General features: G+C 49.0%; 83 protein-coding genes, 1 tRNA gene, 3 pseudogenes, 1 riboswitch and 1 other annotated feature (1 of these 89 cut by a window edge). Of the genes and pseudogenes, 52 read left to right on the top strand and 35 right to left on the bottom strand.

Going from position 1 to position 92,941, the window contains the following annotated elements; all coding sequences use genetic code 11:
- Positions 1 to 418 precede the first annotated feature (418 nt).
- Positions 419 to 892 (top strand): VOC family protein, encoded by a 474-nt coding sequence (locus tag EDF88_RS21860; RefSeq protein ID WP_134187236.1) that lies wholly within the window; start codon positions 419 to 421, stop codon positions 890 to 892.
- A gap of 77 nt (positions 893 to 969) precedes the next feature.
- On the opposite strand, the gene EDF88_RS21855 is transcribed toward EDF88_RS21860, so the two are convergent.
- Complete coding sequence (locus EDF88_RS21855) at positions 970 to 1,422, bottom strand: acyltransferase (RefSeq protein ID WP_134187234.1); 453 nt, start codon at positions 1,420 to 1,422, stop codon at positions 970 to 972.
- Between the two features lie 182 nt (positions 1,423 to 1,604).
- Here EDF88_RS21855 and glgS point away from each other — a divergent pair, with 182 nt between their 5' ends.
- The 5 genes from glgS (at position 1,605) to tauD (ending at position 5,402) form a co-directional block, all read left to right on the top strand.
- The gene (gene glgS / locus EDF88_RS21850; protein ID WP_226812226.1) at positions 1,605 to 1,805 is read left to right on the top strand and encodes a cell surface composition regulator GlgS; all 201 of its coding nucleotides are present in this window, start codon (positions 1,605 to 1,607) and stop codon (positions 1,803 to 1,805) included.
- A gap of 178 nt (positions 1,806 to 1,983) precedes the next feature.
- Positions 1,984 to 2,955 carry a taurine ABC transporter substrate-binding protein gene (tauA, locus tag EDF88_RS21845; RefSeq protein ID WP_064516028.1) on the top strand — a complete coding sequence of 324 codons (972 nt, stop codon included), beginning with the start codon at positions 1,984 to 1,986 and terminating at the stop codon, positions 2,953 to 2,955.
- A 10-nt stretch (positions 2,956 to 2,965) separates the two neighbouring features.
- Positions 2,966 to 3,733 (top strand): taurine ABC transporter ATP-binding subunit, encoded by a 768-nt coding sequence (tauB, locus tag EDF88_RS21840; RefSeq protein WP_134187230.1) that lies wholly within the window; start codon positions 2,966 to 2,968, stop codon positions 3,731 to 3,733.
- Positions 3,730 to 4,557, top strand: coding sequence for a taurine ABC transporter permease TauC (gene tauC, locus EDF88_RS21835; protein WP_134187228.1), 828 nt, complete (start codon positions 3,730 to 3,732; stop codon positions 4,555 to 4,557). Before tauB ends, tauC begins: the two co-directional genes overlap by 4 nt.
- Positions 4,554 to 5,402 (top strand): taurine dioxygenase, encoded by an 849-nt coding sequence (gene tauD / locus EDF88_RS21830; RefSeq protein ID WP_134187226.1) that lies wholly within the window; start codon positions 4,554 to 4,556, stop codon positions 5,400 to 5,402. Before tauC ends, tauD begins: the two co-directional genes overlap by 4 nt.
- A 52-nt stretch (positions 5,403 to 5,454) precedes the next feature.
- Here the strand turns inward: tauD and nepI are convergent, their stop codons facing one another.
- A complete protein-coding gene (gene nepI / locus EDF88_RS21825; protein ID WP_134187224.1) occupies positions 5,455 to 6,639 on the bottom strand; it encodes a purine ribonucleoside efflux pump NepI in 1,185 nt (394 codons plus the stop codon).
- A gap of 91 nt (positions 6,640 to 6,730) precedes the next feature.
- A complete protein-coding gene (locus tag EDF88_RS21820; RefSeq protein ID WP_134187222.1) occupies positions 6,731 to 7,453 on the bottom strand; it encodes a DUF2461 domain-containing protein in 723 nt (240 codons plus the stop codon).
- Positions 7,454 to 7,671: 218 nt separating this feature from the next.
- Between EDF88_RS21820 and EDF88_RS21815 the strand changes: the two genes are divergently transcribed.
- From EDF88_RS21815 to EDF88_RS21790, 6 genes and pseudogenes are all read left to right on the top strand, one after another.
- Complete coding sequence (locus tag EDF88_RS21815) at positions 7,672 to 8,490, top strand: ABC transporter substrate-binding protein (RefSeq protein ID WP_166672007.1); 819 nt, start codon at positions 7,672 to 7,674, stop codon at positions 8,488 to 8,490.
- Position 8,491: 1 nt separating this feature from the next.
- Positions 8,492 to 9,316, top strand: a complete 825-nt coding sequence (locus tag EDF88_RS21810; protein ID WP_064516040.1) for an amino acid ABC transporter ATP-binding protein — start codon at positions 8,492 to 8,494, stop codon at positions 9,314 to 9,316.
- Positions 9,313 to 10,092, top strand: coding sequence for an amino acid ABC transporter permease (locus EDF88_RS21805; RefSeq protein ID WP_064516042.1), 780 nt, complete (start codon positions 9,313 to 9,315; stop codon positions 10,090 to 10,092). The genes EDF88_RS21810 and EDF88_RS21805 overlap by 4 nt, the downstream gene beginning before the upstream one ends.
- Complete coding sequence (locus EDF88_RS21800; RefSeq protein WP_134187218.1) at positions 10,082 to 10,792, top strand: ABC transporter permease subunit; 711 nt, start codon at positions 10,082 to 10,084, stop codon at positions 10,790 to 10,792. The genes EDF88_RS21805 and EDF88_RS21800 overlap by 11 nt, the downstream gene beginning before the upstream one ends.
- A gap of 297 nt (positions 10,793 to 11,089) precedes the next feature.
- The gene (locus EDF88_RS21795) at positions 11,090 to 12,406 is read left to right on the top strand and encodes a site-specific integrase (RefSeq protein ID WP_134187216.1); all 1,317 of its coding nucleotides are present in this window, start codon (positions 11,090 to 11,092) and stop codon (positions 12,404 to 12,406) included.
- Positions 12,407 to 12,410: 4 nt separating this feature from the next.
- Positions 12,411 to 12,993 (top strand): annotated as a pseudogene (locus EDF88_RS21790) (Fic family protein).
- A gap of 26 nt (positions 12,994 to 13,019) precedes the next feature.
- Here the strand turns inward: EDF88_RS21790 and EDF88_RS21785 are convergent.
- Positions 13,020 to 13,178: a hypothetical protein gene (locus EDF88_RS21785; RefSeq protein WP_134187214.1), complete on the bottom strand. Its 159-nt coding sequence runs from the start codon at positions 13,176 to 13,178 to the stop codon at positions 13,020 to 13,022.
- A gap of 317 nt (positions 13,179 to 13,495) precedes the next feature.
- On the opposite strand from EDF88_RS21785, the pseudogene EDF88_RS25005 reads away from it, so the two are divergent.
- A pseudogene (locus tag EDF88_RS25005) lies at positions 13,496 to 13,890 on the top strand (IS3 family transposase); the annotation flags it as partial.
- Positions 13,585 to 13,701: a sequence feature (AL1L pseudoknot), on the top strand. It overlaps the preceding pseudogene by 117 nt.
- 45 nt (positions 13,891 to 13,935) lie before the next feature.
- Here EDF88_RS25005 and EDF88_RS25000 read toward each other — a convergent pair.
- The 4 genes and pseudogenes from EDF88_RS25000 to EDF88_RS21765 form a co-directional block, all read right to left on the bottom strand.
- Positions 13,936 to 14,611: pseudogene (locus EDF88_RS25000) on the bottom strand (transposase); the annotation flags it as partial.
- Between the two features lie 60 nt (positions 14,612 to 14,671).
- Positions 14,672 to 15,124: a type II 3-dehydroquinate dehydratase gene (aroQ, locus tag EDF88_RS21775; RefSeq protein ID WP_134187210.1), complete on the bottom strand. Its 453-nt coding sequence runs from the start codon at positions 15,122 to 15,124 to the stop codon at positions 14,672 to 14,674.
- A gap of 18 nt (positions 15,125 to 15,142) precedes the next feature.
- Positions 15,143 to 16,534 (bottom strand): MFS transporter, encoded by a 1,392-nt coding sequence (locus EDF88_RS21770; RefSeq protein WP_134187208.1) that lies wholly within the window; start codon positions 16,532 to 16,534, stop codon positions 15,143 to 15,145.
- A 96-nt stretch (positions 16,535 to 16,630) separates the two neighbouring features.
- The gene (locus tag EDF88_RS21765) at positions 16,631 to 17,695 is read right to left on the bottom strand and encodes a Gfo/Idh/MocA family oxidoreductase (protein WP_134187205.1); all 1,065 of its coding nucleotides are present in this window, start codon (positions 17,693 to 17,695) and stop codon (positions 16,631 to 16,633) included.
- A gap of 52 nt (positions 17,696 to 17,747) precedes the next feature.
- On the opposite strand from EDF88_RS21765, the gene EDF88_RS21760 reads away from it, so the two are divergent.
- The 3 genes from EDF88_RS21760 to EDF88_RS21750 all read left to right on the top strand — a co-directional run bounded on the left by EDF88_RS21760 (position 17,748) and on the right by EDF88_RS21750 (position 21,430).
- A complete protein-coding gene (locus tag EDF88_RS21760) occupies positions 17,748 to 18,761 on the top strand; it encodes a LysR family transcriptional regulator (RefSeq protein WP_208326163.1) in 1,014 nt (337 codons plus the stop codon).
- Between the two features lie 237 nt (positions 18,762 to 18,998).
- On the top strand, positions 18,999 to 20,033 hold the full coding sequence (locus EDF88_RS21755; protein ID WP_064549354.1) for an IS110 family transposase: 1,035 nt from the start codon (positions 18,999 to 19,001) through the stop codon (positions 20,031 to 20,033).
- A 246-nt stretch (positions 20,034 to 20,279) separates the two neighbouring features.
- Positions 20,280 to 21,430 (top strand): IS3 family transposase gene (locus EDF88_RS21750; protein ID WP_134187204.1). Its coding sequence is split into 2 segments (ribosomal slippage): positions 20,280 to 20,538 and positions 20,538 to 21,430, totalling 1,152 coding nucleotides; the frame shifts between segments, so codons are not numbered across the junction.
- Positions 21,431 to 22,186: 756 nt separating this feature from the next.
- Here the strand turns inward: EDF88_RS21750 and EDF88_RS21740 are convergent.
- Entirely contained in the window at positions 22,187 to 22,555 is a 369-nt protein-coding gene (locus EDF88_RS21740; RefSeq protein ID WP_134187199.1) for a HigA family addiction module antitoxin, read from the bottom strand.
- A 231-nt stretch (positions 22,556 to 22,786) separates the two neighbouring features.
- Here EDF88_RS21740 and EDF88_RS21735 point away from each other — a divergent pair, with 231 nt between their 5' ends.
- The 4 genes from EDF88_RS21735 (at position 22,787) to EDF88_RS21720 (ending at position 30,253) form a co-directional block, all read left to right on the top strand.
- Positions 22,787 to 25,150 (top strand): class I SAM-dependent DNA methyltransferase, encoded by a 2,364-nt coding sequence (locus tag EDF88_RS21735; protein ID WP_166672006.1) that lies wholly within the window; start codon positions 22,787 to 22,789, stop codon positions 25,148 to 25,150.
- Entirely contained in the window at positions 25,150 to 26,505 is a 1,356-nt protein-coding gene (locus EDF88_RS21730) for a restriction endonuclease subunit S (RefSeq protein ID WP_134187197.1), read from the top strand. The genes EDF88_RS21735 and EDF88_RS21730 overlap by 1 nt, the downstream gene beginning before the upstream one ends.
- The gene (locus tag EDF88_RS21725; protein ID WP_134187195.1) at positions 26,502 to 29,750 is read left to right on the top strand and encodes a DEAD/DEAH box helicase family protein; all 3,249 of its coding nucleotides are present in this window, start codon (positions 26,502 to 26,504) and stop codon (positions 29,748 to 29,750) included. The genes EDF88_RS21730 and EDF88_RS21725 overlap by 4 nt, the downstream gene beginning before the upstream one ends.
- Before the next feature lie 194 nt (positions 29,751 to 29,944).
- Positions 29,945 to 30,253, top strand: coding sequence for a hypothetical protein (locus EDF88_RS21720; protein ID WP_134187193.1), 309 nt, complete (start codon positions 29,945 to 29,947; stop codon positions 30,251 to 30,253).
- Between the two features lie 1,195 nt (positions 30,254 to 31,448).
- On the opposite strand, the gene EDF88_RS21705 is transcribed toward EDF88_RS21720, so the two are convergent.
- The 6 genes from EDF88_RS21705 to rpsU all read right to left on the bottom strand — a co-directional run bounded on the left by EDF88_RS21705 (position 31,449) and on the right by rpsU (position 37,021).
- On the bottom strand, positions 31,449 to 31,673 hold the full coding sequence (locus tag EDF88_RS21705; RefSeq protein ID WP_134187187.1) for an AlpA family phage regulatory protein: 225 nt from the start codon (positions 31,671 to 31,673) through the stop codon (positions 31,449 to 31,451).
- A gap of 74 nt (positions 31,674 to 31,747) precedes the next feature.
- Entirely contained in the window at positions 31,748 to 32,488 is a 741-nt protein-coding gene (locus EDF88_RS21700; RefSeq protein WP_134187184.1) for a hypothetical protein, read from the bottom strand.
- Positions 32,489 to 32,617: 129 nt separating this feature from the next.
- Positions 32,618 to 32,693, bottom strand: a tRNA-Ile gene (locus tag EDF88_RS21695).
- 207 nt (positions 32,694 to 32,900) lie between these two features.
- A complete protein-coding gene (gene rpoD, locus EDF88_RS21690) occupies positions 32,901 to 34,739 on the bottom strand; it encodes an RNA polymerase sigma factor RpoD (RefSeq protein ID WP_064516046.1) in 1,839 nt (612 codons plus the stop codon).
- Between the two features lie 154 nt (positions 34,740 to 34,893).
- A complete protein-coding gene (dnaG, locus tag EDF88_RS21685) occupies positions 34,894 to 36,639 on the bottom strand; it encodes a DNA primase (protein WP_134187183.1) in 1,746 nt (581 codons plus the stop codon).
- A 166-nt stretch (positions 36,640 to 36,805) separates the two neighbouring features.
- On the bottom strand, positions 36,806 to 37,021 hold the full coding sequence (gene rpsU, locus EDF88_RS21680) for a 30S ribosomal protein S21 (RefSeq protein ID WP_001144069.1): 216 nt from the start codon (positions 37,019 to 37,021) through the stop codon (positions 36,806 to 36,808).
- 247 nt (positions 37,022 to 37,268) lie between these two features.
- Here rpsU and tsaD point away from each other — a divergent pair, with 247 nt between their 5' ends.
- The gene (tsaD, locus tag EDF88_RS21675) at positions 37,269 to 38,282 is read left to right on the top strand and encodes a tRNA (adenosine(37)-N6)-threonylcarbamoyltransferase complex transferase subunit TsaD (RefSeq protein ID WP_134187181.1); all 1,014 of its coding nucleotides are present in this window, start codon (positions 37,269 to 37,271) and stop codon (positions 38,280 to 38,282) included.
- Between the two features lie 35 nt (positions 38,283 to 38,317).
- On the opposite strand, the gene plsY is transcribed toward tsaD, so the two are convergent.
- The gene (plsY, locus tag EDF88_RS21670) at positions 38,318 to 38,935 is read right to left on the bottom strand and encodes a glycerol-3-phosphate 1-O-acyltransferase PlsY (RefSeq protein ID WP_064516054.1); all 618 of its coding nucleotides are present in this window, start codon (positions 38,933 to 38,935) and stop codon (positions 38,318 to 38,320) included.
- A gap of 107 nt (positions 38,936 to 39,042) precedes the next feature.
- Here plsY and folB point away from each other — a divergent pair, with 107 nt between their 5' ends.
- Positions 39,043 to 39,411 (top strand): bifunctional dihydroneopterin aldolase/7,8-dihydroneopterin epimerase, encoded by a 369-nt coding sequence (folB, locus tag EDF88_RS21665; protein ID WP_064516056.1) that lies wholly within the window; start codon positions 39,043 to 39,045, stop codon positions 39,409 to 39,411.
- Positions 39,412 to 39,517: 106 nt separating this feature from the next.
- The gene (gene bacA / locus EDF88_RS21660) at positions 39,518 to 40,336 is read left to right on the top strand and encodes an undecaprenyl-diphosphate phosphatase (RefSeq protein ID WP_134187179.1); all 819 of its coding nucleotides are present in this window, start codon (positions 39,518 to 39,520) and stop codon (positions 40,334 to 40,336) included.
- A 79-nt stretch (positions 40,337 to 40,415) separates the two neighbouring features.
- On the opposite strand, the gene EDF88_RS21655 is transcribed toward bacA, so the two are convergent.
- A complete protein-coding gene (locus EDF88_RS21655) occupies positions 40,416 to 41,669 on the bottom strand; it encodes a multifunctional CCA addition/repair protein (protein WP_134187177.1) in 1,254 nt (417 codons plus the stop codon).
- A gap of 60 nt (positions 41,670 to 41,729) precedes the next feature.
- Positions 41,730 to 42,350, bottom strand: coding sequence for a TIGR04211 family SH3 domain-containing protein (locus EDF88_RS21650; RefSeq protein ID WP_064516062.1), 621 nt, complete (start codon positions 42,348 to 42,350; stop codon positions 41,730 to 41,732).
- A 243-nt stretch (positions 42,351 to 42,593) separates the two neighbouring features.
- Between EDF88_RS21650 and EDF88_RS21645 the strand changes: the two genes are divergently transcribed.
- From EDF88_RS21645 to hldE, 3 genes are read left to right on the top strand one after another with little or no spacing between them, the layout of a single operon-like run.
- Positions 42,594 to 43,892, top strand: coding sequence for an inorganic triphosphatase (locus EDF88_RS21645; RefSeq protein WP_134187175.1), 1,299 nt, complete (start codon positions 42,594 to 42,596; stop codon positions 43,890 to 43,892).
- Positions 43,893 to 43,922: 30 nt separating this feature from the next.
- Positions 43,923 to 46,772 carry a bifunctional [glutamate--ammonia ligase]-adenylyl-L-tyrosine phosphorylase/[glutamate--ammonia-ligase] adenylyltransferase gene (gene glnE, locus EDF88_RS21640; protein ID WP_134187248.1) on the top strand — a complete coding sequence of 950 codons (2,850 nt, stop codon included), beginning with the start codon at positions 43,923 to 43,925 and terminating at the stop codon, positions 46,770 to 46,772.
- A 55-nt stretch (positions 46,773 to 46,827) separates the two neighbouring features.
- On the top strand, positions 46,828 to 48,258 hold the full coding sequence (gene hldE, locus EDF88_RS21635; RefSeq protein WP_064516066.1) for a bifunctional D-glycero-beta-D-manno-heptose-7-phosphate kinase/D-glycero-beta-D-manno-heptose 1-phosphate adenylyltransferase HldE: 1,431 nt from the start codon (positions 46,828 to 46,830) through the stop codon (positions 48,256 to 48,258).
- 45 nt (positions 48,259 to 48,303) lie between these two features.
- Here hldE and ubiK read toward each other — a convergent pair whose 3' ends face one another.
- The gene (gene ubiK / locus EDF88_RS21630; protein ID WP_064516068.1) at positions 48,304 to 48,588 is read right to left on the bottom strand and encodes a ubiquinone biosynthesis accessory factor UbiK; all 285 of its coding nucleotides are present in this window, start codon (positions 48,586 to 48,588) and stop codon (positions 48,304 to 48,306) included.
- 134 nt (positions 48,589 to 48,722) lie between these two features.
- Positions 48,723 to 48,870: riboswitch (FMN riboswitch) on the top strand.
- Between the two features lie 96 nt (positions 48,871 to 48,966).
- On the opposite strand from ubiK, the gene ribB reads away from it, so the two are divergent.
- Positions 48,967 to 49,620 carry a 3,4-dihydroxy-2-butanone-4-phosphate synthase gene (gene ribB / locus EDF88_RS21625; RefSeq protein WP_134187173.1) on the top strand — a complete coding sequence of 218 codons (654 nt, stop codon included), beginning with the start codon at positions 48,967 to 48,969 and terminating at the stop codon, positions 49,618 to 49,620.
- Positions 49,621 to 49,669: 49 nt separating this feature from the next.
- Here the strand turns inward: ribB and zupT are convergent, their stop codons facing one another.
- On the bottom strand, positions 49,670 to 50,437 hold the full coding sequence (gene zupT / locus EDF88_RS21620) for a zinc transporter ZupT (RefSeq protein WP_064516072.1): 768 nt from the start codon (positions 50,435 to 50,437) through the stop codon (positions 49,670 to 49,672).
- Positions 50,438 to 50,636: 199 nt separating this feature from the next.
- Here zupT and ygiD point away from each other — a divergent pair, with 199 nt between their 5' ends.
- Complete coding sequence (gene ygiD / locus EDF88_RS21615) at positions 50,637 to 51,425, top strand: 4,5-DOPA dioxygenase extradiol (protein WP_134187171.1); 789 nt, start codon at positions 50,637 to 50,639, stop codon at positions 51,423 to 51,425.
- Positions 51,426 to 51,578: 153 nt separating this feature from the next.
- On the opposite strand, the gene EDF88_RS21610 is transcribed toward ygiD, so the two are convergent.
- The 3 genes from EDF88_RS21610 to tolC all read right to left on the bottom strand — a co-directional run bounded on the left by EDF88_RS21610 (position 51,579) and on the right by tolC (position 55,083).
- Entirely contained in the window at positions 51,579 to 52,739 is a 1,161-nt protein-coding gene (locus tag EDF88_RS21610) for a glutathionylspermidine synthase family protein (RefSeq protein WP_134187169.1), read from the bottom strand.
- Between the two features lie 6 nt (positions 52,740 to 52,745).
- Positions 52,746 to 53,420: a DUF1190 family protein gene (locus EDF88_RS21605; RefSeq protein WP_064516077.1), complete on the bottom strand. Its 675-nt coding sequence runs from the start codon at positions 53,418 to 53,420 to the stop codon at positions 52,746 to 52,748.
- Positions 53,421 to 53,589: 169 nt separating this feature from the next.
- A complete protein-coding gene (tolC, locus tag EDF88_RS21600) occupies positions 53,590 to 55,083 on the bottom strand; it encodes an outer membrane channel protein TolC (protein WP_279586349.1) in 1,494 nt (497 codons plus the stop codon).
- Between the two features lie 207 nt (positions 55,084 to 55,290).
- Between tolC and nudF the strand changes: the two genes are divergently transcribed.
- The 5 genes from nudF to parE are packed head-to-tail and all read left to right on the top strand — an operon-like array spanning position 55,291 to position 59,716.
- Positions 55,291 to 55,923, top strand: coding sequence for an ADP-ribose diphosphatase (nudF, locus tag EDF88_RS21595; protein ID WP_064516081.1), 633 nt, complete (start codon positions 55,291 to 55,293; stop codon positions 55,921 to 55,923).
- Between the two features lie 2 nt (positions 55,924 to 55,925).
- The gene (locus EDF88_RS21590; RefSeq protein ID WP_064516083.1) at positions 55,926 to 56,348 is read left to right on the top strand and encodes a DUF1249 family protein; all 423 of its coding nucleotides are present in this window, start codon (positions 55,926 to 55,928) and stop codon (positions 56,346 to 56,348) included.
- Positions 56,349 to 56,373: 25 nt separating this feature from the next.
- Complete coding sequence (gene cpdA, locus EDF88_RS21585) at positions 56,374 to 57,201, top strand: 3',5'-cyclic-AMP phosphodiesterase (RefSeq protein ID WP_064516085.1); 828 nt, start codon at positions 56,374 to 56,376, stop codon at positions 57,199 to 57,201.
- Positions 57,201 to 57,776 carry an esterase YqiA gene (gene yqiA, locus EDF88_RS21580; protein ID WP_064516087.1) on the top strand — a complete coding sequence of 192 codons (576 nt, stop codon included), beginning with the start codon at positions 57,201 to 57,203 and terminating at the stop codon, positions 57,774 to 57,776. The genes cpdA and yqiA overlap by 1 nt, the downstream gene beginning before the upstream one ends.
- Before the next feature lie 44 nt (positions 57,777 to 57,820).
- The gene (gene parE, locus EDF88_RS21575) at positions 57,821 to 59,716 is read left to right on the top strand and encodes a DNA topoisomerase IV subunit B (protein WP_064516089.1); all 1,896 of its coding nucleotides are present in this window, start codon (positions 57,821 to 57,823) and stop codon (positions 59,714 to 59,716) included.
- Positions 59,717 to 59,891: 175 nt separating this feature from the next.
- Here parE and EDF88_RS21570 read toward each other — a convergent pair whose 3' ends face one another.
- The gene (locus tag EDF88_RS21570; RefSeq protein WP_166672005.1) at positions 59,892 to 61,616 is read right to left on the bottom strand and encodes an EAL domain-containing protein; all 1,725 of its coding nucleotides are present in this window, start codon (positions 61,614 to 61,616) and stop codon (positions 59,892 to 59,894) included.
- Between the two features lie 550 nt (positions 61,617 to 62,166).
- Between EDF88_RS21570 and EDF88_RS21565 the strand changes: the two genes are divergently transcribed.
- The 6 genes from EDF88_RS21565 (at position 62,167) to EDF88_RS21540 (ending at position 67,859) form a co-directional block, all read left to right on the top strand.
- Positions 62,167 to 62,847, top strand: coding sequence for an N-acetylmannosamine-6-phosphate 2-epimerase (locus EDF88_RS21565; protein WP_064516093.1), 681 nt, complete (start codon positions 62,167 to 62,169; stop codon positions 62,845 to 62,847).
- Positions 62,848 to 62,860: 13 nt separating this feature from the next.
- Positions 62,861 to 63,736 carry an N-acetylmannosamine kinase gene (locus EDF88_RS21560; protein WP_134187163.1) on the top strand — a complete coding sequence of 292 codons (876 nt, stop codon included), beginning with the start codon at positions 62,861 to 62,863 and terminating at the stop codon, positions 63,734 to 63,736.
- A 66-nt stretch (positions 63,737 to 63,802) separates the two neighbouring features.
- Positions 63,803 to 65,284 carry a sodium:solute symporter gene (locus tag EDF88_RS21555; protein WP_134187161.1) on the top strand — a complete coding sequence of 494 codons (1,482 nt, stop codon included), beginning with the start codon at positions 63,803 to 63,805 and terminating at the stop codon, positions 65,282 to 65,284.
- Positions 65,285 to 65,295: 11 nt separating this feature from the next.
- Positions 65,296 to 65,760, top strand: a complete 465-nt coding sequence (nanQ, locus tag EDF88_RS21550) for an N-acetylneuraminate anomerase (RefSeq protein WP_134187159.1) — start codon at positions 65,296 to 65,298, stop codon at positions 65,758 to 65,760.
- Between the two features lie 179 nt (positions 65,761 to 65,939).
- Positions 65,940 to 66,821, top strand: a complete 882-nt coding sequence (locus tag EDF88_RS21545; RefSeq protein ID WP_134187157.1) for a MurR/RpiR family transcriptional regulator — start codon at positions 65,940 to 65,942, stop codon at positions 66,819 to 66,821.
- A 147-nt stretch (positions 66,822 to 66,968) separates the two neighbouring features.
- Entirely contained in the window at positions 66,969 to 67,859 is an 891-nt protein-coding gene (locus tag EDF88_RS21540; RefSeq protein WP_064516102.1) for a dihydrodipicolinate synthase family protein, read from the top strand.
- 82 nt (positions 67,860 to 67,941) lie between these two features.
- Here EDF88_RS21540 and EDF88_RS21535 read toward each other — a convergent pair whose 3' ends face one another.
- From EDF88_RS21535 to qseB, 4 genes are all read right to left on the bottom strand, one after another.
- Positions 67,942 to 68,259 (bottom strand): putative quinol monooxygenase, encoded by a 318-nt coding sequence (locus tag EDF88_RS21535; RefSeq protein WP_064516104.1) that lies wholly within the window; start codon positions 68,257 to 68,259, stop codon positions 67,942 to 67,944.
- A 30-nt stretch (positions 68,260 to 68,289) separates the two neighbouring features.
- Positions 68,290 to 68,871, bottom strand: coding sequence for an NAD(P)H-dependent oxidoreductase (locus tag EDF88_RS21530; RefSeq protein WP_064516106.1), 582 nt, complete (start codon positions 68,869 to 68,871; stop codon positions 68,290 to 68,292).
- 121 nt (positions 68,872 to 68,992) lie between these two features.
- A complete protein-coding gene (gene qseC, locus EDF88_RS21525; protein ID WP_208326162.1) occupies positions 68,993 to 70,348 on the bottom strand; it encodes a quorum sensing histidine kinase QseC in 1,356 nt (451 codons plus the stop codon).
- The gene (qseB, locus tag EDF88_RS21520) at positions 70,345 to 71,004 is read right to left on the bottom strand and encodes a quorum sensing response regulator transcription factor QseB (RefSeq protein ID WP_064516110.1); all 660 of its coding nucleotides are present in this window, start codon (positions 71,002 to 71,004) and stop codon (positions 70,345 to 70,347) included. Before qseB ends, qseC begins: the two co-directional genes overlap by 4 nt.
- A 192-nt stretch (positions 71,005 to 71,196) precedes the next feature.
- Between qseB and EDF88_RS21515 the strand changes: the two genes are divergently transcribed.
- The 5 genes from EDF88_RS21515 to EDF88_RS21495 all read left to right on the top strand — a co-directional run bounded on the left by EDF88_RS21515 (position 71,197) and on the right by EDF88_RS21495 (position 79,013).
- Positions 71,197 to 71,601, top strand: a complete 405-nt coding sequence (locus EDF88_RS21515) for a NirD/YgiW/YdeI family stress tolerance protein (protein ID WP_034460999.1) — start codon at positions 71,197 to 71,199, stop codon at positions 71,599 to 71,601.
- A gap of 227 nt (positions 71,602 to 71,828) precedes the next feature.
- Positions 71,829 to 74,099: a DNA topoisomerase IV subunit A gene (gene parC, locus EDF88_RS21510; protein WP_134187155.1), complete on the top strand. Its 2,271-nt coding sequence runs from the start codon at positions 71,829 to 71,831 to the stop codon at positions 74,097 to 74,099.
- A gap of 179 nt (positions 74,100 to 74,278) precedes the next feature.
- Positions 74,279 to 75,034, top strand: a complete 756-nt coding sequence (locus EDF88_RS21505; RefSeq protein ID WP_064516115.1) for a 1-acylglycerol-3-phosphate O-acyltransferase — start codon at positions 74,279 to 74,281, stop codon at positions 75,032 to 75,034.
- Positions 75,035 to 75,173: 139 nt separating this feature from the next.
- A complete protein-coding gene (gene ftsP / locus EDF88_RS21500; protein WP_064516117.1) occupies positions 75,174 to 76,586 on the top strand; it encodes a cell division protein FtsP in 1,413 nt (470 codons plus the stop codon).
- A 141-nt stretch (positions 76,587 to 76,727) separates the two neighbouring features.
- Positions 76,728 to 79,013 carry a YgiQ family radical SAM protein gene (locus EDF88_RS21495; protein ID WP_134187153.1) on the top strand — a complete coding sequence of 762 codons (2,286 nt, stop codon included), beginning with the start codon at positions 76,728 to 76,730 and terminating at the stop codon, positions 79,011 to 79,013.
- Positions 79,014 to 79,123: 110 nt separating this feature from the next.
- Here the strand turns inward: EDF88_RS21495 and dkgA are convergent, their stop codons facing one another.
- Positions 79,124 to 79,951 carry a 2,5-didehydrogluconate reductase DkgA gene (dkgA, locus tag EDF88_RS21490; protein WP_134187151.1) on the bottom strand — a complete coding sequence of 276 codons (828 nt, stop codon included), beginning with the start codon at positions 79,949 to 79,951 and terminating at the stop codon, positions 79,124 to 79,126.
- Positions 79,952 to 80,056: 105 nt separating this feature from the next.
- Complete coding sequence (gene yqhD / locus EDF88_RS21485) at positions 80,057 to 81,220, bottom strand: alcohol dehydrogenase (protein ID WP_134187149.1); 1,164 nt, start codon at positions 81,218 to 81,220, stop codon at positions 80,057 to 80,059.
- A 193-nt stretch (positions 81,221 to 81,413) separates the two neighbouring features.
- Between yqhD and EDF88_RS21480 the strand changes: the two genes are divergently transcribed.
- On the top strand, positions 81,414 to 82,304 hold the full coding sequence (locus tag EDF88_RS21480; protein WP_134187147.1) for an AraC family transcriptional regulator: 891 nt from the start codon (positions 81,414 to 81,416) through the stop codon (positions 82,302 to 82,304).
- Between the two features lie 48 nt (positions 82,305 to 82,352).
- Here the strand turns inward: EDF88_RS21480 and EDF88_RS21475 are convergent, their stop codons facing one another.
- Positions 82,353 to 83,012 (bottom strand): DedA family protein, encoded by a 660-nt coding sequence (locus EDF88_RS21475; RefSeq protein ID WP_064516127.1) that lies wholly within the window; start codon positions 83,010 to 83,012, stop codon positions 82,353 to 82,355.
- 180 nt (positions 83,013 to 83,192) lie between these two features.
- A complete protein-coding gene (gene metC / locus EDF88_RS21470; protein WP_134187145.1) occupies positions 83,193 to 84,380 on the bottom strand; it encodes a cystathionine beta-lyase in 1,188 nt (395 codons plus the stop codon).
- Positions 84,381 to 84,568: 188 nt separating this feature from the next.
- Between metC and exbB the strand changes: the two genes are divergently transcribed.
- The 3 genes from exbB to EDF88_RS21455 all read left to right on the top strand — a co-directional run bounded on the left by exbB (position 84,569) and on the right by EDF88_RS21455 (position 87,528).
- Positions 84,569 to 85,303, top strand: coding sequence for a tol-pal system-associated acyl-CoA thioesterase (gene exbB / locus EDF88_RS21465; protein WP_134187143.1), 735 nt, complete (start codon positions 84,569 to 84,571; stop codon positions 85,301 to 85,303).
- Between the two features lie 4 nt (positions 85,304 to 85,307).
- Complete coding sequence (gene exbD / locus EDF88_RS21460; protein ID WP_064516131.1) at positions 85,308 to 85,733, top strand: TonB system transport protein ExbD; 426 nt, start codon at positions 85,308 to 85,310, stop codon at positions 85,731 to 85,733.
- Positions 85,734 to 86,076: 343 nt separating this feature from the next.
- Positions 86,077 to 87,528, top strand: coding sequence for a methyl-accepting chemotaxis protein (locus EDF88_RS21455; RefSeq protein ID WP_134187141.1), 1,452 nt, complete (start codon positions 86,077 to 86,079; stop codon positions 87,526 to 87,528).
- A 70-nt stretch (positions 87,529 to 87,598) separates the two neighbouring features.
- Here the strand turns inward: EDF88_RS21455 and EDF88_RS21450 are convergent, their stop codons facing one another.
- Both EDF88_RS21450 and EDF88_RS21445 read right to left on the bottom strand, forming a co-directional pair.
- Positions 87,599 to 87,991, bottom strand: coding sequence for a cytoplasmic protein (locus EDF88_RS21450; protein WP_243839651.1), 393 nt, complete (start codon positions 87,989 to 87,991; stop codon positions 87,599 to 87,601).
- Positions 87,991 to 88,389 (bottom strand): hypothetical protein, encoded by a 399-nt coding sequence (locus EDF88_RS21445; RefSeq protein WP_134187140.1) that lies wholly within the window; start codon positions 88,387 to 88,389, stop codon positions 87,991 to 87,993. Before EDF88_RS21445 ends, EDF88_RS21450 begins: the two co-directional genes overlap by 1 nt.
- Positions 88,390 to 88,492: 103 nt before the next feature.
- Between EDF88_RS21445 and EDF88_RS21440 the strand changes: the two genes are divergently transcribed.
- The 4 genes from EDF88_RS21440 to EDF88_RS21425 all read left to right on the top strand — a co-directional run bounded on the left by EDF88_RS21440 (position 88,493) and on the right by EDF88_RS21425 (position 92,020).
- Positions 88,493 to 88,996, top strand: coding sequence for an RNA helicase (locus tag EDF88_RS21440; protein ID WP_134187138.1), 504 nt, complete (start codon positions 88,493 to 88,495; stop codon positions 88,994 to 88,996).
- A gap of 193 nt (positions 88,997 to 89,189) precedes the next feature.
- Complete coding sequence (locus EDF88_RS21435) at positions 89,190 to 89,750, top strand: NlpC/P60 family protein (RefSeq protein WP_134187136.1); 561 nt, start codon at positions 89,190 to 89,192, stop codon at positions 89,748 to 89,750.
- Between the two features lie 174 nt (positions 89,751 to 89,924).
- On the top strand, positions 89,925 to 90,455 hold the full coding sequence (locus EDF88_RS21430) for a hypothetical protein (RefSeq protein WP_134187134.1): 531 nt from the start codon (positions 89,925 to 89,927) through the stop codon (positions 90,453 to 90,455).
- A 206-nt stretch (positions 90,456 to 90,661) separates the two neighbouring features.
- A complete protein-coding gene (locus EDF88_RS21425) occupies positions 90,662 to 92,020 on the top strand; it encodes an 8-oxoguanine deaminase (protein WP_134187132.1) in 1,359 nt (452 codons plus the stop codon).
- A 2-nt stretch (positions 92,021 to 92,022) separates the two neighbouring features.
- On the opposite strand, the gene EDF88_RS21420 is transcribed toward EDF88_RS21425, so the two are convergent.
- A protein-coding gene (locus tag EDF88_RS21420; protein WP_134187130.1) for a DUF308 domain-containing protein crosses the window boundary here: on the bottom strand, positions 92,023 to 92,941 show its 3' portion. 443 nt of this gene lie beyond the right edge of the window; 919 of the gene's 1,362 nt are visible here — the last part of the coding sequence; the start codon falls outside the window, past its right edge — the gene reads right to left on this strand; it ends in the stop codon at positions 92,023 to 92,025.

The following is a 92,941-nucleotide window of genomic DNA, read 5'->3' as shown; positions in this document are numbered from 1 at the left end:
ACCCCATGCCGAACTCAGAAGTGAAACGCCGTAGCGCCGATGGTAGTGTGGGGTCTCCCCATGCGAGAGTAGGGAACTGCCAGGCTCCAAATAAGTGGAAAGCCCTGTACTGACGTACAGGGCTTTTTGCTGTCTGTAATTTACGAAAACCACTCTCATTTCCTCGCTATAATCATCTAAACAACACGGCGTTAAGCAGTTTAATCAACTATTTTAAATTTCCACATCCCACTTATTTACTATTCCCGTAGCTAAACCTCCCATCCATTAAGCGATACAGACCACAGATCATACTTCTGACACTCACATGAATCAGATCCAGTACATACTTATGGTTGGTAAAACATAAAAGACGCAATGCCAGCAAGGCACTGCGGTACGGTTATCGGAACTGAAAACACGACAAGCAGGCTAACTTATGGCTAAAAATACTATCTGTATTTGGTTTGATCATGATGCGGAAGACGCAGCTCATTTTTATGCTGCGACCTTTCCAGACAGCAGAGTTGGTGCCGTTATTCCTGCCCCAGGAGACTATCCAGATGGCAAGGCTGGCGACACAATAGTTGTCGAATTTGTCGTCGCAGGTGTTTCATGCATCGGCCTCAACGGTGGGCCGCATTTCAAACACAGTGAAGCTTTTTCCTTTCAGATCGCTACCGAAGATCAGGCTGAAACGGACCGCTACTGGAACGCAATTGTTGGTAATGGCGGCCAGGAAAGCGACTGCGGTTGGTGCAAAGATAAGTGGGGTGTTAGCTGGCAAATTACCCCTCGCGTACTGACTGAAGCCCTGGCTACGGGTGGAGACACCGCCAGGCGTGCGTTTGGAGCGATGATGTCGATGAAGAAAATAGATATGGCTGCTATCGAAGCGGCAATACTTGGTTGATGAGTTGAAGCGCATTGGACCTATAGTCAATGCATGTCGCAGACGCCTTGCTCGTCATAAAATGGTAAATCCCGGCCCTAAATCTCCCGCAACAACCGAGCCGGGTTGCCTGCATAAATCCCCGGCTTAAGAATATCCTTCGTGACCACGCTCCCAGCGCCTATCACCGCACCACTACAAATAAATTCTGTCAGGATCGTGCTTCCACTGCCCACGATCACGTTGTCGCCAAGATGAATACTGATCCAACTTTCGGGATCTGGATTGAGTTTTCCGGAGCGGAAGAGATCGTTGGCAAACGTCACATTGTGGCCAATAAAGCAGTTTTTGCCGGTTGTTACCTTCTCGCAAAGAAATGAATGTGACTGGATGCGGGTTCCTGCGCCAATAACACAGTGTCTTTGAATCTCCACGAAAGGGCCGACAAAGACATCATCGTGCAGGGTGCATTCGTAAAGGTTTACCGGTTCGCATACCGTTACTTTGTCGCTGGCTGTCACATTTCTGATGCCGCTTTTCAGTATTTTCATTTTTGTCCCGTAGCTGAAACATTGCCCATTTTGTGAGTCACTTCAAACCTTTTATTCTCAACCTACTACTTTCCAAAAACCAGCACTGATAGCTCATAAAACAATCAATAACAGGTGGATACTGAATTCAGATAAAGCATATAGCCCTTCCTTAGAAATAAGCTAACCACAGGAATATGCTGATGAATAAAGACCTACAGGCAGTGAAGAATTTCGATTTTCTGGCGCGTAGTTTTGCTCGTATGTATGCACTTGGGCAAGCTGTCGATATTCGAGCCGTGACCGGCAACATGAACATGGAGCAAAAGGCCTGGTTTCTAGGGCGTTATGAGTATTATTGCCAGCAAGCGACTCGGGCTTGTGAACTTGAGTTGGAACACTAATCTCTGTGGGCCTTCGGGCCCATTTCTTTTTCTAAGCACCATCCCATTCCCATTTCCCAACTATCCTTCCCTGTATTTCATCTAAAAACATAAAAGCATTAGCGATAATATTTAATTCTTTTATCTAATCACCGCCATTGGAAATACTGCTCCCATCATCGATACAGGAGCATACCTCATGGCAAAACGACATTCTCTCTGGCTGGCTACGCTTGCCCTTATTGCAACGCCAGTATTCGCGGTGGATGTGACCGTCGCGTACCAAACTTCTGCTGAACCCGCTAAGGTCGCGCAGGCTGATAACACTTTTGCCAAAGACAGCGGAGCAAAAGTTGAATGGCGTAAATTCGACAGCGGCGCGAGTGTGGTTCGTGCGCTGGCATCAGGCGATGTACAAATTGGCAATATCGGTTCCAGCCCACTCGCTGTTGCGGCAAGCCAGAATGTCCCTATCGAGGTCTTCTTGCTCGCCTCGCAATTGGGTAACTCCGAAGCACTGGTTGTGAAGAAAGGTATCTCCAGCCCGAAAGATCTTATCGGTAAGCGTATTGCCGTGCCGTTTATTTCCACCACGCATTACAGCCTGCTGGCGGCCCTGAAACACTGGGGAATTAAGCCTGGCGAGGTAGAAATCCTTAACCTTCAGCCTCCGGCGATTATTGCGGCCTGGCAGCGCGGTGATATTGACGGTGCTTATGTTTGGGCACCTGCGGTTAACGAGCTGGAAAAAGAGGGCAAAGTGCTGACCGACTCTGCACAAGTGGGTACGTGGGGCGCTCCAACTCTGGATGTCTGGGTAGTACGTAAAGACTTCGCGCAACAGCATCCGGAAGTTGTCGCAGCCTTCGCCAAAAGCGCTCTCGCCGCGCAGAAAAGCTATATCGACAATCCAGATGTTTGGCTGAAACAACCAGATAACCTGAGCAAGCTGTCACGCCTGAGTGGTGTGCCGGAAAGTGATGTTCCAGTGCTGGTGAAGGGAAATACTTACCTCACCGCGAACCAGCAAACCGAGCAACTTAGCGGCCCGGTAAATAAAGCGATTGTCGATACCGCTCAGTTCCTCAAAGCGCAAGGCAAAGTCCCGGCCGTTGAAACGGATTACAGCCAGTTCGTTACAGACCGCTTCGTAAAACCGTTGGCGCAGTAAGGAGTTAGCCATGTTACAGGTTTCGCATTTAAGCGCGGATTTCGACGGTAAAACGGTTCTCAACGACATCAACCTGACCGTAGACGAAGGCGAGTTACTGGTGGTTCTCGGTCCGTCTGGCTGCGGGAAAACTACGCTGCTTAACCTGATAGCTGGCTTTGTTCCTTATCACTCCGGCAGCATTACACTAGCGGGCGAACAGGTCACGGGGCCGGGTGCTGAGCGCGGCGTAGTATTTCAGAATGAAGGGCTACTGCCGTGGCGTTCGGTTCTGGATAACGTCGCATTTGGTTTGCAGCTTGCCGGGCAGCCAAAGCCTGCACGTGAGGAAATCGCGCTCGATATGTTGCGTAAAGTGGGGCTGGAAGATAAGGCGAAACGTGCCATCTGGCAGCTCTCCGGCGGGCAGCGCCAGAGAGTAGGGATTGCTCGTGCGTTGGCGACTCGCCCGCAACTTTTACTGCTCGATGAGCCTTTCGGCGCGCTGGATGCCTTTACTCGCGAGCAAATGCAGACCTTGCTGCTCAAGCTGTGGCATGAAAGCCGCCGTCAGGTGTTGTTAATTACTCATGACATTGAAGAAGCCGTGTTTCTTGCAACTGAACTGGTGTTGCTTTCACCGGGGCCTGGGCGTGTGCTGGAGCGTATGCCGCTCGACTTTGGCCGCCGGTTCACCGCGGGTGAGCCATGCCGCAGCATCAAATCCGATCCGGAATTTATCGCGAAGCGCGAGTACGTGCTGAGCCGGGTATTTGAACAGCGCGAGGGCTTCTTATGAGCATCGTTATTCAGGATAAAGCCCGCCGCAAACGGCTGGCGTTGCATTGGCCATTTTCTCGCCAGATAACGCTAAGCATTGCGACGGTGGTGACAATCATCTTGTTGTGGTGGTGGGTTGCAGCACAGCAATGGGTTAGCCCTTTATTTTTACCGCCGCCATTTCAGGTGCTGACAAAGCTAATTAGCATCGCCGGGCCGCAGGGGTTTATGGATGCAACACTCTGGCAGCATCTCGCCGCCAGCCTGCTGCGCATTCTCACGGCACTTTTCGCTGCAGTATTAATTGGTATTCCCGTGGGTATCGCGATGGGGCTAAACCCGACAGTGCGCGGCATTCTCGACCCGCTGATTGAGTTGTATCGCCCGGTGCCGCCGCTGGCTTATTTACCGCTGATGGTGATTTGGTTCGGCATCGGTGAAACCTCGAAAATTTTACTGATTTACCTGGCGATATTTGCGCCTGTCGCGATGTCGACCATGGCGGGAGTGCGCAGCGCAAAACAGGTTCGCATTCGTGCCGCCGAAGCTTTGGGGGCATCACGACTCCAGGTTGTCTGGCATGTGATTTTGCCCGGTGCGCTGCCGGAAATTCTAACCGGTTTTCGTATTGGGCTTGGCGTCGGCTGGTCAACGCTGGTTGCCGCTGAGCTTATCGCCGCCACCCGTGGGCTCGGCTTTATGGTGCAATCGGCGGGTGAGTTTTTGGCAACTGATGTAGTGCTTGCGGGTATTGGTGTGATTGCGGTTATCGCATTCTGTTTAGAACTAGGGTTACGGGCATTGCAGCGCCGTTTAACCCCATGGCATGGAGAAGGGCAATGAGCGAAAAAGTGAATATTACGCCACTGGGGCCATATATCGGTGCACAGATTAACGGCTTAACGCTGAGTCGAGGTTTGACGGATAACCAATTTGAGCAGCTTTACCACGCGCTGATCCGCCATCAGGTACTGTTCCTTCGCGATCAACTTATTACTCCCGCACAGCAACGTACGCTGGCACAACGGTTTGGCGATCTGCACATCCATCCGGTTTATCCACATGCGGAAGGTGTCGAGGAAATTATCGTGCTCGATACGCATAACGATAACCCGCCTGATAACGATAACTGGCACACCGATGTGACGTTTATTGAAACGCCGCCAGCTGGTGCGATACTGGCAGCAAAACAGCTTCCAGAATTTGGTGGTGATACATTGTGGACCAGTGGCATTGCTGCGTTCGAGGCGCTTTCAGAACCGTTCAAGCGCTTGCTCTCAGGGCTGAAGGCGGAACACGATTTCCGCAAATCATTCCCGGAATATAAACATCTTCGCAGCGAAGAAGAGCATCAGCGTTGGCGTGAGGCGGTTGTTAAGAATCCGCCGTTGCTGCATCCAGTGGTGCGTACCCATCCGGTAAGCGGCAAGCAGGCGCTGTTTGTTAACGAGGGGTTCACCACGCGGATTGTCGACCTCTCACAAAAAGAGAGCGATGTGCTGCTCGCCTTCCTGTTTACACATATTACGAAGCCGGAGTTCCAGGTTCGCTGGCGCTGGCAGGAAAACGACATCGCTATTTGGGATAACCGTGTCACGCAGCATTATGCGAATGCTGATTATCTCCCCGCTCGCCGCATCATGCATCGCGCAACGATTCTGGGGGATAAGCCTTTCTGGCGAGGGTAATGGGATTTTGGTGGGTGAAGCTGGTCGGATAGCAATGCGCCATCCGACGCAGTTATTTTGCTCGTACCTTTGCCGCTACTAACAACGCTGTCAGTAACATCAAACTCCCTGATAACACCAGCGGCGAAATTATGCCGAGATTATCCAGAGCCAACCCGCCAATTGCCGCTCCACAGGTGTTTGCTAACTGGATCACCGCAACCTGAATAGATCCCGCTTTCTCTGCTTGATCCGCAAGTGAACGGGTGATCCATGTCGACCAGCCAACTGGAATCAGAGCAAAGGCAAAGCCCCAGATAATGGCAACTGCTGATGCGACGATTTTATCGCTCCCCCACAACACCAGAACCAGAGCGCTCAGTGCCAGAATCAGCGGGGCACAGGTGAGAGATAACTTGAGTGAACGCTTGAGGAAAACAGCAGAAAGCGATGTGCCAACAAAACTGGCGATACCAAAGCTCAACAGCACCAGCGTCAGGCCGTCGACATCAAACCCTGCAAGCGTCATGTACACCGGGCGGATGTAAGTGAAGAAGGCAAACTGTCCGGCAAAGGTCATAAAGATTGCCGTCATGCCCGCCAGCACGCCTGGGCGTTTAAGCAGGCCAAGCATGTTTTGCTTATGCTGTGTTGATTCACCTGGCAGCGGCGGCAGTGCTTTCCACACCCAGATGATACAAGCCACGCCCATTAATGCCGCGCCATTGAAGACGTTGCGCCAGCCAATAATACCGCCTAAGAAGCTACCGAGCGGGGCGGCGATAACCAGTGCGATAGAGACAGCACCGAAGATGACCGAGAGCGCTTTTGGCACTGTACGTGCTGGAACCAGGCGCATGGTTAAAGAGGCTGACATTGCCCAGAAGCCGCCGAGGGCAATCCCTAAACAGGCGCGCCCAATCAGCAACATGGAGAAGTTTTCAGCAAAGGAAACCAGCAGGCAGGAGAGGGTGAGCAGCACAGAGAAAAGGATGACTACATAGCGTCTGTCAGTTGAGCGGATAATGCTGGTCACAAACAGGCTTGCGAACATTGCCACGAAAGCCGTGACGGTAACGGACTGCCCGGCAAGGCCTTCGGAAATGCCCAGCTCTTGTGCCATGGGTGTCAGCAAACTAACCGGCAAAAACTCAACGGTAATCAGGCAGGCGACGCAAAACGCCACGGCAAAAACCGCCGACCAGTTAGGCCGTGTTACGGCCACTGGCTCGTTTATCACTTCTACATGCTCACTCATTTATCCACCCGGCGCTGCTTCCAATAAAGCCGCGTAGTGTAGCATCGTAAGTGTGATGCATTTAACGTTTTGGCAACTTTTTCGATATGTTTTAGAAATCAAGTTCCAGGGCAAAACAGAGATAGGCCATCAATTGCGAGCAATGCTGAAATTGTTCGGCACAGAAATTGATAGCATCCGGTTTGCACAGCTCTTCGAAATCGATGTTTTTCAACGCGATAAAATCTTTGCGCTTCAATTCAGTAAGCAAAGGATGGGTTTTATCAAAGCCTTTTGGCGGGCGACTTAAGCTGTCGCCATCCATGATAAACCCCTGGCTTTGTAGCTCCTGTAACGCCTTTTGATAAGCGTTGGGGTTCTCATCAATGCATTGGCGAATAGCACTCAGGGCTTTTGATTCGGGATGCCAAATTCCTGCGGCAATAAAGCAACCTTCAGGGGCGATATGGAGATAGAGGCCTGGTGCATGAACGTCTTTTCCCTGGAAATGACGGAACTGAATCCCGACATTGGTTTTATAAGGTGTTTTATCTTTACTGAAACGACTGTCTCGCTGCGGGCGCATAAGACTACCGCCGACTTTTTTCGGCACCGCAGTGAGCTTCGATGAAATGGAAAGAATACCGGGCTGCATCTGCTCGATAAACCGCAGGGCAGGAGTGCGCACAGTATTCTCGTACTCCTCCTGATGTTCTTTAAACCAGTCTCGGGAGTTGTTTTGCGCGAGCTTGTTCAGGAACTGCAGACTGGCTGCACTAAAAGTTGTACTGGCAGATATCGTGGACGTCGGGGTTTTCGTTATTTGAGCATTCATTATTGATGGACCCTTATTTGAACCATTTAAGCGGCTATATCTGCGAGCTTAAGGATGGCGGATTTCTCTGTATTTCGATGTGAAACGTCTCCAACCTTAATATATTTTCCTCATATGTTAATGTTTTTTAAGCATTGGCGGTGCAATTCTGGATATGGGAGTGTAAGGCCTTAGCTTGCTAAACGCTGGGACAACAAGGAAAAACTATGGCACACGCAATGAGCTCTCATAAAAATAAGATCGCATCACTCGTTTTACTGGCACTGTCCGGCCTTACCGCCACAGTGGCTCAGGCTGACCAACTAGCCGATATTCAAAAAGCAGGCGTCGTGCGCGTCGCCACTTTTGACGCTAACCCGCCATTTGGTTCCGTCGATGCTAAAACTCACGATATCGTTGGCTATGATGTTGATTTTGCGAAGGCTCTCGCAAAGTCTCTTGGCGTAAAACTGGAGCTGGTGGCAACCAATCCAGCCAACCGCATTCCTTTGCTGCAATCTGGCAAAGTGGATCTGATCGTCGCTGATATCACCATCACGCCGGAGCGCGCGCAGGTTGTCGACTTCTCCACGCCTTATTTCGTGACGGGCCAGCAATTCCTGGTACCGGCGGCGTCAGCGGATAAACTTGATGACTACGGGCACGACCGTATTGGTGCAGTAAAAGGCACGACCGGTGAGCAGGCGCTGCATCAGCGTTTCCCATCCGCTCGCGTGCTTTCCTATGACGATATTCCACTGGCGCTGACGGCGCTGCGTAACGGCAACGTGCAGGCGATTACCCAGGACAGCACCATTCTGGCCGGTCTGTTGGCTGAAGCACCGGATAAAGTGAAGTTCAAAATTCTCCCTGACCTGCTCAGCAAAGAAGAGATTGGCGTCGGGGTGAAGAAGGGTGAAACGGCGCTGCTTACAGCAGTTAACGGCGAGTTAGTGAAGCTTGAGCAAAACGGTGAAGCGACGAAGATTTACGACAGCTGGTTTGGTCCTGGCAGTAAAACTCCCCAGCCACGCGGCTTTAAAATAGAAGCTCAGTAACATGGTGAGTGCCTTCTCCAAACGATCCGCGGTGCAGGCCGCGGATTTTGCACATTTACAGGATGCCAGCGTTGAGTTTCGCCAGGCTGGCAAAAGTTACGATGAAAACCAGGTCCTCAAGTCCATCGACCTGAAAATCAACGCAGGTGAAGTGGTGGCGATTTGCGGGCCTTCGGGCTCTGGTAAATCGACGTTAATCCGACTGATAAACCAGCTCGAACCGTTAAGTGCGGGAGACATTTTTATTGATGGCAAACCGACACGGGATTTGCAGGGCAAAGCTCTGCGAGCCTTGCGTAGCCGCATCGGATTTGTGTTCCAGCAGTTCAATTTATATGCTCATCTCACCGCCGAGCAGAACATCACACTTTCTCTGATGCATGTTCATGGCTGGGAACCTGATGAGGCTAAACAGCAGGCAGTAACGTTGTTGACTCGGGTCGGGCTTGCCGAGAAAGCACATCAATATCCTGCGCAGCTTTCCGGCGGGCAGCAGCAGCGTGTGGCAATCGCCCGGGCTTTAGCATCCTCGCCGCAGATAATCTTGTTCGATGAACCCACTTCGGCACTGGATCCGGAAATGATCGGTGAAGTGCTGATGGTGATGAAATCCCTGGCCCACAGTGGCATTACGATGATTGTCGTTACCCATGAAATGCAGTTCGCCCGGGAAATTGCCGATCGGGTGGTGTTTATCGATGGCGGCGAAATTCTTGAGCAGGCTCCTCCGGCGCGGTTCTTCAGCTCACCGCAACATCCACGCACCCGGCGTTTTCTACAAAAGGTACTCGACCCTCTGCATGCCGGGTTTAAGGATGAACCATGAACTGGCACATAGACTGGGCTGGAGTCCTGACAGGACAGCCGTTGCAGTGGATTACTTCCGGCTTTTTAACCACGGTCTGGGTCACCCTGGCGGGAGTACTGCTGGCAACGGCTTTAACGCTGTTATTACTCGGGTTGAGACTTGCCAGCGGGCGAATTGGTCGTGCGGTGGTTGCGGTATGGGTATCTCTGTTTCGCAACACGCCGCTGCTGGTGCAACTGCTGTTCTGGTATTTCGCCGCGTGGAATGTCCTTCCGCAGGCGTTGCGTGGCTTTATTAACGATGAGCACAGCTGGTCAATACTACCCGGAAATGTGTGGTGGCTCACTCCGGAGTTTCTCTGCGCTGCCTGGGGGCTTGGGCTGTTTACTTCTGCATTTCTGCTCGAAGAACTGCGCAGCGGGTTGCAGGCCGTACCTCAGGGACAGGTGGAAGCTGCGCTTTCGCAAGGCTTCTCATCCTGGTCTATCTTCCGTTGGATCCTTCTACCACAAGGGATGAGGAATGCCTGGCAGCCGGTAGTGGGGCAGTATCTTAATTTGATGAAGCTCTCGTCGCTGGCCACTGGTATCGGCTTTGCGGAACTGACTTATCAGGTCAGACAAATCGAAAGCTACAACGCACATGCGCTGGAGGCTTTTGCTGTGGGAACAGTGCTGTATCTGGCTTTAGGATTGGTGATGGGTGGATTGTTCGCCTGGCTTGGCCCGCGCCCGTCTGAACATAAGCGCCAGGTGACTAAAGTGCGGGATACGGAGGCACAGCATGATAGCTAATCTGACGGTGATTACCGACAACCTTGATTATCTACTGTGGGGAAGAATGGCGCAGGGTGAACCGGGCGGCGTACTGCTCACGCTGCTAATGGCGGCTGGAGCGGCAGTGTTGGCGCTGGTGGGGGGCGTATTGCTGGCAGGACTCGCCTGGCGGTTTGATGGCATTGTGCGGCGGTTACTGTTTATTTGGGCTGAATTCATCCGCGGTATCCCGCTTATTTTTGTGATTTTCTGGCTCTACTTCTTGCTGCCGATTGTCACCGGTAGCGATTTACCCGGTGTGCTGACCGTCACTCTGGCGCTGGCGTGGTTTACCTCTGCAGCAGTGATGCACACCACGCTCGCGGGTTTACAGGCTCTCCCGTCCGGGCAACATGAAGCGGCGTTGGCTGGTGGATTGAATGCATGGCAAATACTGCGCCTGGTATTGCTGCCACAGGTGATGCGCAACGTCTTTCCTTCCTACATGGGGCTATTTATCGCGCTGCTTAAAGACACTTCTCTGGCGTTCATCGTCAATGTGCCAGAGCTAACCACCGTGGCGGGACAGGTCAACAGCCGGGTGCAGGTCTATCCCGCGGCCATCTTTATTTTTACGGGATTGGTGTATTACCTGCTGTGCAGTGGCCTGAATTACATGGTGTCTCTCAGGTATCGCCGACGCGGCACTATTGCCACTCCGTCGCCACTCAAAGTTTAGACAACAAAAAAGCCACCGTGAAAGGTGGCTTAATCATATGATTTTAAAGCTAAAATTTGGTGGCCCCTGCTGGACTTGAACCAGCGACCAAGCGATTATGAGTCATAGAAATAGTCCTTTCCCATATTTTCTCATTAGTTCTGGTTTGTAATTTAAATTCATTTAAATCATTATGTTAATTGTCATTTTTAGTTTCTGTTTGTCTCCAAATGTTCTGGGCAGTAAGATTGTTACCTGACCCATTACCTGACCCAATTTTCAATTGGGTCAGGTAAGAGAAAACTAAGAGGTAATGGTGTGGCAACTCATTTAACGGATATGGCAATACGCGGACTGAAACCTAAAAACACTTCTTACTACGAGTGGAGTAATAGTGGCCAGCGTGGTGCAGGACGACTGGGGGTAAAAGTACAGCCTTCAGGCAGCAAGATTTTTTACTTCCGGTACTACGTGGATAAAGGGAAGAAAGAGAAGTTCATCCAATTGGGCATCTGGCCCGAGATGAAACTGGTGACGGCCAATGAGCTCGCGAAAAAGTATGGTGCTTGGCTTGTTGAAGGAAAAGAACCCCAGCAAGAGCTTGAGCAACAGCGCCTGGCCGAACAGCACATCATGCAGTTGCATCGTTCTCAGGGATCGTTTGAAGAACTGGTGCATGGCTACGTTAATAAGATGAAGCTCGACAATAAGCGCACTTGGGCTGATGTTCTAAAGCGTCTTGAAAAAGAGTGCTACACGGTTATCCCTCGAGAAACCAAAGCAAAGGATGTAACGCCTTTGCAGATCAAGACCATTCTCTCAGGCATTATCCAGCGTCATGCAGTGGTTCATGCGAACCGAATTCGTTCCTACCTGATGGCGGCATTTAACTATGGTCTGAAAGCCGATAACGATCCGATGAATACCAGCGCGGGTATTACGTTTGGTCTTGAAGTTAACCCGGTATCGGCCATACCGAAGCAGTCTTCGGCGGAAAAAGTGGGTGATACATGGCTAACGCTGGAAGAGTTGCGTGTTGTCATGGAGCAGTTCGCAGAGGCCACCAATGTTGGGCCGCTGATGCAACATTTAATCCGGTTCTGCGTTTATGCTGGTGGGCAGCGTCCGTTTGAAATGATTGCCAGCCAGTGGAGCGCGATTGACTGGCAGCAAAAGACGTTACTGGTCATTGCCGATGTATCGAAAAACAAGCGTGAGCATCTGATCCCACTGACTGAATCGGCATTAAGTGAACTAGCCTCTGTTAAAGAACTGACTAAGGAAAGTAACAGCCCCTATATTTTCCCGCTATCAACCAACGGTGAGCGCCCTGTACGTACCGACAGCCTGGCACGTTCTATCATGTATTTCCGGGCTTTTAATCCTGAGTTTAAAGTTTTCACAGCGCGAGATTTACGTCGGACCTGTAAGACTTTGATGGGGGAGGCGGGGATCAGCAAAGAGATCCGTGACCGTATTCAGAATCACGCTTTGAACGACGTTAGCTCGAAACACTATGACCGTTATGATTACGTGACTGAAAAGCGCAGGGCGCTTGAAGTCTGGGAAGATCGGGTTAACAACTATCAACGGCAGCAGGAAAACAACGTTGTGAACTTGTTTGGGCGGAGGTAAGGGCTTGTTAAAATATGAGCTTAATTCAGCAGAAAAGCGGTATCAGCCGGGCTCTGGGGACTTGGTGGTGGCTAATAAGCTGGGAATCATTGATGAACAGGAAATGGATGCGCTGGAGTCTGGTTTGCTGCTGATGCTGTATGACCAGTTATTTATTGAGAGCCAGCCGCCTGAGGCGCTGGCTTTTGAGCACATTAGTAGGTGGATCGTCAATGGCTGGGGAATGTGTATGACTGGCCAGGAAGGCTACGTAATGCCAACCTGACAAAAGACGGCTTCCAGTTTGCCGCTGCCGATAGGATTCCGCTTCTTCTCGATGGCTTCGAGACGCAGTTTCTCTCCAGGGTTGGTGCACTAAAATCCCTGGCTCGTCCGGAGCTGGTTGGCTATCTGGCTGAATGTCACGTTGAGTTTATTTTGATCCACCAATTTAGAGAAGGTAAGGGCATTTGTCGCGGCTGCTTTGCGATGTGCTGCCGTTTCTGGCAGGTAAGGGCTCATTGGATTACAGCTTATGGGAAGAGCACAAAGCGTTTTACTTTAAGGCCATTCAGGTAGGTGTATCAGGGAACTACAGCCCCATGTAGCAAATGATGAGAGATATCTTGCCAGACTAACCGGCGAGGCCGACGGCTTTCGCTTCTGCCTGATTTTGTTTCAGTTTCTGCTCAATTTTTTGCACAGAAACACAGGTTTCTATCGCGGTTGAGCTGGCAACGGCGCGATAAATCTGTGTTTTCGTAACTAGGGGATGGGCTGTTTTCTTTGTCATAGGAAGAATCTCATAGTTAATGCCCACTTTCTAGTTCGACCTGATAATGGCCACAATGGCACTCTACATCATTTACGCACTGTAAGGGCGTGATATCAAATTCAGCACGGCTATTTTCTACAGTGGAAGTCAGGGCTGAACATTGGCTTTTCGCGAGAGAACCAGACTATTACAGTCCATCTTGTTGAATCATGCATTGGTGATCGTGATATTTCAGGGCAATACTTTAGCGAGCGGATTCATCAGTACTGAACAGCCCCGGTAATCCTGGAGACTACATACGTCAGCAGGGACTCGTTGATAATGAGCAGGATGCGCTAACTACCAACGAACGTCAGCCTCTGAAGGAACTGGAGCGGGAAGTCCGGGAGCTGCGCCGCAGCAATGATATTCTGCGTCATGCGTCAGCGTTATTTGCCCAAGCGGAGCTCGACCATCACTGGAAAAAATAATGCCGCTTCTGGAAAATCTGAGCGGTGAGCACGGGGGCGGGTCAGTCTGCCACGAGCTGGATATTGCCCCGTCAACATACAACTGGCATCACCAACGCCGGAAATATCCGGAGCGGCGAAGCTACCGGGATAAGCGCGATGCCGGACTGATTCCCGGGATACAGCGCGTATACGAAGAGAACTACAGCGTTTAAGGTGCGCGTAAGGTCTGGCGGCAGCTAAAACGTGAAGGTGTAGGTGTTGCTCGATGTACCATTGAGCATCCATACTCGCCTTGAACTCCGGGCACACTATAAGTCACCTCACCAGGCCTGATTAGGCTCGGTAACAGCAAACTGGCGATCCAGATAATTTGGGATCTCAATGAATTCCTTAGACGCCTTCTTATAACGATGGCCAGGTTGCTGATAGCTGATAATATTAAGCGCTTTCATCAGCTTTGTTGCTCACCATCGGCTCAGTTTTATACCTTTGGTGGCGACCACTGCGGCAATGCTTCGCGCTCCTGCTGAGCCATTACTTTCGCGATAAACTTCACGCACAAGGCTCAGTAATGCCACTCTCGTGGCGTCAGTTTTTTTTGGCTGCCGCCAGTATTTATAACTGCTGCGATGAACCCCAAAGACGTTGCACATAACTGCAGCAGGAAACCGCGCCCTGAGGTTCTCAACTAATGAGAATTGTTCAGGGAGTCTGAAATAAAGATCGCGGCAGCCTTTTTTAATATATGCCTTTCCATTTCAATGCGTTGAAGTCTTTTCTTTAGCTCGCGTATTTCAATCTGCTCAGTTTTAATGGGTGACGCTACGGGGGATTTCCCCCTCGTTCTTCTTTCAACTGCCGAACCCATTTATCCACAGTGGATTTGCCGACATTCATTGCCGTGGCAGCGGCGGCAACGGTGTAAAGCTGAGCGAGTACAAGCAGGGCAGTTTCGAGGCGAAACGCGAGTATAAAATTGCGTCTCTTACGTCCGGTCATAATGTCACCTGTTTTGACTATGAGGTGATGATATCATCTCTATTCAGGTGGCCACATTTATTACTCCACTTCACTCCCTTGATTGAACATACGTGAAAAATGTCCTATTGCCATCATATAGCCCTCACTCCCAAAACCGACCATAACTGCTAAGGCTACACTTGAAATGTAAGATTTGTTTCGAAATACCTCCCGCCTATGGATGTTGGAAATGTGTACTTCTATGACCGGTACTTCTGCAGCAATTAATGCATCGAGAATAGCAATAGAAGTGTGAGTCCAAGCTCCTGCGTTTATGATTATACCATCCGCCCGGTTCCTTGCTTGATGAATCCATTCGATCATCTGAGCTTCACTGTTAGTCTGTCTAAATTCCACAGCTGATTTCAGTTCTCGACAAAGATTCAGACATGACGTTTCTATACACTTTAACGTTTTATGCCCATATATATCCGGCTCACGCAACCCCAGCATATTGAGATTTGGACCATTAAGAATTAAAATCATTTTCATATATCTCCAGATTAGGTATTAAAGATGGGTTGTGCTTACAGCATCGCTATCTGAACGACGATATTCATTTTCCTCCCCACGCATGGCGTCAGCTTTCCCAAGAAATTCCATAGGAAGATGTGACGTTTCAGGAGCACACCAAGCTGCAATGCTCGCTATAAGTGCACATATAAAGGTGATTCCCCCTACAATAAATGGAATATTTTCCGTGCCAGGGGCTGCAAACAAAGCGAATAAGGCAGGTAACATCGCAGTAATAAATAACCCAGTGTTCTGGGCAATTGCCATCGCCGAGACACGATATCGTGTTTCAAATTGTTCAGCGAAAAATGAAGGAAAGATTGCGTTGTATCCTTGATATATTATTCCCCACATGACGATTGATATAAAGAATGCCAAAGGTAAACTCTGAATATTAATTGCATATAGATAGAAGAAAGAAAGGACACCACATCCTAACGAGCTCCCTATAATTAAAGGCCTGCGGCCAATACGATCGGAAAGCATACCCACAAATGGAATCAAAATCACTGCCACTATATTTCCAATAAGCGGGATCCACAGGTACACGCTCTTATCGAAACCAATGCCATAAGCCGGTTGTACGGCATAAGCAGCCCCAAAAACTGTAGTAACTACTGGAATAACATTCATTAACGAGACGCCAACAACTATCAGCATCTCGCGCCAACTGTATTTGAATGCTTCTATCATGGGCGAACGCAAAATCTCGTTTTTCTTGGTGGCGGTCAAAAAAGCTGGTGGCTCATCTACTTCCCGGCGGATAATAAACCCCGCGATTAACACTACAGCACTTAGCAAAAAAGGTATCCTCCAGCCCCAAGCCACAAACGCTTCATCAGACATAAAGTAAGCCAGTGGCAAGAAAATCGCTGCTGCGAGAACTTGTCCTGCTTGTACTCCTTGCAGCGCGAAGCTGCCGAAATAGCCACGACGTCCAGCTGGAGCATGTTCAAGAATCATTGTGCTTGCGCCTGAAATTTCACCAGCTACAGCAAATCCTTGGATCAAACGCAGCAGTACTAGTAAAGCTGGAGCGAGCATGCCAACCTGATGATAAGTCGGAAGAAACCCAACTGCCATGGTGGCAAACCCCATAAGGAACATACACAGAAGCAAAACGTTTTTGCGGCCACGCGTATCTCCCCAATGGCCAAGAAAAATAGCCCCGATAGGACGGGCGATATAACCGACCCCGTAGGTTGCCATTGAAGCAACAATGGCCATATTGGGATCAGTTGAGGGGAAGAAAAGTTGCGGGAAAATCAAAGCAGCCGCTTGGGCATAAATAAAAAAATCATAATATTCAAGTGCCGAACCAATCCAACCACTTGCAGTCGCTTTCTTAGCACTTCGGGATTGTTGATCATTATTCACTATTGCTGTCATGGATATCTCCAGTTGTTGTTTTTTTCTGGCAGAAACGAGCAGGTCATTTCTGATAACGGCTATCCAGTAAGGAATCAGAGGTTACTATGTGGAAGGTTAAGTGAAGTTAGCCAAGTTAATAGGTACTATTTTTCCCGTGCTGGCTGCTTGGGAGATGGCCTCTGTGACAACTAAATTCTTCACCCCGTCAAGGACGGTCACTAATGGTTTTTCTGCACCCCTAATGACTTGGCAGAAGTGCTCTAACTGAATTTCCAGCGGATCCAGGGGCTTAACTTCAGCGACTGCATTCTCAAAAGGCTTCCACCAGGATCGTTCTTTCGCATGAGGGAAAAATTTTATTCGCATGGTAGGGACATTAAGAGTTCCATTTTTGCCACTGATTACATAGCAGTCTTCATCTTCATAAAAGGGATAGCTTATGTCCTCATGGGAGGTTTGCTCCCAACTCCTGGCACAACCTGCCGAGTCAGATAGCATAAAGGTCCCTAACATACCGTTTTCAAAGCGCAAGCCAATAGAAACAGTATCTTCAACGACGAAACCACGGGCAGCATTTGATTGCATGGCTTGCACAGCAATAATCTCACCGCATAAAGAACGCAGGTTACCAATCTCGTGAATCATATTAATCAAAATTGGCCCACCTCCTTGTTGCCGGCGCCATACTGCTGTATCAAAGTATTCGTCAGGTTTGTAGAACAGAGCACTTCCCTGAATAGCAACCAAGTCACCCAAAATACCTTCACGAATAACATCTCGTGCTTTAGCAAGAATCGGACTATGGGTTCGATGATGCCCCACCAACAATCGGCTACCCATTTGCTCGGATGCAGAATGAAGCCGCATACCTTCTTCAACGGAATGAGCTACTGGTTTCTCAATCAGTGCGGCGACTCCCGAATTAATACATTCCATGGCCTGCACAACATGCATGGCATTAGGTGTAGCCAAAATCACACCATCAGGAATGCATTGTTTAAAAAGTGTTTTTAGATCAGGGTATTGAGGCACATTAATGTTTGTTAGATAATCAACAGGGATCGGCATTGGGTCGACAACGGCGATAAGTTCGCAGTCAAAACTGTTTTGAACCAACTCAATATGGCGTCGGCCAATCAACCCAATCCCTATCACGGCAATCTTTAGTTTTGTGGACATAATTTTGATCTTCGCAGGTGAATATTAGTCTTCACGGAAGACATTGCTTCCGATGTGTTTACTGCTAGGATCAAGCTTACTATCTCTTTTTAAAGCTACATTTGCCGTAATGGAAATTCTCAATTCTCAATTAGTGAACAATGACCCTCTTTTGCGCGACTTATTGCTATTAATTACTATTGCAAAGCGCTCCAGTTTTGTAATGGCAGGTGCAGAATTAGGCTTATCCCCCTCTCACGTCAGTAAACGCCTGGCAACGCTTGAGGAGATGCTCGATTGTAAGCTATTTAATCGCACCACTCGGCGTGTTTCAATTACCCGTGACGGGGAGAAAATGCTCGTTTGGGCGCAGAAAATCATCGATGATGTAAATGGAATGCTGGAGACTTCTCATGGAGATAAGGCTGAACCTAAAGGGCTTTTGAGAATAAGTACGAGTCAAAGGCTTGGACGTTTTCACATTGCTCCGATTCTGGCATTACTGCGCAGGCGTTATCCAAAGCTCGAAGTGTGGCTCGAACTGATGGACAGAAGAGCAGACCTGCCCGGAGAGCAGTTCGATATTGATATTCGCGTGGGGGATATTAATGAGCAGCATTTAATTGCACATAAAATTGCCAGCAGCCATCGTATTTTATGTGCTGCACCAAGCTATATTTCCGAACGAGGGGAACCGAAAACATTCGCAGAGCTCAAGGAGCACGATTGCCTGCTGTTCCGGGACAGAGAAAGCAGTTTTGGTATTTGGCAACTGGAAAGCACTGCCGGTATAGAAACTGTCAAAGTCACCGGGCCAATGGCGTCAAATTATAGCGATATCGTGCGAGAATGGGCACACGAAGGTTATGGCATCATTCTTGCTTCTACTTGGGATGTAGCAACAAGCTTGGAAGAAGGGTATCTAGTACGAATTTTACCCGCTTACCTTCAATCAGCGGATATCTCAGCCGTTACAATGTTACGTTCTGCTGAATCGGAAAAAATTCGAATTTGCTTAGATTTTCTGCGAACTGAATTACGCGAAGGACCATATGCATTGAGAAAGATTAACTCGGAACTAAAGTGACAATTACGAGTTATTTATACTCAACCGCATCGGTTTTCCAGGAGAGTATTTAACCGGTACATTCAGAATATATGGAAAGTTTACCGTTTCAGACTCTTCTTAGTGATCCTACCCGCGAATAGTGGACACACGACTAAGTGAGTAAACTCTCAACCAGAGGTGATGTGATGGACGCCCCTTCCCAGCCTAAGTTCTGCCACACTTATGCTGAATGTCTATTCGCAGAGGAACAACATCATGAACTCGATAAAAGTTGTCGGGATCGATTTAGCTAAGTCTGTTTTTCAGGTATGTGTCTGGATGAGTGATGGAACTGTTGCATCCAATCGAAAAATTCCCAGAAATAAACTTTTGGATACCCTTCGCCAGTTTCCAGCTAATACGTTGATTGCAATGGAAGCTTGCGCTACTTCGCATTACTGGGGACGAACCTTCAAGTCAATCGGGCTTCTCGTTCGCCTTATCCCAACCCAACATGTTAAGGCTTTTACCCGTCATCAGAAAAATGATGCTAATGACGCACTGGCGATCTGTGAGGCTGCGCTACGCCCTGGTATCCATTTTGTGACGATAAAAACCGTCGGGCAACAGGATATTAAAGCACTTCGCAGCGCCCGCCAGCTAATGGTCGAACAACGCACGGCGGTGGCAAATCAAGCTCGGGCACTGGCTGCTGAACAGGGGATTGAACTCCCTGTGGGCATTCATATCCTGTCACAACGATTGCCTGAACTTATTGAAGATCCGGCGCTGGATATTTCCCCGGTATTACGCGGTTTACTTTTTTCGTTACTGGAAAACCTTCATTTGCTTGATGAGCGCATCCGTTCGACGGAACACAACATTTTGGCTTTATGTCAACAGCTCCCAAAATACAAAGTACTGATGACGATACCGGGAGTAGGACCTCTCATTGCCGCTGCATTTCTAAGTGAGGTCAATGCAGAACAGTTTACGAATGGCAGGCAACTCTCTTCCTGGTGTGGTCTTGTACCCAGGCAGCGTAGTTCGGGAGGAAAAAACAACCTGTCCTCAATGACTAAAAATGGAAACCGTGATCTCCGAACGCTGATTATCCATGGAGCACGGTCAGTCATGTTCTGGTCACAGAAGCGCGATGATGCACTGGGAAGCTGGATGAAACATCTTATTGAGCGAAGAGGCAAAATGAAAGCGACGGTGGCATTGGCTAATAAGCTCACACGCATTATCTGGCGATTATTAACAGGGTCAGAAAATTTCAATATTAACAAAGCTTTTGCAACAAACTAATTGCCCGTTTTTCTGGAATCACCATAGTTTAACTGAGTTTGCAGACACTGATGAGAAAACGGCAGACCGACCCTGTAAAATCCTGGCGTGAGTTCTGGTAGCAACATACCGGTGAGGTGATAAGGAAACAGGGTGCGGATGACATCATGGCGCAGGAAACCTCTTTTCCATAAATGACGCCGGATATATGACAGCGAACCGTATCAAATCAGTATTTGCATAACACTGGGCGTCCATATATGACTCATGACAAAATCAGCATCAACTAATAAGAAGCCCCGCAAACAGCACACGCCAGAATTCCGCAACGAAGCCCTGAAGCTTGCGGAACGTATCGGTGTTGCTGCTGCTGCCCGGGAACTCAGCCTGTACGAATCCCAGCTCTACGCATGGCGCAGCAAGATTAACAATGTCCGCAGCTCTTCCGAACGTGAGCAGGAAATGTCCGTTGAAATTGCACGCCTTAAGCGCCAACTGGCGGAACAGGCAGAGGAGCTGGCCATTATCCAAAAGGCCGCGACATACTTCGCGAAGCGCCTGAAATGAAGTATGTCTTTATTGAAAAACATCGGGCTGAGTTCAGCGTCAAAGCCATGTGTCGGGTTCTGCGGGTTGCCCGCAGTGGCTGGTATGCCTGGCGCCTGCGTCGTCAGCATATAACACCACGTCAGCAGTTCCGGCTCGTCTGTGATACTGCTGTCCGTCAGGCATTCACTGAGGCAAAACAGCGTTATGGTGCGCCTCGTCTCGCTGACGAACTGCCTGAGTACAACGTCAAAACCATTGCCGCCAGCCTGCGCCGTCAGAGACTTCGTGCAAAGGCTGCCCGGAAGTTCAGCCCAGTTAGCTACAGAGAACATGGCCTGCCGGTGTCTGAAAATCTGCTGAAACAGGATTTTTACGCGAGTGGCCCGAATCAGAAGTGGGCAGGAGACATCACGTATCTTCGCACCGACGAGGGCTGGCTGTACCTCGCGGTGGTGATTGACCTGTGGTCGCGGGCTGTCATTGGTTGGTCGATGTCGTCGCGGATGACAGCGCAGCTGGCCTGCGATGCGCTGCAGATGTCACTCTGGCGGCGAAAGCGCCCGGAAAATGTCATCGTGCATACGGACAGAGGCGGGCAGTACTGTTCAGCGGACTATCAGGGGTTACTGAAGCGTCATAATCTGCGTGGAAGCATGAGCGCGAAAGGTTGCTGTTATGACAATGCCTGCGTGGAAAGCTTCTTTCACTCGCTGAAAGTGGAATGTATCCACGGGGAACGCTTTATCAGCCGGGAAATAATGCGGGCGACGGTGTTTAATTATATCGAGTGTGATTACAATCGCTGGAGACGTCACAGCGCCTGTGGCGGACTCAGCCCGGAACAGTTTGAAAACCAGAATCTCGCTTAGGGCTGTGTCCACATTACGTGGGTAGGATCATACCTCATCATCATGATGGCTTTGGTGGCAAGCACCGTACAGGCAACTACCTGCCGCACCGACAGTTTTAATACAACGCGTTGTGACAACGGCAGAACTTATCGAACGGACTCTTTCGGCACAACCAGAGGCAGTGATGGTAGTACGTATCGCACTGATTCATTTGGTAATACCCGTGATAATAATGGGAACAGTTGGCGCACGGATAGTTTTGGAACGACGCGTGGTAGCAATGGTGACATGACCCGGACTGACTCTTTCGGAACCAGCCGGACGATGCATAGCGATGGCAGTTCAACAACATGCCGACGCGATTCTTTTGGTGCGGTTCGTTGTAACTAAGAGGATGAGTTGTACATGTTAATGAGCATTAAGCAGGGGAGGCGTGCCCTGAGCCAGTAGAACTAGATATTTACGAACTGCGTAGTTTATCCAAAGTACATAGCTCCACTGGTGGAGAAAACTCTACTGACTTGGCAGCATGAATTATGGTGGCCTCGAATGGTTATATGACTATTACTTAAACCCTGATCAATCGCACAAAATAAATCCGGTCGCGTATTTCACACCCGGTGAAAGGTGATCACTAGGGCTAAAGCCAGTCACCGCAAGGGCTGGCAGGGGGAGATCATTTTTTGTATTGGTTTTTGTAGAGGAGTTTTAGGGATCATTATTGAAATGATCCGCTAGGTTTATGCCTTTCACCTGTATTAACTTAATGATTTATCAGGTTCTAAATAGTATTGGCAGCCTTGATAACGAGCGTTTATCAACTTTTACGTACGACAATTCATACTCATATTGCATGCGAACCCATTTTTCTGCCGTTCCGCCAAGGACATAACTTAACCGTACCGCTGTTTCTGATGTGATCCGGGAACTGCCAGATACCAAGTAATGACATGCAGATAAACTCATATTCATTGCTTTAGCGAAATCGGTTAGCGTGATGCCATTAAGAGCAAGAATCCCCCTGATTCTTTCTGCAGGAATATTACTGTCAAGATACTCATTCCCCTCTATCCAGCGAGAAACAGACCGTAGTCCCTTACGCTTTGCTTGTCGGACTCGTTCGTATGCATAGTCTGTCGGCATGGTTCTTATCTCCAGCTTTCAATGTGATCAGGTGAGTTCTTTTAACCATTTTAACCTGCCAGAGCCAAATACTGGCTAGTGGCCTTAGCAATTCAACTCCGCTATTCGTTTCTTTGTCCTGTATCGTTTGCGATAGTCTTCATTGCGGGTATCATTTTGCGCACTACATTCCAAAACTGAATATTTGCCAGGGCATTTTGCTTTATGGCTGCGATCTCTTCCGAGGGTTTCATGACTAACACTAACTTCTCTCAAACGGCTGCGTTTATCTGGTCAGTCGCCGATCTGCTTCGTGGTGACTTTAAACAGTCCCAGTACGGGCGCGTGATTCTGCCTTTTACGCTGTTACGTCGTCTTGAGTGTGTGTTAGCGCCGAGCAAAGAGGCGGTGGTCGCAGAAGCGGACAAGTTGAAGGCCAGCCCGTTACCGGAAGAAGGGCGAGAGAAGTTTCTGTTACGTGCTACCAAAGGATTGTCGTTCTTCAATACCTCGCCGATGGATCTCGGCAAGATGGGGCAGAACGACATCAAAGAAAACCTGGAAAACTACGTTCAGTGTTTCTCAAAGGATGCGCGTGAAATCTTTGAACATTTCAAATTCAGCGAGTTTGTGGGCCTGCTGGATGATGCAAACCTGCTGTTCAAAATCGTTAAGAAATTCGCCACCACTGATCTGAGCCCGAAAGCCATTTCTAACCATGAAATGGGCCTGGTGTTTGAAGAGCTGATTCGTCGTTTTGCGGAGAGCTCAAACGAGACTGCCGGGGAGCACTTTACCCCACGCGATATCGTGCGTTTGACCACTTCGCTGGTGTTTATGGAAGATGATGAAGCGCTGTCGAAAGATGGCATCATCCGCACCATTTACGACCCGACGGCGGGTACAGGTGGTTTCCTCTCTTCTGGTATGGAATACGTGCACGAACTGAACCCAAAAGCGGTGATGCGCGCATTTGGCCAGGAGCTGAACCCGGAATCTTACGCCATCTGTAAAGCCGATATGCTGATCAAAGGCCAGGATGTCAGCCGCATCAAGCTAGGCAACACGCTTTCTAATGACCAGCTCCCGCAAGACCAGTTCGACTACATGCTTTCTAACCCACCGTTTGGCGTGGACTGGAAAAAGATTGAAGGCGAGATTAACGGCGAGCACCAGCAAAAAGGATTTAACGGGCGTTTTGGCCCTGGCCTGCCGCGTGTGTCTGATGGCTCGCTGCTGTTCCTGATGCACCTGATTAGCAAAATGCGCGATAGCGATAAAGTGGATGGCTCGGTGAGCAACGGTGGGCGTATCGGGATTATCCTCAACGGTTCACCCCTGTTTACCGGTGGGGCGGGGAGCGGTGAAAGTGAAATCCGTCGTTATATTCTGGAAGCCGATTTGCTGGAAGGCATTGTCGCGCTGCCAACGGATATGTTCTACAACACCGGCATTGCGACCTACGTCTGGATTCTGTCGAATAAGAAAGCCCCAGAGCGTAAGGGCAAAGTCCAGCTCATTGATGGCACCAACCTGTGCGGCAAAATGCGTAAGTCTTTAGGTTCTAAACGTAACCTGATGGGCGAGGAAGACATCAAGCTTATCACCCGTACCTTTGGTGAGTTTGAGGTGGTGGATGCGACTTCTCTTGAAGAGTTGGGCCTGGATAAAGCGCCTGAACAAAAATCTAACCGTGGTCGCCAGTCTGCTACAGCCAAAACCGAAGCACCGAAAACCTTTGCCAGCAAAATATTCAACAGCACTGATTTTGGCTATCGCCGCCTGACCATCGAGCGCCCGCTGCGTTTGTCAGCACAGGTGACCGATGAAGCTATTGCCACTCTGCGCTTTGCCACCAAACCACTGAATGCGCCAATGGAACGATTGTACGAAGCGTTCTCCGCACAGTGGCAAGACGACAACTACGGGGACTTTGCCGATATCGAAGTTGAAGCCCGCGCCATTATCAAAGCTGAATTTACTGAACTAAAAGAGAAACAAATTAAAGACCTGCTGGACAGCAAACTGTGGCTGGCACAACGTGCATTGATGAATAAGGCGCAGCAAATCCAGACGGCGTTGGGTGCTAAGGCTGGTAGCAAAGAGCGGGTGAGTAATGACTTTAATGAGTTCCAGTTGACACTCAAAGGTGCGATTAAAACTGCAGGTGTTAAGCTCGATACCAAAGAGAATAAACAGTTTATCGACGCCATCACCACTAAAAACCCTGCCGCTGAACCGGTGGTGAAGAAGGTGCTGAAAGAAGCCGCCCAACCGCTGTATGGCGCGTTTGAATACAAAGGCAAAGTGGTGGAGTTTGAGCAGGATGGCGACTTGCGTGATAACGAAAACGTACCGCTAAACCCAGCCATTGCCACCAGTGACCTGATTGAAAATTACTTTAAAGCCGAAGTATTGCCGCACGTTGCCGATGCCTGGATTAACGCCGATAAGCGCGATGCCAAAGACAATGAAGTGGGGATTGTCGGTTATGAAATTCCGTTTAATCGCCATTTCTATGTCTATCAGCCGCCACGCCCTTTAGAAGAGATTGACGCCGATCTGGATGCGGTTAGTGCCGAGATTATGAAGTTGCTGCAGGAGGTACATTCCTGATGGCAAAGTATAAGGCTTATCCAGAATATAAGGATTCTGGGATTGAGTGGCTGGAGGAGATTCCAGATAATTGGTTATTTAAAAAAATCTCTTGGTATTTCTTGGCTGAAAAAGGCAAAAGAGGTCAGCTTTTAACAAAGGAATATTGTGGATTTAACTCAGGGATTTATCCTGTCTATAGTGGCCAAACTGAAAATGATGGCATTATGGGATTTATTGATAGTTATGAGTTTAGTACAGGGGCGGATGGGGTCCTCTTCTCTACGACAGTTGGAGCAAAGGCTATGAGCCTGAATCATCTAAAAGGTAAATTCAGCCTTTCACAAAACTGCATGATTATTTCTCCTAGAAACAATCAAGTTAATATTCGATTCTTTTTTTACCATTTTCAACCGTTATTTTCATATGAAAGAGCACTGATACCTGAACATATGCAGGCATCATTTAGGATGGAAGATTTATATCAATACCCTCTAGCCATACCATCAATAAATGAGCAATTGAAAATCGCTGATTTCCTCGATCACGAGACCGCAAAAATCGATAACCTGATCGAGAAGCAGCAGCAACTGATTGAACTACTAAAAGAAAAACGTCAGGCAGTGATTAGCCATGCCGTGACTAAAGGGCTGAACTCTGATGTGCCGATGAAGGATTCTGGTGTTGAGTGGTTGGGAGAAGTACCGGAGCATTGGATAGTCAAACCACTCAGATATTTAGGTGATTGTCAGAATGGAATTAACATCGGGGCCGAGGCATTTGGTTCTGGTTATCCATTTGTAAGCTATGGGGATGCATACAAAAATAGAATATTGCCTGAGTTCGGAAGTGGATTAGTACAGTCAACTACTGAGGATAGAAAGAAGTATTCGTTGTTAAATGGTGATGTGCTCTTTACACGAACATCTGAAACAATTGAGGAAATTGGTTTCGCCTCCGCTTGTTTGAAGACTATAGAAAATGCTTGTTTTGCCGGTTTTTTGATTAGATTTCGTCCCAACTCATTAGATTTGAATGTTCAGTATTCAAAGTATTATTTCTCCAATCAGCTACTTCGTGTTTTCTTCACTAAAGAAATGAATTTAATAACCAGGGCGTCACTTAGCCAAGACTTACTCAAGACGATGCCCGTTGTTATTCCACCTTGGGATGAGCAAAGGCAAATTGCTGAGTTATTAGATGATAAGTCAAAGAGATTTGACCAACTTCAATTACTTGGCGAAGAGCAAATAAAGCGGCTTAAAGAACGCCGCACCGCCCTTATCTCCGCTGCTGTCACCGGCAAAATCGACGTACGCGACTGGGTTGCACCAGGCACCCGCGATATCGAGGTATTAGAGGAAGCTACAGCATGAGTATGGACACCACCAAAGAGGCAATCTTCCAAAATGAAATGATTGCTCAAATGATCGAACGAGGCTGGATTTGCGGAAAACCAGAAAGCTATGACCGTGAACGTGCTCTGTTCTCGCAGGATGCCATCACCTTTGTGCAAAACACTCAGCCGCTGGAGTGGGAAAAATTCTCGAAGATTTACCCCACCGATACCGAGCGCCATTTCCTCGATTTGCTGGTGGCACAACTTAAAAAAGCTGATAACAACGCCACCGATCAGCTGTCGCGTACTTACGGTACGCTGGGCGTGTTGCGCCACGGTATCAAAAGCCATAATGCGCGCTTTTCGCTATGCCAGTTTAAGCCCGAGCACAATCTCAACCCGGAAACCCTGGCGCGTTATCAACAGAATATCTGCCGTGTGGTGCCGGAACTGGTTTACAGCCCGTATGCCACTAAAGCGGCCCTGGATGAAACGGGTTCAGTAGCCAAAAAATGGCGTATCGATCTGGTGCTGTTTATCAACGGCCTGCCGATAGCCACACTTGAGCTGAAGTCCGAGTTCAAGCAGGCGGTGCACAACGCAATCAAACAATATAAGAAAACGCGTTTGCCCAAAGACCCTGTTACCAACAAGCCTGAGCCGCTGCTCACCTTTAAACGTGGCGCTCTGGTGCATTTCGCCGTCAGCCAGTATGAAGTGTTTATGGCCACCAAACTGGCAGGGGATGACACCTTCTTCCTGCCGTTTAACAAAGGCACCAAACAAGGCGGTGCGGGTAACGAAATCCCCGAAAATGAAAACGAATACGCCACCAGCTACTTGTGGAATGAAGTCCTGCTGCCAGACAACCTGCTGAAAATCCTCGCCAGTTTTGTGCATCTGCAAATCGAAGAGAAAGAGGACTGGAACGGGCTGAAAGTTAAAAAAGAGAGCCTGATCTTCCCGCGTTACCATCAGTGGGATGTGGTGAATAAACTGATTAGCGCTGCCGCAGATGAAGGGACTGGCCATAAATATCTGATTCAGCACAGCGCCGGTTCCGGTAAATCTAACTCTATTGCCTGGACTGCCCACCAGCTTTCCCGTCTCTATGATGAGAAAGGCGAGAAGCAATTCCATTCGGTGATTGTGGTTACGGACCGTACCGTGCTGGACGACCAGCTCCAGGACACTATTTACCAGTTTGAACATGCGGATGGCGTGGTCGGGCGCATAAACAATAAAGAAGGCGATGGCTCGAAATCAGAAAAGCTCGCCAGCGCGCTGGAAAACTCACAGCCGATTATTATCGTTACCATCCAGACCTTCCCGTTCGTACTAAAAGCCATCGAAAACAGCGTCAGCCTCAAACAGCGCAAATATGCGGTTATCGCTGATGAAGCGCACTCATCACAAAGCGGCTCTACGGCACGTCAGCTCAAAGAAGTGCTGATGAAAGACGAAGCGGATGACGATGTGGAGTTGTCTTCGGAAGATATCCTCGATGCCACCATCGCGGCGCGTAAAAACAGCAGTAATCTTAACTACTATGCGTTTACCGCCACGCCAAAAGCTAAAACTCTGGAGCTGTTTGGCCGCCGTCCAAATCCTCTCGAACCCGCATCAAAAACCAATAAGCCGGAGGCCTTCCACGTTTACTCCATGCGCCAGGCCATCGAAGAAGGCTTTATTCTTGATGTGCTGAAGAACTACACCAACTACAAAGTGGCGTATAAGTTGCTGCAAAAACTGGACGACCCTGACCGGGAAGTGGACAGCAAGAAAGCCAAAATCAAACTGAACCAGTGGGTCGTGCTGCACGAACACAACGTCTCGCAAAAAGTAAAAGTGATTGTTGAGCACTACCGAAAACATGTGATGCATTTACTGGGCGGGCAGGCCAAGGCGATGGTCGTCACCAGTTCACGTAAAGCGGCGGTGCGCTACAAACTGGCGTTTGATAAATACATTGCGGAGAATAACTACCAGAAAATTAACGCCATGGTCGCGTTTTCTGGCGAAGTAGAATTCTTCGAAAGTGATCCTAACAGCCTCGCGCTGCTGAATCAGAAGTTTACCGAAACCAATATGAATCCAGGGCTGAAAGGCCGGGATATGCGCAAAGCCTTCGATAGCGATGATTATCAGGTAATGCTGGTGGCGAATAAGTTCCAGACCGGTTTTGACCAACCGAAGTTGTGTGCCATGTATGTGGATAAAAAACTGGGTGGCGTGGAGTGCGTACAGACGTTATCTCGTCTGAACCGCACCTATCCGGGCAAGGCGCAGTCGGGCACCTTCGTACTTGATTTCTGGAACGAGCCCGAGGAAGTTCTGGGCGCATTCCAGCCTTACTATCAAACGGCTGAACTGACCGATGTCAGCGATCCACAATTGGTCTTTGAGTTATTCCAGAAGCTCCGCACCAGCGGTATCTTCCAGTGGAATGAAGTCGAGCAATTCTGTGACGCCTTCTTCACCAAAAACAAATCAAACGCCGCGATTAGCAATATCTGCAAACCTGCCGTTGAGCGATGGAAGAAGCGTTATACCTCCGCTGTTGAGGCTTATAAGCTGGCAAAAGAAATCTTTGAACGCACAAAAAAAACCAACGATGTGGTGCTGATCACCAACGCGGAAAACAGCTTCAAAGACTGCAAACAAGAGAAAGACAAGCTGGATATCTTCAAGAAAGATCTCGGTAGTTTTGTCCGTTTCTACGAGTTTATGTCGCAAATCGTTGAGTACGATGACAAGGAGCTGGAGAAACTCAGCCTGTTTGCCCGCCATCTGCGCCCGTTACTACACGAGCAGCGCATTGAAGAAGACGAGATTGATTTAAGCAACGTGGAGATGAGTCATTACCGATTATCAAAACTTCACGAGCAGCATCTCAAGCTTCAGGAAGATGCCGAAGAATACAAAATCGAGCCGGGCAATGACATTGGTACAGCCAAGCCGAAGGATAAGAAAGAAGAGTTCCTGTCGAATATTTTGTCACGCCTGAACGACCTGTTTATTACTGATAACCTTAGCGACAAAGACATGATCAACTATGCCTTTACCGTGCGCGACAAGTTATCGGAAAACCAGGCAGTGATGACTCAGATTGCCAATAACACCCGTGAACAAGCCATGTTGGGGGATTTCCCTAAAGCGATTGATGACGCGGTGATGGACAGCAACGATGCCCAGCAAGAGATGATGATGCAGTACCTGTCTAACCCTGAACTGGCGAAAGGGTTTGCGCGGGTAGTGTTTGATATGTTGAAAGGGGCGTAGTTTTTAGCTGGCCAGGGATGGTTAAAGTAGTCAAGGGTGAAAGAAATGCCACGGAGATGTTAGTGGCATTTCTGTGAAGGTTTATTAGTACGAATGTCCCAGGAAGCCACTACTGGGATAATCGTGAGATAGCAGGGCTGAACAGCAACTCCGAATTAATTTTTCAAAGTCATATCTTGAGAGGAGATGAGTGAATGTATGGTATTCCGCAAAATCTGGCTAATGTTATTAAAGTTGAAATTGCAGAGGGACAACCAATTGTTATCAAGTTGACGGAGGTACGCTGGAAAGGCCATTATCCTCTCACAAATGATATTATTTTCGCCGAATTGCCAGAAGGAGCTACTGATAAGCAAATCTCCGCACAGGTAAAAAGATTATTGAAACGAAAAACGTATATTAGAACTTGTGAACATTGTGGTGAATACAAAATCAATGGCTGGATGCATGGGAAATCTTGTTGCCAGTCTTGTGCTGAGAAATGCTTTGATGTTGTTTATTAAACGCAAATATGTAGATCTGTTCTTGTATGGAATATTACGTATCGACATTTTTAAGCTTCACCTTTGAGTGTTAGTCAATTTTTATTGTCAGAATTACCTCCTGGTTACTGGTGTTGTTAATCATTGTGGGTTGAGTTTTGAGGGGGCAACAGCCTGTTTTTAAGCCTGTTCGGTGATTTTCTTTTATTACCAAATAATAGTCGAGATATACCGTAACGTTTACATTGGGGATGAATACGCGCCTTGGTTGATTTTTTCGCCAGATAGCTTATTCGATAAACCATAAGCATCAGATTTTTATTATCAGTGTTATGCACATCATAATAACATCCTTTAGGGGTGTAGAATGCGCCCTTGGATACTTCTACCCATAACTTTCTGGCAATACTAAGCAGTGTGTGTGGATGATTCATAATATTAGCATCAATGAATATAGCACAGTGATAGTGTTGCCTATAGCTGCGATCGTGTTCTCGGCACCAGGCATAGGAAAAACAGATTTTGGGATATAATCTTTTCAGTGCGATAACAAGTTTTCTATAGAACATACTGACTATTGTATTACATTCACTATAAATTTTTGGGTGCAGGTCCCACCTTACCACCAGCAAGCGAGTCGTACATTCGTAGATGTCGTGCATGCAGTTAAGCAGGCTACTCATTATTTTTGAATCGATGTTCTGCTTATTTTTATTCGAGTAATGAACCATCCATGTTTGATTGGCATACCGATAAGGCTGGCAAGCCATTTTCCAAAAAACATTGTCAATGTTTGGGATTATGAACGGCATAATACTATCAATATCCGAAATTTATTATGATGAGCAAACCTTGAAGGGCAAGGCTCTTTGGTTTTTTTAAATCAGACAAAACCAATATGTACAATGTGTATTGTTTTAATCTGATGCATCATGTTGCATTTGTAGATAAATAAAAGCAGGCTTTAGCCTGCTGTTGATGTTTAAGATATGTCGATTAAATTAATAATGACTTCTTTTTTCCAACCAATAATACAGTTACCAATTTTTGTGGGCTCAGGTAATTTACCAGACTTACGCCAACGATAGATGGTAGTTCTATCGCGTTTAAAAATACTGCATAAATCATTGATTGTCAGAAAAGTCAGTTCATCTAAATCATTACTATCAATATTAATATAAGCGAAAGGATTGAAGCGAGCTTTCTTCATAGTGGATTAGCGCTGGTGGCTCCAAATTAACAAATCGGAGAGCAGCCATGCGCAACTGTGTGTACCCAGCTTTTTGCGAGCAGGAAATTTGCCCTGATTTTCCAGTTCCCAAGCTCGCGAGCGAGATATGCTGGTGATCGATTTGCGCTCATCTTCACGTACCAATCTGTCGACAGTCAGACCATAAGTTTTGAGAATGCTAAGGCGTTGTTCTGGTGAAACTTCAAACATTGATAATGCCTCTCTTGGTTTTAATGGACAGGAGGCATTCTGGTTCGTACTACAGGGGACGTATACCGAACCACTTACTGGTTCGGTGTTGACGGCTCAAAAAACGGTCTAAGCAAGCCTTCTTTTTTAAGTGAGCTTAGTTTATTCGTGATTGCATCTGTGGCATCAGGTTCAAGCTTAGGAGTGTTATCAGGGTTTAAGAGAATTTTTTTACTTTGAGGAAAGTCCGGGTGTTCTTTAAAGAAATTGATGACATCGTTATGAATGGCTGTGTTTATTTCTTTCAACGTATAGAAAGTGCCTGAAGGCTTGGGAGGTTGATTGTTCAAAAAAGCCATTGTGAGACTGAGGATATGATTCTTTACAAGCACCATACGTTGATGGCTCTTTTGACCACCGTTTCTCCGTTTGTTGGTTTCTCGCCGATTTTCATCTTTTCTCATGTTGTTCACAACATAGCCTGATTCTACAAGCGTAATTTTTTTGAAGCGATCAGATAGGTAATGCTTTACGTTATTGAGATACAGAATGTTCAGGAAGTTTAAGATCTGACCACCAGCCAATATCTGGTAATCAGCCTTCAAATCTGTTGTTGAATCAGGCCCCATTCCTGCGTTTTGCTGCTTCAACAGATGGCCGCTATCCTTGAAACTTACTTTGTAAACTGGCTCTAATCCATTTTCAGCCTCCAGCAAGTTATATAGCGCCACCTCAAGATGTGATAGCAAATCCTTATCGTACTGACTCAGGTTTGGGGTTTCTTCGCTGACGAGTCGTTGCAGCAGAGCGTGGATTTCCGAAGCAAAAGTGTTCATGTAAACCTTTAGTCTGGAAGTTGGCATTTCAGGTTCGAAGCCAAAACGTTACCTGACCCATTACCTGACCCAAATTTGACGCAAAGAAAAAGGACCTAGATAATTTCTTATCTAAGTCCTTGATATGTTTGGTGGCCCCTGCTGGACTTGAACCAGCGACCAAGCGATTATGAGTCGCCTGCTCTAACCACTGAGCTAAGGGGCCGTGGCGCAGGATTATAATGTAACTTGGCGCTTCAATCCAGTGATTGCGTGACATCTGCTGTTTTTATAATCAAAGCCTAATCAAACTCTTATACTTTTCACTTCTGGTATTTTCGTGGGCAATAAGGGAAGGAATACAGATGGAAATTGTTTTCGTGCAGGCATAAAAAAGCCCTCACGAGGAGGGCTCTTTAGAAGGGCGATAAGATTAATCGTCCAGGAAGCTACGCAGTACTTCAGAACGGCTTGGGTGGCGCAGTTTGCGCAGTGCCTTCGCTTCAATCTGACGGATACGTTCACGGGTAACGTCGAACTGTTTACCCACTTCTTCCAGCGTGTGGTCGGTGTTCATATCGATACCGAAACGCATACGCAGAACTTTCGCTTCACGCGCTGTCAGGCCCGCAAGCACATCGTGAGTCGCATTACGCAGGCTCTCTGATGTTGCAGAGTCCAGTGGCAGTTCGAGGGTGGTATCCTCGATGAAATCACCCAGATGCGAATCTTCATCGTCGCCGATTGGCGTTTCCATGGAGATAGGCTCTTTAGCGATTTTCAGCACTTTACGGATTTTGTCTTCCGGCATCAGCATACGTTCAGCCAATTCTTCCGGGGTTGGCTCACGGCCCATCTCTTGCAGCATCTGGCGCGAAATACGGTTGAGTTTGTTGATTGTCTCAATCATATGCACTGGAATACGGATGGTACGTGCCTGGTCGGCGATAGAGCGTGTGATAGCCTGGCGAATCCACCATGTTGCATAAGTAGAGAACTTATAACCACGACGGTATTCAAACTTATCAACCGCTTTCATCAGGCCGATGTTGCCTTCCTGAATCAAGTCGAGGAATTGCAGACCACGGTTGGTGTATTTCTTGGCGATCGAAATAACCAGACGTAAGTTTGCTTCAACCATCTCTTTCTTCGCACGACGAGCTTTCGCTTCACCGATGGACATACGACGGTTGATATCTTTAACCTGCTCGATGGTCAGGCCGGTTTCTTCTTCAATCTGTTGCAGTTTCTGCAAGCTGCGATGCACGTCATCAGAAACGTCATGCAGTTTCTCAGACCATGGCTTGTTCATTGCGATGGCTGCGTTGAACCAGGTTTCGCTGGTTTCGTTGCCAGTGAACAGTGTGATGAAGTTTTTCTTCGGCATTTTGCACTGTTCAACACACAATCTCATGATGAGACGTTCTTGAGTACGAACGCGGTCCATCATGACGCGCATGCTGTTTACCAGGTAGTCGAACTGCTTCGGCACCAGGCGGAACTGTTTGAAGACTTCAGACAGTTGCTGAATCTCAGCGGCAGAATCCGCGTGAGCGCGGCCCTTCGCTTTAATCGTGTCGCGAGCTTTTTCGTACTGCGTACGCAGCTCACCGAATTTCTCACGCGCGAGTTCAGGGTCGATGCTGTTGTCATCGTCTGCGTCGTCGTCTTCATCTTCCTCATCGTCACTGTCACTGTTTTCTTCGGTAGTTAGCTCAGAACCAATGTGAGTGGCGGTAGGGGCAAGATCTTCTTCAGCATTCGGGTCAACAAAACCAGTGATCAAATCAGACAGACGAGCTTCTTCTGCTTCAACGCGGTCGTATTGCTCAAGCAGATAAGTGATCGCTTCCGGATATTCGGCAACGGAACACTGAACCTGGTTGATACCGTCTTCGATACGCTTCGCGATATCGATTTCACCCTCACGGGTTAACAGCTCAACGGTACCCATTTCACGCATGTACATGCGAACCGGGTCAGTAGTACGCCCGATTTCGGATTCTACGCTGGACAGTACTTGAGCGGCAGCTTCTTCCGCATCTTCGTCTGTGTTGTTTGAGTTTTCAGCAAGCAACAGGTCATCGGCGTCAGGTGCTTCTTCCATCACCTGAATGCCCATGTCATTGATCATTTGGATGATGTCTTCGATCTGATCAGAGTCGACGATATCTTCCGGCAGATGGTCATTGACCTCGGCATAGGTCAGATAGCCTTGCTCCTTGCCCTTGGTAACAAGAAGTTTAAGCTGTGACTGCGGGTTTTGCTCCATAAGACGGTATCCACACTTCAGTATTAGGGTTGGTGTCGGTCGGCGAAACCGCCAACAATAACGTAACGAGGGCTGACTTATTTTATTGCCGCTGCCCATCCTTGCGGCGTTCGGGTTTGACCCGATTAATGTTCGGCACTTAAGCCGATAAAATTTACTTTTTCGCGCGTGATTGTGTAATCACGCGGACTTCCTCACGCTCCGCTGGGGTTAGCCCTGTGGTTCTGGAACGTGCCATCAATTCTTCAAACCTCAACTCCAGCACGGAATCAAACATATGTTCGAGTGCATCGTTGAACGTTTTTTCTGCAATGTCCTTATCTGCTATATCGTCCCATGAAGAGAGTTTTTCAAGGGTGGCAGCTTCATTTGTGCCGCGATATAGCTCTAAAAGCTGCCCGGTGGTTAAACCAGGTTGTGCCAGACAGGTGTTCACCAGGTCAATAAAGAGTTTTAATCCTGGCAACTTCGCCTGCTCCAGACCGCTAAGCGGTGGCACACTCGGTGCCAATTCCGGATTCTGCACCAACAGTCCTATCAGTATACGCATGGTTGTGCGTTTTAGCTGTGGTGCCGGGCGCGGGGTGCTGCTTTCCGCAAGCTTTGGCATCAGCTTTTCAAGCTGGTTATCGTCCAGAATGCCCAGTTTGTTTCCCAGTTCCTGACGCAAATAAATGCGTAGTGTTTCACCAGGTACCTGACTAATCAGGGGTAATGCAAGAGTACTCAGTCGCGCACGGCCATCAGGTGAACTCAAATCAACTTGAGGCATCAGGCTGTTAAAAAGAAATGTTGAAAGCGGTTGAGCATGTTCCATGCGTGCTTCAAATGCTTCTTTTCCTTCTTTACGCACCAGCGTGTCGGGATCTTCACCGTCAGGCAGGAACATAAAGCGCAACTGACGCCCATCCGTCATATAAGGTAGCGCAGTTTCCAGAGCACGCCATGCAGCGTCACGCCCTGCGCGATCCCCGTCATAACAACAGACAACGGTATCCGTCACCCGGAACAACAACTGGATATGGTCAGCGGTAGTTGAGGTGCCCAATGAAGCAACGGCGTACGATATGCCGTATTGCGCCAATGCCACCACATCCATGTAGCCTTCAACAACCAATAAACGTGCTGGTTCAGGCTGGCTTTGCTGTGCTTCATACAGGCCATAGAGCTGGCGGCCTTTATGGAAAATATCGGTTTCCGGGGAGTTTAGGTATTTAGGCTGGCCATCGCCCAGCACACGTCCACCAAAACCAATTACCCGGCCCCGTTTGTCGCGGATGGGGAACATCACCCTTTCGCGGAAACGGTCGTAACTGCGTCCCTGATCGTTAGTTACCAACATGCCTGCATCCGTCAGAGCTTGACGGTTTTCGCTATTGCCACCAAAACGCTTTAAGACGTTATCCCAGCCGGGAGGAGCATAGCCAATGGCGAAGTGTTGAATAACTTCGTTACTTAAACCACGCCGTTCCAGATACTTGCGCGCAGATTCAGCCGATTGTTGAGCCAGGGATTGCTGATAGAAGGCGTTCAGGCCATCCATCAATTGATAAAGACTTTGCCGTTGATGACGCTCAATCTGGCTCGGTCCGCTACCGACTTCGTAAGGCACTTCCAGATTGTGCATCGCTGATAATTCTTCAACGCTTTCGACAAACTCAAGCTTGTCATAGTTCATTAAAAAATCGATGGCGTTGCCGTGTGCCCCACAGCCGAAGCAATGGTAAAACTGTTTTTCACCGTTTACGGTGAAAGAGGGGGTTTTTTCGTTATGGAACGGACAGCACGCATGATAGTTCTTGCCCTGCTTTTTGAGCTTAACACGCGCATCGATCAGATCGATGATGTCGGTGCGAGCCAGCAAGTCATTGATGAAAACACGTGGAATTCGTCCAGCCATAGGCCCCGTTTGGTACTCGCTTTCCTTCAGACATGCGATGTTGCAGCAGTACGAAAGAGCAGGAAGTATGTCAGTTCATGAACGAAAATAAGCCGCGCATTCCTTTCGGAAGCACGGCCTTTACAACTACTACAAGTCTGTTCCGGAGGTAGAAACCTCCAGGATACTAGTACAGACGAGTGCGGCGTGCGTTTTCGCGAGCCAGTTTCTTAGCGTGACGTTTCACAGCAGAAGCTTTAGCGCGTTTACGTTCAGTCGTTGGTTTTTCATAGAACTCACGACGACGAACTTCCGCCAGAACACCTGCTTTCTCACAAGAACGCTTGAAGCGACGCAGTGCTACGTCGAATGGCTCGTTTTCACGTACTTTAATTACCGGCATTAACTCTCACCTTTGATAAATTCGGTTTGCCGCTGACTGAGGCGTCAGCTATTTCAAAATGGTGCGGAATTTTACTGCAACTACTGCTGCTTTGTAAAGCACCGGACAACCAGAAACCTGGCTTTTAAGGCCGGAATCTTCCAGGGGTGCGGATTATACACCACCTACGCCCAGTATGTGAGCAAAGTTTTACAATAAGCGCTCATGGGCTTAAACTTCGCCGCAAGACTTTGAGGTAGAGAACGCCATGCGTGTACTGGGTATAGAAACATCCTGTGATGAAACCGGCATCGCCATTTACGACGATGAAAAGGGTTTGTTAGCCAATCAATTGTATAGTCAGGTGAAATTGCATGCTGACTACGGCGGCGTGGTGCCAGAGCTTGCTTCCCGTGACCATGTACGCAAAACCGTGCCATTGATCCAGGCGGCTCTTAAGGAGGCTGGATTAACAGCAAAAGATATTGATGGTGTTGCCTATACCGCCGGACCAGGGCTTGTAGGAGCACTGCTTGTAGGCGCAACAATTGGCCGTTCTCTGGCGTTCGCCTGGGATGTGCCCGCTGTGCCAGTGCATCACATGGAAGGGCATTTATTAGCCCCGATGCTGGAAGACAATCCGCCAGAGTTCCCGTTCGTGGCATTGCTGGTTTCCGGCGGCCATACGCAGCTGATTAGTGTGACGGGCATTGGCCAATACGAACTTCTGGGGGAGTCAATTGACGACGCCGCAGGTGAAGCTTTTGATAAGACTGCTAAACTATTGGGCCTGGATTATCCTGGTGGCCCAATGTTGTCAAAAATGGCTTCTGAAGGCACTGCGGGGCGTTTTACTTTCCCACGCCCGATGACTGACCGCCCTGGTCTTGATTTCAGTTTCTCTGGTCTGAAAACCTTTGCTGCGAACACTATTCGCGGCAACGAAGCAGATCCGCAAACGCGTGCCGATATCGCTTGTGCCTTTGAAGATGCGGTTGTCGATACCCTCGCAATCAAGTGCAAACGTGCGTTGGATCAAACTGGCTTTAAACGTCTGGTGATGGCTGGTGGCGTGAGTGCCAACCGTACACTGCGTGTGCGCATGGCAGAAATGATGACTAAACGCCGTGGCGAAGTCTTCTACGCTCGTCCTGAGTTTTGTACCGATAACGGTGCGATGATTGCCTACGCAGGTATGATTCGTTTGAAAGCAGGAACGGTTGGCGAATTAAGCGTTACAGTTCGCCCTCGCTGGCCATTGGCTGAGTTACCAGCGGCGTGAAAACTTTGCAGAATTAGTCGAGAAGGAGTGAGTAATCACTCCTTTTTTTTGTCTTTATTTTTGCGCAGTTTCTTCCAGATTTTGGTTTCTTGCCCGCGCCATAACCGCTGAATATTGTCGTGGTGGCGCATTAAAATCAGACATGAAAGCATAGCTACCGGGAAGGTGAACTGCGGTTTAAACCACCAGACGTAGAACGGTGCAATCAGTGCGCTGATAATCGCACCCACTGACGAATAACCGCTGAGTAAAACGCTCAGCAGCCAGGTTCCTGCCATCACGCCGGTTAAGTCCCAGCCGATAGGGGCAATAGCACCAAAAGCTGTTGCAACGCCTTTACCACCGTGGAAATTAAAGAAAACCGGCCAGATATGACCAAGACAGGCAGCGATGGCGATTAGCCCCAGCCAGAATGGTGTTACGCCCAGAGCGTATGCCGCCCAGACGGGCAACATCCCTTTGAGAACGTCAAAAATCAGTACCGCTACGGCTGCGCCTTTACCGCCAATACGTAAGACATTGGTCGCACCCGGATTGCCAGAACCATTTTGCCGCGGATCAGGAAGACCCGCGATTCGGCAGACCAGGATGGCACTAGAAATTGAGCCGCAAAGATACGCAAGAAGGATCATGCCAAGCGCGATTGCACTCATAACGCTGTTCCATTTTGAAAGTGTCGTTGTATTCTCTGCATCTGTGGATAATACGCATATTTCGCCGGAAGTGGTATCTGGCGTGACTAAAAACCGGGCAGGGCGTGATGGACATTGTATTTATAGAGCAACTTACTGTAATCACCACGATTGGTGTTTATGACTGGGAACAAACGATCTCCCAGAAGCTGGTATTCGATATCGAAATGGCATGGGATAACCGCCAGGCCGCCAGCAGCGATGATGTAAACGATTGTTTAAGCTATGCCGATGTTAGCGAAGCAGTGATAAGCCATGTTTCTGGTGGTCGCTTTGCATTGGTAGAACGCGTTGCTGAAGAGGTTGCGCAATTGCTACTAACTCGCTTTAACTCACCTTGGGTCAGGTTAAAAGTCAGCAAGCCAGGTGCTGTGGCACAGGCCGCGAATGTTGGTGTGGTGATTGAGCGTGGCGTTAATCTTAAACTCAGTAAATAGGTTCATCATAGTTAAACCAAAAGTAGGTAACCTGGTCTTAACTGTGATCTTTCGCGGCAAATGCCGCTTTTTTAACGTTTGTTTTTGGGGTTAGAGGATTTTTTTAATGAGCGATCTGCACTCGTTGGTTATTGCCGCGATTCTTGGTGTTGTCGAGGGGTTAACGGAGTTTTTACCCGTCTCGTCCACCGGCCATATGATTATTGTTGGTCATCTTCTGGGATTTGAAGGTGATACCGCGAAAACATTTGAAGTGGTAATCCAGCTTGGTTCGATCTTCGCTGTTGTGGTGATGTTCTGGCGTCGCCTGTTTGGCTTGATTGGCATTCATTTTGGCCGCCAGCCGCACGAAGGCACTGGAACAGGGCGTTTATCGCTGATCCATATCTTGCTGGGTATGGTGCCTGCTGTGGTTCTGGGGCTGGTATTCCACGATGCCATTAAATCACTCTTTAACCCTATAAACGTCATGTACGCATTAGTCGTCGGCGGCGTATTGCTGATTGTGGCGGAAGTGTTCAAACCTAAAGTTCCGCGTGCAGAAGGCGTGGATGACATGACTTATCGGCAGGCGTTTGCGATTGGTTGTTTCCAGTGTTTAGCTTTGTGGCCGGGTTTCTCTCGTTCCGGTGCGACTATATCTGGTGGCATGCTGATGGGCGTTAGCCGTTATGCAGCGTCTGAGTTCTCCTTCCTGCTGGCGGTGCCTATGATGATGGGTGCCACGGTGCTGGATGTGTATAAGAGCATCGGTTTCCTAACCATGGCTGATTTGCCAATGTTTGCCGTTGGTTTTATCACGGCATTTATCGTTGCACTGATTGCGATTAAAACCTTCCTGCAAATTATCAAACGCATCTCCTTTATCCCGTTCGCAATTTATCGCTTTGCGGTCGCAGCAGTGGTTTATTTCGTATTCTTCTAAAGTTCTCCACTCACTAATAAAAAAGCCACTCATGTTGAGTGGCTTTTTGTTTGGCGTCTTCGTTTGTGGCAGATATCCATCAGCTAGCGGATGGCAAAGGCGTGGCCAAACCTGCTTCTTTTTTCCACGCTTCCACAGCGGCAATGCGGCGGCGCGTTAATTCATCGCGAATCGCCGGGCCGCTGAAACCATCATCAATCACTTCTTTGTTGGTGACGCTTTGCGCCGCAATCCATGCCGCGCGCAGCAACCTGCCTTGCGGGTAATCACTGGCTTCAAAACCAGTGCGCCCGCGGGCATCGGCTTCGCTGGTGAGCGCCACTTGTTCAACACGCTGCGGTTTGCGCCACGCGTCGATGGCATCGAATAATTTGATGATGGTTTTCGGTTGCAGGATAGCAATCGTATGAATCAGATCGTGATATTCGGCAACTAGTTTGGCGAGGTCACGAATTTCATTCGGCACACGCATGCGCTGGCATAACCGTTCGACAAGTTTTACCCCTGCTGGGCCATGCCCATGGTGACGCGGCCAGAACTCTTTTGGCGTGAGCCCTTTACCAAGATCGTGACACAGCGTGGCAAAGCGCACGTCAACTTCCGGGCTGAGCTGAGCGGCAATCGACAGCGTCATCAGTACGTGAATGCCGGTGTCGATTTCCGGATGCCACTTTTCAGGGGCAGGCACACCGAACAGCGCGTCGATTTCCGGGAACAGGACTTTCAGCGCACCGCATTTGCGCAGCACATCGAAATAAACTTGTGGGTTACGGCTGGTGAGGGCGTTTTCAGTCTCTTTCCAGACGCGTTCCGGTGTGAGGTGCTCAAGTTCGCCGTTAGCTGCCATCGCGGACATCAGCGCCTGAGTTTCCGGGGCAATCTGGAAATTGAGATGAGCGTAGCGTGCTGCAAAGCGCGCTACGCGTAAAACGCGTAGGGGATCTTCATTGAAAGCTGGCGACACATGGCGTAGAAGGCGTTTTTCGATATCGGCACGTCCGTTATACGGATCGATAAATTCGCCGCGTTCGTCCTGGGCAATCGCGTTGATGGTCAAATCGCGGCGCAACAAGTCCTGCTCAAGCGTGACATCAGGCGCGGCATAGCAGGTAAAACCCGTGTAACCCTGGCCTGATTTGCGCTCAGTACGCGCGAGTGCATATTCTTCACGTGATTTAGGGTGCAGAAACACCGGGAAATCTTTCCCAACCTGCTGGTAACCAGCATCAAGCATCTCTTGCGGTGTTGCACCAACAACCACCCAATCTTTATCTTTGACCGGTAATCTCAACAACCCATCACGTACTGCACCACCGACCAGATAAATCTTCACGCTTTAATGCCCCTGCATCCAATTACGATAATACGTAAGTGTAGGATACAGGGTTGCAGATTAGTTCATCCAGCGATCTTTCTTCTTGCGACTTGGGATCATGTGCGGCAGTAACAGGCCGAGCAGCAGACCGAAACCAGCGACACCGCCGCCATACATAAACCACTGCATGATGATGGCACGTTGCTTGTCATCCAACTGAACATTCGCGGCATCGACTTTCTTCTTTGCGACGATCAATTGGTTTTTAAGTTGTTGATTTTCTTCTTTAAGACCGGTAATTACGCTGTCGCTCTGCGCGACTTTCTGCTGCATTTCAGCCGTGCGCTGATTCCAGGTGGTATCGATATTTGTGAGCTTGTCAGTCAGTGTCTTAACCTGGTTTTCCAGGTCCGGCACACGCGTACGCAGGCTTGGATTGGTGCTCAGTTGCGCCAATGGGATCCAGGAGGTACGGCCATTACTGTCGCGCACCTGGCCATATTTAGTTTCTTCATTGCTTTGCAGCAAGGTCACTTCTTCGCCCGCATTTACGGTGCCAAGCAAGCGGTAATTATCCCCAGGACCACTACGCACCCAAGTGTTCAATTCGTCAGATACATAACGTTTTTCATCGGCATGGGCCACTACGGAAACGCTAAGGGAGAGCAAAGTAAGGCAAATTAGGCGGAATTTGTGCATGATTTCGTCGTTATTGTCATAAATAGTGGAACGATAGTAGTGGCATCAGTCTGACGGCGCAATCCGTAAACCTGAATGAGAATCATCCTGGTGTGAATTTGACCAATTGCTCACAGCTTATGGCTCGTCAAAATGCGCGCCACTCATGGTAATTTGGCGAAAAATATTATCTACTGACCGCTATTGTGAGACTAAGTTCGCCGGGCGTTAGCTCGATGTGACACAACTAAAAGTAAAAAGACGATGACTCAGGAAATCGAACTCAAATTTATCGTTAATCCAGCTGAACTGGATTCTCTTCGTAATACATTAAATTCGCTGGAAAGCCAGCATAGCGAACCTCGCCAGTTGCTCAACATCTATTATGAAACTGCCGACAACCAGTTGCGCCGTCATGATATGGGTTTGCGCATCCGTGGCGATAATGGCCGCTATGAAATGACGATGAAAATCGCAGGCCGTGTCACTGGCGGACTGCACCAGCGGCCGGAATATAATGTTGAGCTTAGCAAGGCTGAGCTTGACCTGTCGCTGCTGCCAAAGGAAGTCTGGCCTGAGGGCCTTTCCCCGGACGATTTGCAATCCCAGTTAAACCCACTTTTCAGCACTGATTTTGCCCGCGAAAAATGGGTGGTAACGCACGGCAAAAGCCGTATCGAACTGGCGCTGGATCTCGGAGAAGTGAAAGCGGGTGAACTGTCTGAACCACTGTGCGAGCTGGAACTGGAATTACTCGAAGGCGAAACTGCAGACGTTTTAGTTTTTGCGAAGCAACTGATTACTAATCCGGGTTTACGCCAGGGCAGCCTGAGCAAAGCCGCGCGTGGATACCATCTGGTGCAGGGAAATATGGAAAGAGAGATTAAGCCGTTAACGGTATTACGCGTTCCCCCGAAAGCGACGGTTGAACAAGGACTGGAAGGTTCACTGGAACTGGCGCTTAGCCATTGGCAATACCACGAAGAGCTGTGGTTGCGTGGCAACGGCAAGGCGAAAGCACAGGTTCTGGAAGCGGTTGGCCTTGTGCGCTACGCGCTGGCGCTGTTCGGCGGCATTATTCCACGCAAGGCGAGCACGCAAGTTCGCGAACTGACCGCAACTTACGAAACCATGCTGGCCTCAGACCTGAAAGCACAGGAACTGGCTTTCAGTGCAGAAAGCAGCCAGGCCAAACTGGTGCTGACCGAGTGGCTTGTAGGCCGTCAATGGCAGAAATTCACCGACGAAAAAGCTAACGTCAAACTGGCCGGTTCGTTTAAGCGTTTTGCGGATACCCATCTTTCGCGTCATGCCGCAGAACTGAAAGAAACTTTCCAGCGTCCATTGGGCGATAGCTATGCTGATCAGTTGCCGCGTCTGGCACGTGAAACTGGCTCCATTCGCCTGCTGGCAGGCGTTTATGACGATGCGAAAACGCAACCGTGGCTGGATAACTGGCAAGGGCTGCGTCACGCCATTGCGACGCGCCAACAGGTAGAAATCGAACATTTTCGTAATGAAGCTATTGCGCAGGCTCCTTTCTGGCTGCATAGCGGTAAGTAGTAACCACCGTTTCTAAGGGACACGACCATGATGTCGCAAGCGCCACTATTACAGCAGCATTTGCAGGCGGCGCTGGCGCGTCTGCCACAAGAGATTGACCGCCAGACGTTAAGCCCTGAGGCTCAGGCTGTTCTGGCGTTTAGTGATTTTGTTTGTGACAGCATGGCGGCCTATCCCGCATGGCTTGAAGAATTACAGCATTCTCCACCGCTTGCCGACGAATGGCAGGACTACGCGGCCTGGCTGCAGCAAGCGTTGCAGGAGGTCGATAGTGAACCCGCATTAATGAGCGCACTGCGCCTGTTCCGCCGTCGCATGATGGTGAGAATTGCCTGGTCACAGGCGTTGCAGCAGGTGCCGACTGAAAGCTCCCTCCAGCAATTAAGTGCCCTTGCAGAAACGTTGATTATCGCCGCCCGTGACTGGCTTTATGCAGCATGCTGCCGCGAGTGGGGCACGCCGTGTAACCAGGCGGGTGTCGCACAACCGCTGATGATACTCGGGATGGGCAAACTTGGCGGTGGGGAGCTGAATTTCTCCTCCGATATCGACCTGATTTTTGCCTGGCCGGAAAACGGTTCAACCCAGGGTGGGCGCCGTGAATTGGACAATGCCCAGTTCTTCACACGCCTCGGTCAGCGCCTGATTAAAGTCCTCGATCAACCGACGCAAGACGGCTTTGTTTATCGCGTCGACATGCGCCTGCGTCCGTTCGGTGACAGCGGCCCGTTGGTAGTGAGCTACGCCGCATTAGAAGATTATTACCAGGAACAAGGCCGCGACTGGGAACGCTACGCGATGGTTAAAGCGCGTATCATGGGCGATAACGATGACGCATGGAGCCAGGAGCTGCGCAACATGCTGCGGCCTTTTGTCTTCCGTCGCTATATTGATTTCAGTGTTATTCAGTCGCTACGAAACATGAAAGGGATGATTGCCCGTGAAGTGCGCCGCCGAGGGTTGACCGATAACATCAAACTCGGCGCGGGCGGCATTCGTGAAACTGAGTTTATCGTCCAGGTATTCCAGCTTATTCGTGGCGGGCGCGAGCCATCTTTGCAGTCGCGCTCTTTGCTACCCACTCTTGAAGCTATCCAGCATTTACACCTGCTGCCAGAAGAAAATGCCGTAAAACTCAATGCGGCCTATTTATACCTTCGCCGTCTCGAAAACCTGCTGCAAAGCATTAATGACGAGCAAACGCAGACTTTGCCTGGCGATGAGCTGAACCGTGCTCGCCTGGCGTGGGGCATGAATGCGCAAACCTGGGACGAGCTGCAAGTCACCTTGCAACAGCATATGAGTGCCGTGCGCCAGGTGTTTAACGAATTGATTGGCGATGACGAACCGGAACCGGGTGAAGATAAGCTAGCTGAAGCCTGGCGTGAGCTATGGCAGGATGCGCTGGATGCCGATGTGAACACGCCGGTTCTCGAGCATTTAACGTCGCAAGCGCGGGGTGAAGTTTTACGCCTGGTGAGTGATTTCCGCCAGGACACTGACAAGCGCACCATTGGGCCGCGTGGCCGTCAGGTGCTGGATCAACTGATGCCACGCTTGCTGTGTGAGGCCTGTTCCCGCAGCGATGCACCGTTGCCATTGTCTCGTTTAACACCGCTGTTACTCGGCATAGTTACGCGCACGACTTATCTTGAGTTGCTGACGGAATATCCGGGGGCGCTTAAACACCTGATTACGCTGTGTGCTGCGTCACCGATGATTGCCAGTCAACTGGCGCGTTACCCGCTTCTGCTTGATGAACTGCTCGATCCGAATACCCTTTACCAACCGACCGCCACCGATGCTTATCGTGATGAGTTACGCCAGTATTTGCTGCGCGTGCCGGATGACGATGAAGAACAGCAGCTAGAAGCGTTGCGTCAGTTTAAACAGGCACAGTTGCTACGCGTGGCGGCGGCTGACATTACGGGCACACTGCCGGTGATGAAAGTGAGTGACCACTTAACCTGGCTTGCTGAAGCGATGATTGACGCTGTTGTCCAGCAAGCCTGGGCGCAAATGGTCTTGCGATACGGCCAGCCGAAGCACTTACAGAACCGTGAAGGGCGCGGTTTTGCGGTTGTCGGCTACGGCAAACTCGGCGGCTGGGAGCTGGGTTATAGCTCCGATTTGGATCTGGTATTCCTGCACGATTGCCCATCGGATGTCATGACCGATGGCGAGCGTGAAATTGATGGTCGCCAGTTCTATTTGCGCCTAGCGCAACGTGTTATGCACCTGTTTAGCACCCGTACTTCCTCAGGTATTTTGTATGAAGTGGACGCACGTTTACGCCCCTCTGGCGCGGCGGGAATGCTCGTCACCACCACTGAAGCCTTTGCTGATTATCAGCAAAACGAAGCCTGGACCTGGGAGCATCAGGCCCTGGTGCGGGCGCGAATTGTCTATGGCGATCCGCTGCTTAAGCAGGAGTTCGATGCGATTCGCCGCAAGATTTTGTGTGTACCGCGTGAAGGTGAAAAACTCCAGACTGAAGTGCGGGAGATGCGTGAAAAAATGCGCGCGCATCTGGGTGGGAAAACGCGTGAACGCTTTGATATTAAAGCCGATGAAGGTGGCATTACCGATATCGAGTTTATCACTCAATATCTAGTATTACGTTATGCGGCGCGAGCCCCAAAATTGACGCGTTGGTCTGACAATGTGCGCATTCTGGAATTAATGGCGCAAAACGACATCATGAGTGATGACGAAGCGAAAGCGCTGACGCATGCTTATGTCACGTTGCGCGATGAACTTCATCACCTGGCATTGCAAGAGCTGCCTGGAAACGTGGCAATGGATACATTCACTCAAGAGCGCGAGCAGGTATTAACAAGCTGGCGTATGTGGCTGAGTGAGCCGCAAACACGCGCATAAGATTAATTGTGATATTATCCGCGACAAAATTTTATCCCTCTCTGGAGAGTCAGGAATGAAAGTAACGCTGCCCGAATACAGCCGTGCAGGCGTCATGGTAGTTGGTGATGTGATGCTGGATCGCTACTGGTATGGCCCTACAAGCCGCATCTCGCCGGAAGCTCCGGTACCAGTGGTGAAAGTCGATAACATTGAAGAACGTCCTGGCGGCGCGGCTAACGTGGCAATGAATATTGCTTCGTTGGGTGCTAATTCTCGCCTGGTGGGTTTGACGGGCATCGACGATGCTGCGCGGGCACTCAGCCAGACGCTGGCCGGTGTGAACGTTAAGTGCGATTTCGTTTCGGTGCCGACTCATCCGACAATCACCAAACTGCGTGTACTTTCCCGCAACCAACAGCTGATTCGCCTCGATTTTGAAGAAGGCTTTGAAGGTGTTGATCCGGAACCTTTGCACGAGCGTATTAGCCAGGCTTTGCCGCACATTGGCGCGCTGGTGCTTTCTGACTACGCAAAAGGCGCGCTGGCAAGTGTTCAGCATATGATTAGCCTTGCGCGTGCTGCAAACGTTCCTGTGCTTATCGATCCGAAAGGGACCGACTTTAATCGCTATCGCGGTGCTACGCTGCTAACGCCAAACCTCTCTGAATTTGAAGCGGTTGTTGGCAAGTGTAAGAACGACGAAGAGCTGGTGGAACGCGGTATGAAGCTCATCGCGGAATACGATCTTTCTGCTTTGCTGATCACCCGTTCTGAACACGGCATGACGCTGCTGCAACCGGGTATTGAACCGTTCCATCTGCCGACGCAGGCGCAGGAAGTTTACGATGTGACCGGTGCAGGTGACACGGTCATTGGCGTACTGGCGGCAACGCTTGCTGCGGGTAATTCGCTGGAAGAAGCATGCTACTTTGCCAATGCAGCGGCAGGCGTAGTGGTGGGCAAACTGGGTACTTCTACCGTTTCGCCAATTGAGCTGGAAAACGCAGTGCGTGGTCGTGCGGATTCAGGTTTTGGCGTGATGACCGAAGCTGAGTTAAAAGTTGCTGTGGCGAACGCGCGTAAACGCGGTGAAAAAGTCGTAATGACTAACGGCGTTTTCGACATTCTTCACGCAGGCCACGTTTCGTATCTGGCGAATGCACGCAAACTTGGCGACCGCCTGATTGTTGCGGCAAACAGTGATGCTTCAACCAAACGCCTGAAAGGTGAAACCCGCCCGGTAAACCCGCAGGATCAGCGCATGATCGTGTTAGCAGCACTGGAAGCGGTGGATTGGGTGGTGTTGTTTGAAGAAGATACTCCACAACGGTTGATTGGCGAGATCTTGCCTGACCTGCTGGTCAAAGGTGGCGATTACAAACCGGATGATATTGCCGGGAGTAAAGAAGTCTGGGCCAACGGTGGTGAAGTGATGGTGCTGAATTTTGAAGATGGTTGCTCAACCACAAACATCATTAAAAAGATTCAAAGCCACGACGCATAAGCCCCGCAAAGCACAATAAAAAACGCCCCTGGTCAGGGGCGTTTTTTACATCTGTGGTTCGGTCGGCGGAGTAACTTCCGGTGCCTGAACGCTACGGCTCTCAAGCTCGGTTAAACGCTGCTCCAGTAACGCCAGTTTTTCTCGGGTGCGCAGCAGTACTTGAGTCTGCACATCAAACTCCTCGCGGCTGACCAGATCCAGACGGGTTAACTGTGACTGCAAAACCTGACGTACTTTCTTCTCGACATCATCCCCGAATTCACGAATCCCTTTCGGCATTGACTCGTGGACCTGGCGTGCGATCTGTTCAATTTTTTTCGGGTCAATCATAGTGGCTTCCATCATCTTACGGGATTGTCATACGCGATTAGTTTTAATTGTAATGCCTGTTAGGCTCGTTAGAAACCCGAAATGTTATAAGGTTTGGCGTTGCCAGAGAAAATCATCGGCGTTATAGTAAGTCTGCTTATTCTCAGGGCGGGGTGTAACTCCCCACCGGCGGTAAATCAGCAAACGCTGAAAGCCCGCGAGCGCTCCAGAGCAATCTGGAGGTCAGCAGATCCGGTGTAATTCCGGAGCCGACGGTTAAAGTCCGGATGGGAGAGAGTAACGACTAAGCTCAAGCTTTTAAGCCTGCTCACGTTATTTTTATAGCTCCTAAGACTGCCCTGATTCTGGTAACCATAATTTTAATGAGGTTTTTTTACCATGAATCAGACGCTCCTTTCTGCATTTGGCACCCCTACACAACGCGTTGAACATGCTCTTGAAGCACTGCGTGAACGCCGCGGGGTAATGGTTCTTGACGATGAAGATCGCGAGAACGAAGGCGACATGATTTTCCCAGCGGAAACCATGACCGTTGAGCAAATGGCTCTGACCATTCGCCACGGTAGCGGTATTGTTTGCCTGTGCCTGACCGAAGAACGCCGTAAACAACTCGAATTGCCAATGATGGTTGAGAACAACACCAGTGCCTATGGCACAGGGTTTACTGTGACAATCGAAGCTGCAAGCGGTGTGACTACCGGTGTTTCTGCTGCAGACCGTATTACGACTGTGCGTGCCGCGATTGCTGATGGCGCAAAACCAAGCGACCTGAATCGCCCAGGCCATGTGTTCCCGCTGCGTGCTCAGCCTGGTGGCGTGTTAACTCGCGGTGGCCATACTGAAGCAACCATTGATTTGGTCACGCTTGCGGGTTTCAAACCTGCTGGTGTGTTGTGTGAGTTGACCAACGATGATGGCAGCATGGCGCGTGCACCAGAGTGCATCACCTTTGCCCGCCAGCACAATATGGCTGTTGTGACGATTGAAGACCTGGTGGAATACCGTCAGGCTCATGAACGCAAAGCCAGCTAACTCTCGCTAAAAAGCAAAAAGCCCGGTTTTTCTACACCGGGCTTCTTTTTTAGCCGATTCCGTTGCTTTGTAGCAACGTCAGACTAAACCCCATCACCGCCATACCGCAAAGAACGCCGTAACTCGGATTGTTATGCGGGTCGATTTCTTTCGCGAGCGGCATCAGTTCATCGACCGACAAAGCCACCATAATGCCCGCGACGGCAGCCATAATTGCTGCCATCAAAACAGGCGAAATCATCGGGCCTAAGATCAGCCAAGCCAACACGCCCCCAAGAATTTCTGCCAGCCCGGAAATCCCTGCCCAGAAGATAGCTTTGCGCTTTGAACCCGTAGCCGCGTAGACCGGGCCTGCCACAGCCAAACCTTCAGGAATATTGTGCAATGCCACTGCGAGCGCGATCCCCATGCCTAATTCCAGGTTGCTGCTGGCGGTAACAAAGGTCGCCACACCTTCTGGGAAGTTATGCAGGCTAATACCAAGAGTCAGCAACAACGCTGTGCGGCGTAAATTACGCGGCTGCGGTTTGCTGTCCATCAAGTCTTGCGGATGTGCATGGGGCAGGGCGCGGTCAAGTGCGAAGTAGCCCAGCAAACCCAGCATAAACATGCCATAACCCAATACGGGCGACATTCCTTCGGTGTGGAGTGCGGCAGGCAGCATTTCCATAAGCGAGATAAGCAACATAATGCCCGCTGCAAAGCCGAGGGAAAATGCCAGCACACGGTTTGATGGCTTCTGGCCGAGCACGCCAAGAAAAGCACCAATAAAAGTGGCTCCCCCTGCTAATAGGGTCAGGATCAAGGGTACTGACATTTATCACTCCTTTTGATAATGATTCTCATTAATATTAATGGGCGATGTGATAAAAATCGAGAGCCAGTTGAGAAGCTTTACACATCGCTTACATTCAAATTTCCTGAAGATCTTCATCATGCTTATCTGAGTTCTTCATAGCGTAAAAGCGCGTACTGTAGCTTTCATAAACTGAATTACCTGATTAAAGGACACCACCATGAAAACTCAACGAATGCCTGCGCTGTTCCTAGGACACGGTAGCCCAATGAACGTGCTGGAAGATAACCAATATACCCAGGCCTGGCGCCATTTGGGAGAGACCTTACCGCGTCCAAAAGCAATTGTGGTGGTATCTGCGCACTGGTTCACTAAAGGCACGGGTGTTACGGCAATGGAAACGCCAAAAACTATCCATGATTTCGGTGGTTTCCCACAGGCCCTGTACGATACCCATTACCCGGCCCCGGGTTCCCCTGCGCTTGCACAACAGTTAGTTGACCTTCTGGCACCCGTTCCGGTGATGCAAGACAAAGAAGCCTGGGGATTTGATCACGGCTCCTGGGGCGTGCTTATTAAGATGTACCCGAATGCCGATATTCCAATGGTACAGCTCAGTATCGACAGCACTAAACCGGCGGCATGGCATTTTGAGATTGGCCGCAAGCTGGCGACATTGCGCGATCAGGGCATCATGCTGATTGCCAGTGGTAACGTGGTTCATAACCTGAGAACTGCGCGCTGGCACGGTGAAAACACGCCATATCCATGGGCTGAGTCATTTAACCAATATGTGAAAGACAATCTCACCTGGCTTGGGCCGGTAGCCGAGCACCCACTGGTTAATTACCTGGAACATGAAGGCGGATCGTTATCTAACCCAACAGCGGATCACTACCTGCCGTTGTTGTATGTTCTCGGGGCATGGGATGGCAAAGAGCCAATTACGCTGCCGACAGACGGTGTCGAGATGGGATCGTTGAGTATGCTTTCTGTTGTTATCGGATAAAAAAAGGCGCGAATTTCGCGCCTCAGATTGCTTGCAAAGGTAGATAAACGGGTTTTGTAGGGTGGATTAGCGTAAGCGACATCCACCAATTTATGTCGGATGTCGCTTACGCTAATCCGACCTACGAAGGCGAAAATCTAAACCTTTTTATTGTTACTCTACAAACACATGCGGATAGAAGCGCGAAAGATCCTGAGTGATCAGCTCGCGATCTTCACGAATACCAATACCCGCAGGTTGATCGTTGATAAGCCAGCTGCCGATCAGCACATAACTGTCACCAAATTTTGGCAACTGATAGAACTCCTGCACGATCATGCCTTCATCTCCGTAAGGGCCATCAACACGGGCAATTTCTTCGCCGTTTTCGATGATCTTCACATTCGCACCTTCGCGGGAGAAGATGGGCTTCACAACGTACTTATCCATCGCCGGATAGTTATCTTCAGCGAAATAAGCAGGCAGCAAGTTTGGATGATTCGGGAACATTTCCCACAGCATTGGCAGCAACGCTTTGTTGGAGATAATGCTCTTCCAGGCAGGTTCCAGCCAGCGAACGCCAGCATCTTCGAGTTTGGTGGAGAACATTTCACGCAGCATGAATTCCCACGGATAGAGCTTGAACAGGTTACTGATAACCTGATCCTGCACATCCGTGAACTGGCCTTTCTCGCCCAGACCAATTTCTTCCATGTAAACAAATTCGCTCGCCACTTCTGCTTCAGCTGCACAATCTTGCAAATACTGGACAGTACCGCGATCTTCTACAGTGTCCTGGCAGCAGGCAAAATGCACCAGGTTGAAACCGTGTTGCTGTTTTAATTCAGCAAAACGCTCAATGATCTTCTCTTGCAGGCTGTTGAATTGATCGCTTCCCGCAGGCAAATTCCCAGCCTGAACCTGGTCTTCAAGCCAGATCCACTGGAAGAATGCCGCTTCGTATAAAGACGTTGGCGTATCGGCATTGTTTTCCAGAAGCTTAGGTTCACCAATCCCATCCCACGCGATATCCAGGCGTGAGTAAAGAGACGGCTGCTGAGTGCGCCAGGACTGACGTACAAATTCCCAGGTGTGCTTAGGAATGCGGAACTTAGCCAGCAGCTCATCGCTACTCACTACTTTTTCCACAACTTTCAGGCACATCTGGTGCAGTTCAGCGGTGACTTCTTCCAGGCGTTCAACTTGGGGGAGCGTTAGCTTGTAATATGCGTCTTCACACCAGTACGGCTCGCCATACATGGTGTGAAAGTTAAAACCGTATTCAGTGGCTTTCTCGCGCCAGTCCGGGCGCTCAGTAATCGCAATTCTTTCCATAATTTCTTAGCCACCCATGGAGCGAGAAGAACCTGTTGCGCTGTTGCTGCGCTGCATAGTTGATTGTTTGGCGACTGAGTCACCGAAACCGCCACGAGTTACAGTGCTGGTGGTTGCAGGTTTTGGCGCCATGGCTGTTTTTGGAACTGTAGCCGTACGGCCTGGTGTGGCTGCACCATAGCTTTTGCCGGTGGCATCCGCATATTTACCGTAAGCCGGGCTCGCTGGATTTTTAGAGCTAAACAATGGTTGCTGCGCGAAGCCCGCTCCGCCGCCCATCAGACGACCCATCATGTAGCCCGCCATCAGCGGCATCCAGAAGCTGCCACTTTGTTGTGGCTGAGCCTGAGCTTGTTCACCTGCCATGCTGGCTTGTGCAGGGGCTTGCTGACATTGGCCTTCACCAAACTCAGCAATACATTCTTCGCGCGAAGCGTATTTCGGTGCGGTACGTTCTGCTTCTTTCAGCGCGTTGTTAAAGGCAGTAGTACATTCAGCACTTTTACCAGGGTTGGCCTGCGAGCAGTCATCCGCGTTTTGATACATGGAAACTGTTTCGTCATTTTGCTCGCAACCGGCAAGCATAAACACCGCGGTAACGGCCAGTGCAACTGGCGTTAAATGGCGGGCGTTCCAGCTTTTGCGGAACGATGCGTGATTTATGATTTTTGTCCGTTTCATTGTTCTGTCCTGAGCCCAAAGGAATGAAGCTAATATTGCGTTTAGAATAGGGGATGAATGGTTGAAATTAAAGCGATGACGGCTGTTTGGAGGGAGATCTTTACTTTGCCTTACGTTCGGATGCGTAAGTTGTGACGGGGGCATGTTGTCATGCCCCCGAAATATCCGATCAGTTACCGAATGGGTTAGCTGATTTTTTGTTTGTTGCTGAGACTGGAGTAGCTTTTGCAGGCGTCACAGGCTCAGTGGTTGCAGCTGTATCGGCTGTATAACCATCTGCACGAGCGTTCTGGTCTGGCGTTTCTGGAGCAACGCTTTCAGCGGTCGTTGGCACTGGTTTACCCAATGCACTGTTCAGCGAAACCAGATCCTGTTCGTTAAGCGTACCCAACGCAGCCTTAATGTTCAGTTGGTTGATCAGGTAGTTATAACGAGCGCTGGAGAGCTGTTGTTTCGCGTTATACAGCGTTGTGGTCGCATCCAACACATCAACGATGGTACGAGTACCTACGGAATAACCTGCTTCCGAAGCATCTAAAGAGCTTTGGGCAGAGACAACCGCTTGTTTGTAAGCGTTGATAGTGCTGATAGATGCGTTCACGTTGTTAAACGAAGAACGAACTGTTTGCACGACGCTACGGTGCGCGCTTTCCAGTTGCTCACTTGCGCCAACAAAGTTGTATTGCGCTTGTTTCACCTGAGAAGTCACAGAACCGCCGCTATATAGTGGCAGAGAGAAGTTCAGGCCGATTTTATTCTGGCCAGCATCATTGTCACTGTACTGCGCGCTATTGGTTTTGGAACCGCTGTAGGTCGTATTGGCAACACCAGTAGAAGCGGTTAAACCGACGGTTGGCATATGGCCGGTTTCTGCGTAGCGGATTTGCTCGCGAGCCAAGTCTTGAGACAGACGCGCTTGCAGCAATGCCAGGTTACGTTTTTCCGCTTCTTTCAGCAGATTATTCACCGCATCAGGTTTATTAGTTTTGAAGCCATCAACATTGAGCGAAGCCAGAGACGGATAGTAATTACCGGTTACCTGGCGCAGCGTTTCTACTGAGTTATCCAGGTTGTTGCGTGCAGTCACTTCGTCCGCTAATACGCTATCGTATTGCGCACGGGCGTTCTGTACGTCGGTAATGGCAACCAGGCCTACGTTAAAGCGCTGAGTAGTTTGGTCTAACTGGCGATAAATAGCCTGTTTCTGCGCTTCGGTGAAGGACAGTGCATCAATGGCACTCAGCACATTAAAATAGGCAGTCGCAGTATTGAGAATCAGCGTTTGTTGATCGGTCTGATAAGTGACGTCTTGAATACCGGCTGATTTTTCTTGCAGGGTCAGAGCACGCCATTTCGACATATCAAAAATGGTTTGCGTCAATTGCAAAGAGCCACTTGTTTGGCTGGAGTCGATACCATTCGAATCATTGAAGCCATTGGTGTATTCATAATCAGCACCAAGGCCGAGCTGTGGCAGTAATGGGCTGCGTGCTTCGTTGATTTTTTCGAATGCGGCATCACGGTCAGCAGCGGATTTACGCAAGTCCGGGTTGCTTAAACGTGCCTGCTGATAAACCTGCATCAGGTTTTCTGCCTGGCTCATGGCACTGAAACCCGTTAGGCTCAGACCGATAAGAATTGGGAGCAGTTTCTTCATTTGCATTCCTTGTTGTGAAGCAGAAATTGTTTGTTAGCGCTGACAAGAGCCGAAAATGATCGCCGATTCTAGCAGAGTCTGCCAGCTGGGAAGCTTGGCGTAATGTGCCATCTGCCCTTAATTTTCATCAATCTACCACATAGGAAATGAAACGGCAGTCATACCAACTTGAATTCGCACATTTCATGACCATAAAAATATCAGGAAACCAATATGACTAAGCAAAAAGATCAACTTGTCACGTTAGGTAAAAACGATGTTGAAATTATTGCACGGGAAACGCTTTATAGCGGTTTTTTTTCGCTAGATCTTTATCGCTTCCGCCATCGCCTGTTTAATGGCGAAATGAGTGGTGAGGTTCGGCGTGAAATTTTAGAACGCGGGCACGCTGCAGTACTGCTACCCTATGACCCTGTGCGAGACGAAGTTGTATTGATAGAGCAGATTCGGATTGCTGCCTATGACACCAGCGAAAGCCCGTGGTTGCTCGAACTGGTTGCAGGAATGATTGAAGAAGGTGAAAGCGTCGAAGACGTTGCACGCCGTGAAGCCGTCGAAGAAGCAGGTTTGGTTGTGGGTCGAACTAAACCGGTTATCAACTACCTGGCAAGTCCGGGTGGGACCAGCGAGCGTTTATCTATCCTTGTGGGAGAAGTTGATGCTTCGAACGCGCAGGGTATACATGGTCTGGCAGATGAAAACGAAGATATTCGTGTTCATGTCGTGAGCCGGGAACAGGCTTATCAGTTAGTAGAAGAAGGGAAAATCGACAACGCAGCTTCAGTCATCGCACTGCTTTGGCTGCAATTGCATCATGAGAAATTAAGAGCCGAGTGGAACAATTAAACATGAAGCGCTACACACCTGACTTCCCGGAAATGATGCGCCTGTGCGAAACCAATTTCGCGCAACTACGACGTCTGCTTCCTCGTAATGATGAGGTAGGTGAAAAAGTCACTTATCAGGTCAGTAGCGCCCAATATCGACTCATTATTCTTGAGTCGACACGTTATACAACTCTTGTGCAGATCGAACAAACGGCCCCAGCGGTTAGCTACTGGAGCCTACCATCGATGTCGGTGAGGCTATATCATGACGCGATGGTCGCGGAAGTGTGTTCAAGTCAGCAGATCTTTCGCTTCAAAGCGCGTTATGATTATCCTAATAAAAAGTTGCATCAACGCGACGAAAAGCATCAAATTAACCAGTTTCTAGCCGATTGGCTGCGTTATTGTTTGGCGCATGGAGCGATGGCGGTTCCGGTTTGTTAGTGAGGGTGAAACCTAAGGACACCATTTGGAAAGCCTGTTAAATCTTCCTGTGGCCGGTGGGGGCCAGATCAGGATCTTGCAAATTACAGATACCCACCTGTTCTCTGGAAAGAACGAAACGCTGCTTGGTATCAATACCTGGATGAGTTATCAGGCTGTTATTGACGCCATCCTCGCTGAGCAGCGTCATTATGACCTTATCGTTGCAACTGGGGATTTGGCCCAGGATCACAGTGCGCAAGCCTACCAACACTTTGTTGAAGGCATCGCGGAGATTCCTGCGCCCTGCGTTTGGCTCCCAGGTAATCACGATTTCCAACCGGCGATGTTCAGCTCGTTGCTGGAAGCAGGAATTTCCCCGGCTAAACAAGTTTTCTTAGGTGATAGCTGGCAAATTTTGTTGCTGGACAGCCAGGTGTTTGGTGTTCCACATGGTGAATTGAGTGACTATCAGCTCGACTGGCTGGAGCGCAAGCTCTCCGGTGCGCCTGAACGCCATACTCTATTGCTGTTACATCATCACCCAGTCCCTGCGGGCTGTAGTTGGCTGGACCAACATAGCCTGCGCAATGCCGCTGAGCTTGATAACGTACTGCAAAAATTCCCAAAAGTGAAAACTCTGGTGTGTGGGCATATTCATCAGGAGTTAGATCTCGACTGGAATGGTCGGCGCATGCTGGCAACACCTTCGACTTGCGTGCAATTCAAACCTCACTGCTCCAACTTCACACTCGATACCATCGAGCCGGGTTGGCGTTGGTTGGAACTTCATCCAAACGGTGAGGTGACCACGGAGGTTTGCCGGCTGAAGGGTGCGGTATTTAACCCTGATACCGCGTCAGAAGGTTATTGATGTCAACGCTACTTTACTTACACGGCTTCAACAGTTCGCCGCGTTCAGCCAAGGCCACCAGTTTCAAAGCGTGGCTTGCGCAGAACCATCCGCATATCAATATGATTGTACCGGTACTTCCACCGTATCCTGCCGATGCGGCAGAGTTGCTGGAGTCGTTGGTGCTGGAGCATGGTGGCGAACCGTTAGGTGTAGTTGGCTCGTCTTTGGGCGGCTATTACGCCACCTGGCTGTCGCAATGTTTTACGCTCCCAGCAGTAGTGGTAAACCCCGCAGTCCGGCCTTTTGAATTGCTGGTGGATTATCTCGGCACCAACGAGAACCCCTACACCGGGCAGCAATATGTGCTAGAGTCTCGCCATATTTACGATCTTAAAGTCATGCAAGTTGACCCGTTAGATTCGCCAGATCTCATCTGGCTGTTACAACAGACGGGCGACGAAGTGCTTGATTATCGCCAGGCGGTTACTTACTACACCCCCTGTCGCCAGACGGTAGAATCCGGTGGCAATCACGCCTTTGTAGGCTTCGAAGATTATTTCACACAGATCGTCGACTTTCTTGGCCTGCACTAAGGCCTGATGTCGGATTCTTGTTTCGCTATCTGAACGAATAAACCATGACGCAATCCAGTTATAACGCCGATGCCATTGAGGTACTCACCGGGCTTGAGCCTGTTCGCCGTCGCCCCGGGATGTACACCGACACCACCCGTCCAAACCATTTGGGCCAGGAAGTCATTGATAACAGCGTGGATGAAGCGCTGGCAGGCCATGCGAAGCGTGTTGATGTTATTCTCCATGCCGACCAGTCATTAGAAGTCATTGATGACGGGCGGGGCATGCCGGTAGATATCCACCCGGAAGAGGGCGTTCCGGCGGTCGAGCTTATCCTTTGTCGCCTGCATGCGGGCGGTAAATTCTCCAACAAAAACTACCAGTTTTCTGGTGGTCTGCACGGCGTGGGTATTTCTGTTGTTAACGCCTTGTCAAAACGTGTTGAAGTCACTGTGCGTCGTGATGCGCAGGTTTACAGCATCGCGTTTGAAAACGGCGATAAAGTCCAGGAACTGGCGGTGGTCGGCACTTGCGGCAAACGCAACACCGGCACCAGTGTTCACTTCTGGCCAGATGCTTCGTTCTTCGACAGCCCACGTTTCTCCGTTTCTCGTTTAAGCCATTTGCTGAAAGCCAAAGCGGTACTTTGCCCGGGTGTAGAGATCACTTTTACCGATAAAGTGAACAACACCGAGCAGCGCTGGTGTTATCAGGATGGTCTGCAAGACTATCTGTGCGAAGCGATAAACGGCCTGCCGACGCTTCCGGAAAAGCCATTTGTCGGCAACTTTGCCGGTGATGTCGAGCAAGTTGACTGGGCGCTGCTGTGGCTCCCGGAAGGCGGTGAGTTGCTGACGGAAAGCTACGTCAACCTAATCCCAACCATGCAGGGCGGTACTCACGTCAACGGATTGCGTCAGGGTCTGCTTGATGCGATGCGCGAGTTTTGCGAATACCGCAATATCCTGCCGCGCGGCGTAAAGCTATCTGCTGAGGATATCTGGGAACGTTGCGCCTACGTGCTCTCCGTTAAAATGCAGGACCCTCAATTCGCCGGGCAAACCAAAGAACGCCTGTCATCACGCCAGTGTGCGGCATTTGTTTCCGGTGTTGTGAAAGACGCATTCAGCTTGTGGCTGAACCAGAATATTCAGATTGCAGAGCAACTCGCTGAGCTGGCTATTTCCAGCGCCCAGCGCCGTATGCGTGCCGCCAAAAAAGTGGTGCGTAAGAAACTGACCAGCGGCCCGGCATTGCCTGGCAAACTGGCTGACTGTTCTGCACAAGATTTAAGCCGCACCGAATTGTTCCTGGTGGAAGGGGATTCAGCAGGCGGTTCTGCTAAACAGGCTCGTGACCGTGAATACCAGGCGATCATGCCGCTCAAAGGTAAGATCCTCAACACCTGGGAAGTCTCGTCGGATGAAGTGCTGGCATCACAAGAAGTGCATGATATTTCTGTCGCGATCGGTATCGATCCAGACAGCGAAGACCTGAGCCAACTGCGCTACGGTAAAGTTTGTATCCTTGCGGATGCGGACTCCGATGGTTTGCACATCGCCACACTGCTGTGCGCCTTGTTTGTGCGCCACTTCCGCTCCCTGGTTCGTGGTGGTCACGTCTATGTCGCGATGCCACCGCTTTACCGTATCGACCTAGGTAAAGAGGTTTACTACGCGCTGGATGAAGAAGAAAAAGCAGGCGTGCTTGAGCAACTTAAGCGTAAGAAAGGGAAACCGAACGTACAGCGCTTTAAAGGGCTGGGCGAGATGAACCCACTGCAATTACGTGAAACCACGCTTGACCCAAATACTCGCCGCCTGGTGCAGCTCACCATTGACGATGAAGACAACGACAAAACAATGGCAATCATGGATATGTTGCTGGCGAAGAAGCGTTCTGAAGATCGTCGTAACTGGTTGCAGGATAAAGGCGATATGGCAGATCTCGACGTCTAATATCCCTAAGAGTAAATTGATACATTAGCTTAGCTTTGAGCATGGAAGCTCTGGTCAGGCTGTAAAATATCAGAACCAGCTCGTAAGATTTAGTGTGAAAATTATTTTTTGATTTCCGGCAATTATATCGAATTGTCGGAAATCGATCCTTTGCGGTATCGAAGTAAAACCCCTCCTATGCCCCCAATGTATCCAAAAAATCGGATAAAGGAACCGGGCGGTGATACAAATAGCCTTGCTGATAATCAACGTTGTTCTCATGCAAATATTTTGCCTGCTCTTCAGTTTCAACACCTTCCGCAATAACTTTTAAATTCAGTGATTTTGATAATGAGACAACATTTTCTACGATATGGTGAGAGATAGCATCAAGACCAATCATTTTAATAAAACTACGGTCAATTTTGATATAACTTACTGGGAATTTTTGAAGGTAGTGGTGAGTGGCGTACCCTGTTCCAAAATCGTCAAGCGCAAAAAGAATATTTAGATTCTTAAGCGCCACAGCACCCTTTACCGCAATTTTAGCATCAGTATTAAAGTTTCTTTCTGTTATTTCAAATATGGTGGTTATCGAATTACAACTTTCTTTAAATGATCTACTTTTGGTAACGAGCTCCGGATCTTCTAGATGTTCAGGAGAGATATTAATTGATAAGTGAAAATCTTTTGGCAGTTTATGTGCCTTGTCTTGTAAGATTTTTTGCACATTTTCAAGTAATTGATGCGTTACCTTCACAATGATACCGCTTGATTCCATCGCCGGAATAAATGTATTTGGGGGAATGAGCCCCATTGTTGGATGTTTCCATCGAAGAAGTATTTCACAACCAATGATTTTTTTGTTTTTTGTGTCCATTATAGCTTGCGCAAAAGGTATGAATTCATTTTTTTTCATGGCGCGGAGCATATATCTTTTAGAAAGAAAATTATAATGAGAAAACGATTGGAGGAACATAAAAGAAAAAACAATAAATGTTATAATACCTATTGGTAATCCTGCTTGAGTTATTACCCTGATGATTTTTTCTTGTAGAGTTGTATATTGCTCAATATAGAGTACGCCGCTTAAGATCTCTTTATTAGTATGGTTGGAATAAATTCCACCTTTATTTTTAACTATAGAGGAAATATATTTATTGGAAATGTCATTATCACTGGAAATTATAATTTTGTTATTCTTGTCAAAAACTGTTACGTGATAATTATTATCATTGCTTTTGACTATTTTATTTATATAATCGAGATTGAGATCAAGTGATATAGCCCCTTTGAATTCATCTTTATTATAAACAGGCGCTGTAACTGTTAGTATCTGCCCCTTTCCAGCAATATCAATATAGGGTGTTGTGATTTTTACTTCACGTTCAGGATTGTTTTCTGGTGTAATTAAACTCCAGAATGGATCGGTGTACATGCCAGGATTAAAGTAATAAGTGCTAACCTCTTTTTTAGATGAATATGGAGCGATATAAACGAATGAGTTTTTTGAGGTGTAGTAAATCCATGAATATAATTTTGTAAAGTAGCCATTCCCTACGTCAATGTTAAGAGATGCTGCAGCATTTGCTTCATTTTTTATATCAGCATCTAACTTCTCATAAGAACCAAGACCACTAATCATTCCGCCAGTAATATTATTGTGAGGTGTTATTTTAAAATGCCAATTCTCTGATGAGCTATTGTTATTTTTTGGCATTGAAATTTGATTGTAATTATTGCTGGATTGTAAGTTAATTTCCATCTGTTTTCGCAGCATTTCACATAACACAATGCTTACGTTTATTTTTTCACTTATGTTTTTTATATATGAATCAACTGTTTCATTTATACTAACAGTATCTTTTTCCCAATATGAGCCCAACATGGCAGCAACGCAAACAACCCAAATTACTAACAATAGATGCTTTTTATTCATTATTTATGAGGTATTTATAAGTATTTATGCGTTATTATTAAGTAATTAGATTATGTATTCAATGTTTTGATTTGATTATTTCTAAGGGGCATTATTTTACACGTGGCTTGAAAGCAAATGAGTACCAGCGGAAAGCATTGAATCAAGTATTCGTGGTGCTGCCTCAGATAGTGATTTCAAATATGAAAAAGTTAATATAATTTTAATCAATAATGGTGAATTGAATAAAAATATTGAGAAATAACATCCAGTTTTCCACGAAGGAAATAAAACCTGTCACATCAACAGACATCCTTAATCTGACTGAAAAAAATAGAGGCCCACTTTGCTTTTCTGGGCTGCTGATTTTCACTTCCCGAATCAGGTTCGCCGGTTAAAAAATCATGGCTCTGGGTTTTCATCCCAGATAGCTCCGTTTCCCTTGCGCATGACCCTCCTCACATTTTTCCGGTTTGCAGCTTGAAATAGTAATACTCCATCCGCTATTCTTTTTTGGAGTTAAACTTCATTTGGATTTGCAAGGCGGAGCAGAATGTCACTACTAACAAAATTAGAACAAAGCGTGCGTGATTGCGGGGGGCTTATCGTCTCCTGCCAGCCCGTACCCGGAAGCCCAATGGACAGGCCTGATATCGTGGCAGCAATGGCGCAAGCAGCTGTATCTGCGGGAGCTGTTGCCATCCGCATTGAAGGAATCGCCAATCTGGAGGCGGTACGGCCACTTATTTCAGTTCCCATCATTGGCATTATGAAACGCGACCTGGAAGACTCCGCTGTGCGCATCACTCCGTTTTTGCATGACGTTGATGCGCTCGCAAAAGCCGGGGCCGACATTATTGCCTTTGACGCAACATTCCGCCCACGCCCGGTGGCTATTGATGAACTGATCGCACGTATTCACCATCATGGATTACTGGCAATGGCAGACAGCTCAACGGTAGAAGAAGGCCTCAACTGCAAACAAAAAGGTGTCGAGTTCATTGGCACAACGATGTCTGGTTACACTACTTCAGTTACGCCTGAAGGACCGGATCTGATGATGGTGTCAGAGTTAAGCGCCGCTGGCTGCCGCGTCATTGCTGAAGGTCGTTACAATTCACCTGAGCTTGCATCACAGGCTATCAATCATGGCGCATGGGCTGTTACTGTTGGTTCAGCCATCACCCGTATTGAACATATTTGCCAGTGGTTCAGCGATGCCGTTAAGCGCTAAGTCGGAGAAAACGATGAACACACTTGCCATTGATATCGGCGGCACAAAACTGGCCGCGGCGCTTATCAACTCGCAGCATGAAATCTCTTTACGCACGGAGATTCCTACTCCGGCAAATGCTGAGCCTCGAGCTCTTGAGCAGGCTTTGGCTCATTTGGTTGCAGCCTATGAGGGGAAAGCACAGCGAGTGGCGATTGCCTCTACAGGTATTATTGATAACGGAATTCTTACCGCGCTAAATCCAGATAATCTCGGTGGCCTGAATCATTTCCCGTTGCAGGCGACGGTTGAACGCCTCACAGGGTTGCCGTGCGCGGTTCTCAACGATGCGCAGGCTGCCGCCTGGGCAGAATATTGCCATCTGTCAGCTCAATTCAAGCACGTTACGTTTATTACGGTTTCCACTGGAGTAGGTGGCGGCATCGTTATCAATGGCGAGCTGCTAACAGGTCCTCATGCCTTCGCAGGCCATATTGGACACACTCAGGCCGATCCGAATGGCCCAATGTGTGGTTGCGGACGCGTTGGTTGTGTTGAGGCTATAGCTTCCGGGCGCGGCATTGCAGCAGGGGCCAAGCATGATCTTTTGGGCAAAAATGCCCGTGAAATCTTTGCTTTGGCACAAGAAGGTAACGAGCAGGCACAACAGCTATTTGCGCGTTCAGCACAGGCGATTTGCCAACTGATCGCCAATCTTAAAGCTCTGCTGGATACCGAATGCATCGTGCTAGGCGGCAGTGTCGGACTTGCTCCGGGTTACCGTCTACAGGTGGAAAAGCAGCTCGCAACACTACCCGCGGCATTCCATGTTCCTGTTTATTCCGCTCACTATCAGCATGATGCGGGGTTAATGGGGGCTGCCCTCTGGTCTGAATATCACGCAGTCTGATCGTTTATAAAATTTAAAATTCAGACAGTTACCTCATCCTAATAAAACCATAAGTAGGAAAGTGCCATAATGACTCATTCTTTCGGCATCTTTAATTACGTTGTTCTTTTCGGCTATTTACTAGCCATGATGTTAGTCGGTGTCTATTTTTCAAAGCGGCAGAAAACGGCTGATGATTATTTCCGTGGCGGCGGCCGAATTCCTGGCTGGGCTGCTGGTGTTAGTGTATTTGCCACCACGCTAAGCTCGATTACTTTTATGTCCATTCCTGCCAAGGCATTCACCACTGACTGGACGTTTATTCTCGGCCAATATCTGGTTATTGCCATATTGCCGGTGGTCTTTTACTTCTATATTCCATTCTTCCGTAAGCTAAAGGTAACCTCTGCCTACGAATATCTTGAAGCTCGTTTCGATGTTCGTAGCCGCTTATTCGCCAGCCTCTCTTTTATGATGTTTAACATAGGCCGTATCGCCATTATCACTTACTTAACGGTGTTGGCTCTGCGACCATTTATTGGTATTGACCCAATCGTTTTGGTGCTGCTGATTAGTGTTATGTGCATTATCTATACCTGGATGGGCGGTATTGAAGGGGTTATTTGGACTGACGTTATTCAGGGATTGTTGTTATCGGGCAGCGCGGTCCTTATTTTCATCGTGATTTGCTTCAAGGTACAGGGCGGGTTCGGTGAGATTTTCACCGTGACACAACATGCCGATAAATTCTTCCCGGCGTCACAGTTCCGCTGGAGCTGGACAGAAAGTACCGTGCCAGTTCTGATGATTGGTTTCTTGTTTGCCAATATTCAGCAATTTACCGCCAGCCAGGATGTGGTACAGCGCTATATCGTGACGGACTCCATTGAGGAGACGAAGAAAACACTGTTCACCAACGCTAAGCTTATCGCCATTATTCCAATTTTCTTCTTTGCCATCGGTTCGGCTCTGTTTGTTTACTACAAACAAAACCCAAGTCTATTACCAGCAGGCTTTAATATCGGGGGGATTTTGCCGCTATTCGTGGTGACGGAAATGCCTACAGGTATTGCCGGTTTGATTATCGCCGCTATTTTTGCTGCTGCGCAGTCCAGTATCTCAAGCAGCCTGAACAGTATCTCGAGTTGCTTTAACTCCGATATTTATCAAAGACTGAGCAGCAAAAAAAGAACCCCAGAAAACAGCATGCGCATGGCGAAACTAGTGATCCTTATTGCCGGGCTATTTAGTAGTGCTGCGACGATATGGTTGGTGATGGCGAATGAATCAGAAATCTGGGATGCCTTTAACAGCTTGATTGGGCTGATGGGTGGCCCGATGACGGGTCTGTTTATGCTGGGGATTTTCTGCAAACGCGCCAATGCGGGTAGTGCAACTCTTGGCATTGTGGTCAGTATTGTAGCGGTTCTGTTTGCCCGCTATGCCACAGACTTGAATTTCTTCTTCTATGGCGTGGTTGGCTGTCTGAGTGTGGTTATCAGTGGCGTTATTTTCGCCCCATTATTTGCTTCAGCGCCAGCGCTGACGCTTGATGAAACACGTGAATAAAAGGTGACATCATGATTTTAGGACGAATTTCAGAGCTCAGTGCTCAGACTGGTATTGCACCTCAGTTATTGGCCATTATTAAGCAGGCACTGGCGATGCATCCGGAAACACTAAGTGCGGGCCGCCATGAAATAGACGGCCACGATATCTTTATGAATGTTATGAGCTTTGATACCTCAGAACCGCAGAGCAAGCGTTACGAGCAGCATCGCGAATATCTTGATATTCAGGTGTTACTCAGTGGCCAGGAGCGCATTGATTTTGGCCCGTTTGGTGCGGCAATAGAGCCAGATGTTTATCACGAAGATGATGATTATCTGCTTTGCGATGAGGTTGCTCCTTGCCAGACTTTGCATATGCGACCCGGAATGTTTGCGATATTTCTTCCGGGCGAGCCACATAAACCAGGTTGTATCAGCGAAACGGCGCAGTCTATTAGCAAGGTAGTCATCAAAGTGCATTATCGCTGTCTATAACACGATGTTTTAACGTCATAATAATATTAAGCAGTAAATGAGTTCTTCTTTGACGGCGCAATGTACGCATACCCCCTATGCTTACATCGCGCTTTTTTTAATGCCACAGACTTGTTACGCTCTCAACCATTCAATATTGCAGGCTTTTTGCCATATCACGCACTCAAGAGCAGGAAATTATGGAGTCTCAAGTCCAACGCCTTAAACCCGGAAAAATCCTCGACACACTGGGTGCGATGCAAAATAGCCTGACGCGTGTTTCACAGCGGATCGCGCACTATATTTTGACCTCTCCACAGCAGGTCACTCAGCTCTCTATTGCCGAGTTGTCACGCGAAACACAGGCTGGCGAAGCCACCGTCATTCGTTTCTGTCGCACCTTGGGTTACAAGGGTTTTCAAGACTTTAAAATGGATTTGGCCATTGAGCTGGCTACAGTGGATACCGATACCAGTAACCCGTTGTTAGATGGGGAAATCAGTGAGTCAGACGATGCGCGCACCATTGGTTTGAAACTGCAAAGCACCATTAATAATGTGTTGTCTGAAACCCTAAATTTGCTGGATATGAATCAGGTTAATCAGGTCGTCGACGCATTACGCACCAGCAACTCGGTATACATTTTCGGTGTTGGCTCGTCGGGAATTACTGCAGAAGATATGAAGCATAAGCTGATGCGTATAGGTTTTCGGGTCGATGCCGTTACCAATAATCACTTTATGTATATGCAGGCCACATTACTCAAAGCGGGTGATGTGGCGATTGCTATCAGCCACACCGGAACATCTCCGGAAACGGTCCATGCCCTCAAACTTGCCAGACAAGCGGGAGCAACCACCGTAGCTCTGACCCATAATTTAGGTTCCCCATTAATCGAAGTAGCGGATTTTAGCCTGATCAACGGTAACCGCCAGGGGATGCTGCAAGGCGATTCGATCGGTACTAAGACAGCACAACTATTTGTGTTGGATTTGCTCTACACCTTGCTGGTACAGGCTGCGCCAGAGCAAGCTCGCGAAAGTAAGTTACGTACCATGGATGCACTTAACATCGCAAAGTAATGCCACATTAGCGGCATTGATCACACTTCAATGTATTAAGCCATTTTAGCGATGCCACGATGGTTGCATCACTCCATTTGCCGCCTTAATATAGAGTTAAACTTCATAATCACAAATCATTAGAAGTAAAACTCCAAAGAGGCTTGCATGGAAAAGTTAACTGGCTTAATCGCCGCGCCACACACCCCATTTACCGCTGATGGAAGTGTTAATTATCCGGTTATTGACCAAATCGCCGCGCATCTGATTGAGCAAGGCGTTAAAGGTGCCTATGTGCTGGGGACTACCGGTGAGGGTATTCATTGCTCGGTCGATGAGCGCAAAAAAATTGCAGAACGTTGGGTGAGTGCAAGTGCGGGTAAACTGAGTATTACTTTGCATACAGGTGCTCTGAGTATCGCGGACTCCGTTGAACTTAGCCGCCACGCTGAAACTTTGGATATCTTTGCGACCTCAGTAATTGGTCCTTGCTTCTTCAAGCCAGGCAACATTGAAGACTTAGTGGAATACTGCCGTATTAATGCGGCGGCAGCACCATCTAAAGGTTTCTACTATTACCATTCCGGCATGTCTGGTGTGAATCTCGATATGGAGCAATTTTTACAGGTTGCAGCCGATCGTATTCCTAACCTCACTGGCATGAAGTTTAACTCCAGCGACATGTATGAGTATCAACGCTGTGTGCGCGTCAATAACGGCCAGTTTGATATTCCATTTGGTGTTGATGAGTTTTTACCCGCGGGCCTGGCATGTGGTGCAGTTGGCGCAGTTGGCAGTACCTATAACTATGCAGCGCCGTTGTATCACCGCCTGATTGATAGCTTTAATCGTGGTGACCAGGCAGATGTTGCAGGTTGCATGGATAAGGTCATCGCTATCATCCGCGTGCTGGTGCAGTACGGTGGTGTTGCGGCTGGGAAAGTTGCGATGAAACTGCACGGCATTGATGTAGGTGACCCGCGTCGTCCGCTGCGCCCAATGACTGAGCAACAAAAGCAAGATGCGCTGCAAGCCTTCCGCAAGGCTGATTTCCTTTAATCGGCTAGCAATATTCTGGTTTAGAAAATAAAAAAGGGAGCCGGTGTAAACACCGCTCCCTCTAATCATTCGGTAAACCCAATTACTTAATTGCGTCTTCCAGAATATGGATATGAACGTCCAGAACGTCGTCTTTAACAGTGACGCTGTGATCTTTCATGTGTTGTGTTTGCAGATGAGCTTCCAGGTGAGCCACGCTCTCCCATTTTTCCAGCATAAACACAGAATCTGGTGCAGTAGTCTGGAACGCGACTTGTGCGTTATGGTCGATGAGTGGCGCATAACCAAAGCAGCCTTCCTCTTCGAGCACGGTAGGAATAATTTTTGCAAACGCGTCCAGTACAGCCTGGCGATGGTGAACACCAGGACGGGTACGAATTTCAGCTATTACTGTAATCATGTTCAACTCCTTGTTGTCGACATAAGACAGTTAAGCAAAAACTCGGCCCAGATGCTCGCGGTATTGCGCGATAAAACGCGGTACATCAGGCGCTTTCATTACGTCGTTGGCGATAAAGGTCGGCAGACCTTCCATTCCAAGGAACTGGTTAGCTTTGTGGAATGGCAGGTAAACACCATCCACACCAACACCGTGGAAGAACTGTTCTTTGTCTTCAAATGCTTGCAGCGGGGCGTTCCAGGTCAATGACAGCATGTAAGTTTTGCCCTGGATCAGGCCGCCGGAACCGTATTTTTTCTCTGCATCAGAACGGGTACGACCATCGCTTGCATACAGTGAGCCATGACCTTCAGTAAATACATCATCAATGTACTTCTTCATAGTCCACGGTGCGCCCATCCACCAGCCTGGCATCTGGTAAATCACGGTATCTGCCCACATATATTTCGCGACTTCTTCTTTAATGTCGTACTCGCTGTCGGTACGTGTGACCTGAACATCATGCCCGAGGTCGCGCAAAAAGCTTTCCGCGACGTCGGTCAGGGTGTCGTTAAGTTGGCCGTTAGAATGGGCGAATTTTTTCGCACCATTGATAATCAGAATATTGCTCATAGTTAGTCCTCGAATAATTGCGTCTGGCGCGGAGTTTACCGTGATCACTGTCACAGTTAAATGCCATATACAGGCAAAGACTTTTGCTGAAAACGCAATAATCAGAGGGCTGAATCCGTTTCTACCAGCGTATTTGTACCTGAAATCCACCGCTGGGGGCGTTTACGAAGCTCGCCTGCATACCGTGTAATGCAGCGATTCGCCTGACGATAGATAACCCGAGGCCGCTGCCAGTTTTTTCCTGCCCGGGTGGACGGAAGAAGCGTTCACCCAGAGAGGTCAGATATTCAGGGCTTACGCCGGGGCCGTTGTCGGTAATCGTGATTTCGTGGCTCTGGAGAACGACATTGACTACGCTGCCGCGCGGGCTGTAGCGCACGGCATTATCCAGCATATTTCTGACCATCAAACTAAGTAGTAGCGGTTGGCCCTGACGTTTTACTTTTGCGTCCTGAATATCAAGGCGAATATCAATCCCTTCACGCTGTGCCTCGTGATACGCATCCATCACCGCATTTTGCAGTAGCGGCTGAAAAGCCACGTCCTGCACATCATCCAGACCAGCTAAAGAATCGAGGCGCGATAAAGTGAGCAGTTGATCGACCAGGCGAGTCGCACGATCGATGCCTACGCTCAGATTATTCAGTGCGTGATCGCGCATCGGTTCATCATTTTGTGCAAGCTGTGCCACTTCGGCCTGTACTTTTAATGCGGCGAGCGGGCTGCGTAGCTCATGTGCGGCATCAGAGGTAAAGCGCCGTTCGCGCTGCATAAATTCCCCGGTGCGGGTAAATAGCTGATTAAGCGCAATCACCAAAGGGCGCACTTCTTGCAGCAGGTTTTGTGTTGGCAGTTCACTGGCATCGTCTGGTTTTCGGTTGCGTAATTGCAGCGCCAGCTTGTGAAGCGGAGAGAGTGCCCGGCTGACCAGCCACACCAGCATCAGCAGGATCACTGGCGAAGCGATTAGCCACGGCGTGAGCTGGGACAAAACGATGTCCCGCGCCAGGTCTTCGCGGTACTCCCATTCCTGACCTACCACGATGCGGTATTTTCCGTCTGGTGTTGTCACCCAGACCATGCGCCACATATCGTCATCGCCTACCAGCTTTCCATCAACAAATCCGTCACGCTGGTAGCGATAGCTGAGATACCTGCCGTTGTCGCCGTCGTTTAGCAGCAACTGCCCGTTGGCGGTATAAATGGCGAAGGCGAGGGTGTCATCATCTTGTTTGCCGCGATGATGAGAAATCATCTTTTTAGTACGGGGCAACTGTGTATCGCTTTGCACGCCATCGAGCTCTAATGCACTCAGACGTTTGGCAAACAGCACTTGTTGGGTATCAAAGAGTTTATTGAGGGTTTTGCTGGTTTGCTGCCATGCGGCGAGGCTTGCGCCAACCCACGCCACCAGGGTGAGTAAAATAAACCCAGCAATTAATCTGGCGCGTAAACTTTGGGTGAGCTTTTTTATCATGCTTCACCCAACGTATAACCGATGCCGTGCACCGTGCGAATAAAACCACTCCCGAGTTTGCGGCGTAAATGGTGGATATGAACTTCCAGGGCGTTTCTGGAAACGTCGTTGTCCCAGTTATAAAGTTTTTCTTCAATAAGCGAGCGCGGTAATACGCGCCCGGCGTTACGCATAAACAGTTCCAGCAAGGCAAATTCTTTGGGTTTTAGTTGCAGTGGTTCACCGTCGCGGGTAACGGTTAATTTAATCGGATCAAGTTCGACACCAGCATGGCAAAGGGTAGATTGAGCCTGCCCATGATTACGGCGGATTAAAACCTGTAAGCGGGTGGCAACTTCTATTAACGCAAAGGGTTTACACAAATAGTCATCGGCACCAAGTTGTAATCCCTCAACTCGTTGTTCCAGTGCATCGCGCGCGGTTAGAATTAGCACAGGTTCAGTTCGGCCATTACGACGCCAGGTTTTTAAGATATCCAGCCCGTCGATTCCCGGCAGACTTAAATCCAGTACCACTGCGTCGTAGGGGGCTAAACTTAGAGCTGACTGACCTTGAAGGCCATCAGTAAACCAGTCGACGGTAAAACCCATTTTTGTCAGTCCGGCTTTGAGTCCGTCGCCAATGAGTTTATCGTCTTCAATTAGTAATATGCGCATGGTGTTTCCCTTACTGCCCATTTGCGGGAAGTTAATAACTTTTGCGAGGGTGTGTACAGGGGAAAAATACGATGCTTCGGCATGGTGCGCAATTTACTAAAAAAAGCGATTTTTGATGGGAGAATTAAGACCGCGTTAAGATCTATCACGTTAAATAGCACTCATGAAATCATTCATAAAAGGAAAATTAAAATGAAAAAAATAGCCGCTATTATGACTATTCTCGCTATTACCGCAGCACCTGCACTGGCTGCAAATCAGGGCGGGTTCTCTGATCCGAACGCAGCTCCTGCCACCACACAAACTCAAACCGCAGGCGGTTTTGTCGGCCCAAGTGGCAGCAACACCACGGCGACACAGGCCAAGTCACTGTCTGACGATACCTGGGTCACTTTGCGCGGCAAAATTGAGTCACGCATCGGCGGTGACCATTACATTTTCCGTGATACATCTGGCACCATTAATGTCGATATCGATCATAAGCGTTGGAACGGCCAGACTATCACTCCGCAAGATACCGTTGAGATTCAAGGTGAAGTCGATAAGGACTGGAATTCTGTTGAAATCGACGTGAAGCAAATTACTAAAGTAAAATAATGCCCCGAATGAGCCGCAATTTGCGGCTCATTTCTTCCTCCCTCACTTCTCTTAAAGATACGCACTCATCTGTGACTACGACTGCCAGATAGGTTACTATCGGCGGCAATTACGCCGTTTATACCTGTCATATTTCAAGCTGCATGTTCGTTCGCTGCACTCATGCAACTCGAATTATTTAGGGTATGTGGCCACACTCGGCTCGTCAGTTTGAGGATGAATAATTAATGAGTGATTTAACTCATGATGGTGCAGAACGCCTTGCGCTGCACGAATTCACGGAAAATGCTTATCTCAACTATTCCATGTACGTCATTATGGACCGCGCCTTGCCGTTCATTGGCGATGGTTTAAAGCCCGTACAGCGTCGTATCGTTTATGCGATGTCGGAGTTGGGATTAAGCAACAGCGCTAAATTCAAAAAATCAGCTCGTACAGTTGGTGACGTGCTGGGTAAATACCATCCGCATGGCGACAGCGCTTGCTATGAAGCCATGGTATTGATGGCGCAGCCCTTCTCCTATCGCTACCCACTGGTTGATGGCCAGGGAAACTGGGGTGCGCCGGATGATCCGAAATCCTTCGCCGCGATGCGTTATACCGAATCGCGCCTGTCGAAATATGCTGAAGTCCTGCTGGGTGAATTAGGGCAGGGGACGGTTGACTATGTGCCGAACTTTGACGGCACCATGCAGGAGCCGAAAATGCTACCTGCGCGTCTGCCAAATATTCTGCTTAACGGCACCACCGGCATTGCCGTTGGTATGGCAACCGACATTCCTCCGCATAACTTACGTGAAGTAGCGAAAGCGGCAATCACTCTGATTGACCAGCCGAAAACTACGCTCGATGAGTTGCTGGATATTGTTCAGGGGCCGGATTACCCAACTGAAGCTGAAATCATCACCCCGCGTGCTGAGATCCGCAAAATCTACCAGAATGGTCGTGGCTCTGTGCGCATGCGCGCGGTGTGGAAAAAAGAAGATGGCGATGTGGTGATCACCGCCTTACCACATCAGGTTTCCGGTGCGCGTGTGCTTGAGCAAATCGCTAGTCAGATGCGCGCTAAAAAGCTGCCAATGGTTGAAGACTTGCGCGATGAGTCGAACCACGAAAACCCAACGCGTCTGGTGATTGTTCCACGTTCCAACCGTATCGACGTCGAGCAGGTGATGAACCATCTGTTTGCCACCACCGATCTTGAGAAAAGCTATCGCATTAACCTCAATATGATCGGCCTGGATAACCGTCCATCGGTGAAAAACCTGCTGGAAATTTTGACCGAATGGCTGGTTTACCGTCGCGAAACGGTGCGCCGTCGCCTTAGCTACCGTCTCGAAAAAGTGCTCAAACGTCTGCATATCCTCGAAGGTTTGCTGGTGGCATTCCTCAATATTGACGAAGTGATCCATATCATTCGTACTGAGGACGAGCCGAAGCCGGTGCTTATGTCGCGTTTCGAGTTAAGCGAAACCCAGGCTGAATCTATCCTCGAGCTGAAATTGCGTCACCTCGCAAAACTCGAAGAGGTGAAAATTCGCGGCGAGCAGAGCGAGCTGGAAAAAGAGCGTGATCAATTGCAGGGCATTCTGGCGTCTGAACGTAAAATGAATACCTTGCTGAAGAAAGAGTTGCAGGCCGACTCCGACGCTTATGGCGACGATCGCCGTTCCCCGTTGCGTGAGCGTGGCGAAGCGAAAGCCATGAGCGAGCATGACATGACGCCGTCTGAACCCGTCACCATTGTGCTGTCGCAAATGGGGTGGGTGCGTAGCGCCAAAGGCCATGATATCGACGCGCAAGGTTTGAATTACAAAGCGGGTGATAGCTTCCTGGGTTGTGCTAAAGGCAAGAGTAATCAGCCGGTGGCGTTTATCGACTCTACCGGGCGTAGCTACGCACTCGACCCAATTACGCTGCCGTCTGCGCGCGGGCAGGGCGAACCCCTTACCGGTAAACTGACACCGCCGCCGGGAGCCGTCGTTGAACACGTATTAATGGCACCGGATGAGCAAAAATTACTGATGGCGTCAGATGCAGGCTACGGTTTCGTCTGTACCTTTAATGATTTAGTGTCTCGTAACCGTGCGGGTAAAACGCTCATCTCATTGCCGGAAAACGCGAAAGTGATGCCGCCGGTAGAGATTTCAAGTGTTGATGACATGCTGCTGGCAATTACTGCAGCGGGCCGTATGTTGATGTTCCCTGTTGGCGATTTACCGCAGCTTTCTAAAGGGAAAGGGAATAAAATTATCTCTATTCCAACTGCAGAAGCAGCAAAAGGCGAAGACAAACTGGTTCATCTATTTGTATTGCCGCCGCAAAGCACCGTTACTTTGCACGTCGGCAAGCGCAAAATTAAACTTCGTCCAGAAGAGCTTCAAAAAATCACTGGTGAGCGTGGTCGTCGCGGCACATTGATGCGTGGTCTACAACGTATTGATCGTGTTGAAGTTGATTCTCCACTTCGCGCAAGTGCAGGTGATAGCGAAGAGTAATCGAAAAATGGCGGCTGAAAGGCCGCCAGATTGGTATATTTTACGCTTAAGCAAGTCGTACACCCGTCATCATTCAAGTTGCAGTGCCCTGACTACCCCCATACTTACAGTCTGGTGCTTTCCTGCATCGCGAATTATTTAGGGTATACTTGTCAGCGCTTTTGGCTTTTGAGGTTGTTATGCTATCCATCGTACGTTTTATTATCGTTATAATTTATTGCATCCTGGTGAGCATTTTTGGCTGTATTTATTGCCTGTTCAGCCCACGTAACCCGCGCCATGTTGCAACCTTTGGTCATCTGTTTGGGCGCATGGCGCCTGTGTTTGGTTTGAAAGTCGAAACCCGTTTACCGGCGGGTTATAAAAATCACCCGACGGCGATTTATATCTGTAACCACCAGAATAACTTCGACATGGTGACAGCGGCGAGTATTGTGCAGCCGCCGACAGTGACCGTCGGGAAAAAAAGCCTGCTGTGGATTCCCTTTTTTGGCCAAATCTACTGGTTAACTGGAAATATGCTGATTGATCGTGACAATCGCGCCAAAGCCCTGAGCACCATTTCCCAGGTGGTGGCGCAGATTCAGAAACGTAAAATTTCGGTCTGGATGTTCCCTGAAGGCACACGTAGTCGTGGTCGTGGCCTGCTGCCGTTCAAAACCGGCGCATTCCATGCAGCGATTGCTGCGGGCGTCCCAATTATTCCGGTGTGCGTTTCCAATACCAGCAATAAAATTAAGCTAAACCGTTGGAATAACGGTTTGGTGATTGTCGAAATGTTGGATCCCATTGATATCAGTGATTACGGCAAAGATCAGGCGCGTAAGCTTGCGACTCATTGCCGCGATATCATGAGGGAAAAAATCGCCGAATTAGATAAAGAAGTCGCGGAGCGTGAAGCCTCCGGTCGAGTTGAGAAAAAGCAGGCGAGCTGATCGCTGTTTATTTTGGCGGTATACCCAAAATAATTTGAGTTGTGGGTAGGGGTAAGTGAGTGCAGCTAACACCCCCACAACTTGAAGTATGATAGGTATTTGTATCGCCCTACGTTGTTAAGTTTCACATGGAGTTAATATGTCACTCAGTCGGCGTCAGTTTATACAGGCATCAGGAGTCGCACTTTGTGCAGGCTCGGTGCCACTGAGGGCAAACGCAGCAGGACTGCAGCAACCTTTACCCGTTCCACCTTTACTTGAGTCCCGCCGTGGGCAGCCTTTGTTCCTGACGCTACAGCGGGCGCACTGGTCATTTACCGGCGGCGCTAAGGCTCCAGTCTGGGGTTTGAACGGGCGTTATCTGGGGCCGACCATCCGTGTATGGAGCGGCGATGACGTGAAGATGATTTACAGCAATCGTCTGCAAGAAAACATTGCTATGACGATTGCCGGTTTGCAAGTTCCAGGCCCGCTAATGGGTGGTGCCGCACGTCTGATGCAGCCGAATGTTGATTGGGCGCCCGTGCTGCCGATTCGCCAGCAGGCCGCAACATTGTGGTATCACGCCAACACACCAAACCGCACCGCCAAACAGGTCTACAACGGCCTCGCAGGTATGTGGCTTATCGAAGATGAAGTCAGTAAATCGTTGCCAATTCCAAACCACTATGGCGTCGATGACTTTCCGGTCATCATCCAGGATAAGCGCCTCGATAACTTTGGCGCGCCTGAATATGAAGAGCCGGGCAATGGTGGATTTGTGGGAGACACACTGCTGGTTAATGGTGTGCAGGGACCATATGTTGAGGTCTCTCGTGGCTGGGTACGTTTGCGTCTGCTTAATGCCTCCAACTCGCGCCGCTATTTACTGCAAATGAGCGATGGCCGTGCGATGCATGTTATTTCCAGCGACCAGGGTTTTCTCACCGCTCCTGTTTCGGTGAAACAGCTTTCGCTGGCACCGGGTGAACGCCGTGAGATTCTGGTCGATATGAGTGACGGCAAAGAAGTGTCGATAACCTGCGGTGAAGCGGCCGGTATCATGGACCGTATCCGTGGCTTCTTTGAACCGTCGAGCATTCTTATCTCCACGCTGGTTCTGACGTTGCGTGCCACCGGTCTGCTGCCGTTAGTGACTGATACATTGCCAATGCGCTTGCTGCCGGATGAAATTATTAACGGCAACCCGGCCCGTAGCCGTGAAATTACACTCGGCGAAGATCCTGGCATTAACGGTCAGCTATGGGATATGAAACGCATTGATATTCAGACTCAGCAAGGCACCTGGGAGCGCTGGACCGTGCGTTCCGATATGCCGCAATCCTTCCATATTGAAGGTGTGAGTTTCCTGATTAAAAACGTCAATGGCGCGGCACCATTTGGTGAAGACCGCGGTTGGAAAGATACCGTTTGGGTCGATGGGCAGGTGGAATTACTGGTCTATTTTGGCCAGCCTTCCTGGGAACATTTCCCATTCCTCTATACAAGTCAGACGCTTGAAATGGCAGACCGTGGTTCTATCGGGCAACTACTGGTGCAGCCTGCGCCATAAACCATTTTAGGTCCTTTCCATCAGTGAAAGGGCCTTAGGTTTTAACACGGCAATAACACTTCATTTTTGCCCCCATATCAGCGTATAATCGCCGGCTTTGGTTATTTTTAAATCATTTTTTATTCATTTTTCGGAAGCATTATGAGCTCTATTAGCTTGATCCAGCCCGATCGCGAACTCTTTTCGTGGCCACAATACTGGGCAGCCTGTTTCGGCCCGGCACCATTTTTACCCATGTCACGTAAGGAAATGGACGAGTTAGGTTGGGATAGCTGTGACATCATTCTGGTTACCGGAGATGCCTACGTTGACCATCCAAGTTTTGGTATGGCTATCTGTGGCCGTATGTTGGAAGCCCAAGGGTTCCGCGTGGGTATCATTGCCCAACCAGACTGGAACACTAAAGAAGACTTCATGCGCCTTGGCAAACCGAATCTGTTTTTCGGTGTGACCGCAGGCAACATGGACTCGATGATCAACCGCTACACCGCGGACCGTAAGCTGCGTCATGACGATGCGTACACGCCTGATAACGTGGCGGGTAAACGCCCGGATCGTGCATCGCTTGCTTATACCCAGCGTTGTAAAGAAGCCTGGCGCGATGTGCCCGTTATTCTTGGCGGCATTGAAGCAAGCCTGCGCCGTACCGCGCATTACGATTACTGGTCTGATACCGTTCGTCGCTCAATTCTGGTGGATGCTAAAGCCGATATGCTGATTTTCGGCAACGGCGAGCGCCCGCTGGTAGAAGTGGCTCACCGCCTGGCAATGGGCGAGAAAATCGACCAAATCTGCGATGTGCGTAACACCGCAATGATGCGTAAAGAAGCAATGCCGGGCTGGTCTGGCGTGGATTCTACGCGTCTGGATATGCCTGGCCGTATTGACCCGATTCCACACCCATACGGTGAAGATTTGCCGTGTGCGGAAACCGGTAAGCCGGATAAGCCAATTAACGAAGCTCAGGCTATCGTGGTGAAACCTGCACCGATGAAGCCGTGGGAAAAAACCTACGTGTTGCTGCCGTCCTTTGAAAAAGTCAAAAACGACAAAGTGCTGTATGCGCATGCTTCACGTATTTTGCACCATGAAACCAACCCAGGTTGTGCTCGTGCATTGATGCAAAAACACGGTGACCGCTATATCTGGATTAACCCGCCAGCCATCCCGCTTTCCACCGAAGAGATGGACAGCGTGTTCGCACTGCCTTACAAGCGCGTTCCGCATCCTGCCTATGGCAAAGCGCGTATCCCTGCTTATGAGATGATTCGTTTCTCGGTGAACATCATGCGTGGTTGCTTCGGTGGCTGTTCATTCTGTTCTATTACCGAACACGAAGGGCGCATCATTCAGAGCCGTTCCGAAGATTCGATCATCAGCGAAATTGAAGCGATGCGCGATACCGTTCCAGGCTTTACCGGCGTGGTTTCGGATCTCGGTGGCCCAACCGCTAACATGTATATGCTGCGCTGTAAGTCACCGCGTGCGGAACAAACTTGCCGCCGCTTGTCTTGCGTGTATCCGGACATTTGCCCGCACATGGACACTAACCATGAGCCGACGATCAATCTGTATCGCCGCGCCCGTGAGATTAAAGGTGTTAAGAAGATCCTGATCGCATCCGGTGTTCGTTACGATATTGCCGTTGAAGATCCGCGCTATATCAAAGAGCTGGCGACGCACCACGTTGGTGGATATCTGAAGATTGCTCCGGAACATACCGAAGAAGGGCCGCTGTCTAAGATGATGAAGCCGGGTATGGGCAGTTATCAGCGCTTTAAAGAGCTGTTTGATACTTACTCTAAACAGGCTGGTAAAGAGCAGTATCTGATTCCTTACTTTATCTCAGCACACCCTGGTACGCGTGATGAAGACATGGTGAATCTGGCACTGTGGCTGAAGAAGAATCGCTTCCGTTTGGATCAGGTGCAGAACTTCTATCCGTCACCGCTGGCGAACTCGACCACCATGTATTACACCGGCAAGAACCCGCTGGGTAAGATTGGTTACAAGAGTGAAGATGTGGTGGTGCCGAAAGGCGATCGTCAGCGCCGTTTGCACAAAGCGCTGCTGCGTTACCATGATCCAGCCAACTGGCCGTTGATTCGTGAAGCGCTGGAAGCGATGGGTAAAAAGCACCTGATTGGTGGTCGTCGTGAGTGCCTGGTGCCTTCGCCAACGATTGAAGAGATGCGTGAAGCGCGTCGCTACAACCGTGGTGCGCGTCCGGCATTGACGAAACACACGCCAATGACACATCAACGTCGTGCGCCTGGCGACACTAAGCCTGCTGTCGGTGGGAAACCAGTTGCTGGTACGAAACCTAATGCTGGCGCTAAACCTACAGCTGGTGCTAAAGCGGCTACAGGTGCAAGACCTGCACCTAAAGTTGTATCGAAGCCTACAAGCAGGAAGCGCCCGGCTTAACGATTGTTGTAAAACAGTAGAGCGGATGCCGCGAACGACATCCGCTCTACTGCTACAATATCATTCGTAGGTCGGATAAGCGTAAGCGCCATCCGACACTATGAACAGTTTTACGAGCCAAACACATCAGGGTCTGGTCCCAGACGCTTATGACTATCCAACTTCGCAATCTCGCTTAACTCGTCTTTATCAAGACGGAAATCAAACACGTCAAAGTTCTCAGCAATACGCGATGGGGTCACCGATTTCGGGATCACAACCAGCCCGCTATCCAGATGCCAGCGAATGACAATCTGTGCCGGGGTTTTGCCGTATTTATCGGCCAGGTCGCGGATGATTTTCTTATCAAACACACCTTCTCCGCCCTGAGCCAGTGGGCTCCAGGATTCGGTCTGAATTTTGTGTGTCGCATTCCAGGCATGGAGCTGGCGTTGTTGCAGTAATGGATGGAGTTCAATCTGGTTGATAACCGGCGAGACGCCCGTTTCATCAATCAGACGCTGGAGATGGTTAAGCTGGAAATTACAGACGCCAATGCTTTTGACCAGCCCCTGTTTTTGTAGCTCAATCATACCTTTCCAGGCTTCAACATAGTGATCTTTGCTTGGCACCGGCCAGTGCATCAAATACAGATCGACGTAATCGAGCTGGAGCTTTTCAAGGCTGTCTTCCAGCGCCTGACGTGGCCTTTGCTGATCGTCATTCCACAGTTTGGTGGTGATAAACAGTTCGTCGCGCGGAATTCCAGCCTGTTTTAGCGCATTGCCCACGCCGTCTTCGTTCTTGTACGCCGCAGCGGTATCAATGGAGCGATAGCCGACTTCCAGCGCTTTATCGATGGCAATCAGGACTTGATCGTTGCTGGCTTGCCAGACACCGAGCCCCAATTGTGGCATTACATTTCCATCCTGAAGCTTGATTACTGTTGGATTTGCCATGTATTCCTCCTTAATAAGCGATACACCGGAAGGGGCTTCCGGTGTAACAATTGCGTTTAAGTCTGGACCAAATACTCAAAAACGAGAACCAAATGGCTAAATTACTTAGCGTGCTGCTTCGTAAATACGACGGCTCACGTCCAGAGTAATGTCCTGGCGCTCACCCAATTTGGTCATGCCTTTTTCTTCCAGTTTCACCAGTAACGCCGGGATGGTGCTGCCATCCAGACCGTAGGCAGACAGGCGAGTTGGGGCACCCATTTGCTCGAAGAAATTACGTGTTGCTGCAATTGCCGCATCAATACGTTCTTCTTCAGAACCTTCAGTGATATTCCACACGCGTTCAGCGTATTGCAGCAGTTTGCCGCGTTTCTCGTTACGTTTTTCATTCAACAAAGATGGCAGAACCACCGCCAGAGTCTGCGCGTGATCCAGACCGTGCATCGCAGTCAGTTCATGACCCAGCATGTGAGTTGCCCAGTCCTGCGGCACACCTGCACCGATCAGGCCGTTTAATGCCATGGTCGCCGCCCACATTACGTTGGCACGCACGTCATAGTTTTCTGGTTCTTTCAGTGCAATTGGGCCGTCTTCAACCAGCGTTAACAGAATGCCCTCGGCAAAACGGTCCTGCACTTTGGCGTTCACAGGGTAAGTGATGTACTGCTCAACGGTGTGAACAAAGGCATCGACTACGCCGTTTGCAACCTGGCGAGGTGGCAAAGTGTAGGTGTAAACCGGGTCAAGTACCGCGAATACAGGCTGCACGTGTTCAGACATAAACGCTTGTTTGTCGCCTGTTTCACGGCGAGAAACTACGGCACCTTTGTTGGATTCAGAACCGGTCGCAGGTAGCGTCAGAACAGAGCCCATCGGGATTGCGCTCGTAACATCGTTGCCGTGTGTCAGCAGGATGTTCCATGGGTCGATATCAGCCGGGTAGTTGGCTGCTGCGGCGATGAATTTAGTGCCATCCAGCACAGAACCGCCACCAACGGCTAACAGGAAAGTGACTTTCTGCTGGCGAACGATTTCGACCGCTTTCATCAGCGTTTCGTAAGTCGGGTTCGGCTCAATGCCGCCGAACTCCAGTACATCCAGCCCGTTAAGTTCAGCGTAAACCTGGTCCAGTACGCCATTTTTCTTCACGCTGCCGCCGCCGTAGGTAATCAGAACACGGGCATCAGCAGGAATTTGTGCGCGCAATTCGGAAATAGCGCCTTTACCAAACAGGATGCGAGTTGGGGTATGTAGGTTGAAGTTGTTCATTATTTGATTCCTGTGGTTTGGATCGTTAGAGACAATACTTATCGAATTTGATGGTAGCCATTGTCGGCTTCAGATGGCTATCTCTCAATGCTTATTCCTGCCTTTGTCTTGCCTATTTCTACTTTCCTCTGGAGAAAAATAAAAATAAGTCGCAGACTTATCACGTCATAACAGCCTTGTGGAGCGGAAGGGAATGAAGCGGAAAGAGATTTGCCAGCAATTAACAAATAAGATTAATTATTTGATACAAAAAGAAAATAGTGGTCTTTCTTCATTGCCAAACGTTACTTTATTGTATGGCACTAAACCTTATGCGCGCACGCCAGTAATGTATGAACCGGGGATCATTATTCTCTTTTCGGGTCATAAAACGGGTTATCTGAACGATCGTGTTTTCCGCTACGACGCCAATGAATACCTGCTGCTGACAGTACCGCTGCCGTTTGAATGTGAAACCTTCGCCACACCTGAAGTACCGCTGGCTGGGGTGCGTATCAATATCGATATTTTGCAGTTGCAGGATTTGCTGATGGATATCGGCGAGGATGATTTATCGCACCCGCAGACCTGTTCAACCGGTATTAACTCAGCTGAGCTCTCCGAAGAGATCCTTTGCGCGGCTGAACGTTTGCTGGACGTGCTGGAGCATCCGCTCGACGCGCGTATTTTGGGTAAACAAATTATCCGCGAGATCCTCTATCACATTCTGGTGGGGTCATGCGGTGCAGCATTGTTGGCATTGGTCAGTCGGCAGACGCATTTCAGCCTGATTAGCCGTGTGTTGCGTCGTATTGAAACGCAGTACACCGAGAACCTCTCAGTGGACCAACTTGCAGCTGAAGCGAATATGAGCGTCTCTGCGTTTCACCATAACTTTAAATCGGTGACCAGTACTTCGCCGCTGCAATACCTTAAAAGCTACCGCCTGCATAAAGCGCGGATGTTGATTTTGCATGATGGGCTGAAAGCTAGTGCTGCGGCTATTCACGTGGGATATGAAAGTGCTTCGCAGTTTAGCCGCGAGTTTAAACGCTACTTTGGGGTGACCCCGGGGGAAGATGCCGCGCGTATGCGAGTCATTTAAGCTGAAGCTTACAGAGTGGATAATTTCGCATTACCCACTCTGTAATTTTTATGCGGGGTTAAATCTTTTTTTGATAACCACAAATAGCGTGCCTACCAGGCCCACAACCAGCAGAACCATCGGCAGAATCATCAGGCAGGTCATCACCTGATCTTCGTGGCGTTTCACAAATGGAATCATGCTCAGGGCATAACCCAGGCTGGTGACGCTACCAACCCACAACAACCCACTCAGCCAGTTAAATACCTGGAAGCGGCGATTGCTAAGGCCAGAAATGCCCGCCATGGTTGGCAGCAGTGTGCGCACAAACGCCAAAAAACGGCCAGCTAACAAAGCGAATAAACCGTGCCGGTCAAACATCACCGTCGCTCGCTCGTGATATTGCGGTGGAAGTTGTTTCAGCCAGCTTTTCACCACCCGGGTATTACCAAGCCAGCGGCCTTGCACATAGCTCAACCAGCAACCGAGGCTTGCCGCCGCGGTTAAAATAACGATTGTCGGGACGAAATTCATTACCCCTTTTGCCACTAACGCTCCTGCGAGTAATAGCAGACTGTCGCCTGGCAAAAACGAGGCGGGCAGTAATCCATTTTCGAGAAACAGCGTCGCAAACATGACGCAATAAACCACTCCAACAACATGAGGGTCCGCGAGTGCAGCAAAGTCATGTTGCCAAAGCGCTTGAACGATATTGTGTATAACAGCCATGGCAAATCCTGTGGAACCGCTTTATTGAGCAGGCCTGAATCTACAGTAGTTAGATTAGGCACACCTTAGTTTTAGGAACCTAGTGTAACGCTAAAAAGCCTGCGACATCTTGATCGCAGGCTCAACAAATCATTATGGAATAGCAAAAACTGTCCTTATGGACGTCCACTTCTGGCAATTTTAGGCGATCCGTTGGAAACCTGCTTCAAGATCCGCGATGAGATCGTCAACATTTTCTAGGCCAATGTGTACGCGCACTAGCGTTCCAGTGAAGTCTACGCCGCCTGCCGGGCGAATCTCAGCGAGCTCTTCCGGTTGGTTGGCAAGGATAAGCGATTCATAGCCGCCCCAGGAATAGGCCATACTAAAATAGTGGAAATTGTCCAGGTAGTGCTGATATTGCTCGTTATTTAAACGATTCTTCAGCACGAATGAGAACAAGCCGCTGCTACCTGTAAAGTCTCGTTTCCAGAATTCATGCCCTTTGCTGCCGGGCAGTGCAGGGTGATTAACACGTTCAACCTGCGGGTGTTGTGCCAGCCATTCGGCAATTTTCAAACTACTTTCATGATGTTGACGCAGGCGCACACCAAGAGTGCGTAGACCTCTGCTAGTCATATAAGCGGTATCGGCATCCAACATTTGCCCCATCAGATAAGAGTTCTCACGCAGCTGATCCCAGCAACGTGCATTTGATACAGCTGTGCCAACCATCGCATCCGAGTGGCCAATCAGGTATTTGGTGCCGGCCTGAATCGAAATATCGATACCGAAATCCAGCGCCTTAAAGAGAATGCCTGCCGACCAGGTGTTATCAATCATGATGATGGCGTCTGGGGCAACGCTGCGTACCGCCTTAACAATGGCTGGAACGTCATGTACTTCCATTGTGATAGAGCCAGGCGATTCCAGAAATACGACTTTAGTATTGGGTTGCACAAGTTCTGCGATGCCTGCGCCAATCATTGGGTCAAACCAGGTGGTGCTCACGCCGAGTTTGGCGAGAATTTTGGTGCAGAAGTCCTGGCTTGGCTCATAGGCGGAGCCGGTCATTAGTACATTGTCGCCCTGCTCGACGAACGCCAGAATCGCATTGGCAACGGCTGCGGCGCCACAAGGGTAAAGCGCACAACCCGCGCCGCCTTCGAGTTCGCACATCGCTTCTTGTAAAGAGAAGTGGGTCAGGGTGCCACGGCGACCATAAAAAAGTTCGCCTTTCGCGCGGTTAGCCGTCGCCTGTTTTTTAGCTTCAACAGTTTCAAAAACCAACGAGGAAGCGCGTTGAATGACGCTGTTAACCGAACCCTGGGTGAATTTTTTATCGCGCCCGGCATTAACCAGCGCCGTTTCAATGTGCTTTTTACTCATCTTCACTTTACCCTGTTTAACCATCTGGATGTCTAAATCTAACTTATCATGCTTTTGCTGCGTAAGCGCAAGGAATGCATAGACAATTTAAGGCACTCTTTAAATACTAATGAGAACTACTATCAATTCGATGTCGTTTTGATATTATTGCGCACAGTTTTTGTATCATTTCGTGGTGGAGAGTAAGAGTGACGAATAATTTGATGCAGACAGACCTCTCTGTCTGGGGCATGTATCAACATGCCGACATCGTGGTAAAGATTGTGATGATCGGCCTGATTCTGGCCTCTGTCGTCACATGGGCAATCTTCTTTAGCAAAAGTGTTGAGCTATCCTCGCAAAAGCGTCGTTTGAAGCGTGAACAGCAACAACTGGCTAATGCCCGCTCTCTGAACGAAGCCAGTGAAATGGCTGAAGCATTTGATGCGAAGAGCTTGAGCGCAATGCTTATCAATGAAGCGCAAAATGAGCTTGAACTTTCCGCAGGCAGCGAAGATAACGAAGGCATTAAAGAGCGTACCGGTTTCCGCCTTGAGCGTCGTGTTGCGGCAGCGGGTCGCCACATGGGGCGTGGTAATGGATTCCTTGCGACCATCGGTGCGATCTCTCCGTTCGTCGGCCTGTTTGGTACGGTCTGGGGCATCATGAACAGCTTTATTGGTATTGCGCAGTCGCAAACCACTAACCTTGCTGTAGTGGCACCTGGTATTGCAGAAGCATTGTTAGCAACGGCTATCGGCCTGATTGCAGCAATTCCTGCGGTGGTTATCTACAACGTATTTGCTCGTGTTATTGGTGGCTATAAAGCTTCTTTGGGTGACGTTGCGGCTCAGGTTCTGTTGTTGCAAAGCCGTGACCTGGATTTAGACGCTAGCTCTCAGGCTCGCCCGGTACGTACGGCTCAGAAACTGCGTGTAGGTTGATCCCATGGCAATGAGTTTTAACGAAAACCACGACGATAACGGCGAAATGCATGAAATCAACGTGACACCGTTTATCGATGTCATGTTGGTATTGCTGATTATTTTCATGGTGGCCGCACCGCTTGCGACAGTGGATGTGAAGGTTAACCTTCCTGCATCTTCAAGCCAGCCGCAACCGCGCCCGGAAAAGCCGGTCTACCTGTCTGTCAAAGCCGATCGCACGATGTTTATTGGCAATGATGAAGTGACCAAAGAGAACATGATCAATGCTCTGATGGCTGCGACTGAAGGCAAGAAAGACACCACGATTTTCTTCCGCGCAGACAAAACGGTTGATTATGAAACCATGATGAACGTGATGGATACGCTGCATCAGGCAGGGTATTTGAAGATTGGGTTGGTGGGACAAGAAGTCACTGCCGCCAAATAATTTTTGCATGATCTTACAACGGCCCGTTAGCTCAACTAACGGGCCGTTTTTCTTTTGTCCGCATTCCCGTCTGACTTAATTCAAATTTTAAAATCACACGAACGTATTATTGATAACGTGTGAAACTTATTCGCGATAAAACAATGTTTATCTATGCTATTTCTATACCCGTCATACTTCGAGCCGCAGGGGTGTTGGTTGCACTCACAAACTCCAGTCACTTACTTAAGTAAGCTCCTGGGGATTTGCTCCCTTGCAGCCTACCTGCAACTCGAATTATTTTGGGTATATGTGGGATTATTCCGTCATGAAAATACATAATGACAAATGCGTGGATAATAATATGGCAACGATGACTGTTTTGCATACTGGCAATAAACAGCCCGACGTGGTGTCTCTGAGAAGCATTTATCTGCATGCTGATGTTTTAATGTTTTGGGTCGTGTGGGGAATGTTTGTTATTTCCCTAGCGGTGGGGTGGGCTTATGATGCGATCCCGGTGGCGCTGGTAGCGGGCAGTTTACTTGCGTTGAGTTCCAGTGTTATCAAAGTATTACTACCCGGTACGCTATTTACCCGCTTGTATTATGCGTTCACATTAATCGGTTTTGCCGCATTGCTCATTCAATTAGGTGACGGTGAAACTGAATATCACTTTTCGGTTTTTGTATTACTATCAGCATTATTAGCTTATCGCGATTATAGACCATTATTAATGGGGGCCGTAGTTGCAGCACTTCACCATGTTTTATTTGCCTGGCTGCAAGCTAATGACTTATTCGGTATCACCTGCTTTATGCATCCCGGCATTCATATGGTGGTATTCCATGCCATTTTTGTGGTGGCACAAACGGCGATACTCATTTACATGGCATTGCGCATGGCCGATGACGCACGTTCAGCCAGCGAAGTGGCACAGTTAGCATCACAGATAAATCGCCAGCCGGGTTGCCTGACCCTTACACGTAGTGAAAGAGAAAGCCGCACGCCGTTTGCTCAAACCTTTAATACTACGCTTACCACGATGAGGAACACGCTAAGCCAGGTGAGCGCTGGTGTGGCATCAGTACTCACAGCTTCGGAAAGTATCATCCAGCGTAATACCGCACTGTCTAAACGCACTGACGAGCAGGCAGCCGCACTTGCCATTGCTGCCAGTGCCATGGAACAGCTCAGCTCCTCAGCAGTCTCGACGAGTGACAAAGCGCAAAGTGCCAGGATGCTTGCCACTCAGGCAAGTAATCTCGCCAGCAAAGGTGGAGTCAGTATTGATGCTGCCACACTCACTATGGAACAAATCCGCGAAGAGTCTGACCACATCAGCAACATTCTTGAACTGATCGATGGCATTGCCTTCCAGACTAATATTTTGTCGCTAAATGCCTCCGTTGAAGCAGCCCGGGCAGGCGCTCATGGTCGAGGATTCGCGGTGGTAGCTTCTGAAGTACGCACGTTGGCGTTACGTTGCGAAAACGCGGCCAAAGACATTCGCCAGTTGATAAGCGTATCGGTAGAGTGTACTCGGACAGGCTCGGTACAAGTGGAGAACGCGGGGCAAACCATGCGTGAAGTGATTGGTTCCATCAATGCGTTGGCAGAGTTGGTGGAAGAGCTTTCCGATATGAGTGGCCAGCAAAGCATCAGCATCACGCAAATGAATGAGAGCATCGCCAGTATCGATGAAAGCGTGAGGTATAACGTGGAACATACTGCGCAAACCGTACAGGCCGCGCGCCAACAACAGCAACAGGCGGATGATTTACAGCAGGCAATCTCAGTATTTCGTCTGGCCTGATAACAGGTTTTGCGAGCGTATTTATGTCGCAAAAAAAGAGTGCCTGCTTGCCGCAGGCGCTCCAGAAATCTTATAAATGCGGAGTTTTGTAACTGTTTTCCAGCAATGCACGCGTACGTGAGAGCGTTTGTGCTTCTTCATCTCTCAACTTCTGATACACCGCCTCCAGTCGAGCCAGAACTTCGGTTTTAAGCCTGGGCTGGTGGCTGATGATCTCGCTGAGAACTGCGCCGTAAATCTCATCTTTCACACGATATGGGTAAATTTGATGGCGGTTATGCCATTTTTGTTCAACCAATGCCGCAGTGATATTGACCTGACCTTGCGCGATGCGAGCAATATTTTCATTTTTAATTTGTACCAGCGCGGCAATATTTTCACGTAATAATGTATTGTCAGACGCGGTATCGTCAGATGGTGCAGTCGTTTGAAGAGGGGGGAATTGCAATTCTGACATTGGCATTACTCATCCAGCGAATAAAATAGAGGCCAGCTTTTTTCCTGAGTTAACTGATTGACCCAGATTTGCTGTGAATGATGACTTATCTGCAATTTTTTATCTTCTATTAGCATTTGCAGATCGGCTGAGTTGATTTTTTCTTGTTCTATGAGTTCATTTAATACTTTCACTATGGCTTCAATTTTCACTGCATAAAACAAACGATCTTTTAAATGCCGGTCGTTCTCTTCAAACAATGTATTTTTCGCTTGTCCAGCATAATGAGGGGCGCTCAGAATCATTTTCTCCAGAACTAAAATATTATCCTGAGGATTTAGTGTTAGAGCGCTATGTTCTTCTGAACCGGCAATATCAGCCTGCGAGACAGGAAAGGTCACTGGCACCAGGTTGTTGGGCAGCATTAAGGATGTCCTTTTATATCAATAGAATAAATTTTTATGTTTAACAGACGCCAGGTTGACTATATGTTGCCTCAAAATTACTATAAAAAAAACAGGAGTTCCCATGCAAAGCGTCTTTTATTCAATTGTATTAATATTGTTATTGCTGTGCGTAGTACTGGTGCTGATGCGCGAGATTTCGCGTCCCAAAGTTAAATTAACGCCCGACAGTGTCCCTAAATTAAATTTATCTGAAATTGACGAGCGTGAAGATTATTTTGCTAAGTTAATGTCAAAAATAACGCCTGATTATTACTGGCGAGTGAGCCATGAATATGTGGATTTCAATCATGCCACTATCAAAAGGATGCATATCGACGAACTTAGCGCTGACCTTACACTCTTTAACGCTCAGCGACGTTGTAGTGATTTACACTCTGCCATCTACCGCTATTACGATAACCTCAGAAAACGCTGTTCCGAGGGGGAGAAGGTACCTTTTGCTGATATCGAGCTGCTGAATTTACGCCAGTGCTTTGATGAGTTCAGTCATGATGCTTATCCCGCGTTGGTTGCTTTAGTATGGCCGCATCTTCAGCGACCGGAAGTCTGCCTTGAGAATGTATAGCGCCTTTTGCCAATTAGGCTGATTTTATATCAGGCTGTTTTTTAAACTAAAAAAAGCCAAATCTTAAAATGGACTGATTATCTGCTGGATTAACGTTCAGTACTGTTTATTATTTGCTCACCCAAAAGGAGTTGTTCGCCACGTTGCTGAAGATTCAGTAATACAGTATTTGCCATCAAAAAAGATATGACTCATGTATTTGTTTAAAAAAATGATTACCGCTTCACTTTTAATTATCCCTTTAGTTATTAGTGCAAATTCCTTTGCTTTTAATATGCCAAAGGAATTTGCATCATTAGGGGTTAAAACTCTTTCTAATAAAGATGTGTTTTCTAAGCAAGCTTCTTTTATAAAATCTGAAAGAAAAGCAACTTCTAATAATATCAGGTCATCCATATTGGCTGAATTTTCCAATTGGAAAGGAACACACTATCGATTTGGTGGTACTACACATAAAGGTGTGGATTGCTCTGCCCTCATGCAGCATATTTTTAGTGATTCTTTCCACAAGTCTTTGCCAAGAACAACAACTCAGCAAATTCAAAATGGTGAGCACGTCAATAAAGAAATGCTCAAGCCTGGCGATTTAGTCTTTTTTCAAACTTCACCTGGCACCCGTCATGTTGGCGTGTATGTCGGTAATAACGAGTTTATCCATGCCTCAAGCTGCGTGGGAGTAACCATTTCCTCACTGGCTAACCGTTACTGGATGGATCATTATGAAACGGCTCGGCGTTTAAAAATGATTGGCTGAATATAAATAATATTTCTGAGGTTTTATTTTGCTGTCACCACCATTATTATGGCCATTCATTTTGAAATATTCATTCTAACTCATGTATTTAATGAATGAGATCGTATTAATGTATTTGGTTCGAATATAAGTTCATGGGGTTTATATTCTTATTTTCAACGAGATTGTTATTAAATGAAAAGAAATTTAATTCACCATATGGCTAGTGCAGTATTGGTGGTCCTTGTTGCGGGTACGATGCTCATAGGTTGTGATGCAAAACAAGCAGGAGAAGCGTCAATGAAATTTGTAAATGTAGAAATGGTCTTAGTAGATTCTGGTTTGCTGAAGCAAGAGCAGGATCACCTCAAAGCCGTGAATGAAAGTTTGCATAAAGGCCAACAATTGGCTGAAAAGAATTACACCAGTCTGCCTGCGAATAAAGTTGATGCCGCGCGAAAAGCGGATAGAAATGTTCTTACGCAACAATGGAAAGGGCAGCAACAAGCTGCGCGTAATGTGGTGATGGCTGCATTGAAGAGTGCGACCGATGCTTACCGTAACGACAACAAAATTGGCATGATTTTGCCGACACAAGTAGCGATGTCAGTTTCGCCGGAACTGGATATCAGTGCCGATCTGACCCAGAAGCTTAAAACCACAAAGCTAGAATTTCCAAAACTGCCAGATTTCGCCGTTAAAGCGAGTGGACCTGCTGCAAAATAGCCCAGTAAGCAAAAAGCTTCGTTGAGACACTCAGCGAAGCTTCAATTCATCCGAGAGCTCCTGTCAAAACCCCCCCATAAGTAAATGCGATAATACCGCTCAAAATTCCTGGGTAGAATGGCGACTATTGCCCAAGCAATGCCTGGATCAGCAGACAGGCCATAACTGAGCTGGCTTCCCTTTATCTTCATTTTCAGGAGCCAGTTATGTCTGCACAACGTTTGTGGATCAAAAATCCCCGCGCAGTTTTTACCGCTAATTCACAAGATGCCTCCGCTGGCGTGGTGATAGAAGGCGCGGTTATCCGTGAATTAATTCCTGCTGGTGGTGAGCCTTCCATGCCTTGCGATGCGGTGTTCGACGCCCGCGATCTCGTGCTACTGCCCGGCCTTATCAATACACATCATCATTTCTACCAAACTCTGACGCGCGCCTGGGCTCCAGTGGTTAACGTGCCACTATTCCCGTGGTTAAAGCAGCTTTACCCCATTTGGGCTCGTCTCGATGCTGAAGCCTTGGCTCTTGCCAGCAAAGTCGCAATGGCAGAGCTGCTGCTTTCTGGTTGCACCACAACCACGGATCATCACTATCTTTTCCCGCAGGGAATGGAAGAGGCGATTGATGTGCAGGTTGATGTGGTTAATGAGCTCGGAATGAGGGCGGTATTGACGCGCGGCTCAATGAGCCTTGGTGAAGACGACGGCGGTTTGCCTCCACGGCACACCGTACAGCAGGCGGAGACAATCTTACGCGACAGCGAACGGTTGATTAAACGCTACCATCAGCGAGGGGAAGGGGCGTGGTTACAAATAGCCCTCGCGCCATGCTCGCCGTTTTCTGTGACTACCGAAATCATGCGTGACAGCGCCCAACTTGCTCAGCAAGAAGATGTGCGTTTGCATACTCATCTGGCTGAAACACTGGATGAAGAGAACTTCTGCCTGCAACGTTTCGGCCTACGAACTGTGGATTATCTGGAAAGCGTGGGTTGGCTTAATGACAGAACCTGGCTTGCACATGGTATTCACTTTGATGAGCGCGAAATTCTCCGGCTTGGGCGCGCGGGAGTTGGCGTTTGCCATTGTCCGGTTTCCAATATGCGCCTGGCATCAGGTATGTGTCCGACAGTGGATTTAGAAAATGCAGGTGCCGCGGTGGGGCTTGGCGTGGATGGTTCTGCATCTAACGATGCTTCAAACATAATGTATGAAGCGCGGCAGGCACTCTATCTGCAACGCCTGCGCTATGGTGCCGAAGCGATTACGCCGCAACGTGTGCTGGGTTGGGCGACTCAAGGTTCTGCGAAATTGATTGGCCGCAGTGACATCGGTGAAATTGCCGTCGGGAAACAGGCGGATCTGGCGTTGTTTGCACAAGATGAGCTGCGTTTTAGCGGCAGCCATGATGCCATCGCAGCCCTGTTGCTATGCGGTGCTGAAAAGGCAGAGCATGTGATGGTTGGAGGTAAGTGGCGGGTGACGCAGGGCAATATCATTGGTCTGGATGTGCCGGATCTTATCTCCCGCCATCGCAAGGCTGCGAAGAAATTAGTCGCTGATATTTAATATTAGTCTTCCGTCAGTTCCTCGCCGCTTTTGCCTTTTCCCCATTCAACGCGGCGCTGGAGCATTTTTTTCAGCGCCCGCCCGGTGGTATTTAACCAGCCCGTTGGGCGCGGATCGGCCAGCATGCTCAATGCGCGGGCGTAATCGAGCAGCAGGCCTGGCGTCCATGCCATAGTTTCAGCGCGTTTACGCAGTTGCAGAGCTACCCAAAGTTCTGGCGTCGACATCAGTTTCCCCATCGCCATCCAGAAACCACGTTTTTGCCAAAGCCTGCCAACCGAACCCTCGAGTGCGGCTTCCAGAGCCCGCGCCACGCTGCTTGAACAGTTCCGATACGTCAAATTATACGATTCATTCTGGCGATAGTTTTCCCAGAAAGCCTTAAGCCGGGATTCGCTGTAATTGCGGATGCGTACTTGCCTTGTCGACGGGCACCACTTTGCGGCTTCCGTCGCATAATCTGGCTGAAACAGCCCTGGGACGTTATTTTCGGGTGTGGCGCGCAGCAGGCGAGCGAACTCATCCGGAGACTGGTCAATAAGCTCTGCAGGATAGAGGCTGATGTAAACGCCTCCGGGGGATTCAAGTGCGGCGTGGCCGGTTGAAATAACCCCGTTGCGGTCGACTGCGGCGATATAGCGGCTAATTACCGGGCGAGGGATGGCTTCACCAGCGGCTGAACCGACGGGCGTCCAGACATGCACTGTAAGCGCTTTTTCGTCATCGTTCGGTGGGCCATCCCACTCCACAACGTCAGGTGGAAGATGAGCGGCTTCTTCCATGAATACAGTACCTTTCAGACCTGGATTCTCAGCGGCATTTTTGACGCGATTAGCGAGGATAAACAGGTTCCAGCCAGCAAATGCCAGGCCTAATCCGAGGCAGTAGGGCACCGTTCCGGAATAGTGGGTCGGCCACGGT

The sequence above is a fragment of the Buttiauxella sp. BIGb0552 genome (genome assembly GCF_004366275.1).
Taxonomy (GTDB): domain Bacteria; phylum Pseudomonadota; class Gammaproteobacteria; order Enterobacterales; family Enterobacteriaceae; genus Buttiauxella; species Buttiauxella gaviniae.
This window is presented reverse-complemented; position numbering and strand designations above follow the sequence as displayed.

Bases quoted from the DNA above. Each gene is read 5' to 3' on its own strand.
- EDF88_RS21860 (WP_134187236.1), top strand. From the start codon at position 419: ATGGCTAAAAATACTATCTGTATTTGGTTTGATCATGATGCGGAAGAC.
- EDF88_RS21855 (WP_134187234.1), bottom strand. From the start codon at position 1,422: ATGAAAATACTGAAAAGCGGCATCAGAAATGTGACAGCCAGCGACAAA.
- glgS (WP_226812226.1), top strand. From the start codon at position 1,605: ATGAATAAAGACCTACAGGCAGTGAAGAATTTCGATTTTCTGGCGCGT.
- tauA (WP_064516028.1), top strand. From the start codon at position 1,984: ATGGCAAAACGACATTCTCTCTGGCTGGCTACGCTTGCCCTTATTGCA.
- tauB (WP_134187230.1), top strand. From the start codon at position 2,966: ATGTTACAGGTTTCGCATTTAAGCGCGGATTTCGACGGTAAAACGGTT.
- tauC (WP_134187228.1), top strand. From the start codon at position 3,730: ATGAGCATCGTTATTCAGGATAAAGCCCGCCGCAAACGGCTGGCGTTG.
- tauD (WP_134187226.1), top strand. From the start codon at position 4,554: ATGAGCGAAAAAGTGAATATTACGCCACTGGGGCCATATATCGGTGCA.
- nepI (WP_134187224.1), bottom strand. From the start codon at position 6,639: ATGAGTGAGCATGTAGAAGTGATAAACGAGCCAGTGGCCGTAACACGG.
- EDF88_RS21820 (WP_134187222.1), bottom strand. From the start codon at position 7,453: ATGAATGCTCAAATAACGAAAACCCCGACGTCCACGATATCTGCCAGT.
- EDF88_RS21815 (WP_166672007.1), top strand. From the start codon at position 7,672: ATGAGCTCTCATAAAAATAAGATCGCATCACTCGTTTTACTGGCACTG.
- EDF88_RS21810 (WP_064516040.1), top strand. From the start codon at position 8,492: ATGGTGAGTGCCTTCTCCAAACGATCCGCGGTGCAGGCCGCGGATTTT.
- EDF88_RS21805 (WP_064516042.1), top strand. From the start codon at position 9,313: ATGAACTGGCACATAGACTGGGCTGGAGTCCTGACAGGACAGCCGTTG.
- EDF88_RS21800 (WP_134187218.1), top strand. From the start codon at position 10,082: ATGATAGCTAATCTGACGGTGATTACCGACAACCTTGATTATCTACTG.
- EDF88_RS21785 (WP_134187214.1), bottom strand. From the start codon at position 13,178: ATGACAAAGAAAACAGCCCATCCCCTAGTTACGAAAACACAGATTTAT.
- aroQ (WP_134187210.1), bottom strand. From the start codon at position 15,124: ATGAAAATGATTTTAATTCTTAATGGTCCAAATCTCAATATGCTGGGG.
- EDF88_RS21770 (WP_134187208.1), bottom strand. From the start codon at position 16,534: ATGACAGCAATAGTGAATAATGATCAACAATCCCGAAGTGCTAAGAAA.
- EDF88_RS21765 (WP_134187205.1), bottom strand. From the start codon at position 17,695: ATGTCCACAAAACTAAAGATTGCCGTGATAGGGATTGGGTTGATTGGC.
- EDF88_RS21760 (WP_208326163.1), top strand. From the start codon at position 17,748: ATGTGTTTACTGCTAGGATCAAGCTTACTATCTCTTTTTAAAGCTACA.
- EDF88_RS21755 (WP_064549354.1), top strand. From the start codon at position 18,999: ATGAACTCGATAAAAGTTGTCGGGATCGATTTAGCTAAGTCTGTTTTT.
- EDF88_RS21740 (WP_134187199.1), bottom strand. From the start codon at position 22,555: ATGCCGACAGACTATGCATACGAACGAGTCCGACAAGCAAAGCGTAAG.
- EDF88_RS21735 (WP_166672006.1), top strand. From the start codon at position 22,787: ATGACTAACACTAACTTCTCTCAAACGGCTGCGTTTATCTGGTCAGTC.
- EDF88_RS21730 (WP_134187197.1), top strand. From the start codon at position 25,150: ATGGCAAAGTATAAGGCTTATCCAGAATATAAGGATTCTGGGATTGAG.
- EDF88_RS21725 (WP_134187195.1), top strand. From the start codon at position 26,502: ATGAGTATGGACACCACCAAAGAGGCAATCTTCCAAAATGAAATGATT.
- EDF88_RS21720 (WP_134187193.1), top strand. From the start codon at position 29,945: ATGTATGGTATTCCGCAAAATCTGGCTAATGTTATTAAAGTTGAAATT.
- EDF88_RS21705 (WP_134187187.1), bottom strand. From the start codon at position 31,673: ATGTTTGAAGTTTCACCAGAACAACGCCTTAGCATTCTCAAAACTTAT.
- EDF88_RS21700 (WP_134187184.1), bottom strand. From the start codon at position 32,488: ATGAACACTTTTGCTTCGGAAATCCACGCTCTGCTGCAACGACTCGTC.
- rpoD (WP_064516046.1), bottom strand. From the start codon at position 34,739: ATGGAGCAAAACCCGCAGTCACAGCTTAAACTTCTTGTTACCAAGGGC.
- dnaG (WP_134187183.1), bottom strand. From the start codon at position 36,639: ATGGCTGGACGAATTCCACGTGTTTTCATCAATGACTTGCTGGCTCGC.
- rpsU (WP_001144069.1), bottom strand. From the start codon at position 37,021: ATGCCGGTAATTAAAGTACGTGAAAACGAGCCATTCGACGTAGCACTG.
- tsaD (WP_134187181.1), top strand. From the start codon at position 37,269: ATGCGTGTACTGGGTATAGAAACATCCTGTGATGAAACCGGCATCGCC.
- plsY (WP_064516054.1), bottom strand. From the start codon at position 38,935: ATGAGTGCAATCGCGCTTGGCATGATCCTTCTTGCGTATCTTTGCGGC.
- folB (WP_064516056.1), top strand. From the start codon at position 39,043: ATGGACATTGTATTTATAGAGCAACTTACTGTAATCACCACGATTGGT.
- bacA (WP_134187179.1), top strand. From the start codon at position 39,518: ATGAGCGATCTGCACTCGTTGGTTATTGCCGCGATTCTTGGTGTTGTC.
- EDF88_RS21650 (WP_064516062.1), bottom strand. From the start codon at position 42,350: ATGCACAAATTCCGCCTAATTTGCCTTACTTTGCTCTCCCTTAGCGTT.
- EDF88_RS21645 (WP_134187175.1), top strand. From the start codon at position 42,594: ATGACTCAGGAAATCGAACTCAAATTTATCGTTAATCCAGCTGAACTG.
- glnE (WP_134187248.1), top strand. From the start codon at position 43,923: ATGTCGCAAGCGCCACTATTACAGCAGCATTTGCAGGCGGCGCTGGCG.
- hldE (WP_064516066.1), top strand. From the start codon at position 46,828: ATGAAAGTAACGCTGCCCGAATACAGCCGTGCAGGCGTCATGGTAGTT.
- ubiK (WP_064516068.1), bottom strand. From the start codon at position 48,588: ATGATTGACCCGAAAAAAATTGAACAGATCGCACGCCAGGTCCACGAG.
- ribB (WP_134187173.1), top strand. From the start codon at position 48,967: ATGAATCAGACGCTCCTTTCTGCATTTGGCACCCCTACACAACGCGTT.
- zupT (WP_064516072.1), bottom strand. From the start codon at position 50,437: ATGTCAGTACCCTTGATCCTGACCCTATTAGCAGGGGGAGCCACTTTT.
- ygiD (WP_134187171.1), top strand. From the start codon at position 50,637: ATGAAAACTCAACGAATGCCTGCGCTGTTCCTAGGACACGGTAGCCCA.
- EDF88_RS21610 (WP_134187169.1), bottom strand. From the start codon at position 52,739: ATGGAAAGAATTGCGATTACTGAGCGCCCGGACTGGCGCGAGAAAGCC.
- EDF88_RS21605 (WP_064516077.1), bottom strand. From the start codon at position 53,420: ATGAAACGGACAAAAATCATAAATCACGCATCGTTCCGCAAAAGCTGG.
- tolC (WP_279586349.1), bottom strand. From the start codon at position 55,083: ATGCAAATGAAGAAACTGCTCCCAATTCTTATCGGTCTGAGCCTAACG.
- nudF (WP_064516081.1), top strand. From the start codon at position 55,291: ATGACTAAGCAAAAAGATCAACTTGTCACGTTAGGTAAAAACGATGTT.
- EDF88_RS21590 (WP_064516083.1), top strand. From the start codon at position 55,926: ATGAAGCGCTACACACCTGACTTCCCGGAAATGATGCGCCTGTGCGAA.
- yqiA (WP_064516087.1), top strand. From the start codon at position 57,201: ATGTCAACGCTACTTTACTTACACGGCTTCAACAGTTCGCCGCGTTCA.
- parE (WP_064516089.1), top strand. From the start codon at position 57,821: ATGACGCAATCCAGTTATAACGCCGATGCCATTGAGGTACTCACCGGG.
- EDF88_RS21565 (WP_064516093.1), top strand. From the start codon at position 62,167: ATGTCACTACTAACAAAATTAGAACAAAGCGTGCGTGATTGCGGGGGG.
- EDF88_RS21560 (WP_134187163.1), top strand. From the start codon at position 62,861: ATGAACACACTTGCCATTGATATCGGCGGCACAAAACTGGCCGCGGCG.
- nanQ (WP_134187159.1), top strand. From the start codon at position 65,296: ATGATTTTAGGACGAATTTCAGAGCTCAGTGCTCAGACTGGTATTGCA.
- EDF88_RS21545 (WP_134187157.1), top strand. From the start codon at position 65,940: ATGGAGTCTCAAGTCCAACGCCTTAAACCCGGAAAAATCCTCGACACA.
- EDF88_RS21540 (WP_064516102.1), top strand. From the start codon at position 66,969: ATGGAAAAGTTAACTGGCTTAATCGCCGCGCCACACACCCCATTTACC.
- EDF88_RS21535 (WP_064516104.1), bottom strand. From the start codon at position 68,259: ATGATTACAGTAATAGCTGAAATTCGTACCCGTCCTGGTGTTCACCAT.
- EDF88_RS21530 (WP_064516106.1), bottom strand. From the start codon at position 68,871: ATGAGCAATATTCTGATTATCAATGGTGCGAAAAAATTCGCCCATTCT.
- qseC (WP_208326162.1), bottom strand. From the start codon at position 70,348: ATGATAAAAAAGCTCACCCAAAGTTTACGCGCCAGATTAATTGCTGGG.
- qseB (WP_064516110.1), bottom strand. From the start codon at position 71,004: ATGCGCATATTACTAATTGAAGACGATAAACTCATTGGCGACGGACTC.
- EDF88_RS21515 (WP_034460999.1), top strand. From the start codon at position 71,197: ATGAAAAAAATAGCCGCTATTATGACTATTCTCGCTATTACCGCAGCA.
- parC (WP_134187155.1), top strand. From the start codon at position 71,829: ATGAGTGATTTAACTCATGATGGTGCAGAACGCCTTGCGCTGCACGAA.
- EDF88_RS21505 (WP_064516115.1), top strand. From the start codon at position 74,279: ATGCTATCCATCGTACGTTTTATTATCGTTATAATTTATTGCATCCTG.
- ftsP (WP_064516117.1), top strand. From the start codon at position 75,174: ATGTCACTCAGTCGGCGTCAGTTTATACAGGCATCAGGAGTCGCACTT.
- EDF88_RS21495 (WP_134187153.1), top strand. From the start codon at position 76,728: ATGAGCTCTATTAGCTTGATCCAGCCCGATCGCGAACTCTTTTCGTGG.
- dkgA (WP_134187151.1), bottom strand. From the start codon at position 79,951: ATGGCAAATCCAACAGTAATCAAGCTTCAGGATGGAAATGTAATGCCA.
- yqhD (WP_134187149.1), bottom strand. From the start codon at position 81,220: ATGAACAACTTCAACCTACATACCCCAACTCGCATCCTGTTTGGTAAA.
- EDF88_RS21480 (WP_134187147.1), top strand. From the start codon at position 81,414: ATGAAGCGGAAAGAGATTTGCCAGCAATTAACAAATAAGATTAATTAT.
- EDF88_RS21475 (WP_064516127.1), bottom strand. From the start codon at position 83,012: ATGGCTGTTATACACAATATCGTTCAAGCGCTTTGGCAACATGACTTT.
- metC (WP_134187145.1), bottom strand. From the start codon at position 84,380: ATGAGTAAAAAGCACATTGAAACGGCGCTGGTTAATGCCGGGCGCGAT.
- exbD (WP_064516131.1), top strand. From the start codon at position 85,308: ATGGCAATGAGTTTTAACGAAAACCACGACGATAACGGCGAAATGCAT.
- EDF88_RS21455 (WP_134187141.1), top strand. From the start codon at position 86,077: ATGGCAACGATGACTGTTTTGCATACTGGCAATAAACAGCCCGACGTG.
- EDF88_RS21450 (WP_243839651.1), bottom strand. From the start codon at position 87,991: ATGCCAATGTCAGAATTGCAATTCCCCCCTCTTCAAACGACTGCACCA.
- EDF88_RS21445 (WP_134187140.1), bottom strand. From the start codon at position 88,389: ATGCTGCCCAACAACCTGGTGCCAGTGACCTTTCCTGTCTCGCAGGCT.
- EDF88_RS21440 (WP_134187138.1), top strand. From the start codon at position 88,493: ATGCAAAGCGTCTTTTATTCAATTGTATTAATATTGTTATTGCTGTGC.
- EDF88_RS21435 (WP_134187136.1), top strand. From the start codon at position 89,190: ATGTATTTGTTTAAAAAAATGATTACCGCTTCACTTTTAATTATCCCT.
- EDF88_RS21430 (WP_134187134.1), top strand. From the start codon at position 89,925: ATGAAAAGAAATTTAATTCACCATATGGCTAGTGCAGTATTGGTGGTC.
- EDF88_RS21425 (WP_134187132.1), top strand. From the start codon at position 90,662: ATGTCTGCACAACGTTTGTGGATCAAAAATCCCCGCGCAGTTTTTACC.